The sequence below is a fragment of the Desulfovibrio sp. SGI.133 genome, from assembly GCF_050313955.1.
In the GTDB taxonomy this organism is placed as follows: Bacteria; Desulfobacterota; Desulfovibrionia; order Desulfovibrionales; family Desulfovibrionaceae; genus Desulfovibrio.
Genome location: NZ_JBNPMK010000007.1, coordinates 1 through 113,389, shown reverse-complemented (window position 1 = coordinate 113,389; position 113,389 = coordinate 1). Strand labels below are relative to the sequence as shown.

The window sequence follows — 113,389 nt, the reverse complement described above, 5'->3', positions numbered from 1 at the left end:
GCACGCAGAGCACGATGCCCAGCAGGAAAAGCAGGTTGATGGAGCCGTCGAGGCCCAGCTTTTCTTCCACCTTGTTGGGATCATGCGGGGGCTGGGGACGACCTTCACGGCCGTACAGGACGGTATCAAGCACGAAGTAGATGCCCAGCAGGGCCAGAGACATGAAGCAGGTCTTCACGAACAGGTTGGTGGTGGTCCAGAAGAAGCTCACGCCCTTCAGGTAGCCCAGGAACAGCGGCGGGTCGCCCAGGGGAGTCAGGGAGCCGCCGATGTTGGCCACCAGGAAGATGAAGAAGACCACGGAATGCACACGGTACTTGCGGTGGGCATTGGCGCGCAGCAGGGGGCGGATCAGCAGCATGGCGGCACCGGTGGTGCCCATCCAGCTGGCCAGGATGGTGCCCACGGCCAGGATGCCGGTGTTGACCACGGGGGTGCCCACCAGCGAGCCCTTCAGGCGCACGCCGCCGGCCACGGTGAACAGGGCGAACAGCAGCACGATGAAGGGGATGTACTCCAGCAGGATGGCATGGAGGAATTCATAGAAGGCCACGTTGAAGCCGTAGACCATCAGACAGGGAATCAGGAAGGCAAGGCCCCAGAAGACGGAGATCTTGCCGAAGTGATGATGCCAGATATGCGGCAGGGCCAGCGGCATGATGGCGATGGACAGCAGCATGCATACGAAAGGAATGACCCAGACCGCGGACAGTTCCGCACCGGGGATGCTCGGATGCCCTTCGGAGGCCATGGCCAGCACGGGAAGCGCCAGCACGGTCAGCAGGGCAAGAGGCAGGGACCAGCGTTTCAACATGGGATTCTCCTCAAGTCAGTATAAAATATCACAAAAGAAAACATTGTGATACATTATGAAAACTTCTCAATCTTACGCCATTTCCACGTTTTTTGCAATGAAAATGCGCCCTCTTGGCGCAGGATGCACATTTCACAAAATCTGCGTTACCTGACGGGGTCCGGGCCGTCCCCGGGCAAGGCCGCGGCCGGGCCGCTGTCGCTGCCGTAAAGGCTGCGGTATTCGTGCTGGAAGATGCACATGCGCGTGGCGTCGTGGTAAGCGCCGTTGGCGAAGAACTCGTGGATGAGCACGCCCTCGGCCTGGAAGCCCAGCTTGGAATAGACGTGGATGGCGCGCACGTTCTCGTTGTCCACCACGAGGTAGAGCTTGTAGAGGTTGAGCGCGTCAAAGGCGTAGGCCATGGCCAGCTTGGCCGCCGCCGTGGCAAAACCGTGGTTCTGCCAGGCCGGGTCGATGATGATCTGGAACTCGGCCCGGCGGTGGATGTAGTCGATCTCCACCAGCTCCACCAGGCCCACATTCTGGCCCTGATGGTCCACGATGAAGCGGCGCTCGCTCTGGTCATGGATGTGCTTGTTGTACAGGTCCTGCAATTCCACGAAGGCCTCGTAGGGCTCTTCGAACCAGTAGCGCATGACATTGGCGTTGTTGTCCAGGCCGTGCACGAACTTGAGGTCTTCCCGTTCCAGCGGCCGGATGCGAATGGCGGCCGATGCTTCCCTGCCAGTTTCCATGCTGAGACTCCCTGCCGCGTGCCGCAAGGCCAAGGCTTGCGGGAACGGCGTTTTTCTGCCAGATTTCCGGCGAATTCCACCAACAACGAGGATGCTATGCCCAAGGACCCCACTCCCCGGCGCAAGGCGCGTCTGGGCTCGGTGCTTGCCCACCGTCAGCCCGACCTGACCCTTGTGCTTGCCAATATCCATGACCCGCACAATGTCTCGGCCATTTACCGTTCCTGTGACGCCTTCGGCGTGGACAAGGTGCACCTGTACTATACCGATACGCCCTTCCCCGTGCTGGGCCGCAAGACCTCGGCCTCGGCCCGCAAATGGGTGGAGAGCGTGCGCCACCGCGACCGTCAGGAGCTGGAGACCAGCCTGCGTGCCCAGAACATGCAGATCCTGGCCACCACCTTCACGCCCACGGCCAAGCCGCTGCGCACCTGGGACTTCACCCGTCCCACGGCCATCATCATGGGCAACGAACACAGCGGCGTCAACGAGGAACTCATCAGCATGGCCGACGGTGAGCTCTACATCCCCATGTACGGCATGATCCAGAGCTTCAACGTCTCGGTGGCCTCGGCCATCATCCTGTCCGAAGCCTGCCGCCAGCGCGAGGCCGCCGGCTTTTACGACAGCCCCCGCCTGGAGCCCGACGAGCTGGAACGCCGCCTGGCCCTGTGGCTGGAAAAATAGACTGTCCCGCAAGATGCGAAAAGGGGGCGCCCTGCCGGGTGCCCCCTTCGTCCATCATTCGATATCCAGCCCGTCGGCGGGCTCGCCGCTGCCCTCCGCATGCGGCCTGACCACCTTCTGGAAACGGTGCCCGTCCCAGCGGTAGCCGATCTCGTTGGCCAGCGGCAGGTAGAGCATGCCGGTCTTGTTCCAGAACACCGGGTGCGCGCGCAGGCCCCCCATGCCCAGGCAGATGAGCACCGAGGGGTTCACATCGTCGGGCACGGGCTGGCCCTTGGCGAAAAATTCCTGGATGTCCGGTTCCTGCGGCACGTCCACGGGAACCGTGCGTCCCGAGGCATCCACACGCCACAGCTCCACCGTGCACAGCTCGGTGCCCAGCGTGCCGATGGCCGCCACGGCCGAACCGTCGTCAGCGTCCCGGAACAGACGCAGGGCCACGCCGCTGTCGCGGAAGGGCAGCGCCCGGAACACGATCACGTCCCGGCTCTCGCCGGCCAGTTCCCAGAACTCGCTCTGACCCTCTTCCAGCAGCTGCTGTTTGTCCTCGTCTTCAAGGCCTTCGGCCGTATTTTCAAAAATGCTCGTGGGCAGGGCGCCGAACGCCTCGCGGGCGGTGAGCGCGCTCTCCTGCGCCAGGCCCGCGGACGGGACCAGCAGCATGAGCATCAACAGACAGAAAAAAACACGCATAACTCCCCCTTGCCGCGACACTGTCCCGGCTCGTCAAAAATTTTATACGGCCTTCCCCGTCCTTTGTCCATCGCTCCGGGCCCTTTTTCCCGGTGCTTATCAGGAATCCCTCTTGCCAAACAACGTCGCCACGCTTACATAACAGCCCATGAACAATCCCTGCATCCATATCGAAAAAGCCCGGCAGCACAACCTCAAGGACATCAGCCTGGACATCCCCCGCGACGAGCTGGTGGTGGTCTGCGGGCCCTCCGGTTCCGGCAAGTCCACCCTGGCCTTCGATATCGTCTATGCCGAGGGCCAGCGCCGCTATGTGGAATCCCTTTCGGCCTATGCCCGGCAGTTCCTGCCCCAGATGGACAAGCCGGACGTGGAGAAGATCGAGGGCCTTTCCCCGGCCATCTCGCTGGAACAGCAGAGCACCTCGCGCAATCCCCGCTCCACCGTGGGCACGGTGACGGAGATCCACGACTTTTTGCGCGTCTTCTTCGCCCGTCTGGGCCGCATGTACTGCCCCTCCTGCGGCCGCCCCATCGAGGCCCGCTCCGCCGACGAGATCATCACCGACATCATGGCCCTGCCCCAGGGCAGCAAGTTCATGGTCATGGCGCCGCTGGTGGAGCTGCAAAAGGGCACCCATCAGGACAAGTTCAAGAAGCTGCGCGCCGAAGGCTTCGCCCGCGTACGCGTGGACGGCGAATTCCACACGCTGGACGACGTGCCCGCCCTGGACAAGAACAAGAAGCACAGCATCGACCTGGTGGTGGACCGCCTGGTCAACAAGGACGGCATCCGCGGCCGCCTGGCCGACTCCGTGGAGCTGGCCCTGCGCTACGGCGAAGGCCGCCTGACCGTGCACCTGCCCGACAGGCCCGAAGGCGAACGGGACATCATCCATTCCACCACCTCGGTCTGTCCGCACTGCCATATCTCCCTGCCCGCACCCAGCCCGCAGCTCTTTTCCTTCAACAGCCCGCAGGGGGCCTGCCCCCGCTGCGTGGGCCTGGGCACCGTGGACTATTTCGAGCCCCGCCTCATCGCGCCCAACCGGGGCCTTTCCCTCAATACCGGGGCCCTGCTGCCCTGGGCCGAGAGCAAGCATTTCCAGCGTTACGAACCCGCCCTGCGCGCCCTGGGCGAGCGCCACGGCTTCACGCTCTCCACGCCGCTGGAGGACTTTTCCGACGCGGCCCTGGCCTGCCTGTTCTACGGCGAGGACGACAAGGGCCGCCCCGCCGCGCACAGCAGCGGCCTGCGCCGCAACTGGATGGGCGGCAACGTGGCCATGGATGCCACGGGCGACTACCAGAGCGAACTTTTTGCCGGACGCGCCGCCGAGGTGAAGGTCAGCGAGGAGCGCTGGCCCGGCGTCATCCCGCTGCTGGAAAAAGGCATGCAGTACGGCGAGGCCTGGCGCGAGATCCTGGCCCGCTTCCGCCAGTCCACGGACTGCCCGGACTGCCACGGCGCCCGTCTCAAGCCCGAGGCCCTGGCCGTGCGCGTGGACGACCTGAATATCGCCCAGTTCTGTTCCCTTTCCGTGGAACGGGCCCTGCAATGGCTGGAAGGACGGCACTTCGACGGCCGCCACGCCTTGGTGGCCGAGCCCCTGCTCAAGGAGCTGACCCACCGCCTTTCCTTCATGCGCAACGTGGGCCTGGAATATCTTTCCCTGGGCCGGGCCATGGCCACCCTTTCCGGCGGCGAGGCCCAGCGCATCCGTCTGGCCTCCCAGCTGGGCTCCGGCCTGGTGGGCGTGACTTATGTGCTGGACGAGCCTTCCATCGGCCTGCACCCGCGTGACAACGAACGCCTGCTGGGCACCCTGCGTTCCCTGCAGCAGCGCGGCAATACCGTGCTGGTGGTGGAGCACGACGAGGCCACCATCTGCGCGGCCGATACGGTGATCGAGCTGGGGCCCGGTTCCGGCTCCCAGGGCGGCGAGATCATGTTCCAGGGCAGCGTGCCCCAACTGCTGCGCGCCGATACCCTCACGGCCCGCTATCTGCGCGGTGACGCCAGCATCAGCCTGCCCGACGAGCGGCGCGAGCCCCAGGGCTGGCTGACCCTGCACAACGTGACCACCAACAACCTGCGCGGCATCGACTGCCGCTTCCCGCTGGGCGTGCTGACCTGTGTCACGGGCGTGTCCGGTTCGGGCAAAAGCTCGCTGGTGGTGGACACGCTGTACAAGCATCTGGCCATCAGCCTGGGCCAGCGCGTGGACCAGCCCGGTACCATCGCCGGTCTGAGCTACAGCGAGGGGGCCCGCCCCATCGAGCGCATCGTGGCCATCGACCAGACGCCCATCGGCCGCACGCCGCGTTCCAACCCGGCCACCTACACCAAGGTCTTCGACGAGATCCGCAACATCTTCGCCATGACCCCCGACGCCCGCAAGCGCGGCTACAAGCCCGGACGCTTCAGCTTCAACGTGCGCGGCGGCCGCTGCGAGGCCTGCGGCGGCGACGGCCAGATCCGGGTGGAGATGCATTTCTTGCCCGACGTCTACGTGACCTGCGATGTCTGCAAGGGCCGCCGCTACAACCACGAGACCCTGGACGTGCGCTACAAGGGCCTGAACATCGCGGAAGTGCTGGATCTGCCCGTACAGCAGGCCCGCGCCTTCTTCGAGAACTATCCCGTGCTGGAACGTCGTCTGGCCGTGCTGGAGGAAGTGGGCCTGGAATACCTGCGCCTCGGCCAGCCCGCCACCACCCTTTCCGGCGGCGAAGCCCAGCGCATCAAGATCTCGCGCGAGCTGGGCAAGCGATCCCTGCCGGGCACGCTCTACATCCTGGACGAGCCCACCACCGGCCTGCACATGCACGAGGTAGGCAAGCTCATCAAGGTGCTGCACGCTCTGGTGGACAAGGGCGCCAGCGTAGTGGTCATCGAGCACAACACGGACATGATCCTGGCCGCTGACCATGTGCTGGATATGGGCCCCGGCGGTGGCGAGAACGGCGGGCTCGTGGTCTCGCAGGGCACGCCTGAGGCCATCGTGGCCGACCCCAATTCCGTGACAGGCCGTTTCCTGATGCAGGAACGCCGCGACCGTCTCAAGCGGCGCGGTTAGACGACTCCCGTTGATGTCGAAGGCTGCCCCCGGCGGGCAGCCTTTTTCATTTTTCTGTCCTTCCACTGCTGCGGGCCCCAGATGGGCCCGTACGCGAAAAAAAAGGACGCATAAAAGTCCTTCAAGGGGATTTTCCTCTTTTATGGCTTTGCAAAAGATACGTGCGATCCCCTTTTGCCTCACCTGCGATTTTTTTTAGAATGCCCTCCCTGTTTCTCTCGTCATTCTATCAGTCAATAAATATCAAAAATCAACAGTATTGCTTTTCAAAACATCTGCCGGCCTTTTTCCCCTTCCTCCCGCAGCTCCCTGCCCCGCTTCCGTCACCGCCCGTCCATAGGCAGCGCCTTTTTCCTGTGCTATACCGGATGTGTTCCCGTTCCGGGATCAATCCCAGTGTCTCCAGGAGGCACCATGTCCGCGCTCCCCTTCCTCCACAGCCGTCATTTTTCTCCCCGGCTCTCCCTGGCCTGCCTTGTGTTCCTGCTCCTGCTGCCCGCCTGCCCGGCACCGGGTTCCGACCTCGACGGGACAGCCCATAACCACCACGCCCAGATCAGGACGGGCGATTCCTACAGCAATGTCTACGGCGTCATGTCGTATGGCGACAGTGCCCGGGCCCGCTACGGCACGGTCGTCAGTGACGGCGGCCAGGCCGTACAGACCTTCGGCGGCTGGTGCTACGGCGGCGTCGCCGACACCGCCTACAACAGCATCGTCGTCAATGGCGGCCGCATCAGTGACAATGCCTACGGCGGATCTGCCCTTGCTACCCTGTTCGCCCGCAGCAACAGCAATACGGTCGTCCAGACTGGTGGCACTGTTTCCCACATCGTGGGCGGCAACGCCGACAGCGGCCGGGACAAGGCCCTGGCCGACAGCAATCTTGTCATCATCAAGGGGGGCACGACCGGTACCGTGGTCGGCGGCCACGCATCAGGCCTGCTTGACGGCTCGTCCCGGTACAACCTGGTCAGCATCTCCGGCGGTTCCGTCACCAGTATCGCCGGCGGCAGTGCCACGGCGACCACCGGAATAGCCGATGCCAGTTTCAACGCTGTCCTTGTCAGCGGCGGCAGCATCAGGGACCACATCATCGGCGGTATCGTCCATACCAGCAGCTCCGGACAGGGCTATACCGCGCACTATAATGCCATCACCCTCACAGGCGGCAGCATCGGGGGCGATGTCTACGGTAGTGCTCTGACGGACCCGCGGGGGACGACCTACACTCCCCTGCCTGCTGCCGGCAGCGGCAACAGCCTTAATCTGCTGGGCTGGCAGGGCACGCTCCACCGGGTGGCCGCCTTCCAGTACCTCAACCTCGCCCTGCCCAACGGCATGCGCTCCGGGGACACCCTGCTGACGCTGGGCAGCGGACAGACAGCGGGCGACCTGCAAGGTGGTACGGTAAGCGTTCTGGGCGCTCTGGGAGGCCAGGGCATGCGCATCGGTGACCGGTACACGCTGGTGCACGGCACAGGGACCGGCGACCTGGCCCTGCGTGACGGCGGTACCGTCCATGATGCCCCCAAGGGCTTCGCCCTGCTCTTCGATGGCAGCATGCAGCGCAACGGTGACAGCATCGACCTGACCATCACCGGCCTGCGGGCCAACCCGCAAATAAAGGCCTTCAACCAGTACCGGGTGGCCCAGATGGCGGCCCTCGATCGGGGGGCGCGCCTGGTGGAAGGCACGGCCCTGGAGCAGGCCCGCAAGGCGGCTGATGGGCAGGATGCCTGGATGCCCTTCGCCGCCATCCACGGCGGTACGGAACGCTACGGCAACGATGGCTGGGCGGACGGCACCGGTCTGGAACTGGCTGCCGGTTTGGCCCGGAGCTTCACGGGTGAGGCGGGAGACCTGCTGCTGGGCGCGTTCTTCGAATACGGCCAGGCCAGCATCGGTACCCGCGAGGATTTTTCCGTAGGCGATGTTTACGGCACCGGCAGTGCCCGCTACGCGGGCGGCGGCCTGGTGGCCCGCTTCGACCTGACGTCCGGTCTTTTGTCCGGCCTGTACGCGCAGGCCGGTCTGCGGCTGGGGCAGATCAATGGCGACTGGCAGAGCCAGGACATCGCCAGCGTGCTCCAGCAGACGGCCGACTTCGATACGTCCACGGCCTACTACGGCCTGTTCGCCGGCCTCGGCTACCAATGGCAGGCCACGGAACGCCTGCGTCTGGACAGCCGGGCCAGCTTTTTCTGGAACCACCAGGACGGGCAGGATATCAGCATCATGGGCGAGGAGTTCCGCTTTGATCCCATGGATTCCTGCCTGCTCCGCGTGGGCACCCGCCTGAGCTATGAAGTCTTCCAGGGCTTCAGCCCCTACGCTGGCGTGGCCTGGGAACATGAGTTCGACGGCACGGCCCGCACGGAGCTGAACAATCACGGCGTGGATGCGCCCTCGGTCTCCATGCGCGGCGACAGCGCCGTGTTCATGGCTGGTCTGCAGTGGGATCCCGGCAACAGTTCATTGCATGTGGATCTGGGCCTCGAAGGTTCCGCCGGCATCCGGCAGAGCATCGGCGGCCAGGCCCGCCTGGTCTGGGAATTCTGATGGCAGGATCATCGTCTGCGCCCTCCCGCGGGCACGGATAACAAAGAGGCCGGATGTGCAACACATCCGGCCTCTTGCATATCATCATCTTTTCTGCCGCCAATGGACCTCCGGCGGCAGATCCCGCATCAGGCATTACCGCCTGCCCAGTGGGAAAACATTTCCGCTGGAGAGCTCTTCAGTCGCAGGTTTCTGCTGATGCAGGGCTCCCGGTCTGATCCCGCGCGCCCCTGAAAACTCATCCGCGGACGTGGCGGCGCAGCACCTCGTCCACCAAATCTTGTTCGAGATTGCCGAACGGACGCAGCGGCGCGGGCTCTCCCCCACCCGCCTCCTGCAGACAGCGGCCGTACCAGACGATGTCGTGCCAGCGGCCCTGCTTCCAGCCTGAGGCCGGGAAATGCCCCAACAGGGAAAAGCCCGTTGCCCTGTGCAGGGCTTCGCTGGCCTCGTTGGGCACGGCGATGCAGCCATAGGCGTTGACCACGCCCTGCAGGCGCAACAGTTCCAGCAGGGCCCCGTACAGGGCGCGCCCCACGCCGTGTCCACGGGCGGAACCCAGCACATAGACGGAACACTCCACGTTCCAGCCGTAGGCCGCCCGCTCCATGTGCCGGTGGGCATAGGCATAGCCCAGTACCCGCCCCGGCGCCCGGCAGACCAGCCAGGGATATTCCGGCAATACATGATGCAGGCGCGCGCCGAACTCCGCAGCCGTGGGGACCTCGTATTCGAAGGTGATGGCCGTGTCCCGCACATAGGGCGCATAGATGGCCAGCATGGGGAAGACGTCGCTGTCCCCGGCCACCTGCAGGCAAATATCCATAGGGCTCCTCCTGTCCGCGGTCCTGCATCCCTGTGATGGCCGGGATGCAAGATGGCCTGGATCTCCTCCGGTGCCATCCACACTGCGGAACGGCGGCACCATAGCGGCAGCTTTTGCCAAATTCAAGCCGCCTCTTGCCACCCGGCCCCCGCTGCGCTAAGTAAACTCAACTTTTATTCATAAGCGATTGAGGAGATTATGGCACGTTTTACCGGTTTTGATGAAGTGTACAGCGCCCTGTATGTGGACTTTGACAACATTTACACCCGTTTTCTTGAAGCAGATCCCGAAGCGGCCCGAGCCTTTGGCATGGCTCCCTACCGTTGGGTGCGCTGGATCGAGAACCACGCCCTGCGCATCCTCTACGGTGACGGCGTGCGCCGCCGCATCCTGAAGCGCATGTGTTACCTCAACCCCCAGCGCTATCAGGAATTCCGTTACCATTTCATCCGCAGCGCCTTCCAGGTGGTGGACTGTCCGCCCCTGACCACCCGCGGCAAGACCAGCACGGACATCCATTTGGTCATGGACTGCATGGATGACCTTTCCCATCCCACCCATTTCGACGAATTCATCATCCTGTCCGGCGACGCGGACTTCACCCCCCTGCTCATCCGTCTGCAGGAACACGCCCGCCGCACCCTGATTCTCTCCGTGGGCTATTCCTCGCCCGCCTACACGGCGGCGGCCTCCTGGCGCATCCGCGAGGACTGGTTCCTGCAGCAGGCCCTCAAGGACGAACGCCCCGAAGATGATGCGGATGCCGCGTCCGGCAATGCTTCCCTGCCCCAGGCCCGTCCCCTGCGCGATACCCTTTCGCGCATGGCCCCCGGCGCCAGTGACGAAGACGACGAGGACGACGGCCCCGCCCCCGGCAACAGCTGGTAAGGCAGTTGACGGCGCTGGCCCTCCCGCATAAGACAAGATATGGTTGGCTGTCCCGGCATGCGTGTGTCACATGCCGGGACCTATCCCATCAATCTTCCGGAGGCAGCGATATGATCCGTAAACTGACCCTTGCCCTGTGCTTCCTTGTTCTCATGTCCTCGGCCGTGGCCGCCAAGACCCTGGTGGTGGCCGGACACTGCGGCTACCCGCCCATGGAATACCTGAACGACAAGAAAGTCCCCATCGGTTATTCCATTGATTACATTAAGGAAGTTGCCAAACGCGCCGGCTTTGACATGAAATTCCGTGACGTGGCCTGGGACGGCATCTTTGCCGGTCTGGCCTCGGGCAACTACGACATCCTGGCCTCCTCCACCACCATCACCCCCGAACGCCAGAAGACCTTCGACTTCTCCGACCCGTATTACGGCGTCGTGCAGGCCGTGGTCATGGCCAAGGGCAAGAAGATCGACAGCCTGGCCGGCCTCAAGGGCCTGACCGTGGGCAGCCAGATCGGCATCACCGGCGTGTTCGTGCTGCAAAAGGCCAACGTGGGCGCCAAGATCAAGGAATACGACGACATCGGCCTGGCCTTCGAAGACCTGGCCGCCGGCCGCATCGACGCCGTCATCGCTGACGACCCCGTCGCCAAGTTCTACGCCAACAAGCGTGAAGACTTCGCCGGCAAGTTCTCCGTGGCTTACCTGCACAAGGATCCCGAATACTTCGGCTTCTGCGTGCGCAAGGGCGAGACCGACCTCGTGAAGCGCATCAACAAGGCCATCGCCGCCATGAAGGCCGACGGCACCGAAGACAAGCTGAAGATCAAGTGGATGGGCTCTGCCGACTAGTCCGGCCCTCCCCGGCCGGCAGTACCGGTCACCATTATATGACATCTCGGAAGGGCCTGCGGGCCCTTCCTGCGTTTCCGGCCCTGTGCGGCGCCGGAAAATCCCGGAAAACCTATTGACGCTCGGGGCCCGCGCGACTAATAAGACCCAATCCTGGCCGGGCCCGGCACGGATGCCCGGTCCGGTCCAGGCCTTTTTTCCCATTTTTCGGAGGCAGCATTATGTTCCGCAAACTCACTCTTACCCTGTGCGCACTCGTCCTGATGTGCACTCCCGTGGCCGCCAAGACCCTCGTGGTCGCCGGCAACTGTGCCTTCCCGCCCATGGAATTCCTGACGGACAAGAAAGTCCCCACCGGCTATTCCATCGACTACATCCATGAGATCGCCAAACGCGCGAATCTGAAGATCACCTTCCGCGACGTGGCGTGGGACGGCATCTTCGCCGGTCTGGCCGCCGGTAACTACGACATCCTGGCTTCCTCCACCACCATCACCCCCGAGCGCCAGCAGGCCTTCGACTTCACCATCCCCTACTATGGCGCCGTGCAGGCCGTGGTCATGCCCAAGGGCAAGAAGATCAACAGCCTGGCCGACCTCAAGGGCCTGACCGTGGGCAGCCAGATCGGCATCACCGGCGTGTTCGTGCTGCGCAAGGCCGACGTGGGCGCCAAGATCAAGGAATACGACGACATCGGTCTGGCCTTCGAAGACCTGGCCGCCGGCCGTACCGACGCCGTCATCTGTGACGACCCCGTCGCCAAGTACTATGCCAACAAGCGCGCCGACTTCGCCGGCAAGTTCAACGTTGCCTACCTGCACAAGGATCCCGAATATTACGGCTTCTGCCTGCGCAAGGGCGATACCGAGCTGCTGGAACGCCTCAACAAGGCCATCGCCAGCATGCAGGCCGACGGCACCGAAGCCAAGCTGAAGATCAAGTGGATGGGCGCTGCCGACTAGCCCGGACACTCCGGCCGGACGTCCCGGCCATCCTTCTGTCATCATAGGGAAGGGCCCACGGGCCCTTCCCTTATTTTTTGCCCCGGCACAGGCGGCCGGGCCCCGCAGGCAGGAAAACTGCCGCTCCGGCGTCCGCCGGGTATTGACGACAGGGGCCTGCGCGGCTAATAAAACGCAGTTTGGCCGGTTTTGGCATGCGGGCGCGAGCCTCAGGCCAGACATCTTCATCAACCTTTGGAGGCAGCATTATGTTCCGCAAACTCACGCTCACCCTGTGTGCCCTCATGATGATGTGCACGTCCGTGGCCGCCGAGACCCTGGTGGTCGCCACCAACTGCACCTATCCGCCCATGGAATTCCTGAACGACAAAAAGGTGCCCAACGGCTATTCCATCGCCTACGCCACGGAAGTGCTCAAGCGTGCCGGTTATGAGATGGAACTGCGCGACGTGGCCTGGGACGGCATCTTCGCCGGTCTGGCCGCCGGCAACTATGACCTGCTGGCCGCTTCCACCACCATCACTCCCGAACGCCAGAAGGCCTTCGACTTCACCGAACCTTACTACGGTGTGGTGCAGGCCGTGGTCATGCCCAAGGGCAAGAAGATCAACAGCCTGGCCGACCTCAAGGGCCTGACCGTGGGCAGCCAGATCGGCATCACCGGCGTGCTCGTGCTGCAGGAAGCCAACGTGGGCGCCAAGATCCGCGAATACGACGACATCGGTCTGGCCTTCGAAGACCTGGCCGCCGGTCGTGTGGACGCCGTCATCTGTGACGACCCCGTCGCCAAGTACTACGCCAACAAGCGTACCGATTTCGCCGGCAAGTTCGGCATCGCCTACCAGCACAACAATCCCGAATACTTCGGCTTCTGCGTGCGCAAGGGCCGCACCGAGATGCTGAACCGCCTCAACAAGGCCATTGCCGAGATCAAGGCTGACGGCACCGAAAACAAGCTGAAGGTCGAGTGGATGGGCACTGCCGACTAGGGCAGCCGCCGCGACCGGCACCGCCGGTCCCCATTTTGTGACAACTGTTCGGAAGGGCCTCCGGGCCCTTCCGGCGTTCCCGCATACAAGGGGCAACCTGTACAATGAAAGACGAAGGGCAAAGCAAAGGCAACATCATCATGGTGACGGACGGCCCGTCCATCCCGAACCCTCGCGAATGGCGGCTCATCAACGCATGGTCCATCGCCCTGTGTGGTGCCATCATCACCCTGGTGCTGCTCTGCACCACCGGGCCGCAGGTCTACCGTGATGCCATCATCTTCCTGCCTGACGGCCTGCTGCTCACCTTCAAGGTGACGGCCTACTCCATCTGCGGCGCCGTGCCTCTGGGCCTGCTGACCGGCCTGGGGCGCATCTCGCGCAACCGCTTTTTCAACCTGCTGGCCTCCACCTATGTGGAAGTCATCCGCGGCATCCCCCTGCTGGTGCAGATCTTCTACATCTACTTCGCCATCTCCATGCTGGTGAAGATGGAAGGCGTGACCTCCGCCGTCATCGCCCTGAGCTTCTGCTACGGCGCCTACATGGGCGAAGTGTTCCGCGCGGGCATCCTGGCCATTCCCCACGGGCAGACCGAAGCGGCCCGCTCCCTGGGCTTCAACCGTGTGCAGACCATGTTCTATGTGGTCCTGCCCCAGGCCTGGCGCACCATCATCCCGCCCGTCGGCAACGAATGCATCGCCATGCTCAAGGATACGGCCCTGGTCTCCGTCATCGGCATGCCCGACCTGATGCAGCGCGCCCGCAGTTTTGCCTCCAAGAGCTACTGCTATTTCGAGTCCTACACCGTGGTCGCCCTGGTGTACCTCATCATCACCCTCATCCTCTCCAAGATCGTCAGCATCATCGAAGCGAGGCTCAATCACTATGACAGAAAAAAATAGCACCGAGCCCATCATCAGCATCCGCCACGTCTGGAAGTACTTCGGACAGCTCCCGGCCCTGCAGGATGTGAGCCTCGATATCGCTCCCGGCGAGCGCGTGGTCATCATCGGGCCTTCCGGTTCCGGCAAGTCCACCCTGCTGCGCTCCATCAACCGTCTTGAAGAGATCGACGGCGGCAGCATCATCGTCAACGGGCAGGACATCAACGACAAGGCCAACAACATCAACGAGATGCGCCGCAACCTCGGCATGGTCTTCCAGCAGTTCAACCTCTTCCCGCACAAGACGGTGCTGCAGAACCTGACCCTGGCTCCGCGCAAGCTGTTGAACATCCCCAAGACCGAAGCCGAGACCATGGCCCTGAAGCTGCTCAAGAAAGTGGGCATCAGCGACAAGGCCAACGTCTACCCCGCCATGCTCTCCGGCGGCCAGCAGCAGCGCGTCGCCATCGCCCGCGCTCTGGCCATGCAGCCGGACATCATGCTCTTTGACGAGCCCACCTCCGCTCTTGACCCCGAAATGGTGGGCGAAGTGCTGGACGTTATGGTGAGCCTGGCTGAAGAAGGCATGACCATGATCTGCGTGACCCACGAAATGGGCTTTGCCCGTACCGTGGCCGACCGCCTGATCTTCATGGACCACGGCCAGATCCTGGAAATGGGCAAGCCCGATACCCTGTTCAACTCGCCGCGCCATCCGCGCCTGCGCCAGTTCCTGACGCAGATCCTGTAAGCCGTTTCCCGGCCCAAGGTTTTCCGCAGCCCGTCAGCTTTTCTGGCGGGCTGTTTTCGCATCTTCCCTCCGGCCCGGCCGGACGCCAAGGAGACTTTTTGATGACACAACTGGCCGTTGCCGTCAGCGGCGGCGTGGACAGCCTCTGCGCCCTCCTGCGCCTGCGCGAACAGGGACACGACGTTCTGGCCCTGCACGGGCTCTTCCTGCCCGATGCCGCCTCCTCGGGCGTGCACCCGGCCCCTGATGGCCCCCGCCTGCTTACGGCAGAAGAGGCCCTGGCCACGCCCCTGCCCCCTGCCAGCCGTCAGGCGGTGGCAGGCCTGCAAACAGCCTGCGGACAGCTGGGCATCCCCCTGCATGTGGCCGACATGCGCGCGGTCTTCGACAGGGAGGTCGTCACGCCCTTCGTGCGGGCCTATGCCCGGGGCCGGACGCCCAATCCCTGTGCGCTCTGCAACCGGGGCATCAAGTTCGGGGCCCTGCTGGACGCCGCCCTGAGCCTGGGCGCGGACCGCATCGCCACCGGCCATTACGCCCGCCTGCTGGACGGCCCTGCCGGGCCCATGCTGGCCGCGGCGGACGACCTGGCCAAGGACCAGAGCTACTTCCTTTCCCTCGTGCCGCTGGAGCGCCTGCGCCGGGCCGTGTTTCCCCTTGCCCGGCAGGACAAGGCCGCCAGCATCGCCCAGGTGAAGGACGCGGGGCTGGCAGTGCCCGTACCGCAGGAAAGCCAGGAGATATGCTTCATCCCCGCCGGAGAGGACGCCTACCGGGCCTTCCTGGAACGGCGCTGGCAGGCGGAAGGTCTGTCCCTGCCCGGCAGCGGTCCCGTCCTGCTGGAAGAGGCCGGCAGCGACGGCCGCCCCATGCTGCGCCCGCTGGCCCGGCATGAAGGCCTGTGGCGCTATACCGAAGGCCAGCGCCGGGGCCTGGGCATCGCCCACAGCGAGCCCCTCTACGTGCTGCGCAAACAGGAAGAGGACAATACCCTCGTGGTGGGCGGCAGAGCCCGTCTGGGCATGCACGGCTGCCTCACCGGCCCCGCCAACCTGCTCTGCCCGCCCGAACAGTGGCCGGACACCTTGCTGGCTCGCCTGCGCCATCGCCAGCGGCCCACCCCCGCCCGGGTGGAGATCACGGACGACGGCCTGCGCATCACGCTGGCGGAACCGCAATTCCCCAGCGCCCCCGGGCAGGTGGCCGCCATTTACGACGAACAGGGCCGCGTGCTGGCCGGTGCGCTGGTGCAGGAACTGTTTTAGTCCGGATGACCGGGAGGATGGCAGACTGCCTGTTCCGTCTTGAAGCGCCCCGCTCCGGCAACAGACCATAAAAAACGTCCCTGTGGCAGCACAGGGACGTTTTCCATTTTCAAGGCAGGAAAAATCAGCGCAGCACAAGGCCGGGATCAGCCGGGCAGCGCATGCCTTCCAACAGGGGCACGGCCGGGGGCAGCTCGCCCAGCACGCTGACCAGGATGAAACGCCCGTTGGACTGCGCCAGAAAACAGACGCCATCCTGACCGTCTTTCTTGATAGGAAAGCTGTACTGCCCCTCCCGCTCCACAGGATCGGCCGTGGCTCCGGTCACGGAGGCCAGCTCCGCCGCGATCTGGGCGGGGGCAAGGCCCGCATCGGCGGCCACCATCACAGCGATGGCCGTCCGGCGGTCTTCCTGCTGGAGCAGCAAGGTGGACGTCGCCCCGGCCGTGTTTTCCTCCACGACGCTCCAGCCCTCAGGCAGAGGGAAAAAGACACCGGCCACTTCCTTTTCCGCGGCCAGCGCAGGAACGGCCAGCAACAGGATCAGCAGGCCTGTCAGCAGTATTTTTTGCATCTTCGTCTCCTCGATGATGATGGAAAAGCCTTGCAGGCAGCCACAGGGCTCCGGCATAGCTCACAACGTCTTGTCCGGGGCACGGCCTTTTGTGAGCGACAGGCCGCCGTCCCAAGTCAGGGCGTGGACGATCGCTGTCTCGTCGTCTTCCTTAGGCCTGTCCCTGCGGGCGGCCGCGCCGCAGCCGCCGCCAGACTGGTTCCAGTATGCCGGGTGCCAGCCTGTAGCTCAAGGGCAGGAAGATCACGGCAAAGGCCAGACCGCTGGCAGCACAGGCCAAACAGGCATGGGCCACGGCGGGCAAGGCCAGCGTCCCGGAGGCTTGCAGGCTGTCCAGCCCGTACTGGACCGCCCAGGAGGCCGCCCCGGCAGGCAGGGAACACAACAGGGCCCTGCCGGACAGGGAAAGCAGGCCCGCGAAGGCGCCCGTGCCCTGCCGTCGTGCCCAGATGGCCACCAGCCAGAGCACATAGGCGCTGACGCTCACCGCCGAGGTCAGAGCGATGGCCCACGCGCCCAGAGGCACGGCCCACCAGTAATAGACCGGCAATGCCAGCAAGGTCATGACCGTGCCCGTGGTGGCCGGGGTCAGGGTATCGCCGTCGGCATAGAAGGCGCGCACCAGCACCATGTACAGAATCCACAGCGGCGTGGCGGCCAGCATGATCTGCAACAGGGGCGTGCTGGCCACGGTCTCGGCCAGACCGAAGCGGCCGCCCTGGAAGATGACGCCCATGATGGGCTGGGCGGCTACGCCCATCCAGAGGGCGCAGGGGATGATGAGGCCCACGCTGGCCCGCAGGGCCGCGCTCAGGGTCTGGTCGAAGCGTTCTTTCTCGCCATTGGTCAGCAGGGAGACCAGGAAGGGATAGGAAGCCACGGCGGCCGCCTGCCCCATGAGCCCCACCGGCACCTGCATGATGCGCCGGGCATAGTTGAGCAGGCTCACGGCGCCGTCGCCCACCAGCGAGCCGAATACGCGCATGAACTGCTCATCCAGAAAGATGACGGTCTGCCCCAGCATCAGGGGCAGGGCCATGATCAAAAAGCGCTTGAGCAGCGGATGCCGGAAGACCAGCGACAGGCGCAGCCCCCCGGCGGCGGCCACCCGGAAGGGCAGCAAAAAGGCCCCCAGACCGGCCCCCACGGTCACGCCCACGCAATAGCCCGTCATGCCGCCCAGTTCCCATTCGGCAGGCAGATCCATGCCCTGCGTCAGCCAGGGCAGCAGCAGGCCGCCCGCGATGATACAGCCGTTGTAGATCAGGGGCGCCAGCGCGGGCACGCGGAACTGCCGCCGCATGTAGAGCAGGGCCGTGACACAGGCCCCGCAGAGGAAGAAGACCTGCGCGGGCAGGATGATGCGCATGAAAAAGGCCAGCCGTGCCGTCTGGGCGGCATCGAAGCCCGGGGCCGTGATGCGGGCCAGCTCCTCGGCGCCCAGCATGCCCGCTCCCGTCACCAGCAGCGAGGCCACCACCATCCAGCAGAAGATGCAGGAGAAAAAGCGCCAGCCGTCGTCCTCGTCCTCCTGGAAGCGCCGGGACAGCAGGGGGATGATGGTGATGGCCATGATGCCCCCGGCCAGCAGATGGTTGATGATGTCCGGCACTACGAAAGCCGCGAAGTACATGTCCGCTTCACTGCCCGCGCCGAACTGCCAGGAGATGACCTTGTCACGCACCAGTCCCATGAGGCGGGACAGGATGGTGCTGGCGGCCAGGATCAGGGCCGCCGCGCCCATGCGCTGTTTTTGCGAGAAAAAGCTCATCCGCGCCTCCCCCGTCCTGCGGGACGGCGTGCCCCGCGCCCTCCATCACGGCGGGCCTGTCCTTTGCCGCGCACGGGACGCTGCCCGTCGCGGTCACGACCCCGGCGCTGATGCGGCAGTTTGGCATGACGGGCCGGAGCCTTGCCCGGCCGCCCCTGCCGTCCGCGCGACACACGTCCGCCGCGGCGGGCCGCCACGCCCAGCTCCGTGGGCAGCAGGCGGATCTCCAGACGGCCGCTGTGCACTTCGGCCAGCACCACCTCAAGGGACTGGCCCATGCTCCAGCACAGGCCCGAGCGCTGCCCCACCAGACACTGGCGGCGGGCATCGAAGTCGTACCAGTCGTCGCCCAGATCCTCCACGCGGATCATGCCCTCCACGGGCATCTCACTCAGTTCCACGAACAGGCCGAAATCGTTGACACCGGCCACCACGCCCCGGAAGCGCTCGCCCACGCGGCCCTCAAGGGCCATGCAGGCCAGACGCCGGGCCATCTCGCGCTCGCAGTCCAGGGCGTCCCGCTCGCGGCGGTTGAGCTGGTCGGCCACGCGCAGCAGCTTTTGCCCGGCAGGCAGGGCGCCGCTGTACAGGCCCAGGCTGGCCTTGAGCGCCCGGTGCACCAGCAGGTCGGCATAACGGCGGATGGGCGAGGTGAAGTGGCAGTACGCACGGGACGCCAGACCAAAGTGCCCTTCGTTCTCCGGCTGGTAGCGGGCCTGGGGCATGGCCCGCAGGCACAGACGTCCCACCAGGAACTCCCTGTCCGAGCCCTGCACGTCCCGCAGGATGCCCTGCAGTGCCGAGGCCGCGGGCTTCACGGGCACCAGTTCGGGGTCGATGGCTTCCAGGGAATCGAACAGGCTCTCCAGCCGCTCGGGATCGGGCTGGGGATGCACGCGGTAGAGGAAGGGCTCCTTCGGGGCCCCATCCAGACTGCCGTCGGCTTTCAGGCCGCCCAGATGGCGGGCCACGGCCTCGTTGGCCGCGATCATGAATTCCTCGATAAGGCGGTGGGCGTCGTGACGCACACGGCGGGACACGCGCAGCAGGCGGCCCTTGTCGTCAAAGCTGTATTCCGGTTCCGGCAGGTCGAAATCCAGGCTGCCCCGGCGCTGCCGGGCCTCGCGCAGGCAACGGTACAGTCCGAAAGCCGTCTCCAGCATGTCCAGCACTTCCTGCCCGCGCGGTCCGGCGGCCAGCGCGGCACGGGCCTGTTCGTCCCTGTCCAGCAGGCAGGCCTTGACCTGATCGTAGGTCAGGCGGGCCGCCGAACGCATGACCACCGCCGCGAAGCGCGGCCTGCCCGGCTGCCCGGTGGCGGAAAAGGGGATCTCGGCCAGCATGGCCAGCCGGTCTTCGTCAGGGCGCAGACTGCACAGGCCGTCGCACAGGGCGGGCGGCAGCATGGGCTCCACCGACGTGGGGAAATACCAGGAATTGCCGCGCGCCAGGGCTTCGGCATCCAGCGCCGAACGCGGGCGCACATAATGGCTCACGTCGGCGATGGCCACACGCAGGAGCCAGCCCCCGCCGGGACGGGCCTCCACCTGCACGGCATCGTCGAAGTCGCGGGCATCGGCGCCGTCGATGGTCACCAGCGGCAGGGCTCGCACGTCCTCGCGACCGGCCATGTCGGCATGCCGGGGCGCGGACGGCAGGGCGTCGGCCTCGGCCTGGACCCGGGGCGGAAACTCCCGCGGTACCTCGTGGTTAAGTTTGACCAGATCCTCCTGCACGGCGATGTCATCTTCCCGGCCCACGGCCTGCAGCAGACGGGCCTGCCAGAGGTCGGCAGCCAGGCGCTTTTCCGGCGCCACCAGCAGCAACGAACCGCCGGAGGGGCGCTCCATGTCCCCGGGCAGCTCCACGCTGACATCGAAGGGCATGCGGCTGTCCGCCGGACGGCACAGGGCGCGGCGTCCGGTCACATGGATCACGTGCACGGGCACCTCACGGCAGCCGCGTTCCAGTACTTCCACGATGCGGCCTTCCTGGCTCTTGCCGCGGGCGTGCGAACGCGGCGACAGGGCCACACGCACCATGTCCTGATGCCAGGCATCACCCGCCTGCAGGGGATGGATGAAGATGTCCGGGCCGGTCACCTGCCCGTTGTCGCCCAGGGGCGTCACGAAACCGCCCGCGCCGCTGCGCAGGGCCATATAGCGACCGCGCACCTGGCGCAGACCGTCGGCACGGGCCCAGAGCCCGCCCTGCAGGCGCACCAGCCGGCCTTCGTCAGCCAGGGCATAGAGCTGGTCTTCCAGTATCTTGCGGGCCGCACGCGGCAGGCCCGTGACCCGCAGCAGGGCATCCAGGCGCAGAGGACGGTTCTGTTCATGGAAGATCTCCAGCAACTCGGCGTCATCAAGACCGGCCGGAAGATCGAAGTAGTTGTTTTTCTTGCTCATAGATCCTTGTACGCCGCACAGGGCGACGATGTTTGCACAAAATGTCCGTCCGTCCTGCATACGGGCCCCGGGCCCGCTTGTCAAAGCCGACAGACGCAAGAGGGGCGGAAGGTCACCCTTCCGCCCCTCTGTCATATCATCGGAGTAGCCGCTCCACATGCGGCCATCCATCCTGCGCCCCTTCTGCTACTGCAGCTTTCCCGCCGATACAGGACGCGGGATCTTCCCTCTTTCCCCTCATATGCGGGCGGGGAAGGAGGGCGTGTAAAAGCCCTGCCCGCTAGTCGCGGTTGCCGCCGAACAGACGCAGCAGCATCAGGAACAGGTTGATGAAGTCCAGATACAGTTCCAGGGCGCCCAGCAGGGCACCGCGGCGCATGGCCGTGGCGTCGTCCACAGGCGCGTTCATTCCGAAGGCGCGCAGCTTCTGGGTGTCATAGGCGGTGAGGCCGGTGAAGATCAGCACGCCGATGCAGCTGATGACGAAGTCCATCATGCTGCTGGCCAGGAAGATGTTGACGATGGACGCGATGATGATGCCGAACAGGCCCATCATCAGGAAGTTGCCCATGCCGGTCAGGTCACGCTTGGTCACCGTGCCGTACACCGACATGGCCAGGAAGGTGCCCGTGGCCGTCAGGAAGGCATTGGCGATGGAACCGATGGGATAGACCACGAAGATGCTGGACAGGGTCAGGCCGGTCAGGGCCGAATAGGCGATGAACACCGCCGTAGCCGTGGTGGCCGACATTTTGTGGATGGCGGCGCCCAGGGCGATGACCATGCCGAACTGGGCCACGATGAGGGCGATCATGATCACCATATTGCCCAGGATAGCCATCTGCAAGTCGGGGCTGGACGCCACGGCAAAGGCCGTCACGGCCGTGATGGCCAGACCGGCGGTCATCCACATGTAGACCTGGCGCATATAGATGGAAACGGCGCTCACAGCGCTTTGCGCAATGGTACGAGCAGTCATATTTTTCCTCCGGGATTTGGCCGTGCGGCATGCACGGCCGTACTTTCATTCCTTGCTTAACATATAGGGATATGGCGCGCAAAAGCAAGTCCCGGCCGGGTCAGGCCGCCGGTCATGGTCCGGTGATCCCGGGAAGGAAGGCACGCTCCCCTTCGGGGTCGGCAAAAGCCGCCGGCGGGCAGGATGACGGCCGCGTCCCGTTCCTGCCGCACGAGCTCCGTCCAGGCCTGGCGTTTCCTGCCGCCCGGCCTTCTCCTATCGCAGAGGGGCTTCCCACCTGAAGCCTTTTCTGCCTGCGGCCTCCAGGCCTCCCCTTCCCTTGCCGCTCCCCCCGGCACATGCTACCGTGCGCCTGTGGCACCGGCATGGTGCCACAGATCATCAAGGAGAATCCTTCATGAAGAAATTCACTCTCTTCACCCGTCTGCTGCCCGTCCTGCTGCTGGCCTGCGCCCTGCTGGCCGCCCCTCAGGGCATCCGCGCCCAGGGCCCGGACCCCGTCGTCAAACTGGAGACCAGCATGGGCGACATCCTCGTGCGTCTGGATGCCCGCAAGGCTCCCATGACCACGGCCAACTTTCTGGAATACGTCAAGGCCGGCCAGTATGACGGCACCATCTTCCACCGCGTCATCAAGGACTTCATGATCCAGGGCGGCGGCATGACCGCCAGCCTGCGCGAAAAGACCACCCGCGCCCCCATCAAGAACGAAGCCGACAACGGCCTGCGCAACCGCAAGTACACCATCGCCATGGCCCGCACCTCCGACCCGCATTCGGCCACGGCCCAGTTCTTCATCAACGTCAAGGACAACAGCTTCCTCGACCACCGCAGCAAGGACCCGCAGGGCTGGGGCTACGCCGTGTTCGGTAAGGTCATCCGCGGCCAGGACGTGGTGGACCAAATCGCGGCCGTCAAGACCGGCAGCCGCGGCTACTACGAAGACGTGCCCATGCAGCCCGTCATCATCAAGCGCGCCACCATCGTGGAATAAAGAGAAGATGCGGGGGAGGGAAACCTTTTCGGTGAAAAGGTTCTCCCTCCCCCACACCCCCACCCTTCCAAAACCTTTTCTTTTGATCGGTATGGCAGGTCCCCGTCGCTGGCTGGCGGGCGGGGATATCGAAAAATAGGAGGTCCGCTATTCTTCCGGCCTACCTACCAGAGAACCTGACATGGCCATCGCACGAAAAAAGACGCCGAACGGCGTCTTTTTTCGTGCCTGATAAAGCGCGTTTGGGGGAGGATGGGGGCTTGGGGGAAGGAACCCCCTTTTCGCGCTAGTGAAAGAGGGTTCCTTCCCCCTGAAAAACTACTTCCAGCGCCTCAGCGCCGGGCCAGCAGCTTCAGGCGGCGCATGGTCAAATGGCAGATGGCCACGGCCAAGGCGTCCGTGGTGTCCAAGGCCCAGCCCTCGCCACGCACGTTGAGCAGGCGCCGCACCATGAAGGCCACCTGTTCCTTTTCCGCGCGACCGGTGCCCACCACGGATTTTTTGACCAGCGTGGGCTCGTAATCGCTCACCGGCACCCTGTGGGCGGCGCAGGCGGCCACGGCCACACCGCGGGCTTGGCCCAGCTTGAGGGCGCTGGCCGCGTTCTTGGCCGTGAAAACCTGTTCGATGGCGGCCTCCTGCGGCCGGTAACGACCCACCACGTCCGCCAGCTGCCGGTAGATGACAGCCAGCCGCTGGGAGAATTCCTTTTCGCCGCTGGAGGTGGTGCGGATGATACCGCAATCCACCAGACGCAGCACGCCGGACTGTTCCGCGATGATGCCCCAGCCCGTACGCTGGGAACCGGGGTCGACCCCCAGGACCACAAGAGGAGTGTCTGCCATAGATCACCACACAGAAAAAAAGCCCGGCACTCAGGGAATGCCGGGCAAAAAACGGACATCTGCCGCCCGGAGGGGCGGGAGCGTACCTGACTAGTCCATATCCATGTCTTCGGGGAAGTCGGCGTTGGCGTAGACGTTCTGCACGTCGTCGTTATCGTCCAGAGCTTCCATGAGACGGATGACCTTCTGGGCGGCTTCGGCGTCCACGGCCACCAGGTTCTGGGGCACCATGGCCAGTTCGGCGGACTGCATGGTCACACCGGCGGATTCCAGAGCGTCGCGCACGGCCGCAAAGTCGGCCATGGCGGTCTGGAGGGTCCAGACATCGTCATCGTCGATGACGTCATCGGCGCCGGCTTCCATGGCCACTTCCATCATCTGGTCTTCGGTGTAGGCGGCCTTGTCCACGGTGATGACGCCCTTGCGGTCGAACATCCAGCTCACGCTGCCGTCGGTGCCCAGGCTGCCGCCGTGCTTGGTGAACAGGTGACGCACTTCAGCCACGGTGCGGTTCTTGTTGTCGGTGGCCACTTCCACCATGATGGCGATACCGGCGGGACCGTAACCTTCGTAGAAGCATTCGGTCAGATCGCCGCCCGCATCTTCACCGGTACCCTTGCGGATGGCGGCTTCGATCTTGTCCTTGGGCAGGTTCACGGCCTTGGCAGCGGCAATGGCGGCACGCAGACGAGGGTTGCCCGCCGGATCGCCACCGTTCTTGGCAGCGATGATGATTTCCTTGGCGGCCTTGGTGAAAACCTTGCCGCGCTTGGCGTCCTGACGGCCCTTGCGGTGCTGGATATTGGCCCATTTGCTGTGCCCAGACATAAAACCTCCCAAAACTCGGAGAATGTAAAAGGTGAAAAAAGACAGACGGCCTTGCGGCGCGTCCGTTCCCTGCCCAGGATACCGGGACATCCCGGCGGCGGGAGCCTGCTTCCGGCCTCTCCGGGCGCGCACGCGGGTGCAGCGGCCCGGACAGCGGAGGATGGGACGCCCTTAAAGGACGCCGGGCTCCTGTCCGGTGTCGGCGGCTCCGTCCGTGCCCGCATCCTGTGCGGCAGGACGCGCCTCGGCCTTGAACCCCATGCCCACGAAGAAGGTCTCCTTGCTCTCGGCTCGGGAACTCTTGGGCTTGAAGGATTTGACGGCCTTGAAGGCGCGACGCATGGGCTGGAGCATCTCCTGGATGTCCGGCCCCATGAAAATCTTGACGATGAAGCTGCCGCCGGGCTTGAGATGCAGGCGCGCCACTTCCAGGGCCTCGCAGGCCAGCTCGAGCGAACGGGCCTGGTCCGTGAACTTGGTCCCGGTGGTACGGGGCGCCATATCGCTCATGACCACGTCGAACGGTCCCATCTCGCGCAGGCGGGCTTCAAAGGCATCGGAACGGTTGAACACGTCCTCCTGCATGAAGGTGACCTGCGGCGGAAAGGCGGTCTCCGTGGTCTGGATGTCGCAGCCCAGCACGAGCCCGCGCTGGCCCACCTTTTCGGCAGCACCCAGCGACCACGAGCCCGGAGCCGCGCCCAGATCCAGAACGCGCATCCCCTGGCGGAAGAGCTTGAACTTCGCGTCCAGTTCCTTGAGCTTGTACACGGAACGGGCCGGATAATTCTCGCGCTTGGCCTTGAGAAAATAATGATCTCGATATTCCTTCATAGTGACACCAGCGGGCTTCTATAGCGTTTTTTTTCGCGGTAGCCAAGCCCCCACAGGGGCGGCCCGGCCGATTTTTTTCAGGGGATAGCGTATATACTGGCTCTCACCGAGCGCACATATTAACACTACGGCCAGACAACGTATTTATTAAAAAGTAAAACATGCTGCTTTTCCTGGACTTTCTTTAACTATAGGGATAGATTATTTCTGCATAATTTAATTTTATTATTAATAATAGAATTAATGATATTATACAATCAATAAATATTCCATATAAATTTAAATATAAAATATATTTTCGATTGTAGTTTTTTTAAAAAAATATCTATAATATTTATTTTGTATAGCTAAAAACTGACAAGGAAATAAAAATGATTACAATATACAATAAATTAGCATCTAAATATAGCCAACTTGGCCTCATCGGATTTATCAAGGCAGTTTGTAAAGCGGTCAATGATGTTATCTATTATCAAATAGTATTCTGTAAAAATAAAGTGCTACGACATTTTATCAGCTTACCTCATATCAATGCAGATCTAGTTCTCAGTTTAGGTCCTGCATGTCGCCCTGCACATTACTTACGAGAGCTTGGGCTGCGAAAATTTTCTAGCCCTTTTGACTGGATGATGTGCTATGAGCTAAAAACAATTATAAATTTTTTTGAAAATGGATTTGATCTTTTTTTTAAAAATTGGGAAATAGAGTCTACAGAAAAAGGAAAATGCTGGCATGTACGTGATAAAAATACAGGCATGCTCTCAATACATCATTTTGATCGTGCATATTCTGTTGACTATACTTATCAAAATTTTATAGATAAAATGGAAAAAAGATTTAAAAATACAATACATCATATAGAAATATCAAGGATAATCTGTTTTGTAACAAATAGAGCATATGAAAAAGAAGCACTAAAAGATTTTCTTATTCATATGGAGAGAATCTTTCCTGGACATAAATTTATTAGTATCAATATTATCACAAGTAAAAATGAATATTTCGAAAAAATACAAATCAACAATAACCTAGAAATATATAATATATATTTTACTGACATTAACAAGGATGGCCCCAATAGCCGAGCTTCATGGTTGGGCAATGTTGAAAAATGGCATAAATACATCTCATGCATCAAGTTATCACCCCCCCAAAAGTAAAAAATATTTATAAATTTTTAATAGAAATCATTTCATGCATTTTACAAGTTTAAATAAATTAAGTTTAAAATATACACTAACTTTATAGATGATAGTTAGACATACAAACAAAAAATTTGCTCTATCCTCCAAGCTGCCCAGTCTGCCCTTCAAAAAAAAACTTGACCATGCCCTCCGAATGGCATACATACCTCGCTACGCCGCGTTGTGGCGTCCATGTGGGGAAGTAGCTCAGCTGGGAGAGCATCGCCTTCGCAAGGCGGGGGTCGGGAGTTCAAGTCTCCTCTTCTCCACCACAAGGAAAACCAGGGGTTACGGTGATGAGCTGCGACCCCTTTTTCTTTGCCCAGACATATGCTATCCAGTACAGAATACCGTCTAAAATAGTTCATAACCCATCCTGTCCGGCCAGATTTATCGCAAAGAATATTTTCCCCTCCAATAAGGAAGTATCATGGCAGATATTGTTTCCATCAGACACGAAGGCGAGCTATTGGCTCTCATCATTCCCGCTGATTACCGTGCTGATGGCATACAGTTCTTTACTCCTGGAACTTTTTCCCAGCAACTTGGCTACATGAACCATCCGCAGGGACACGAAATACTTCCCCATGATCATAATCCTGTTCCCCGTACAGTGGAGTGGACCCAAGAAGTCCTTTTTGTCCGGTCAGGAAAAGTACGCATGGATATCTATGCACCCGGTAGCCGGGCCTATCTTGAAAGCCGCATCCTCCGGCCGGGGGACGTGGTCCTGCTTGCCCACGGGGGGCACGGTTTTTCCATGCTCGAGCCATCGGAAATGATCGAAGTCAAACAGGGACCTTATGCCGGAGAGCAGGACAAGGAACGCTTCACTGCCATCCCTGCCGACCAGCTTCGCATCCAAGAATAATCTTCTCCTAATTTTTAACACGCACAGCAGTATGAAAAAAGCACTCATCACCGGCATCACTGGTCAGGACGGCGCCTATCTGGCGGAATTCCTTCTGAACAAGGGCTATGAAGTCCACGGCATCAAGCGCCGCTCTTCCCTGTTCAATACGGATCGTATCGACCACCTTTATCAGGGACCGCACCAGAAAGGCCGCAAGTTCGTACTGCACTATGGGGACCTTTCTGACGCCGGCAACCTGATCCGCATCATGCAGGAAGTGCAGCCGGACGAAGTCTACAACCTGGCAGCCCAGAGCCATGTGCAGGTCTCCTTCGAGTCTCCCGAGTACACCGCCAATGTGGATGCGCTGGGGACCCTGCGTCTTCTGGAAGCCATCCGCATGCTGGGTCTGGAAAAAAAGACCCGCTTCTATCAGGCCTCCACTTCGGAGCTGTTCGGCAAGGTGCAGGAAATCCCGCAGACGGAGAAGACCCCTTTCTATCCCCGTTCGCCCTATGCCTGCGCCAAGCTCTACTCCTACTGGATCACGGTCAATTACCGCGAAGCCTACGGCATGTATGCCTGCAACGGCATCCTCTTCAACCACGAATCCCCGGTACGCGGCGAGACCTTCGTGACCCGCAAGATCACGCGGGCTCTGGCGCGCATCCTGCTGGGGCTGTCCTCCTGCCTCTACCTGGGCAACATGAACGCCAAGCGTGACTGGGGCCATGCCCGTGACTACGTGGAGATGCAATGGCTCATGCTGCAGCAGGAACAGCCTGATGATTTCGTCATCGCCACGGGCCGACAGTTCTCGGTGCGGGATTTCGTCAATGCCGCAGCCGCTGAACTGGGCCTGAGCCTGGAGTGGAAGGGAGAAGGCGTGGATGAGACCGCTACCGTAAAGGCTATCGATGCGGACAAGGCCGCACAGGCAGCCCGGGGCAAGGCACTGACGATCCGTGTCAAAGAAGGGGACACCATCGTACGTGTGGATCCGCGCTATTTCCGTCCTACCGAAGTGGAGACCCTGCTGGGTGATCCGGCTAAGGCACAAGCCAGGCTGGGCTGGGCACCGCGTACCACCTTTGAAGAGATGGTGCAGGAAATGGCCCGGTACGATCTGGAGTTGGCCCTGCGTGATGCTGTGGTGGAGGACGCCGGTTTTACCAGCTTCAAGCACGAAGAATAGCAGGAAATCTCCTGCACTGCATCAGGGCGTCTTTCACCACCTATATGGCTGCCCTTTTGCCGTATCGAGGACATCATGTTGCAGAAAGACGGTAAATTTTTTGTAGCCGGGCACCGTGGTTTGGTAGGCAGCGCCATCTGTCGCGCTCTGCACCGTGCGGGGTATGAGAATCTGTGTGTTCGTAGCCATGCGGAACTTGATCTGACTGAGCAGCAGGCCGTACGCGACTTTTTTGCGGCCGAGAAGCCGGACTATGTCATCCTGGCTGCTGCCAAGGTAGGCGGCATCCACGCCAATGCCACCTATCCTGCCCAGTTCATCTATGAAAACCTCCAAATTCAGAACAACGTTATCCATAGTGCCTGGCAGAACGGCGTAAAAAAATTCCTCTTTTTGGGGTCGTCCTGTATCTATCCCAAGCTCTGCCCGCAGCCCATCAAAGAGGAGTACTTGCTCACCGGCGCCCTGGAACCCACCAATGACGCCTATGCCCTGGCCAAGATCTCGGGCATCAAGATGTGCCAAGCCTACCGCAAGCAATACGGCTTTGACGCCATCAGCGTCATGCCCACGAACCTTTATGGGACGGGAGACAACTATCACCCGGAAAATAGCCACGTGATCCCGGCCATGATCCGCCGCTTCCATGAGGCCAAGATACGGGGACTTTCCCAGGTGAACATCTGGGGAACAGGCACCCCCCTGCGGGAATTCCTGCACGCGGACGACATGGCCGATGCCTGTGTCTTCCTTCTGGAAAACTATTCTGATTTTGAACATGTGAACGTGGGCAGCCAGCAGGAGATGACCATCATGGACATCGCCCGCCTGGTGGCACGTGTGGTAGGCTATGAAGGCCAGATCCTCACCGATCCTTCCAAACCGGACGGCACACCGCGCAAGCTCATGGATTCCGGCCGCCTGTTCGCCATGGGCTGGCGCCCGCGTGTCAGCCTGGAAGACGGGCTGAGGGCGGCGTATGCGGATTTTTTAACATCTGTTGCGGAATAAATCATGTCGCAAGAACTTACCATTGAAGCCGGACACGCTGAACGCCAGTACTGGAAAGATCTTTGGCGATACCGTGAGCTGTTTCTCATCCTGACCTGGAGAGATGTGGCCGTACAATACAAACAGACCGTCGTCGGCATTCTTTGGGCTGTTCTCCGCCCATTGCTGACCATGGCGGCATTTACCATTGTGTTCAGCAAAATCGCCAAACTGCCAGCCGAAGGTGGAGCCCCTTATGCGCTGATGGTTTTTGCTGCCATGCTGCCCTGGCAACTCTTTGCCACCTCACTGGCGGCGACAGCCAACAGTCTTGTGGCAAACAGCAATCTTGTTTCCAAGGTCTACTTTCCGCGTGTCATCGTCCCGACGGCGACACTGGGTGTTGCCATCGTTGATTTTGCCATCTCCTTTATCCTCCTCTGTGGCATGATGTGCTGGTATCAGTATCTGCCGCCTATCCAGGTACTGATGGTACTTCCCCTGACGCTACTGGCCGGCCTGGTGGCCTTGGGGCCTGATCTTATCCTCTGCGCTCTCAACGTGACCTACCGGGATTTCCGCATCATTGTCCCCTTTATTACACAGTTTGGTCTGTATATTTCACCAGTCGGTTTTTCCTCCAGTATCGTCCCGGAAAAATGGCATCTGCTTTATGAGTGCAATCCTATGGTCGGCGTCATAGACGGCTTCCGCTGGGCTATCTTGGGAACCACAGATTTCCCCGGAAGAGCGTTGCTTATCAGTACTGTCTGTGCCCTTGCCTTCCTGCTGTTAGGGATCAAAATTTTTCGTCGTACAGAGCGCACATTTGCTGACGTCATCTAGGTAGATACTTATGAAACCCATCATCTCTGTCGAAGGCCTGGGGAAAAAATACACTATCCGCCATGAAGGCCAAGGTCGATACCGTGCGCTGCGCGAGGAGATATTCAAGCTGCCCCAGCGCCTCTTCCAGCGTAAGCATCAGGACAAGGAAGAATTCTGGGCTCTCAAGGATGTCAGCTTCGACATCATGCCGGGGGATAGAGTCGGCATTATCGGCCGCAACGGTGCTGGCAAATCTACGTTGCTTAAGCTCCTTTCCCGCATCACCGAGCCCAGCACCGGCAAGATTACTTTGCGCGGACGTGTGGCCAGCCTGCTGGAAGTAGGCACGGGCTTCCATCCCGAGCTGACCGGCCGCGAGAACATCTTTCTCAACGGCGCCATCCTCGGCATGAGCCGGGCGGAAATCCGCCGCAAGTTCGATGAGATCGTGGACTTCGCCGGCGTGGAAAAATTCCTGGACACGCCGGTCAAGCGCTACTCCTCGGGCATGTACGTCCGCCTGGCCTTTGCCGTGGCCGCGCATCTGGAGCCGGAGATCCTCATCGTTGACGAGGTGCTGGCCGTGGGCGATGTGGAATTCCAGAAAAAATGTCTTGGCAAGATGGAACAGGTCGGCAAGGACGGCCGCACGGTGCTCTTTGTCAGCCATAATATGGAATCCATCTCCCTGCTGTGCACCAGGGGGATCCTTCTTGCAAACGGCCAGGTGCGGCATGACGGCGATATACAGTCGACGCTTGCGGCCTACCGGGAAGACATCCTGCATGCGTCCCACGAGCTCGATCATCTGCTCCATGTGGGCAATGGCGACTTTTGCCTGACAAATATTGAGATCTTTGGCATGAAGGACGATATTATCCGGCCTGTGGAGACCGGCCAGGATATGCACTTGCGGCTCGTCTATCGCCCCGGCAAGATGGGGAGCGACAAGGAGTTCGGCAAGATGACGCTGGAGGTCCGCATTTCGGACATGCTGAGCCGGTCGGTCATCTGGGTCAGTACGGCGGCCTTTCCCGAAAAGAATACCGGGCGGCAAACGCGCTTCACCTTCCCCAAACTCCCTCTGATCCCCGGCGATTACTTGTTGAACGTCTGCGCGCGTCGCAACTCCGAGATCGTGGACTGGATCCGTGAGTATTCCTTCACTGTCCATCCGGGTACATATTACGGCACCGGTTTCATCCCTTCCGCCCAGCAATCTTCGGTTTGCCATGACTTTTCGTTTGAGTGCGAGGACAACGTATGCTGAAAAAATTTTTGCGGCGCTGCCACAATGCCGTCAGCAGAGACACTGCCCAGCAGACGCTGGCTGCCCGCTTTTCTCTTTTCCTGTCGCCGCTGCTGCAGAACTGGGCCTATATCCCCTTCACCAACTGGGCGCCCGGCCCTGAGTTCCTCTGCCACATCGCCAATGAGATATGCATCAGGCAGCGCCGGACCATCGTGGAATTCGGCTCCGGCGTCAGCACCATCCTCATGGCCCGGCTGGCAAAGATAAATGCCCTTGACGTGCAGATCTATTCCATCGACCAGAATCAGGACTGGCAGGATCGGGTCGCCGCCATCTGCGCCGCGGACAAGACGCTCGGGCCTGTCCACTTCCTGTGCCGCCCCGCCCGCCTGGAAGACGGAAAGCATGACGACGCTCCGGTCGATATGGTCATCGTGGACGGCAAGGCGGAGGCGACAGCCGAAAGTCGCGCGACGGCGCTGGATTTTGTCGCCCCCCATCTGGGGCCTTCTTTCGCCATCTTTCTGCACGATACCGACAGGGCCGCGGAACAAGCCATCTTTGACGGCTGGAAGAAAAAGATCGCCTGCACGCACATCATCACGGCGGATCGCTATGCCGTCCTCCTGAATGATGCGGCCATGTTCGACACCACCCCCCAGAACCTTTGCTGAGGAAACCATGCCGGCGCCTATCGCTGTCTTTGCCTTTAACCGGGCCGATAATCTTGCACGGACCCTGCAGGCGCTCGCTGAAAACGAGCTGGCGGACCAATCCTCCCTCACCATCTTTTGCGACGGACCGCGCACCGAAGAGGAACGCCAAAAAACGGACGCCGTCAGGCGCATCGCCCGTGCGGCCAGCGGTTTTGCTGAGGTGACCGTCATCGAGCGTGAAGAGAACCGGGGACTCAAGAAAAGTCTCATCGCCGGCATATCCGCCATCCTTGAAGCACATGACAGGATCATCGTCGTGGAAGATGACATCCTCACTTCCCCGTATTTCCTGAAATACATGAACGATGCCCTTGACTGTTACGCCGATGTCCCGAACGTCGGCTCGGTGAGCGGCTATTGCGTCAAGCACCGCTGCCCCGCCCCGCCAGAGACCTTTTTTCTCCGCGGGGGCGAATGCTGGGGCTGGGCCACCTGGAGGGATCGCTGGCGGCTCTACAGCCCTGACGGCGCGGCCCTGCTGCGCGAACTGCGCCGCAGGAAGATGACCCGCGCCTTCGATTTCGACGGCTGCTGCCCCTCGACGAAGATTCTTGAGGACGCCGTTGCCGGCAGGGTCGATTCATGGTTTATGATGTGGACGGCCACCCTTTTCCTGCGCGGGCTGTACACGCTGTATCCGTCCCGCTCGCTTGTCCTGAATATCGGTTTTGCCAGCGGCACCCATTCGCACAACGCGACGCACACGCAACAGGAGCTCGCTGCCGCGCCGGTGACGGTCCGTCCCCAGCCCGTCGCGGAGGATGGCGCCATGCTGCGTGAGGTGAAGCGGTGGTACAGGCAGAACATGAAGGAGACGTTGACGCGGAAAATGCGGATCCTCCTCAAGGAGACCCTCGCTTCCCTCAGACGCGGAGGAATTCTGGCAACGCTGCACAAGATATCGCGCTATGTCGCAAGGCATATCAAAAAATAGGAGACCCGCCATGACGCGCTTCCTCCCCGTCTGCGAGCCCATGCTCGCCGGTAATGAGTTGAAATATATTACCGATGCCGTCTGTACCGGCTGGATTTCCTCCGCCGGGAGCTATGTCACAGCATTTGAAAAAGCCTTTGCTGAATACTGTGGCCTCAAGCATGGCATTGCCGTCTGTAACGGTACTGTAGCTCTGCACTTAGCTTTACGCGCCCTTGGAGTGCGACCGGGCGATGAAGTCATCATTCCGGACTTCACCATGATAGCCTCGGCGCTGGCGGTCTGTTATTGCGGTGCGAAGCCCGTCTTCGTGGATGCTGATGCTACCACATGGAATATGAACGTCTCGGCCGTGGAACAGAAGATCACTTCTGCCACAAAAGGGATCATGGCCGTTCATATTTTTGGAAATCCCTGTGACATGACCGCATTGCAGCGGATCGCCGACCGACATGGCCTCTGGCTGATGGAAGATGCCGCGGAAGCGCATGGAGCCATCTATCATGGAAAAAAAGCCGGAGCGCTATCGCGTATCGCGGCATTCAGCTTCTTCGCCAACAAGAACATCACTACGGGCGAAGGCGGCATGGTCGTTACCGACGATGACGAGCTGGCTGCCGCCTGTCGCTATTTCAAAAACATGTGCTTCCCCCTGGACGCCCCCCGCACCTATCTGCATGCGGATATCGGCTATAACTACCGCATGAGCAACCTTCATGCCGCCATCGGTCTGGCCCAGACCGAAAAGGCCGATGACTATAAGGCACTACGGCAGGCACACGGCAGCCAGTATCGGGAACGCCTGTGTACTATCCCCGGTGTGCTACTCCAGGAGGACACAGCCGGCAGCGAAAGTGTCAACTGGATGAACGGGCTGGTCATCACGCCGGACTACGGACATTCGCGGGACGAGCTCATCGCCCATCTGCGAGACCACGGTATTGACACCCGACTTTTCTTCAACGGGATGCACCGTCAGCCGGCGCTGAAGGAATTCGGCTGCGATTGCGGCGGGGACTATCCCGTTTCCGACTGGCTGGCGGACAACGGCTTCTATCTGCCCAGCGGGAGCAACCTGCGGGCAGCGGATATCGACCGGGTCTGCGACGTCATCGCCGCCTTTGCCCGCTAAAGGAGGCCTTATGACTATTTTTGGCGATTATGCGCGCTATTACGATGTGCTTTATCAGGACAAGGACTACGCGGGCGAAGCGGATTTCGTCCTTTCCTGTCTGGTGCGCCGGCAGGGGGAGCCCCGCACGCTGCTTGATCTGGGCTGCGGCACGGGGCGTCATGGGCTGGAGATGGCCCGCCGGGGCGTCAGCGTCACCGGCGTGGACATGTCCGCCACCATGCTGGAAATGGGCCGTCAGGCGCTGGCCGCCGCGCCGGATCTGCCGCCCGGCGTGACGCCGCCCCGCCTGCTGGAAGGCGATGCGCGGACCGTTCGGCTCGATGCGCGGTTTGACGCCGTGACCAGTCTGTTCCATGTGATGAGTTACCAGAATACGGAAGAAGACGCCCTTGCCGTGCTGGAGACCGCCCGTTGCCATCTGAAGCCGGGCGGCTGCTTTTTCTTTGATTTCTGGTACGGGCCGGGCGTGTTGACCGATCCGCCGACGGAGCGTGACCGCATCATGGAAGATGCGCGGACGCTCGTCCGACGGCATGCCCGCCCCGTACATCGCATCAGCGACGATGTCGTGGATGTCCATTACGACATCCGGCTGACGGACAAGGCCACGGGCCGTGAGTCGTCCTTGCGCGAAGTACATGCCATGCGCTACTGGTTTTTGCCGGAATTGCACTATCTGGCGAGGCAGGCAGGCTTTTCGCATGCGGCGGAAGGCGCGTGGCTGGACCATGACATGCTCTCCGGCATGCCATGGAATGCCTGGATGCTGTTGGAATTATAACAATACGATTTATTATGCGTATAGCGATTATCCATTATCACTGGTTTCTGCAAATACATGGGAAGCAAATCATAAATGCTCTTGCAAAAAAGGGTATACATATCGATGCATACTTTATTGATATGATCGACATGTACGAAACTCTTGAATTTCATAAAAATGTAACAGTTTATAAAAGAAAAATAGATTCTGCTTCCTTGCGGATTCTGTCAACATTTTTCCATCGCATCTATCGCAGGCTACCTTTTTCCAGAAAAATTATCAGCTTTTTTTTTGATATGATTTTACTAGCTAGAACAAAATTCCTTCATCCCGTCAATAAGTATGATTTGTGTATCGGTATTGATAGTGGTGGAGGACTGATTGCGCAAAAATTTTCTCAAGAATCAGGCTGCCCGTACATCTATTATTCACTAGAAATTTCTGATCAAGAAGATTTTAGTTATGAGTTGTTACTTGGCGCGATTTCAAAAAAATCTTTAATGAGCATGGAACATGCATCTGCTGTTTTGATACAGGATAGAAGCAGAGCTGACTTTTTATCACAGAAAGTTCAAGTTAAAAAATATATATTCTTGCCTGTTTCTGTAGAAAAGAATAATGCCAGAGGGGAAAAAGCTGGGAAAATATGCTTGGCTTTCGGAAATAATCATTTTTTTAAAGAGGAGGATATCGTTGAACTCTCCCGGAAAACTCCCCAAAATTGGAAGATCCTTTTCCATAATACGAATTTATCACGCGAAAAAAAGATCATAGAAAAATATCATATCGATAATATCATCATTTCCGAGGGTTTTCTTCCCCAAAATGAGATTGAGGATTTGATAGCATCGTCTTCTGTCGGATTAGCGTTTTATGGAAATTGGAGCGAAAATGAAAAAAGGATAATTTTTTCATCTGAGAAAGTCGCTCGCTACTTATCACATGGCATACCGATAATCACCAATACGCTTGGGAATGCCAATACTCTTTTCGGCGAAATACCCTGTGGAATTGCTATCGAAGCTATCTCGCATATAGGCAGCGCACTGCAGGAAATAGAAAAAAAGTACGATCAGTTTTCTGCCAATGCTTTTCTTGCCTTTGAGCGATACTATAATTTTGATACAAATTTCCAAAAAATTTATCCAGAACTTCTGAGTATCAGTCATACAGCCATGCAAAAACGCAACTAGCTTCATCTTCTCTATCTCTTCCAGCATGGCGGCAGACCGCGCCACCTGCGCAACGTATCGAGGAGCGTTGCGCCCCTGTCGGGGCCCAGCAGGCGAAAGGCGCTGCTCACCAGACCGGCCTTGCACAGCATCCTGGCCCGGCGCGGCGTCCAGACGCCGGAAAAATGCCGCGCGGCGACACGGGCATTCTCCCAGGCGGCGGCAAACTGGTTCTCGGGGCGGGAGGATATTCCCCCTTCCAGCATGACGCACACTTCGAACGGCAAGGCCATGGCTCGGCTGTCCTGCCATGTGCGGCAGAGAAAATCGTAATCCGCGCTTATCCTGAGGCGTGTATCAAACGGATGCGCCGCCGCCACTTCCCTGCGGATGACGATCCCCGGAAAGGCCGCGGGAGGTTCATATGCCAGGCGGGCCTTTCCGCCATGCAGCACAGGCGTGGACTGAAAGCGGCAACGCCCCCTCGCGTCCAGCATGCGTACGCTTCCGGCGGCAAAGCAGATGCCGGCGGCGGCCTGCCGCAGCAGCGCCGCTGTTTTGCCCAGAACGTCCGCGTCCGAGAGACGGTCGTCGCTGCCCAGGAAGAGCAGCCACTGACCGCGCGCCCGGGCCACGGCCCTGTTCCAGGCGTCATAGATGCCGCTATCCCGTTCGGAGAGCAATTCGATGGCGGGGATGCCCGACGCCCGCTCAAGAAGCGCCAGCGTGCCGTCGCTCGAGCGGGCATCCTGCACCACGAGCTCAAAATCCCGGCAGTGCTGTTCCGACAGGCTGGCGAGCAGGACGGGGAGCGTTTCGGCGGCATTGCATGTTGCCGTTATGATGGAAAAAAAGGGGGCTGTTGCCGTCATGCTTCCTCCTGCGGCTACCGTGCCCTTTCCGCACGCAGCCGCCCCCACAGGCGGAGCAGCTCGGACGGAGAGGTCAGGATCGTACGGAGCGTGATGCCGCATCCCCAGAGCAGCACGCGAAAAAAATCCCACGGATTGCGGGCAAGCACCCGGCCGGCGGCATGGCGATGTCCATGCAGCTGGCGGTACAGCTCCCGCATGGAAGCTGGCGACGACAGCCGCCAGCGCATCACGGCCCAGAGATCGGGCCGCGCCGCGCGCTCATGGGCCCGCAGGAAATCAGGGTCGTCCTCCCAGTGGCGGGCGACGAGGATCCGGCTGTGCAGTCGCGACAGCGCCCGCGCTTCCGCGGAGATGGAATGTTGCACGCTGTTCAGGCGTATACGGATGCGCGTCAGGGGGCTGTCCACCCGCGCGACCGGTCCGTATTGCGCCAGGCGTGCCCACATGTCCCAGTCTTCGCCGAATTTTTCCCTTTCGGCAAAGAGTCCGGCCCGCAGCAGCAGGTCCCGCCTGGTCAGCACGGCAGAGGCGGAACCCACGACGGGGTACAGGCCCAGTCGTATGTTGTCGAATGTCGGCGGGACATCCTCATTTCCCGTATGGAGCGGGACATTGACAGGATGGCCCTGTTCATCGACGGCTTCGGCAAGCGTGTGTGAAAAGGAAAATCCGCCCTGCTCCATGACGGCGAGCTGACGCGCGATCTTGTCCGGCTCCCAGAAGTCGTCCGCATCAAGAAAGGCCACAAGGGGCGAGCTGGCGGCAAGGATCCCTCTGTTGCGGGCGGCGCTTGCGCCTTGGTTGGGGCCGTTCAGCAGCAAAATCCGCTTGTCTTTTGCCGCCATTGCGGCTACTTTTTGTGGTCCGGCATCCGTGGAGCCATCATTGACGATGATTATCGATTTGACGGGAGCTGTCTGTTCCTGGACGGAGCGTATAGCCTGCTCGATAAATTCGGCGCAATTATACAGCGGGATAACCACATCGACATCTGCCACGATACACCCCTGTCTTTTCAGCATCATGCTCTCTCTAATCGCTCCCGTATGCAATGTCAATCGCATACCCTGGCGCCCCCCTGGCCCCATCAGAAGAAAGGCCGTGTCGGCAGGCGTGACAGAGACAGCTTCCGGCGCACTGCCGCGCGGGCTGAGGCCGTATGGCTGGCGGCATTCGATGGAGCGCAGCCCGGCGGCCTGACGCACGCCCTCCCCTGCCGGCATATCCTTTCCATTGCGGATCGCCGGGAGCAGCGTCTCCGCACCGTCCCATCTCCGGCGATCAGGCGTCGCCATTGCCGGGCAATGGCGACATCATGCGGGCATATTCAAGGGCGTTTTCTGGCTCAGGAAACAGGGAAGATACCCGTTCCCACAACGCTGTAGCGGATAGACCATCGCCATGTCTCTCATATCGATCATCATCCCCGCCTACAATGCGGAAAGGTTCCTGCAGGAGACCTGCCGATCCCTTCTTGCCCAGACTTGTCCCCACTGGGAAGCCCTTATCATCGATGACGGCTCTCAGGACGCGACCGCGGATGTGGCGCAGGCATTCTGTGCCCAGGATGGCCGCTTCCATCTCATCTCACAAGCCAACGCGGGCGTCTCCGCTGCGCGCAATGCCGGAATCGACGCGGCTCACGGCGATTTCATCGCCTTTCTGGATGCCGACGACATTTGGGAAACCAGCGCCGTGGCGCAATTTTTGGACGTGTTTACATCCTGCCCCGAGGTGGATATCGTCTGGAGTGATGCCATTCGCTTTGACAGCGTCACCGGAAAGACAAGGCCCGTCATCTGGAAAAACTACCTGGCCACAGGGGATCCCTGGCTGGATATGCTGATACATCATTACATACCGATCTCCGGCGTCTGCTGCCGGGCCTCCCTTCTGACGCCCGACATGCGCTGGCGGACAGACATCACGCATGGCGAGGACAGAGACTTTTTGCTGCGCATCTTGCGTAACCATACCGCGCGGAAGCTTGCGATGCCGATCCTGCACAGCCGCGAACATGCCGCATCGGCCAGCCATAACGCACAGGCCGCCCTGCGGGGGGAACAGGCCGTCATGCGGGAACACCTTGCGGATGTGGGCATCCCCCGCCGCATACGCCGCAGGGCATGGTCAGCACTGGCTTTTCGCTGCGCCGTCATTTCGGCATTCGTCGCGCACGATCCCCTGGCCGCCATGCGGTGGTATGTACTTGCCATCCTCCGCGATCCGCTCAATATCAACAATTACCTGCTCCCGTTGCGGAAAGCGTTCCTCTCACTGACTCATCGTCAACGCGAGCAAAACAGTTCCATATGATGAAGATCCCGCGCTGTCTCTTTGCTACCCAGCATGCCGCATGGCCCTTTTTCCGGCAGACTGAAGACGGTCACGGGCATATGTCAGCCTGCGCGTTTACCCTCGATCCCGGTGAGGAGACGGACTGGCTGGCCGTTTTCGATGAACCGCCCGCCGGTTTGCTGACGCGCGTTCCCAGGGACCGGCGCGTCGTCTTCATCACTGAGCCTCCAGAAGTGAAGGTCTACTCCCCTTTCTACCTGCGGCAGTTTGGGACGATCATCAGTCCCTATCCCATCCGCGGCGGGCATGCCTCCCGCCTTTTGCTGGAGAATCCCTGCCTCAACTGGCATTATGGCGTTGATGGTTCCTCGGCGGAGAAGACATCCAGGATCAGGACGCTGCAAGATCTTCGCGAGATGCCTGTACCGCGCAAAACGAAGCTGCTTTCCGTCATCTGCTCAACCAAGACGTTCACCGAAGCGCAAAGAAAGCGCATTGCCTTCGTGGAGAAGCTGAAGGCTCGCTTTGGCTCGCAGATCGACATTTTCGGCCGGGGGAGACGTCCTATCGCGGATAAGGCGGAAGCCATAGATGCTTACCGGTATCATCTTGTCCTTGAAAATAACTACATGGATAATTTCTGGACGGAAAAGCTCTCCGATGCCTGGCTTGGCTATGCCTTTCCCGTGTATCTCGGCGCTCCCAACGCTCCCCGGCATTTCCCCCAGGGAGGCATGCTGGCGTTGCGTCCTGACGATGATGCCGGCAATCTCGATGTTATCGAACGGCTGATCGCGGAGGACCCCTGGGAATCTCGTCTGCCTGTCCTGCGGCAATGCAGGGATATGGTCCTTTCTGACAACAATCTCTTTGTCAGGCTCGATAAACTGATGCGGTGCGGCAGCGAAACAGTCCGCCATTGCCCGCCATTGCCAAAGCCGCAAAAAATACATGGCACGGGGCGTCTATGTACAGCCCTCCTGCGCCGGGCCGTACGCTACGGCTTGTATACCCCCTTTGCCAGTTAGCGTCATGGCCGATACTCCTCGCCTTGCCCTTTGCGTCGCCACCGTCGGCCGCATCACGGAACTGGACAGGCTGCTGACCTCGCTTGAGCGGCAGACCCACGCCGGTTTCCACATCTATCTGGCAGACCAGAACGCGCCCGGCGTGCTGGACAGCATGCTGGCACGCCATGCCTCCCTGCCGCTGACACGTATCCTGCTGCCGTCACGCGGCGTATCGGCGGCGCGGAACCATCTGCTCCCCCTGGTCGCGGATGAGGAGATCCTGGTTTTTCCCGATGACGACTGCTGGTATGCGCCGGACACGCTGGAACAGGTCGTGGCTGCCTTCCGTCGCCATCCTGAGGCCGGCGCCGTGCTGGGCTTCTGGACGTCCTCTCCTCAGGCAGCGCCGCCGAGCAATGTCGAGCGACAGCTCTCCGCCGCCGCCCTGTTTTCGCAAGGCGGGACCTGCGTGCAGTTTTATCGTGCCCAAGTCGTCAAAGGCCTTCGCTTTGATTCCAGACTTGGGCCGGGTACAGGCTTGCCCTATGGGTGCGGCGAGGATACGGACTATCTGCTGGAGGCCCACAAATGCGCGCCGGTCTGGCGCTGCCCTTCCATCCGCGTCTTCCATCCCTCGCCGGATACGCATGTGCCGTCTGATGCCAAGATCGCCAGCTACGCGGCCAGCCGCATGTATCTGCTCAAGAAACATGCCTTCCCGCTCTGGTTCCGCTGTGCCAATGTACTCTATCCCTTGTGCATGCTGCCAATGGATGCATTGCGCAAAGGTCGCAAGGCCGCACGGTATCGCTGGCGCATGTTCGTGGAGCGGCTTCGCCATTTTTCATCATGACATGAAGGAAAAGCCACCCGGTAACGGGTGGCTTTTCCACACTGCTGCCGCAACACGCTGAAGCATACATAAAAAACTCGCCTCCCCCACTCTCCCAGCCCTTCTCTCCTCTGCATTTTCCCGCCGCCGTCACCGTTTTGTAACAAAACCTGCCTACACAGAATATGCCTCATTCTCAGACTATTCCGCAGGAGACGGGACGTGGAAAGCATCTTTCTACTCATACTGGTATTTCTGGCCATCCTGGCCGCAGTGGACCTTTTCGTGGGCGTCAGCAATGACGCCGTCAACTTCCTCAACTCGGCCATAGGCTCGCGCATCGCCAGCTTCAAGGTCATCATGGTGGTGGCCAGCATCGGTGTGCTGCTGGGCTCCACCTTTTCCAGCGGCATGATGGAGATCGCCCGCAGCGGGGTCTTCAATCCCGAAATGTTCACCTTCAACGAGATCATCATCATTTTCTTCGCCGTAATGATCACCGACGTCCTGCTGCTGGACGCCTTCAACTCCATGGGCCTGCCCACCTCCACCACCGTGTCCATCGTCTTCGAGCTGCTGGGCGGTGCCGTGGCCGCGGCCCTCATCAAGATCTCCACCTCGGACATCCTGCTCTCCCAGCTGGGGGACTTCATCAACAGCCAGAAGGCCCTGGCCATCGTGTCCGGCATCCTCATCTCCGTGGTGGTGGCCTTTGTGGCCGGCGTGGTGGTGCAGTACATCACCCGCCTGATCTTCACCTTCCACTATGAGCGCATGTACCGCCGCATCGGCGGCATCTTCGGCGGCCTGTCCCTGACGGCCATCTTCTACTTCCTGATCATGAAGGGCGCCAAGGGCGCGTCCTTCATGAAGCCGGAATACCTGGCCTGGATCAATGCCCACACCCTGCCCATCCTGCTGGTGCTGTTCACGGGCCTGAGCGTGGTGCTGCACCTGCTCATGGTGCGCCGCGGCGTCAACATCTTCAAGATCGTCATCCTGGCCGGCACCTTTGCCCTGGCCTTCGCCTTTGCCGGCAACGACCTGGTCAACTTCGTGGGCGTGCCCCTGGCCGCCTGGGAAAGCTGGCAGCAGTTCACCGCCAGCGGCATGGCCGCCGACGCCTTCACCATGGAAGGCCTGCGCAAGGCCGTGCAGACGCCCACCTTCTACCTGCTGCTCTCCGGCCTGATCATGGTGCTGACCCTGTGGTTCTCCAAAAAGGCCCACCGTGTGGTGCAGACCTCCATCAACCTGAGCAGCAGCACCCGCGGCGATCAGGAACAGTTCGGCTCCTCCCTGCCCGGCCGCCTCATCGTGCGCGCGGGCCTGAGCGCCAACAAGACCCTGCACCAGATCCTGCCCAATTCGCTCTTCACCGCCCTTGAGAGCCGCATGCAGCCCGTGGAACAGGTCAAGGGCGCGCCCGTGCTGCCCTTCGACCAGGTGCGTGCCGCCATCAATCTGGTGGTCTCCAGCATCCTCATCGCCTCGGCCACGTCCCTCAAGCTGCCCCTGTCCACCACCTATGTGACCTTCATGGTGGCCATGGGCTCCTCCTTCGCCGACGGCGCCTGGAACCGTGAGAGCGCCGTCTACCGCATCTCCGGCGTGCTGGCCGTCATCAGCGGCTGGTTCCTGACCGCCATGTGCGCCTTCAGCGCCTGTGCCCTGGTCACCTGGGCCCTGTTCGAGGGCGGTAGCGTGGTGGCCGTCATCTTCATGCTGGTGGCCGTGGTCAGCCTGGTGCGCTCCAACTTCTTCGGCAAAAAGAAGGAAGAGAGCAGCTTCGACATCGTGGCCGACAACACCGACAAGGACAGCATCCGTGCCAATATCGGCGCTTCGGTGGACGAAAGCATCGATACCGCCGTACGCCTGATGCGCGAAGGCCTCACCGCCTTCCAGGCCGAGGACGAGAAGGTCCTGAACCGCTGCAAGAACGAAGCCGTGAACCTTTTCGAAGACATCTCGCGCTCCCGCGGTTCCTACTACCGCATGGCCCTGCGCGGCGGTGGCGACGATCTGGACAACGAAGCGCGGCACATCTACTACCGCATCTTCAACGGCATGAAGGAACTGAGCCATGAGCTGCGCTCGGTGCTGGGCATGTCCGCCAACCACATCGCCAACCGCCACCGCCCCTACAGCGGCGCGCTGGGCGACAATCTGGACAAGATGCTGGGCATCCTGGAAGACGCCGCCCGCCACTTCCGGGCCTATGCCGCGGGCGAAGGCTCCCGCGCCGAGCTCTCGGCCTATGCCGACCACTGCTCTTCCCGCATCAGCAAGATCCAGATCGAACTTTTGCAGCGCATCGATACCGAAGGCCTGTCCATGCGCAGCAGTGACCTGTATCTGAACTACCTGCAGTTCGCCCGCGCCTTCATCAACCGTTTCACCATCGTGGCTCTGCTGGAACGCGACCTCAACGACGCCTGCCGCCGCAACGCCGCCCGCAAGGAAGAAGAAACGGCTGCCGCTTCGGCCCAGGCCTAAGACCGGCCACAAACGAAACGAGCATCGACGGAAGGGGCCTCTCCCGCATGAGAACGAGAGGTCCCTTCCTCCCGATCCTCGCTCCCATCAGTCCCTCTTCAGACAGTACGGCATGCATGCCCGGTTGCAGACATGACCGTGCGCCCTCCCGCGGACAGTCCCGGAAGCCTGTCCGCCATCGGGAATAACGAAGCCCTCCGCATGGAGGGCTTTTTTGCCTTCTGCGGCCTACCAGGACATTCTGGAACGCTCCCCGCGTGAAGAAAGGCCGCACGGCTCCGAAACATCGCCCCTGCCTGATGGAGGACCGGTGTAAGCCTTGCTGAAAGTCCGGCACGGCATCCGCCTTCCCTACCGAAGCATCCCCAAGCCGGAGCATCACAGACAGCTTGTCAGACAAGACGGCCTCCCCCCCGCCGGCCAGCAATCGCCACGAAACGGGCAGGCTGCCGGGCAGCTCCCGTGTTTCCTCCCGGCGTCGTCCGCGTCCCGGCACCTCCAACATCCCATTCACTTCCCGCCAGCCCTAAAAGACCGTCATCTGCATGGATAGCGTCCCGCCCTGCGGCGTGCCATGCCTCCAGCCTTATCAAAGCGAATGCCCGACGGATCCGCCTCTTCATCGCAGAAAGGCCCATTCCTATACATTCCAGAGGTATTCCAGCGGCCCGGAAGCAAACGAGAGAAAGAAAAGCTCCGCCCCTCTCCACTCCCCAGCATCCCCCCTTCCTCCTCTCCGGCCGTATGGCATGCCTTATTTCAAACAGCCGCCAGACAACGACGGGGACTTTCGCCCCGACCTGAAGAAAAGTTTTTTCAGGGATGGGGAGAGCACGAGAGGGGAAGGGGCAGTTTTTACAAAAAACGCCCCTTCCCCTCTCGTCATCCCCCTGCTCCACAGCCCAACAAAAAAGCGGGGCAGTCGCCTGCACCCGCTTTTACCGGAAAAACAAAAGAACGATGATGTACTACTTCTTGTCGCCGCTGTGCTTGAGGCTCTGGCCGTGCTGCATGAAGTAGACCTGTTCGGCCAGATTGACGGAACGCCGCCAGATGCGGGTCAGAGCACGTACCACCAGCAAAGTATGCATGACCAGCTGGGGATCGGGGCGCTTGCCTTCCTCCTGGCGCAGCAGCTCCAGCAGGCGCTGCACGATGCGCATCTCGTTCTGCAGGGCCTCGTCCTCGCAGTTGCGCAGGGCCAGGGCCTCCTGCCCGTTGCCTTCGCGGAAGCAGTCCATGGCGCGCATGAAGGCCTCGCGGGCACGCTGCATCATGCCGCTGACCTCGTCCGCCAGGATGCGGCGCCCGGGCACGTCTTCCATGAGCACGGTCTGCTCGGCCACGGTCACGGCCTCGTCACCGATGCGCTCCAGATCCACCACCATGCGCAGGGCGGCCACCACAAAGCGCAGATCACCGGCTACGGGCTTGATGCGGGCCATGAGGCGCAGGCACAGCTCGTCGATCTCGTTTTCCAGGGCGTCGATGGCCGTATCACCGTCACAGACGGCGATGGCGCGCACGGCCTCGCCTTTTTCATAGGAGCGCGCAGCCTCTTCCAAAGCGATGTCCACTTGCGCATACATGACCAGCAGGCGCGTGCGCAGCGTGGCCAGCATGTGCTGGGGCGTGTAATCCTGAAGAACCATTAACCGAACCTGCCTGTGATGTAATCTTCCGTCTCTTTCTGGGACGGACGGGTGAAGATGACGTCCGTGCTGTCGCTTTCCACCAGACGGCCCATGTAGAAGAAGGCCGTCCGGTCGGAGATGCGAGCCGCCTGCTGCATGCTGTGGGTCACGATGATGATGGTCAGCCCTTCCTTGAGCTCCACGATGCTCTCTTCCACCTTGCGGGTGGCGATGGGGTCCAGGGCGCTGGCGGGCTCGTCCATGAGCAGCACCTGCGGTTCCACGGCCAGGGCACGGGCGATGCACAGGCGCTGCTGCTGGCCGCCGGAAAGGCCCAGGGCCGAGGAGGAAAGGCGATCCTCCACTTCGTTCCAGAGGGCGGCGCGGCGCAGGGCCAGCTCCACCTTCTCGGTGATGAGGTTCTCGTCCTTGACGCCGTTGACGCGCAGGCCGTAGGCCACGTTCTCGAAGATGCTCTTGGGGAAGGGGTTGGGCTTCTGGAAGACCATGCCCACCTTCTGCCGCAGACGCACCACGTTGGTGCGGGGCTGGTTGACGTCCTCGCCGTCCAGCATGATGCGGCCTTCCACCCGGCAGCCGGGGATCAGGTCGTTCATGCGGTTGAGACAACGCAGGAAGGTGGACTTGCCGCAGCCGGAAGGCCCGATGAGGGCCGTGACGCCGCCGGCCTCGAAATCCAGGCTGACATCCTGCAGGGCGTGGGAAGCGCCGTAATAGACGTTGATCTTCTGCGCCGAAAGTGCTGTTGCCATAACTACTCCTGCACGGGCGTCCGGGGGGCGTCCGCGCGCCTCAAGGTAAAGATGATGGCCGTGCTGCCGTCTTCCGCCGGGCTTTCCGCCCAGATGCGGCCGCCGTGCCGTTCGATCACATGTTTGCAAATGGCCAGGCCCAGGCCCGTGGAATTCTGCCCGCGATGGCGCTCCACCTGATAGAAGCGCTCGAAAATGCGCGGCAAATCGTCCGCCGGGATGAGCACGCCGTCGTCCACTACGCGGATGACCACGTCGTCGCCTTCCACCCGGCCCGTGACGCGGATGGCCGTCTCTTCTTCGGCATAGCGGCAGGCGTTCTCCAGCAGGTTGCGGAACACCAGCGTCAGCAGGCGATCGTCGGCCAGCACGGGGGGCAGTTTTTCCAGATGGCCTTCCAGACGCAGCTTGCGTTCCTGCAGGCGGGTCTGGCACAGGCTGCCCGCCTCATCGAGGGTGGCGGCGCATTCCGTGGGGCAGAGCTCCAGGGCGCCTCCCTGCCCTTCCAGACGGGCCAGCACCAGCAGATCCTCCAGCATGCGGGCCAGAGAACAGCTGTGACGGTAGATGATGGCCGCAAAGTGCTGCGCCTGTTCCGAGGAATCCATGCTGAGCAGGGTCTCGGCATAGCCCTGGATGGCGGTCAGCGGCGTGCGCAGCTCATGGGAGACATTGGCCACGAAATCGCTGCGGATGCGCTCCAGCTGCATCAGGTCACTGATGTCGCGGAAGACCAGCACCGCGCCCAGACGGGCATCGGCCAGTACGGGCAGGGAGATGAGCACCGAGAAGACCCGGCCGCCCAGATGCAGCTGCACCTGGCGCAGGGAACGGGGCACATCCAGATCCTCGTCCCCGTTGCCGGAGGACGAGCGGGCCACCTGGGCGGAGCGCAGCATGGCATCCACGGCATCCTGCAGTTCGGGCGAGGGGATCACCTCGATGACCGGGCTGCCCGCCATGTCGGTCACCTGGGGGAAGAGGCGGGCAAAGGCGCCGTTGCAGCGGCGGATGCGGCCCTGCGGCCCCAGCACCAGCACGCCGTCGCTCATGGTGTTGAGCACGCTCTCCAGCTGGGCGGTCTTGTCCGAGGCGATGCGCACCTGCTCGCCGATGCTGTCGGCCATGCGGTTCACGGCCTCGGCCAGGGGGGCGAACTCCGTACCCGGCAGACGGCGCAGGCGGCGTTGCAGGCGGCCGCGGGAAATGGCCGAGACAACGTCCACCATCTGGCCCAGGGACCGCCGCATGGCGCCGGAGATGAAGGCGGCCAGCACCACGGCCAGCACCACGGCCAACAGGATCATGGGCGCGAAGACATACAGACGCTTCTGGATGAGCAGGTTCACGCTGTCCAGCGGCAGGGCCAGACGCAGGATGCGCCCGTCAGGCAGGTTGCGGGCCGCGTAGGCAAAATTCTTGTGCAGGGTGCCGCTGGCGCGCAGGGAGTAGCCCTGCCCTTCGCTGCGGGCCTGCACCACTTCGGGCCGGTCGCCGTGGTTGTCCATACCTTCGGGCGAAACGCCGCCGGTCTCCGCCAGCACGTTGCCGTCGGCATCCAACAGCGAAAGCCGCAGGTCGGGCAGGTCGAGCACCCGGGCCAGGACCTCCAGATCGTTTTCGCCGCGCAGCAGCAGTTCGCCCGCCACGCGCGCCTCGCGCAGCAGACCGGTACGAGCTTCATCGAGCTGGCGCTCTTCCAGCCATTCGCGTGTCAGCCACAGGGAAAGCCCCGCGGCCACCGCGGCCACCAGCAGGATGGCCCAGAAGATCCGGGCCCTAAAAGAACGGAACATCCCCGTCATCTCAGCCTCTCAAACGGTAACCGACGCCGCGCACGGTCTCGAGCGCAGCGGCTTCTTCACCCAGTTTGGCCCGCAGACGCCGGACATGCGTGTCCACCGTACGGGCATAGCCTTCGAACGAATATCCCCAGACCGCGTTGAGCAGCTGTTCGCGGGTGCGCACGGCGCCCGCATGCCGCATGAGGTCTTCCAGCAGACGGAACTCCGTGGCCGTCAGGGCCACTTCCTGCCCGTCCAGGGTCACGCGGTGGGCCTCCACATCCAGCAGCAGGGCCCCGCGGCACAGGGCCGTGCCCATGCCGGGGCGGTTGCCGCGGCGCAGGATGGCCCGGATGCGCAGCACCAGTTCCCGGACGCTGAAGGGTTTGACCACATAATCATCGGCCCCCAGGGTCAGGCCCACGATACGGTCCACTTCCTCGCCGCGGGCCGTGAGCATGAGCACGGGGATGGCCGCCGTGACCGGCTGGGCCTTGAGCCTGCGGCAGACATCGCAGCCGTCCATGCCGGGCAGCATGAGGTCCAGCACCACCAGGTCGGGCAGCTCGGAGGTCGCCATGTGCAGCCCCCCCAGCCCGTCGGCCGCTTCCAGTACCGCAAAGCCTTCGCGCTCAAGGTTGAAGCGCAGCAACTGGCGGATATCGTTTTCGTCTTCAATAACAAGTATGCGTTGCATGGAGTCTTCCTTTGCCTTGGAGAAGTAGTGCCTTTCCCATGCGCCAGCAATGCGCCTGAAAGGTTACAATTGTGTGACAGGCCCGTAAAAACCACGGTTTTCAAAGTGTCTCCGCATCTTCGCCGAGGCGTCACATTTCTGTAACAAAGCCTGAGGAAAAGGGAGGTGCTTCGGGATCGAGCCGAAGCAAAGACTTTTTTCCTTTTGAAGGAGCACTATCATGAATTTCGCCAAAACTCTGGTCCTTACCTGTGCCGCCCTGGGTCTGAGCGTGGCCGCCCACGCCCAGGATATCGTCGTCAACGGCTCCACCACCGTGCTGCCCGTCATGCAGAAGGCCGCCGAATCCTTCATGGCCGCCAACCCCGACATCAAGCTGGTGATCTCCGGCGGCGGTTCCGGCAACGGCATCAAGGCCCTGGGCGAAAAGCAGTGCGACGTGGCCATGAGCTCCCGCGACATCAAGGACAAGGAACGCGCCGCCGCTGAAAAGAAGGGCGTGAAGCCCGTGCGCATCGCCGTGGCCGTGGACGCCATCGTGCCCGTGGTCAACCCCGAGAACCCCGTGAAGGACCTGACCCTGGAACAGCTGTCCTCCATCTACGCCGGCAAGGTGCGCAACTGGAAGGAACTGGGCGGCCAGGATGCCCCCATCGTGGTCATCTCCCGCGATACCTCTTCCGGTACCTTTGAATCCTGGCAGGAACTGGTCATGAAGAAGGAACGCGTCACCCCCGCCGCCCTGATGCAGGCCTCCAACGGCACCGTGGTGCAGGCCGTGGCCAAGAACAAGAACGCCATCGGCTACATCGGCCTGGGCTATCTTGACAAGAGCGTCAAGGGCCTGACCGTGAGCAAGGTGGCCGCCAGCGCCAAGACCGCTCTGGACGGCGAATGGCCCATCGCCCGCGAACTTTACATCTTCACCAACGGCGATCCCAAGGGCGGCGTGAAGAAGCTGGTGGACTACCTGCTGGCCGCCGACAAGGGCCAGAAGGACGTCCTGGCCGTGGGTTACGTTCCTCTGCAGCATTAAGCCCGCAGCACCGGGCAGACGCTCCCCCTCTCCTTCCGGGGGCCTCTGCCCGGTCCCCCGCAAGGGGAAAGGGCCCGTGCCGGTCTGAGGGATCATACCGGCGTACGTCCCCCTTTCCCCCGTTTTTCCGCTTTTTTCCCGCTTCCTCCAGCGGGCGCGTCCCGCAAGGAAACCTTCGGAGAAAACCATGTTCAGCTCTTCCCACGAGCGGGCCATCCGCATCTGCCTCACCGCCATCGCGGCCTCGTCCCTGCTGGCGCTGGCAGGTATCGTCATCTTCCTGTTCACCGAAGGCCTGCCCCTGTTCCGGCATGTGAGCCCGCTGGACTTTTTGCTGGGCGACCTCTGGTACCCCACGGAAGATCCCGGCCTGTTCGGCATCTTCCCGTTGCTGGTGGGTTCCGTGGCCGTCACCGTGCTTTCCTCGCTGCTGGCCGTGCCTCTGGGCGTCATGACGGCCGTGTACCTGGCCGAGATCGCGCCGCCCTTCGCCCGCCGCGTCATCAAGCCCTTCGTGGAACTGCTGGCGGCCCTGCCTTCGGTGGTGCTGGGCTTCCTGGGCATGGTGGTGCTGGCGCCCATCCTCCAGGACGTGCTGGGCGCCGCCACGGGCCTCAACCTGCTCAATGCCTCGCTGGTGCTGGCCATCATGAGCCTGCCCACCATCTGCTCCGTCTCCGAGGACGCCCTGCGCGCCGTGCCCCGCTCCCTGCGTGAGGCCTCCCTGGCGCTGGGCGCCACCCGCTGGGAGACCATCGTGCGCGTGGTGGTGCCCGCGGCCCTGTCCGGCATCGGCACGGCCATCATGCTGGGCATGTCCCGCGCCATGGGCGAGACCATGGTGGTGCTCATGGCGGCCGGCGGCGCGGCCATGCTGCCCCAGTCCCTGCTGGACCCCGTGCGTCCCATGCCCGCCTCCATCGCCGCCGAAATGGCTGAAGCCCCCTTCCGCAGCGACCATTACTACGCCCTGTTCGCCACAGGTATCGTCCTGTTCCTGATGACGCTGGCATTCAACATGATCGCTTCCCGCATTGCCGAAAAACACCGCCAGGTGGGCTCGGCCAGCCTTTAAGGAGCCCTTCCATGCCTCTTGCGACACCCGATCCGCGCCGCCGTCTTTTCGTCCAGGGCGCCATGCTCGGCACCCTGCGGCTGGTGGCCGCCTTCAACGTCATCCTGCTGGTGGCCATCTGCCTTTTCCTGCTGGTGCAGGGCCTGCCCGCCCTCAGCTGGGAATTCCTCTCCACGCCGCCCCGCGAGATGATGACCACCGGCGGCATCCTGCCCTGCATCGTGGGCACGGCCATCCTGGCCCTGGGCTCCCTGCTGCTGGCCTTCCCCCTGGGGGTGGCCACGGCCGTCTACCTGCATGAATACGCGGGCAACACTCCCTTCGCCCGCATGGTGCGCCTGGGGGTCAACAACCTGGCCGGGGTGCCTTCCGTGGTCTTCGGCCTGTTCGGGCTTTCGTTCTTCGTGACCTTCTGCGGCATGGGCGTCAGCATCCTGTCCGGCATCCTGACCCTGGCCGTGCTGACCCTGCCCGTGATCATCAGCACCGCCGAGGAGAGCCTGCGCTCCGTGCCCGACACCTACCGCCAGGCCTCCCTGGCCCTGGGTGCCGGCAAGGCCCAGACCATCACCCGCGTGGTCCTGCCCTGCGCCATGCCGGGCATGCTCACCGGTGCCATCCTGGGCGTGGCCCGCGCCGCCGGTGAAACGGCCGCCATCATGTTCACCGCCGCCGTCTTCTATACGCCCAAGAACCCGGACTCCATCTTCAGCTCGGTCATGGCCCTGCCCTATCACATGTATGTGCTGGCCACCGCCGGTACGGACATCGAGAAGACCCGTCCGCTCCAGTACGGCACGGGCCTGGTCCTCATCCTGCTGGTGCTGGGCATGAATCTGCTGGCCATCATCCTGCGCGACCACCTGCAGCGCCGCCACCACGCCTAGACGGCATCCGCCCACAGGCTGATTTTTTTGGGGGACTTCCTGCTCCGGCAGAGAGGTCCCTTTTTTGTCGCCCGCCTTCCCACAGCGCGCATTTTCCGCAGGCCGCGAAGCCGCGCGGGAGGCCTTTCCCGGTATCCCGCCTCACCAGATGCTCCAACGGCGGTGAGAAAAACCGGAGTCTGCCCAACCTTCCTCGGAGCCCCTGCCGTGCGGCCCCCTCTTGCGCCCGGGCCAGAGCGGCTCCCATCCGGGAAGATGTCCGGTTCCGTCTCCCGCATTCTCCCGGTCGCCAAAAATGCAAACAGGCCGGAAGGGAGATCCCTTCCGGCCCGTCATCTTGCCATATGATGTTTGCCGTCCCCGACTACGGCAGCAGGGTCACGCTGCCTTCATGCACGCTGATGCGATGCACCAACACGCCCAGCACTCCGGCGATGTCCAGTTCCGAGGTATCCACGATGACGGCATCGGCAGCGGGGCGCAGGGGCGCCACGGCCCGGTTGCGGTCCAGGGAATCACGCTGGCGGATCTGCTCGGTCAGCGTGACCAGATCGGCTTCCACCCCACGGGCGGCCAGATCACGCAGACGGCGCAGGGCGCGTACTTCGGGCGATGCATCCAGGAAGAATTTGAAACGGGCGTCAGGGAAGACCACCGTGCCCATGTCACGGCCTTCCACCACCAGCGGCGTGGCTTCGCCCATGGCCCGCTGGGCCTCGCGCAGCACCTCGCGCACCACGGGCACCGTGGCGATGCGGGCGGCCAGCATGCCCACCTGCTCGGTGCGCACTTCGCCACGGATGGGCACGCCGTTGCAGCACACCGTGGAGGCCCGCCCCTTGCCGGACAGGCTGAAGGTCCACTGGCGGCACTTCTCGCGCAATTCCTCTTCGGGCAGGGTCTCCGCACCGGGCCCCAGCTTGAGGGCCAGGCAACGGAACATGGCCCCGGTATCCAGATAAGCCACATGCAGGCTTTCGGCCAGCTGCTGGGCCAGCGTGGTCTTGCCCACTCCGGCGGGGCCGTCCAGGGTCACCACAGGCAGGGTCGTCTTCATCCCCGCACCTCCTGCATCCACTGTTTCATGGCCTCAAGGAAGGCCGTGTTCTCTTCGTCGCTGCCCACGCTCACGCGCAGGTGATCGGGCAGGCTGTAGCTCTTGAGCGGCCGAATGATGATGCCGCGCCGCAGCAGGGCCTCGAAGCAGGCCGCCGCCGTACCGCAGCCTTCGGGCAGCTGCATCATGATGAAGTTGGCGGCGCTGGGCCATACCGTGCAGCCCAGGGCGCGCAGGCCTTCGGTCAGGCGACGGCGACCGGCGCGAACGCATTCCAGCGTGGCGGCCCGGAAGGTGCTGTCCTGCAGCACGGCGATACCGGCTTCTTCGGCCAGGATGTTGACCGAGAACGGCAGGCGGGCCCGCCAGTAATACTGGGCCAGCTCGGCCGGCAGGATGCCGTAGCCCAGGCGCAGCCCGGCCAGACCGTAGCTTTTGGAGAAGGTGCGCATGATGGCTACGTTGTCCGGGATGTCACCGGAGGCCAGCAGAGAGAAGCGAGCCTCGTCCTCGGGGCTGTCGCCCGCAAAGTCCATATAGGCCTCGTCCACCACCAGCAGGCAGTGGGGGAAGCGCTCGCCAAGGCGCTGCGCCAGGCGGCGCACGTCGGCCAGCGGCGGGCAGTAGCCGGAGGGATTGTCCGGCGTGGTCACGAAGACCAGACGGGTGTCATCGTCCACCAGGGCGAAGAGCGCGTCGAGATCGAAGCTGAAATCCGGGTTGAGGGGGTGGCGGCGCACTTCCACGCCGCAGACCTGCGCCTGGATGGGATAGATGCTGAAGCAGGGCTCGAAGCAGACCACGGAATGCTTGCCCGGCACCAGGAGCATGCGGATCAGCATGTCGATGATCTCGTCCGAGCCGTTGCCCACCACCACCTGATCGGGGCTGACGCCGTGCGTGCGGGCCAGGGCCGCCACCAGGCGGGGGTTGCCGCCCTGGGGATAGCGGAAGGCTGTCCCGGCGTGCAGGCCCAGGGCCTCCTTCACCAGGGGCGAGACGCCCAGGGGGTTCTCGTTGCTGGCCATTTTGACGACCTTGGACAGGCCGTATTTTTCCTGAATTTCAGCGATGGACATGCCGGGAACATAGGCGCTCAGGGCGGCTATTTCCGGGCGCACGGCGCAGGTGTACATACAGACTCCAGATGCAAAGAAAAAAGGGCCGCCGCAAGTGCGGCGGCCCGAGAAACCGTTGTCAGTTCCCGGTCCGGCCGGGACTTACCTGTTGGGGCGAACGGTCAGCACAGGCATGGACGCGTTCTTGACGACCTTTTCAGCCACGGAGCCGAAGAGGATGCGGTCGATGCCCTTGCGGCCGTGGGTACCCATGACGATGAGGTCGGCGCCTTCGTCATTGGCACGGGTCAGGATCTCTTCAGCGGCGTAGCCGATGAGCACCTGGCCCTTGGCTTCCACGCCGGGGAAGTTTTCGGCCACGAAAGCGTCCATGGACTTTTCAGCGCCGGAGACGATCTCGCCCACGAAGTTTTCGATGGTGTTGGGCGGCACATGGAAGCCCACATACTGGCTCAGCGAGGGAGCCGTGTAGACAACGATGATGCTGGCCCCCAGGCCCTTGGCCAGCATGGTGGCGTACTCTGCCACGGCCGCGCTGTGTTCGGAAAGGTCAACCGCGCAAAGAATCTTCTTGATTTCCTTCATGGTACGCTCCATTACCGCCCAAACGGACAGAAGTAAAATGTTGAAAATCCAGTTCCATCAGGAAAGGGGGGATGGCCCTTTCCTCGTCGGCTCCAGAGCCGGCGCAGCCTTTTTTTCCCTTACAACTTCAATGTAAGGACTTTCCCCGCACAAGACAAGGCCTTTTCTCCAATTTGTGCCAAAAAGCACAAACTTTTTTCCCTATTCCTTGTCCTTGCGGCGCGGCCCGTTCTTGTGGCGACAGGTCAGGCTCTCCACATCAATGCGCAGGATGTTCACGCGAGCCAGGGCGGCATCGGGCGTGGGGCGCGGGCAGCGCGCGTCAAAGCGCAGGCTGATGGCGTCCAGGGCCCGGCGCTTCTCTTCCGTATCGGTCACTTCGCTCACCCGGCCGGTACCGCAAAGGCTGCGGAAGTGGGTGGTGGATTTTTCGCGGATGATGCACACGTCCACCGCCGTGGAAAAGCCCACCCGGCCATCCCGGCGCAGCACGTCGATCTTGCGCCCTTCCAGGGCGCAATGGATGTAGATGCGCCCGTCCAGCCAGACATGGTTGAAGGGCAGCACATAGGGGAAATCCCCGGTCTGAAAGGCCACGTACAGCGATTCCGCCTTGTTGAGGATCTCGCCGGGCAGGGCCGGATCATCGCTCAGTTCCACGCGGCTCACGATCTTTTCCATGATATTCTCTCCTCCCCTTGCAGGATAACGGGCCCGCGGGCTCAGGACAAGCATCCCGCACCGGCGGACCAGGCAAAAAAGTGGCCGCCGTCCAGTTCTCCGGCGGCATCGGCCCCGGGCAGGGGCAGGCCCTGACGGCAACGGTCCCAGCAGCGCACCAGCGCCTGCCTGTCCGCCCCGTCGGGATGGCGGGCGGCCTCGGCCAGACGGGCCGCACGGGCGGGCGTCATGGGATGGTGCCCCGGTTTGCCCGCCAGCGCCACCAGACGCGGATTGACCCGCCCCTGGCATAAAAAACCGCCCAGCACCTCGTTGCCGTTGTCCTGCAACAGGCGGCGGGCCGCCGCGAGACACTGGCGGGAATGCTCCGAACCGGGGCGCGTGCCGTGGGTACCGAAAAAAAAGACGCGCTTGCCGCATATGCCCTGCCACAGGCGCAGGCTGCGGCTGTCGGGCAGGCCACGGCGCACCCAGAAGCCCAGGAGCAGCGTCCCGGCATGATCGAGCAACGGCGGATGCCCTGCGGGGAACACGGGAGCCCCGGTGGCTCCGGCCAGGGCATCGGCCAAAGAACGGGTATTGCCGGTGATGCTGGAACACAGGATGCCCAGCGGCAAGGAAAGCTGAGGGATGATGTCTGTCATGGCTGTCATGATAGTGTGGGCTGCCGCCCCCTGTCAGATCTGCATCACGGCGTCAACGAAGCGCGGCGCACAGTGGCGGGAACGTCCTTCAAAAAGTCACGGCCGAAGCCGGACCTGCCTGCGGCCCTCATCTATGCCGCATAGCGACAGGCCCGTAAAGGCCGGAGCGAAAAACACAATCGGAAGCCCGTTAGTCCTGGGCCCGGCGCTCCAGGGCCGCCATGTCCAGCAGCTCCACCCGCCGCCGCTCCAGACGGATGGCGCCTTCCCGGGCCAGCTTGTTGAGTTCCCGGCTCAGGCTCTCGCGACTCAGGCCCAGCAGGCGGGCCATGAGCTCCCGGGTACCGGGCAGTTCCAGCTGACGGCGCCCTTCCTCCATGCGGGAGCGGTGCAGCAGCCATCCGGCCACCCGCCGGGAAACCGAGATCACTCCCTGCGAGCCGGCCACCTTGTTGACGAACAAACGCTGCCGCGCCGCCAGCACCTGCAAAAGCCAGCGGGCCAGCCGGGGATTCTCGTCCAGCAGCCTGTCCATGGTGGCCCGCTCCAGCCAGAGCAGGCGGCCCGGCCCCAGGGCCACGGCCGTGGCAGGCAGAGGGGCCTCGTAGAACAGGGCCCCCGGATCGGGGAAGGCCCCGCCGCGGGTCAGGTGCAGGACATATTCCCTGCCCTGCGGGCCCATCTTGACCAGTTTCACCTCGCCGGACAAGACGAAGGGCACATGACGTATCTCATCCCCTTCACGGAACAGGACATCGCCCGCCCGCATCTCGGCCAGACGGCCCGTGTCCAGCACAAGGCCGGTCTGCCTTTCGTCCAGCCAGCGGCCCAGCGGACTGTGGCGCAGGGCATCCCGCAGGCTCTGGGGATCGGGGGGGCGGTTCCCTTTTTTCTGGTCCATGCGCGACCTCCATGAAAGCTTCGCCCCTGCGAAACAGGGGCAGGAAAAAGCCGGACGGGAAAGCGGCCCCGCCGGGCCCAAAAACACAGGGGAAGACCGCGGTCACGGCCTTCCCCTGCAAAAGAGTCTTAGCCCAGGATCGCCTTGAGGTCTTCGTCAGGCGTGGTCACGGGCATGATGTTCCACTGTTCCACCAGCACCTTGAGGATGTTGGGGGACACGAAGGCAGGCAGCGTGGGCCCGAGGCGGATGTTCTTCACGCCCAGGGCCAGCAGGGTCAGCAGGATGCTCACGGCCTTCTGTTCGTACCACGAAAGCACCAGCGACAGCGGCAGGTCATTGACGCCGCACTTCAGGGCATCGGCCAGGGCCAGGGCCACACGCACGGCGGCGTAGGCGTCGTTGCACTGGCCCACGTCCAGCAGACGCGGGATGTCGCCCAGGCTGCCCAGCTCCTTGTCGAAGAAGCGGAACTTGCCGCAGGCCAGAGTCAGGATCAGGCAGTCGGCCGGGATCTTCTCCACCAGCTCGGTATAGTAGTTGCGGCCGGGACGGGCACCGTCGCAACCGCCCACCAAAAAGATGTGGCGCAGCTTGCCCTGGGCCACGGCATCCAACACGGCGGGCGCGGCACCCAGCAGGGTCTCGCGGCCAAAGCCGGTCAGCACTTCCTTGCCGGGCACGTCTTCCTCAAAGCCGGGCAGCTCCAGAGCCTTCCGGATGACGGCCGAGAAGTCGCGCCCCTTGCAATGGACCAGACCGGGCCAGGACACGTTGCCGGAGGTGAAGACCTTGTCGGCATAGTCCTTGGGGTCCTGGATGCAGTTGGTGGTGAAGAGCACCGCGCCGGGGAAGGCGGGCAGCTCCTTCTGCTGGTTCTGCCAGGCCGTGCCGTAATGCCCGGCCAGATGCGGAAAGGCATGCAGCAGCGGATAGGCATGGGCGGGCAGCATCTCGCCGTGGGTGTAGACGTTGATGCCCGTGTCGCGGGTCTGCTCCAGCAGGGCCAGCAGGTCGGGCAGGTCGTGCCCGGAAATGAGGATGGCCTTGCCCTTGCGCCGGCCCAGGGAGACGGGCGTGGGCACGGGCGTGCCGAAGGTGCCGGTATTGCCCGCTTCCAGCAGCTCCATGGCGCGCAGGTTGGCCTTGCCGCATTCCAGTACCAGACCCAGCCAGCCGTTGAGGTCGTGGCTCTCGGGATCCAGTTCGGTACCGGCACGCAGGCCGCGATACAGGAAGGCGGCCACGTCGGGATCACGCTGTCCCAGCTCGGCGGCATGGTCGGCATAGGCGGCCACGCCCTTGAGGCCGTAGAGCAGGATCTGCATGGCGGAGCGCACGTCCTCGTCGTCGGACAGGCGGTCGATGGCGGTTTCCCGCAGATCCAGGGCGGCCAGAGGCGTGGGGGCCGGGGCACCGGGCACACGGGCGGCCAGGGCCGTGGTGCGCTCCAGGCATTCTTCCTGCACGGCGCGCAGGGAGACGGGATCGAAATTCACATTGGTCAGGGTGGAGAACAGGGCCTTGAAAGCGAAGTCGTCGGTGGCGGTGTCCACGATGCCGGCGTCACGGGCCATCAGGGCCACGGCCGCCAGTTCGCGCAGCTGCCAGACCAGCTTGTCCTGCTGGATGGCCACGGCTTCGTTCTTGCCGCAGATGCCAAGGCGGGTACAGGCCTTGCCCTTGGAGGTCTGTTCACACTGGTTGCAAAACATGGGGGGCTCCTTGTGCTGAGGGGGATGGGTGTCTGTCCACGACACTAGAGCACATCTCCCCGGCCACAACTGTGACCATCGTCACAAAACAGGGAATCTTTTCACAGATCCGCCGGACTACCGGACGATACCGGAGATCCCGCCCCGTGCGCTCACTTCCAGAAGCGTTTCCAGCCGGAGGCGGGCGCCTCATGGCCGCCCTGCAAACCGCCCTCCAGCCCCAGCCGGTGATCCAGGTCCGCCAGCCACGCCGCGGCCGCCGCACCGTGTTCCAGCTCCAGGGAGCGGCTGCAGGACAGCACATCCTCCACTCTGCCCCGCCAGAACGACAGCTGCGGCTCCAGCAGGTCGAGATCGGGATGCCTGTCCACCAGCGTACGCAGCCCGGCGCTCACACCTTCCGCATCGCACAGACGGGCCAGCTGGCGACGGCGCTTCCAGCCCGGACGCCCCTGCGACCATACCAGGGCCAGATGCAGGACGAAACGCTCGTCCGCCGTAGCCTCCCGCCGCCGGTTTCCGGGCAGTATGCCCCGCACGGCACCCAGGACGGCAGTAGTGCCGCTGCCCAGAGCATCCGCCACGGCCACGGCGCCGCTGCTGACGGCTCCGGCCACGGCCTGTCCCGCACCGATGACGGCACCGGCACCGGAACTCACGGCCCCCACGACGGCCGTACCGCCGCGTGCCACCGCCTGACCGGCAGAAGCGGCCCCGTCGCTCACCGCCCCGATGACCGCGTTGGTGCCGCTGCTCACCATGTCCGCCACGGCCCCTGCCCCGCTGCCGACGCTCCCCATGACGGCACTACCACCGCGCAGCACGGCTTTTTCCGCACTGGCGGCACAGTCGCCCACAGCATGGATGACGGCACTCGTGCCGCTGCCCAGGGCATCCGCCATGGCCCCGGCCCCATTACTGACCGCTCCGGCCACGGCCTGTCCCGCACCGATGACGGCACCGGCACCGGTGCTCACAGCCTCGGCCACGGCCGTGCCGCCGCGCGCCACGCTCTGGGCGGCGCCCCGGGTCTTTTCCAAGGCGCTGTCGGCCACGGTGCCCACGGTCTCCGAGATCTTCTGCCCCATGGAGGCAGGCAAGTTCACCAGCTGCTTGCGGAAGGCCTCCACGATGGCCCCCACGGTCTCCCGGGAGATCTCCGCCAGCATGGTGCCCGCCTCCCGGACGCAGGCCTGCTGCCGGGCCTCTTCCCTGCCCAGGGCGGCGAAACGGAAGGCACTGCGCGTCACCACACCGGCCCGGATGGCCAGCAGGCAGTTGGCCGCCCCGTCGATGACGGCGGACGTGCACTGCTGCATCATGGGCCCCATGAGCGGCACGCTGGAGGCCGCCATGACGGGCGTGACCGCGGGCAGCAGCTCGTTCATGCTCTCGGTGATGGTCCGGGGGATGTCCAGAGCCTCGATGGAAAAGGAAATGAACGTGGCCGAGGAGACCGTGCTGTAGACGCTCCACAGCTCCGCCGGGGTGGGACGCTGGTTGTAGATGCCGGAGACCCGCCAGACCATGCGCGCCAGCGAAACGAACACGATAAGTGCATCCAGACGGCCGTTCTGGGACAGGGCCGTGCCCAGGAACACCCGCTTGGCGTTGCTGCGGATCTCTTCCCCGGCACGGGCGTCCAGCACGTCGAGGGCCTTTTCCAGAAAATTTTCGTCCGTGGTGCTGATGCCCGCGGCACGAACGTGGGGATTTTTCTTCAGGCGGCGTTCCAGTTCACGGGCAAAAGCCTGACGCTCCGCCTCCGTGGGATCGTCACGCAAGACCAAACGGGGCGCCCGGGAAAACCAGGCCAGCCCCAGCCAGAGCACGGCGCCTGTCTCCAGGGCCAGCAAGGACACGAAGGCCAGCCAGCCCCAGCCGGGAGCCAGCACTTCCACGGTCTGGAAGGCCGTCAGGTCCAGCTGGACCAGCAACATCAGGATAACGAGCATGAAAAGGGCCGCAGCCGTTTTCAACAAAGTCGAGATAAACGTCATGTCAGCTCCCTGCACGAAGGAAGGATGGAAGGCCACGCCCGCGAAGAACAGTCACACGAGCAGGCACGGGCCTGTCGGAGCGGCTCTGCCGCGCGACGGAACCGTTCACAGCTCAACACGGGGCGCGTCAGCAGGATGTCAGGAACAGGAGATAGGGATCTGCGGAGCGCCGAAGGCCCCGGGAAAGGAGGAAGGAAGGCGCAGGCGCGTGCACTCCCCGGCCGGGGCCGCCGGAACGATCCGTGACCAGGGGCGCGACCTGTCAAAAAAAGGACGGCAGGCGGACCTGCCGTCCCCAGACTTACTTCAGAGCGGCGACACGGTCAGCCAAGGCCATGATGGTGTTGGCGTAGACCGTGGAGTGGTTGTAACGCATCAGCAGGGCATGCTGGCGTTCGCGGGAAAGCCCGGCCTTCCAGCCGTGCCGGGCAAGATAGTTGGAAAGGCTGGCCACGGCATCGGGCACGGTGAACAGGTCCACACGGCCGTCGCCGTCACCGTCCGCACCGTAGGTGGCGATATTGGACGGCATGAACTGGCACAGGCCCACGGCGCCGTAGATGGAACCGGGCAGATGTTCCGGCGGCACGCGGTCGCGCAGCATGTGCTCCACCAGGGCCTTGGTCTCCTTGTAGGCCCAGTCCGCACGCTTGGGCATGGTCTCGGCGATCCAGTCCATGTGCTGCTCATGATCGCGCAGCTGCGGCAGCCAGTCGCTGATGCTTTCCGGCGTCCGGCTCACGGCCATGCTGGCCAGGGTGTAGAAAGCATTCTCCGAGGTATCGCCCAGCACCTTGCCGAGGCGGGTCTCCACAAACAGCAGGGCCGCCGCGATGGACGAAGGCACGCCGTAGCGCTGTTCCGCCTGCCGGAAGGCCTTGCTGTTGGCCGTGATGAACTGGCGGCACAGACGCGCGTTGGCGTCCGTGACCACGCCCTTGTAATACTGCGCCTGCGGCTTGTCCGAAGGCGGCGCGGGAAAGAACTTGCGATTGTACAGAGCCTTGATCTTGCGGCCCATGGGCGACTGGGTGGGCGTGGCGGGCAGGCCCGCCAGCAAGGCGTCCACCTTGGGCCCGGAGATGCCGTCGGCAGCCAGACGGCGCGACAGATCCTTCCAGGCAGAGGCCACGACCGGAGTAGACGGGCGTGCGCTCCTGGGCGCGGGGGACGCCACGGGCGTCACCACAGCCGAAGCCGCGGGAGAAGGCCCGAGGGAGCGTTCCTTGATGCCGTCATCGCTGCCGCCCGACGTGGACGGCGGCTCCAGGATCACGGTGCCGCTGGCCACCACGTCATCCACGGGTTCCTTGCTGCCGCAGGCAGCCAACAGCAGACAACACAGGGCACACAGGACAAGATGCAAAGCCCTGCGCCCATCCCTGGTGGAGATGCTCATGCTATACCTCCTGGAAAGTCCAGACCACACGCCCCAGCATGCGGCGCTGCAACAGGGCGGCATCCAGGGACGTTTCGGGATAGTCCGGGGACTGGGCCCTCAGGACGTAGCCCTGCTGCGGGCCGTCCAGAAACACCTGGCGGACCACCACGCCTTCCAGCGGGGCGAACAGGGCATAGGTCCTGCCGGAGACAGGAGCCAGATCCTCGACATCCACCCCGATGTAGGCACCTTCGCGCAGCAAGGGCTCCATGGCCTGCCCTCGCAGACGCAGCACCTGCAGCGAGGGCCGTAAGAAGGCCTGCGGCAGGGGGACCCTTCCGGAAACGGACAGGGCGGGCCTGGGGGCTTCGTCCGTATAGACACAAGCCATGTCGTAGACGTCCACCACAGTGGAGCGGGTGAAGTCGTCCCCGTAGCAGGCCACGGTCTCGGCCAGGGCCTGGGGGGCCTCCTGGGGGCAATAGCCTTTTTCCGTACGCAGATAGAGGGGCCCCACCCCGTACTTGAGCCAGTCGGGATTGAGGCCGAAACGCTCGAAGAGCTTCATGTACCAGTCACCCGGCACAGAATCGCGGCGCTTGGCATCCGAAATGCTGGACTGGCGGATATTCAGCAGCTCCGCCAGCTCCACCTGGGTACGACAATTGGCAGCCAGCTTGATGCGTTCGTAGATTTCCGTAAAGCCCATGGTCCACCTACTTCTGCAGATCCAGCAAGGGCATCTGGCTGCCCAGCACCATCTTGCTGTTCTCCTTGAAGGACTTGCGCAGGGCGTCGAGCCAGCGCTGATAGGAATAGAACTCCGGCGACTTGCCGTAGGCCGCGGCGTAGACGGCGGCCGCCTGGGCATCGCCCTGACCGTAGAGCACCTGGGCCTCGCGGTTGGCCTCGGCAAGGATGAGGGCCTTCTGGCGGTCGGCATCGGAGCGGATGCGCGTGGCCTGTTCCTGACCTTCGGAACGGTACTGCTTGGCCTGGCGTTCACGCTCGGCCCGCATACGGTCGAAGATGGAGCGCTGGTTTTCCGTGGGCAGGTCGGTACGCTTGATGCGCACATCCAGCACCTCCACCCCGTAAGGCTTCATGAGGTCGGAGACCTTTTCCGTCACGCGGGTCATGATGGTGGCGCGTTCCTTGGAGACCACCTCGGTCAGGGTATAGGCGCCCACCAGGGCCCGCAACTGCGAATAGACCACGTCGTCCAGGCGGGCCTGCGCACCGGGGATAGTACGCATGGTGCGGTAGAACTGCAGAGGATCACTGATGCGCCAGCGGGCGTAGTTGTCCAGCACGATGGTCTTCTTGTCCACGGTGAAGGCCTCGCGCGAGCTGGCGGCGTAATCGAGCACGCGGGCGTCAAAATAGACGACCTTCTGGATGAAGGGCAGCTTGAAGTGCAGGCCGGGCCGGTAGATCTCGGGCAGGGGGTCACCCAGCTGGAGCACCAGGGCCTGCTGGGTCTGGTGCACGGTGAAGCAGCACTGGGTCACAAAAACGGCCAGCACCAGCAGCAACACACCGTAAAGAAGAGGATTCTTGGTCATTATTTCTTCTCCGAGGGCAGGACGCCGAAAGCGGGCGTACCCGGAAGAGGCATATGCGGCAGCACCTTGCCGGAGACCCCGCTGTCCAGCAGGGTCTTGTCCTTGGAAGCGGCCAGGATCTCTTCCATGGTTTCGTAATACAGGCGCTGACGGGTCACGTCGGGAGCCTTTTCATATTCCTGGCGCAGCGCGTCGAAACGGCGGGACTCACCTTCGGCCTGCTGCAGACGCGCCACCCGGTAGGCTTCGGCCTTGTTGAGGATGGCCGCGGCCTCACCACGGGCCTGCGGCAGCAGGGCGTTGCGGTAGGCTTCCGCCTCGTTGATGATGCGGCTCTTGTCTTCGCGGGCGCTGGCCACGTCCTTGAAGGCATCGCTCACTTCCTGCGGCGGATGCACGTCCTGCATCTGCACGGCCAGTACCTGGATACCGGCTTCGTAACGGTCCAGGACCTGCTGGAGCAGCACGGTGGCGTCGCTCTGGATCTTCAGCTTGCCGTCGGTGATGGCCGAGTCGATGAGGCTGTTGCCGATGACTTCGCGCATGGCGGCCTCGGCGGCATTACGCACCAGGTTGGTGGGGTCGCTGATATTGAACAGGTACTTGACCGCGTCGCTGATCTTGTACTGCACGCTGAACTGGACGTTGACGATGTTCTCGTCACCGGTGAGCATGGAGGCTTCCTTGGGCACGCTGCGCAGCTCGCCCTGCCGGAAGGTGGTGGCCTGCCCGGTGGAACGGAAGCCCACCTCGCAGCGCAGCACCTGGGTCACCTGAGGCTTGTAGACGCTTTCGATGGGAGCGGGCAGCGCGTAATGGGGGCCGGGGCCTTCGGTTCGGTCATACTTGCCGAAGCGCAGCACCACGCCTTCTTCGTCAGGGTTGACGATGTAGATGCCCGACAAAAGCCACAGGCCCACCAGGCCCAGCACCAGCCAGATCACCATGCCGCCGGGCATCTTCATGCCGGAAAGCTTTTTCAGGGCATTCCTACCGTCAAAGCCGTTGTCGCCGCCCCCGTTGCCGGAAGGCGAACGCCGGGCACGCCGGGGCTGTTCGTCCTGCATGTCGTCGTCATCATCACCGAAGAGCGGCCGGGAGGGGCGCTGCCCCTGTTGCCGTTGCCGTTTTTCCTGCAATTTATCCCAATCCCAAGTCATGTGGAGGACATCCCTTTTTCTGAATGGGGTTAAAGAACGCCTTAGGACCGGCGATCACAGCCGGAGTGCCCGGCCTGTACGCCGTTGCCCGCAGCAGGGACCATCCTGCCGGAAGTCCGCTCATCCTGCGGGCATGTCCGACGGGCAAGGTAAAGGCTACAAATATTATGTTGATACGTCACCAGTGTCAAGGCGACCTTGCCATTCCTGACGACCGGGCAAAAAACAAGCATTATAGTAAGAAATGCCTGTCTCCTGTCAATGTGCCCTGCCCTTCCCGCATCATGCCAAAAAGCAAAACAGGGCCGCGGCAACACCACGACCCTGTCCATTCCTGTAAAGATACAAATGAGTTACACCTCACTGACGATGGGCACCACCACAGGATCACGTTCCAGGACCCGGCGGAAAAAGCGCCGCAGCGAAGCGCGGATGCCTTCCTGCAGACGGGTGAGCTGACCGGGGCGGACGGATTCGATCTCGTCCAGCACCAGGCATTTGGCATCCTCCAGCACGTGGCTGTAGTGCTGCTCGAACACGAAGCCTTTGGAGAACATCTCCGGCCCGTGCAGCACGCTGCCGGTCTCGGCATCCAGCACCAGCACCACGATGACCATGCCCTCGTCGCCAAGGATGCGACGCTCGCGCAGCACGGCCGAGCCCACGTCGCCCACGCCCTTGCCGTCCACCAGGGTGCATTCCACCGGCACGGGCGGCTCCAGACGGATGCCGTCCGGCAGCAGGGTCAGGGGACAGCCGTCCTCCAGCAGGACCACATTGTCGGGCTTGACGCCGCACTCGCGCGCCAGCTGCCCGTGCTTGAACAGATGGCGGTACTCCCCGTGCACGGGCACGAAATATTCCGGCCGCACCGCGCCCAGCAGTTCGCGCAACTCGTCACGGTGGGCGTGGCCCGAGGCATGGATGGCCCGCACGCTCTCGTACAGGACCGTGGCCCCCAGCCGGTACATCTCGTTGATGAGGCGCGACACGGCCTTGACGTTGCCGGGGATCATGCGCGAGCTCATGACCACGGTGTCGCCCTTACGGATGCTGAGCTGACGGTGGCCGCCCAGCACCATGCGCGACAGCGCGGACAACGGCTCGCCCTGGGCGCCGGTCACCACCAGCACCAGCTGTTCGTCGGGCAGGTCGGGCACGCCGTTGTGGGCATTGAAGAAGCTGGGCGGCAGTTTGGCAATCCCCAGATCGCGGGCCATCTCGATATTGTTGGCCAGGGACTTGCCGCTGATGACCACGGTGCGCCCGCGTTCGCGCGCCAGGTCGAAGACTTCCTGGATGCGCTGGATGTGGCTGGAGAACAGCGTCACCACGATACGGCCCGGGGCCTCGTCAAAGACCTTGCCCAGGGACTCCATGACGGCCCGCTCAGTGAGGGAACGGCCGTCGCGCTCCACATTGGTGGAATCGGAGAACAGCAGGCGCGCGCCCTCCGGCCCGGCGAAGTCGCGAAAGGTCGCCAGATCCGTGCCGCTTCCGGCCAGAGGCTGGGGATCGATCTTGAAGTCCCCGCTGTGGACGATGCGGCCCACGGGCGTTTCCACGCCCAGGCCGAAACCTTCGGGGATGGAGTGACATACGGGGAAGAAATGGAAGGTCATGTCGCCCAGGGTCACCTGGTCGCCGGGCTCCACCGGGCACAGCTCCACCCAGTCCAGCAGCTCGTGCTCCCTGAGCTTGTGCTCCACCAGGGCCAGGGTGAAATAGGAGCCGTAGATGCGCGTGCCGCGCAGCTGAGGCACCAGCCACGGCAGGGCGCCGATGTGGTCTTCATGGCCGTGGGTCAGGACGATGCCCAGCAATTTGTCGCGTACGGCGCTTACCGCGCCGAAATGCGGGATGACCACGTCCACGCCCAAATGGAAATCATCCGGGAACATCAGGCCGCAGTCCACCATGACCACGCCCGCGGAAGTCTCCCACAGCTGGCAGTTGAGACCGATCTCCCCCAGACCACCCAGGGGGGTCACTGTCAAAAATTGTTCAGAATCACTCATACGGGACCGTTTATTTTCTTCTGGCGGGGCCACCTTCCCGCAGCAGGTCGGGATGATATTCGCCCATGGCTACATAGATCTGGGAAAGGGCCGTCAGGTAGTCGGCCTTGGCACCGGTCAGGGAGGACTGGGCCGAGGTAAGGTTGGCCGAAGCGTCCAGAACGTCGAAGTTGGTGCCCACATGTTCGTGGTAACGGGCCAGGGCCACGTTATAGGCCTCCGTGGCCTGCGCCACGCTGTTCTGGGCCACGGCGATGCGCTTGCGGGCCTCCTGCACGGCCAGATACTTGGACTTGATGTCGTAGCCCACTTCCAGCTTGAGGTTCTCCTGCTCGTAGCGCATCTTGGTCACCTGCCAGCCGGCCTGCTTGTCGGCATAGTAGGTGGTGCCCCATTCGAACACGTTCCAGGTGGCCTGCGCCCCCACTTCCCAGTTGGTGACGTGCGAGCCGTTCTCGCCGGAACGCTGCATGCCGGGCGTATTACCGCTCTGCGTCATGCTGTAATAGCCCTCGATCTGGGGATAGTAGTCGCTCTGCACTTCCTTCTGGCTCTTGCGGGCGATCTCCACGGCCTTCTGGGCCACATACAGGTCGGGGCGCTGGCGGTAGGCCAGTTCCAGACACTGCTCCAGCGTATAGCGAAAGCCCACTTCCTTGAGCGTACCGGTATAGGTATTGACGGCTGTGGCGTCAAAGCCCAGCAGGGTATTGAGCTTGGCCAGAGTGGTGGCCTGGGTATTCTCGGCCTCGATGAGCAGGCTCTCGGCCTCGCTCACGTCCACCTCGGCCTGGAGCACGTCCAGACGGGGGCTCAGGCCCACTTCGAAATAGGCCTGGGCGATGCGCAGCTGTTCGCGCAGGCGGGTCAGGCTGTCGCGCATGCTGCGGGTGTTCTCACCGGCTTTCAGGTATTCCAGGAACGCCGTCTGCACCTGCTCGGTCATGTCCAGCTCGGCCTTGCGCAGCGAGGCCTTGTCGCTGTCGGCCTGCAGGGCGGCCTTCTGATAGGTGGAGAGCAGGCGGAAGCCCTGGAAGATGGGCTGGGTCACTTCGACGCCCCAGCTGTAGACGCCCATCTTGGGGTTCTTGGTGCCCATGGTGGCGGAAGGATCGCGCTTGCTCTCGGTCTTGGTGGCGGAATAGCTCACCCCAAGACGCGGGCCAAAGGCGCCGCGCGCGGATTTTCGCCCTTCTTCGGAGGAACGGCTCTCGGCTTCCTGCGCCCCCAGGCCGGGGTTGAAGCGCAGGGCATGTTCCACGGCATCGGACATGCCGATACGCTGACCAGCCACGGGCCTGTCCGCCGTCTCGACCGAACGCTGGCCGGTGTAGACAGGCTGCCGGGCAACGGCATCCTGCCGGCCGGCGGACGCGGCAAAAGAAGGCTGGGCAAATCCCAGCAGGACCACGCACAAGACCGCCGTGCCCAAATGCCGGACACAGCGTCCCCGGAAGGAAGAAAGGCTTTTCATCAACATAGGTCGCAGCATACACCCACACCGGCGGGCTTGCAATGCGCTTGTCAGCGGCCTGCGCGCATCCCGCGGCATCGGCCGCAAAAAAGGCTTGAAAAAAGACGGCGAACGTTGCATTCTCCGGGCGGTTCAACGCCGCGCACAGCCGTTGCCTTCCGGGCCCCCGGATGGCAGGGGCTCTTTGGCGTTTTTCTTTTTTCCGCTGCATACGTGCCGTGTCCGGCAGGGCACAGGATCCAACCAGGCACACCATTTTCCATCTCCAGGAGTGATACATGGAGTTCAGTTTCTTTTCGATGATCAGCCAGGCCAGTCTCGTGGCCAAGATCGTGCTGTGCATCCTGGTGCTCATGTCCGTGGGCAGCTGGGGCATGATGATCCAGAAAACCCTGGCCCTCAATGCCGCCTACCGCAAAGCCCTGCAGGGCACCGACCTGTTCGAGAAGGCCCCCAGCCTGCGTGAGGCCGTGCTCTCCCTGGGTTCCGACCGTGCGTCCCCGCTCTACTTCGTGGCCCATCAGGGCGTGATGGAGTTCAACCGCTCCAAGGAAGCCGGCAACAGCAGCGAGATCGTGGTGGACAACGTGCGCCGCTCCCTGCGCCAGGGCGTGGCCAGCGAGATGGCCCGTCTGGAGCGCTCCCTCTCCCTGCTGGCCACCACCGCCAACACGGCCCCCTTTATCGGTCTGTTCGGTACGGTGTGGGGCATCATGCACTCCTTCCACTCCATCGGCATGCTCAAGTCCGCCTCCCTGGCCACGGTGGCCCCCGGCATCTCCGAAGCCCTGGTGGCCACGGCCATCGGTCTGGGCGTGGCCGTGCCCGCCACCATCGGTTTCAACATCTTCATGGGCAAGCTCTCGCAGGTGGACACCCTGCTGGTGAACTTTGCCGGCGTGTTCCTCAACCGCGTGCAGCGCGAACTCAATGCCCACCGCCCCGTGCAGCGCACGGGCGCCACGGAGATGTAAGATGGGCGCCAGCGTGGGCGGCAACAACCGCTTTGTCTCCGAGATCAACGTGACGCCCTTCGTGGACGTCATGCTGGTGCTGCTGATCATCTTCATGGTGGCCACTCCCATGATGAGCCAGGGGCTGGAAGTGGACCTGCCCCAGACCAAACAGGTGGAAGTGCTGCCGACCGAAAACGACAACATGATGCTGACCGTCCGCCACGACGGCAAGATCTTCCTGGACGAATATGAGGTCCAGACCATGGACGATCTGGAAGGTTACCTCCAGACCCTGGTCAAGGAAAAGAACAAGACCCTTTTCCTGCGTGCCGATAAGGAAGTCCCCTACGGCGTGGTGGTGGATGTCATGGGCCGCATCAAGGCCGTGGGCATCGAAAAGCTCGGCGTGGTGGCCGATTCCTCCGAGAGCCTGTCGCCCGCTGCCGCCGCGGCAGCCGCCAAAGGCGGGAAGTAGTCAGCGATGAACTGGGCCTCGTATCTTCTTTCCCTCTGCCTGCATCTGGCGGTCTTCCTGCTGATCATGTTCTGGCCCAGCTCGCCTCCGGTGAACCTGGAGACGCCGCCGGTGATGATCAGCCTGGTGGACGGCGCTCCGGGCGGCAACCGCACGCCCTCGAGCATCCTGGGCAAGATGGGCAAGCCCACGGACGGCCCCAAGGACGTCTCGCCCCCGGCCAAAAAGGCCGACGCGGCCGCGCCCGAACGGCCGGAGGTCAAGGCCGACCCCACGGCGGACAAAGCCCGTCCGGTGGAGGCCAAGCCCGAACCCAAGGTCGAGCGCAAGCCTGAGCCCAAGCATGAGGTCAAGCCCAAGCCCGAACCCAAGGACGCCACTCCGGTGGCCGACAAAAAAGACAAGAAAAAGAAAGAGGACAAGAAAAAGGACGACGACAAAAAGCCCGAAAAGCCCAAGAAGGACGACAAGAAGAAGGACGATAAAAAGTCCACGCCCAAGGACGACAAGAAGACCGACAAAAAGGCCGACAAGCCGTCCAAGGGTGACCCCGTGGCCGCAGCCATGAACCAGGCCCGCCGCGAAGCCACGTCCCGCGTCGAATCCGGGGACAAGGGCAGCAGCGTGGAACAGGCCCTGGCCCAGGCCCGCCGCAATGCCGGCGGCGATGGCGGCGGCGGTGGCGGCGAAGGCGACGGCCCCGGCGGCGGTGGCCTCAACGACGTCTACATGGGCCAGGTCATGCTTGCCGTGCGTCCCAACTGGAGCTTCACGTCCGCTACGCGCCTGAACCTGGTCTGTGTGGTCCGGGTCAAGGTCAACCTGCAGGGCGAAGTGGAAAAAGTCGACGTGACGCAAAGCTCCGGCAACGCGCAGTACGACTCCTCGGCGGCCAACGCCATCTGGCGCACCAGCCGGGCGGGGGCGTTCCCGCCGCCGCCGTCGGAACAGTACACCGAGCTGGACCTTGTCTTCACCCTCAATGAACTCATGGGCCGCTAGCCGGTCCGTCAAGGCGGTCGTGCCCGGTGGTGCGGCCGCCTTGCTGTCTTGGAATCCCGCATTCTGGGAAAGCCCCTCTTTTTCCCAAAAAGATGCGTCATTCTGGAACGGCATTGCTGCATAAGAGCCGCATCATCATGCACATATGCCTTTGTGGAGGTCACATGAAACGAATCCTTTCCCGCCCGACGGCCCTCCTGGGCCTGCTGCCGGTCCTCATGCTGTGCCTGGCGCCCCTGCACGCACGGGCCGCAGGCGCCGCTGCGGCGGACGTGGCCAACGGCTACGCCGGTGAGGCCATGGAAAAGATCCTGGCCAACTGGGCCGCCCCGGCCGACCGCGGCAAGGTGCGCATCGTGGTGCGCGTGGACGCGGAAGGCAAGGTGGAGCGCTGCGGCTATCTGGAAAAGTCCGCCAGCCAAACCCTCAATGATTCCGTGTGCAGCGCGGTCATGAAGACCGCCGACCTGGGCAAGCCGCCCTACGGCATGAGCCAGGACGTCTACCTGACCTTCTGGCAGGGCAACATGGCCGACCTTTCCGGCATCAGCCGCCGCCAGGCCGCCGCAAAGCCTGCCGCGAGCACGGCCGCACCTGCCGCCGCTGCCCCCGCGCCGGAGGCCAAAAGCGAGCCCGTCACGCTGGATACCAAGCCCGCCACCCTGACCACGCCGCTGAAGGCCCAGGACGCTTACGGCCCCAAGCACGCGGCCTATTTCCGCAAGCTGGTCATGGAGCTGCGCAACGCCACCTTCATCCCCGCGGAACTGGCCAAGGGCACCTATTATGCCACGGTGCGCCTGGAGATGGACGCCTCGGGAAAGATCCTCAATTACAGCATCCTGCAAAGCAGCGGCAGCGAGCTGCTTGACAGATACGTCCGGCAGGGCATACGCCGGGCAGGAAAGGTCAGCCCCCCGCCCGCGGCTGTGGGCAGATTTGTGAACGTCACCCTAACTCTGGTGCGCTAGACACCACCACAAGGACCATTACGCCATGAAACGTCTTGCCATCCTTTTGGCCCTGGCCGTCACGCTGTCCCTGGGCAGCGCCGCCCAGGCCGCCATGCGTGTCGATATCTACGGCCCCGGCCAGAATATCGTGAACCTTGCCCTGGCAGCCCCCCTCACCGGCCCCCAGAAGCAGGCCAACGGCATGGGCGCCAAACTGCAGAAGCTGGTGGAAGAGAACCTCAGCTTCCTGCCCTTCATGCGCCTGACGCCCGCCGCCTCCGTGCTGGGCGGTACCCTGCTGCCCGGCTACGAGCCCCCGAACCTGGATTTCAAGCGCTTCCAGCTGGCCGGTTCGGACATCGTGGTCACCACCTACTGGCCCAACGGTGACAGCGGCACCAGCTCCGTGCAGATCCGCGCCTTTGAGACCAACACCGGCGGCCGCCTGTTCGGCAAGGAATATCCCCAGGTGCGCGCCAGCGACCTGCCCGAAGTGGCCGACCGCTTCTGCGCCGACCTGCTCGAAGTGCTGACCGGCAGCGGTGCCTTCTTCCGCTCCACCCTGGCCTTCGTCAAAAAGTCCGGCCGCCTGTCCGCCAACGTGTGGCTGGTCAAGCCCACGGGCCGCGACCTGCGCCAGATCACCAACATCAAGGGCGAAGCCATGTCCCCGGCCTGGTCCCCGGACGGCCGCTTCATCGTCTTCACCCATATCGACGAAAAGTCCCACTCCCTGGGCGTGTGGGACCGCAAGAAGGGCAGCGTGCAGCGCGTGCGCTTCCCCGGCAACGTGGTCATCGGGCCTTCGTTCACGCCTGACAACAAGGTGGCCGTGGCCCTTTCCAACGGCCGCTACCCCGTCATCTTCCTGCTGAACCACGGCTTCCAGAAGGAACGCATCCTCGAAGGCGGCAACTCCATCAACGTGTCGCCCACCTTCGACAGGACCGGCACCAAGATGGTCTTCACCTCCTCGCGCCTGGGCGGCCCCCAGATCTTCATGAAGGACCTGAGCTCCGGCAGCATCACCCGCGTCAGCAAGAACGGCGGCTACAACACCGAAGCCAACCTCTCGCCCGACGGCACCCTGGTGACCTACAGCCGCATGACCGAATACGGCCACCGCATCTTCGTGCAGGACATGGTCACCGGCCTGGAACGCCAGATCACCTTCGGCCCCGGCAGCGACGAACAGCCCTCCTTCTGCGGCGACAGCTACTTCATCGCCTTCGCCTCCAGCCGCGGCGGCTCTCGCGGCATCTACCTGACCACCCGTCATGGCGGCGATGCCAAGAAGGTGCCCACCGGCGGCGGTGCGGCTTCCTTCCCCCGCTGGGGCATGCCTGACGGCAAGTAGTTTTTGGCAGATTTTGTAAAATCCGGAGGTCCTGCCCGGCTTTTCTGGAAAAACCGGGCAGATTTCTGGAAAAAATAGGGGAATCCCCCCTATCCTGACTTGACAAAACTTGGTTCACATATACCATCCGTTCTGCGGATGGGATACCACCATCCGCTGTGTACAGAAAGGAAAGGTACCTTTTTGGAGTTAGAGCTGTTCAGGAGGACACACAATGAAACGCTACGCTCTTATCCTTGCTCTGGTTATGGCCCTCGCCGCCGGTTTCGGCTGCGCCAAGAAGACCCAGGACGCCACCGGCGATGTCGATGACATGAGCCCCGAAATGCGTGCTGCCATCCAGCAGATCACTGACGGTCGCGTGCTGTTTGCTTTCGACAAGTTCGACATTCAGCCCCAGTACAAAGACATGCTGACCGCCAAGGCTGAACTGATGAAGAAGTACCCCAGCATCCGCGTGCGCATCGAAGGTAACTGCGACGAACGCGGTACCCAGGAATACAACCTGGCCCTGGGCGAACGCCGCGCCCGCGCCGCTTATGACTACATGGTTCGCCTGGGCGTGAACCCCGGCCAGCTGGAAATGATCAGCTACGGCAAGGAAAAGCCCGTGGTGCAGGGTTCCGGCGAAAGCGTGTGGGCCCAGAACCGCCGCGACGACTTCTGCGTGATCGCTCACTAGTCGTTAGCCATCCGGCTTTTAAGGGTCGCCCCTTGCGGGGCGACCCTTTTTTTTCGCCCCCGGCCCAAGGGCCGCCCCTTGCGGGGCCGTACGCCTAAGGCTACACTGCACCCGAAAAAGCGGCGACAGCCCTTTTTTCTTCCCCTGCCTGTCCGGGCAACAGGCCATGCAGACACTGCCTGCCCGTTTTGCAGTGCGCGCAGCAAGGATCAAAATGAAGATAGTTGTGCTTGACGGCGACGTCATCAACCCCGGCGACATCAGCTGGGCGCCCCTGGAAAAACTGGGCGAGGTGGTCATCTACGGCGATACGCCCGAAGATTTGATCGTGGAACGGGCCGCCGGCGCGGAAGTGCTGGTCACCAACAAAGTTCCCCTGCGGGCGGACACGCTGTCTCGTCTGCCCGACCTGCGCATGGTGGCCGTCCTGGCCACAGGTTACGACATCATCGATACTGCCGACGCCGCCGCACACGGCATCCCTGTCTGCAACGTGGTGGCCTACGGCGTGGACGACGTGGCCCAGCACGCCTGGGCCCTTCTGCTGGAGCTGTGCCGCCGTACCAGTGAGCATACGGCCAGCGTCTGCTCCGGAGAATGGAAAGACACCTGGTGCTACTGGAAGACCACGCCCGTCTGCCTGCGCGGACGGACGCTGGGCGTCATCGGTTTCGGCTCCATCGGCCGCCGTGTGGGCGAGCTGGGGCACGCCTTCGGCATGTCCGTCCTGGCCAACTGCCGTACCCCCCGCAACCCTCCGTCCTACAGCCCGTTCGCCTTCGCCTCCACGGACCAGATCTTCCAGCAGGCCGACGTCATCTCCCTGCACTGCCCGCTGACCGATGCCACCAGGGCCATCATCAACGCCAAAGCCCTGGCCCGCATGAAACCCGGTGCCATCCTCATCAACACGGCCCGCGGCCCCCTGCTGGATGAAGCCGCCGTGGCCGAGGCCCTGCACAGCGGCAAGCTGGGCGGCCTGGGCGTGGATGTGCTGGCCAAGGAGCCCCCGGCGGCGGACAATCCCCTGCTGCACACGCCCAACACCCTCATCACGCCCCATATGGCCTGGGCCACGGCCCGTTCGCGGCAGAACATCATCAACCTCACGGCCGAGAACATCCTCCGCTGGCAGCAGGGCACCCCTGTCAACGTGGTCAACGGCGTGAAGGACTAAGTAGATCCCGGACGAACCCGGAGGCGCGGCACGGCCAGTGTTGCGCCTCCGGTCACGGAACGGCAAAAGCACCAGCCTCCCTGTCTTCCCCCACCGGCATTTTCCCCGAAAGGAAACGGCAAGAGCTCAGGGACGCATCTTCCACAAGACATTCGAGCCCATCATGTTTTTCGACATCCACACCCACGCCTTCCATCCCAAGATCGCCCACAAGGCCGTGGATCACCTCAACACGGTCTATCACCTGGACTGCCGTGGTGACGGCACCATCGAGCACCTTCTGGAGCGTGAAAAGGCCGCCGGCATCGACAAATGCATCGTCCTCTGTGCGGCCACGGCCCCCGCGCAGGTCATCCCGGCCAACAACTACGCCATGAAGCTGCAGCGGGAACATGAGGAAGTCATCGGCTTCGGCACCCTGCACCCGGCCTATGTGGACTGGGAAGACGAACTGGAACGCATGAAGGCGGGCGGCCTGCGCGGCATCAAGCTCCATCCCGATTTCCAGGGCTTCGCGCTCAACGACCGCCGCCTGCTGCCCATCTTCGAGAGCGCCCAGGACGACTTCATCTTCGAGATCCACATCGGCAGCGACGATCCCCTGGAAAAGGCCCCTTCCAGCCCCTTCATGCTGGCGGACCTCATGCGCTCCTTCCCGCGCCTGCGGGTCATCGGTGCCCATTTCGGCGGCTATCAGATGTGGGATTACAGTCTGGAGGCCCTGGGCGACTTTGAGAACCTCTGGATAGATACCTCCAGCACCACGCCCTATGTGACGCCCTCGCTCCTGCAGCGACTGCTGGCGCGTCATTCCCCGGACAGACTGCTGTTCGGCACGGACTGGCCGCTTTATGATCCTGCCCACGAGCTGGAGCGCCTGCGTACCATGAGTGGCCTGAACGAAGACGCCATAGAGCGCATCCTCAGCAATGCGGGCCGCCTGCTGGGGATCGGGGCTTGACAGCAGCCCCCTTTTACGGCTAGCTTGCCTTCAAGCCGGACGGCGGCAGCACTGCCAACCCCGTCAGGTTCGAAAGAAAGCAGCGGTAACAGCCGCTGCCGGGTGTCCGGCCCACAAAAGCCGCGAGCGTGAAAACGTTCGCGGCTTTTTGCGTTTGCAGCACATGGCTGGGGGAAGGTACTTTTTGGAGATAAGGCCCCCTCATCTCTGCTGCCGATGCCCGTAACGCTCCTTCGTCGTTAACGGGCACGGCCCTTCTGGCCGCCATTCGGTCACTGCTCGCGCGAGCGGGGTCCCTCTTCCCCCAAGCCCCCATACCCTCCCCAGCGCGCTTTATAGAACGCCGGCGCCGGTACGTCACGAGATACGGCTTGATGGTCCTCTACCGAGCGGCATCAGGCCGAAGCGCCACGTCAGGCTCCCCGCCCTCTCCCGCCCCGGCTCTCTGCCCGGGCACACGCCTTCACGCCGCACGCCAAGTCACGGGAACAGCCTCCCAAGAGCCAGCACGAAGGGAAACAGCCTGTCCTGCAAGAAAAACATCCCGCATCCTCACGAAATACTCTCCCCGAACGACCTTCCCCAAAAACAAAAAGGCCCTGCCGGAGGACCGGCAAGGCCAACAAGATCTTCATGTCACGACAGCCGTCAGGGACCGAAATAAAAGGTTTTGGAAAGGTGGGGGGATCGGGGGGAGGGAGAACCTTTTCCCCGAAAAGGTTTCCCTCCCCCCGCAAACATCCTTCCCCACCCTAATGCCCGGTGATGGCGTATTTCTTGAGCTTGTACTGCAAAAGGCTCTTGGAGATGCCCAGCAGCTCGGCGGCCTTGACCTGCACCAGATCGGCGCGTACCAGCGCACGGCGGATGAGGGCGGCCTCGATCTTCTCCAGGGTATCGGCCAGATCCAGCTGCACGGGCAGCAGGTCCACGGCGCTCTTGAACTGCGAATCCTCGTCCCGGATCTCGGCGGGCAGGTTGTCCACGTCGATGACCGTACCAGGCACCAGCACCATGCAGGACTCCACCACGTTCTCCAGCTGGCGGATATTGCCGGGCCACTCGTAGCCGCTCAGATAGTTGAGGGCCTCGGTGGTGAACTTTTTGGCCGGCATGTCGTTCTCGCGCGCCACCTTGTCCATGAAGTGGGCCACCAGCAGCGGGATGTCCTCCCGGCGCTCGCGCAGGGCCGGCAGAGGGATCTGCACCACGTTCAGGCGGTAGTAGAGGTCATCGCGGAAGGTGCCCTTCTCCACCATGGCGGCCAGATCCTTGTTGGTGGCGGCCACCACGCGGATGTCCACCTCGATCTCCTCACCGCCGCCCACGCGCTCGAAACGGCGCTCCTGCAGCACACGCAGCAGCTTGACCTGCAGATCGGGCGTCAGCTCGGCGATCTCGTCCAAAAAGAGCGTACCGCCGTCGGCCTGCTCGAAACGGCCACGTCGCATGGCCACGGCACCGGTGAAGGAGCCTTTTTCATGGCCGAAGAGCTCGCTTTCCAGCACGCCGGGGTTGAGGGCCATGCAGTTGACCGAGACGAAGGGCTTTTCCTTGCGCGGACTGGCGTAATGAATGGCGCGGGCCACCAGTTCCTTGCCCGTGCCCGACTCGCCGGTGATGAGCACCGTGGAGCGGCTGGGCGCGGCACGGTCCACCATGACCAGCACATCGCGGATGGCGCGGCTGCGGCCCACGATCTGGTGCACGCTGTAGCGCTCTTCCATGGCTTCCTGCAACAGACGGTACTGACGATGGGCGCGGGCCAACTCCGTGGCATTGTGGATGGAGAGCAGCAGCTCGTCGTTGGAGAACGGCTTGGTGATGTAGTCGAAGGCCCCGTATTTCATGGCCTCCACGGCACTTTCGATGGAGCCGAAGGCCGTCATGATGAGCACCGGGATGTAGGGCCAGCTCTTCTTCACGTGCTGGAGCACCTCGCGCCCGGAGACCTTGGGCATCTTCATGTCCGTCACCACCACGTCCACTTCGCTCTCGGCCAGGAAAGCCAAGGCCGTCTCGGGGTCGCTGATGGCGGTGACGGTGTAGCCCTCATCCTCCAGCAGGGTCTGCAACACCAGCAGATAGTTTTTTTCGTCGTCGATGACCAGAATATGCGATTTATCACTCATGGTGTTTCTCCCGGTACAGGCGTGAGGCGGCTCCGATCAGACCCAGGACCGTATTGCCCGCAAAAAACTGCTTCTCTGCCCAGCATCCCGCCAACGGGAAGCGCTGTATGGCCAGCCTGCGACATCATTCCTGCCCAGGCTGCCCGCAGGCGGGAGGCGGCCTGGCGTGCGGGCCCGTCTAGCTCTCTTTGCCGGGCTCCGGCGTCCCGTTTTCCCTGTCAGCGGGCTGGGCGGCAGCCTCCCCGCTTTCCACGGCGGACTTGGCCTCCGCGACGGCAGCGGGCGCTTCAGGTTCCTCGGGCTGCTCAGGCTCAGCCGCAGGCAGCAGGATACGCACCAGGGCCCCGCCTTCGGGACCGTTGGCCAGCCGGATCTCGCCGCCGTGGCTGTTGATGATGGAACTGACGATGGGCAGGCCCAGGCCCGTACCGCCGTCCTTGGTGGTGAAGAAAGGATCCAGCACGCTGTCCAGCAGGGCCGGATCGAAACCCGGTCCCGAGTCCAGGGCCTCCAACACCACACGCCCGTCGTCGCTCAGACGGCTGCTGATGCGGATGATGCCCGGCCCGTCCATGGCCTGCTGGCCGTTGACCAGGATGTTGTAGATGGCCCGGTAGAGCAGATCCTTGTCACCGCGCACCCACAACCCCGGCGACGTGGCTCGCTCGATGGCCACGCCCACACGGCCCAGCTCCCCTTCCAGGAAGGCCAGCACCTGGCTCAGCACAAGATCCAGATCCACCAGATCCTGACGCGGCTGGCGGGGACGGGCATAATCCAGAAAATCGTTGACCGTCTGCGACAGGCGGACGGACTCGTCATAGATGGCCTGCAGGATGCGCGAGGTCCCGGCATCGGCCTTGCCCATACGGCGTTGCAGCAGCTCCGCACTGGAGCGGATGATGCCCAGCGGATTGCGTATCTCGTGGGCGATGCTGGCAATGACGCGGCCCATGCTGACCAGCTTCTCGTTGCTGTGCAGCTCGTTCTCCAGCTGGCGATTCTTGGCCATACGGTCGGCCAGGACGCGTTCCGCCCTCTGGATGAGCATCAGGAGCAAGGCGAACATGATGACCGACGACAGCAGGCAGGTCACCACCACCACGCCCTGGAAAAGCAAAATCTGCTCGTAATCACTGGTGATGTCCTGCGTCAGCTCCAGCGCCCCCATGATGGGCGGCTCCGCCCCCGGCTGGAGGGGCTCCCCGCGCAGGGGATAGAGGGTCTGCAAGACGAAGGTCCCCGACGGCAGGGGCAGGTGGAAGATGGCTCGCCAGTCCGGGATATTGGAGATCAGCTCCGGCTTGGGCACGCCGCCGCGCAGAGTGTTGTCCAGACTTTCCGGGCCCACGCCCATACGGCCCAGCTCTTCCTTGCTGGTGGAATAAGCCACCACGCGCGTGAAGTCATAGATGCGCAGGCGTTCCATGGGCAGCCCGTGGACCACGGACTGCACCACCTGATCAAGCCTGTCATACTGGCTGGGCTGGCGCAGGGCGATGCGGCCGTGGGCCAGCAGCGTGGGCAGGGCGAAACGCCGGTAGATCTGGTGGTTGAGGTTCTCGGCCAGCAGGCGGGAGAAGTTCTCCTGCCGTGTCAGCAGAGCCTCGCGCGCCGAATTGGCGATGAAAAACGACAGCACCAGACTGGTGGCCATGATGACCAGCAGCGAGAGCCAGGACAGCGTGCGGGCATAGCTCAGCGGCAGATCCTGATCTGCCGTCGCTCCCGTTGCGGCCGTACCACCTTTGAACATGCGATGCTCCAGTCTGCCGCCCACGGTCCGCAACAGGACAGGCCAAAGGTGCGGCAGGGAAAAACGGGGTCCCTAAAAGCTCTCGGGCTCCTGCGCCACAGCCAGGAATTCGGCCAGGTCGGCAGCCTCCCGGGGATAACCGGACGCCCCCAGACGGGTATTGGCCAGCCGCTTGCCCAGCTCCACAGCGGGCTGGTCCAGCGGATTGATGCCCATGAGCCAGCCGGTGAAGACCGTGGCCGCTTCCAGCAGCAGCATCATGCTGCCTGCGGCGCGGGGCGTACACTCGCCCATCTCCATGTGCAGCAAGGGCACGCCGCTCTTGCACAAGGCCATGCGCGTGCCCAGACCTTCGGCTTCCAGCAGGGCCCCGAAGGGCTTGCCGCGCAGCCAGCTCCAGTGGTCAGGCAGATCCTGGCCGAAATGCCGTCCCTGTTCCAGCCCCTTGGCGGTCACGAAGATGCAGCCCTTGTCACGCTGTCCGTCCAGGAACATCTGGTTGACGGAGTGCTGGTCCGTGACCCCGGTGGCGGGCACAGGCATGATGCCTTTGCCGTCCTTGCCCAGGCTCTCGGCCCAGAGCTGGGCGAACCAGGGGCCATAGGTGGCCCATTGCGGTACATAGCAAAAAAAGACCAGCTGGCTGTAGCCGTGGCTTTCCAGCGCATTGGCCCAGCAGGCCAGATGGAAGGCAGGATGCCCGGCAAGGCAGGACGGATCCTGGGCCAGCGGACGGGCCACAGCGGCCGCCCCGTCCAGCAGGGCCTGCCAGTCGATGCCCAAAAAGGCGGCGGGCAGCAGGCCCACGGCCGACAGGGCCGAATAGCGGCCGCCCAGATTGTCCGGCACTTCCAGCGAAGCAAGACCGTAGCGGGAGGCCTCCTCACGCAGAAAACCCTTGTGCAGGTCCGTGACCACGATCATGTGCTCATGCCAGCGCTCGCCCAAGGCCTTGCGCAGCCAGTCCCGGCAAAGGAAATACTGGGCAAGGGTCTCGATGGTGCCGCCGGACTTGCTGATGCAGACCACCGTAGTCTCCCTGGGCGGCAGCTTGGCCAGCCAGCTTTCGAAGGTGGCGGCGCAAACATTGTCCGCGATCCAGAGACAGGGGCCGTCATGGCAGGGGCCATCCTGCCCAGGCGCAAAGGCGCGCTGCAGGGCGCGGGCCCCCAGTGCGGAACCGCCGATGCCCAGCACCAGCATGTGGCGCCGCGCACGGACCCGGGGCAGCAGGGGCGGCAGTTCCCGCTCCAGACGCTCCCGGTACGGCATGGTCAGGAAAGGCAGCAAGCCTTGCGCGCATTCCGTCTCCAGACGGCGCGACAGCTCCGGCGCACGCGCGGCAAAGGCGGCGGCAGCGTCCCGCTGCAGGCGACCGGTATAGGCGCTGGACCATTCAAGCGTATGCATCATGGTGTCCTCCCCGTAGATGGGGCGTCTTCCTTAAGGGAAGCCAAAAGGACCGGCAGGGCCGGAAAGAGGCCCGGAGCGGCACCACGGTGGTGCCGCTCCGTGAGATCAAAACAGTTTCAGGGGTTTGGGGGCAAAAAAGCGCCGCCGCACCTCTTTGTAGGTCTGCGGTCGCACGCCGAAACGGTAGCGCCACAGCACGCAGTCCTCACGGGCGGCACACTGGCGCACGTCGGCACGGCTGCCGGCGCACATCATGCACTGCCCGCGGATGACGCGCAGGGCACGGCGCGGCGCATCCGGGCCATGCCATTCCGGGCGGCTGTCCGCCTCGATGGCGGCCATGCGCCAGCCCCACAGGGGACAGTCCTCATCCGCGCACTGACGCACGGAACGGGAGGAGTTGCCCTGACATTCAAGACAAAATTGCCGGATGGCGGCAACAGGGCCAGGATTGGCCATGGATCCCCCCGCCTAGGCCGATTCGCGGCCGCAGCACTTCTTGTACTTTTTGCCGCTGCCGCAAGGACAGGGATCGTTACGGCCCACCTTGGGCTCGGGGCGACGGTAAGCCTTGGGGCGACGGGCCACGCCGTCCACATAGTACAGCTTGCCGTCCTTGCGCTGGAAAAAGCTGCGTTCGCCGATCTGGCGCACGGAACCTTCCAGTTCGTAGTAGGCATAAAATTCGGCCGTATCGAAGAGCTCGCCGTTCTCGCCTTCGGGCTGGTCCTTTTCACAGGGGCCCATGTCCAGACGCAGCCAGTGGACGTCACGGGTCTGCTCTTCCAGCATCTGGGCGGTCAGGTCTTCGCGATAGGCGGGATGGGTGGTCTCCACCAGATAATCGAATTTGCCGAGGCAATAGGCGCTGAAGCGCGAGCGCACCATGGTGTCGGCATCGTCGGGCCAGGCCTTGCCTTCCAGGTAGGGACCACAACATTCGTCCAGAGGGCGGCCACTGCCGCAGGGACACAGTTCAGACATCTTGCAGTTACATCCTTGTTATGACAGCTGCCATGACAGGAGCCACGGCGCTTTGCAAGTGTAGCCCATGGCCGCCCCGGCGGCAAGCAGGACAGGCGGGGGACAGTGGAACGGGGCGCGTTACGGGGCATGGCGGTGTTCCCGCCCCGGCGGTCCCACTTCCAGAGACAGACGGACACCGGACATGCCCCTTCCCTTCCGAGGTGGGACATGCCGAAAAGTCCGGCGGCCGCATATTGCCGGCACGCGGCCGGAGCCTTCACAGGCGATGAAAAAGGGCCTCCCTGCCGGGAAGCCCTCCTTGCGATCTTTTGGAAAAAGAACTCAGTTGCGCGGTGCGGACAGACGCACGTAGCAGCTTTCCGGGACTTCGCCGTCGGGCAGTTCTTCGGCAGCCATCCGCAATTCCATGCAGGTAGCGGCCTTTTTCTCCAGCCTGGCCCGGCCCAGCAGTTGCCCACCGGCATCCACCACCTCGCACAGGGCCCCTTCGGCGGGGCCTTCCTTCTTGGAGCCCGAGCACCAGAGCATCAGGCTGCCGTCCTTCCGGGCCTCCGTGCGGAAAACTTCGCTGAACCCGGCGTACCAGAGCAACCTGACGATGCGCCGCCCGGACAAGAAGGAGAGCAGGCCCGGCACAATGCCGATACAGGCCAGGATGCCGGACAGCCAGAAGGGATTGAAACCCAGCAGGGCCACTGTCAGGGAGAGCGCTCCCTGACGCAGGCTGGCGGCGTCGCTCCAGACAGTGATCTCGTAGCGCTGTGTGGCGCTGGCCGGTGTGCCGCGCACCCGCACGCTCAGGGCGTAGGTACCGGGAGTGGCCCCCTGCTCCGCCACGATCTCGCCGCGCCACATGCCGTTACCGAACCAGTAGCTGGCAAAAAAGCCGTCCAGACGGAAGCTCAGCGGCGCGCCTTCCGGGGTCACGGAGACCAGCAGGTCGCTGTCGCGCGGCTTGTCGATGCCGATGGGGCCGGAAAGCATGGTCCCCTGCCCGGCAACGATATCCAGATGGTTGGATCCGGTACGCATGAGGGCCTGCAGACCGTCCACAAGAACGAGGACAGCCAGCCCCAGCACAAGAGCGGCCAGCAGACCTGTGCGGCGCTGGCGTTCTTTGAGGGCTGGCAGTGCCTGCCAGAAAGTATTGGAGGAAGCGTTCATAGGGGCAGTCTAGAGGAAGAGCGGCCTTCCGGCAAGCCCGCCGCCTCCGCTTCGGGCCCCGGCCCAAAGCGGCGGGGACGGAGGGCAGCGGGCTTTTCCGGAGGCGAATGTCAGCGAACGATCCCCAGGTGGTGCTGGGGCTGTTCCAGGACCCGCCAGTAGACCAGACTGGCGCCCTGCCGGGGCAGTTCGATGTAGGTGGCGCCTTCATCGGCGTAGACCTGGCGGATCTTGCGGATCAGGGCGAACGCCCCCATCCAGACAGGAATGGAGATGCCAAAGAACCAGAGGCAGAACGTGCTCATGGAGGACATGGGCGAACGGGAGGCCATGTACATGCCCAGGAAGACAGCGCCTATCATCACCACATTGGCAACAATGCGGACGATGCTGGAATACAGGGAACGCTTGTAGCTGCTGGTCATGACGGGCTCCTTGGCGGGAAGAAGGTCTGTTATCAAAAGACTGCCGGGAAAGGCTTTTCACGGCAGTCTCGTCTAGCAGGAGGGGTGGGGGGCGGAGGGCCGCCCCCCTGGTTGTGGATGCTGCTGTTGTTTACTTCTTGAAGATGTTGGTGCGGGTGATGTTCATGAACCGCAGGGCCTGATGCTTGGCATTTTCCTTGTAGTACATGCGGACTTCGTCACCGGCTTCCCAGGTGGCCGGGGGCAGGTCGATCTTGTCAGCGGGGATGGTGAAGGTCACCAGGGCCTGCAGGCGGGCCGAGTATTCGGTCACAGACATCTTGTCCTTGTCGATGATGGGGAAGGTCTTGCCCTGCACCTTGGGATGGGTGCGCTTGATGCCCTTCTCAACATCGGTGAACTGCACGTTCAGGACTTCCAGAGCCTTGGTCTCGGGGTTGTAGATGGTGACAGTGGACTTATCCAGGTCGAACATCACGCGGCCGCCGGGAACGGGCAGGGGGCCGATTTCAGCCGGATCGGCAGGCAGGGTATACTCATGGATGCCGCCGGAGTAGTGGGGATTCAGCTGGTCATGATTGACGTCCAGCACCACCAGCAGGGTTTTGGTTTCCGGATTGAAGGCCACGCAGCGGCCCTGTTCCACCTGGCCAAATTCGCACGCGGTCAGACCGAGGCTGAGAGCCAGTACCAGAGTCAGAATTACGTTACGCATTCTCATGTGCTGCCTCCTTACGCCTGGCGCTTCTTGGCGGCCAGTTCAGCCTTGGCGCCCTGAACCATACGGACGGTGATGTAGAGGGAGATGGCGCTCACGAAGCCCAGAACCACCACGGTAGCCACGCCGTTGATGAAGCCGGCATAGGCGGGGAAGTAGGGCTGGATGAGCTTCAGGACCACGGAAGCGAGGCAGCCGATGACGGCGCAGCCGAAGGCGATACGGATGCCGTAACCCTTGATGTACTTGGTGGCGACAGCACCGATCTGGGCACCGATGGCGGCACCGACCAGCATGATGAGGGCGGCCACGAGTTCAGTACGCCCCTTGAAGGTGAAGGAAGCGGCGCCGTACAGGCCGGAGATGGCCACTTCGAAGAGGTCCGTACCCACGGCCACGTGGGTGGGGCAACCGACCAGGTACACCAGGGCGGGCATGCGGATCAGACCGCCGCCGATGCCGAGGATACCGGCCAGCCAGCCAGTGAACAGGGAGACCGCGATGGGCAGCCAGGCGGAGCAGTAGATACCGGCGCCGTGGAAGTGCACCATGGGGGGAATGCGGATGGCGTGCAGCTTGGAGGCCCAGTCGATACCGGTGGCGGTAGCGGAGAGCTCTTCACCGCGGGCGGCGGCTTCGCGTTCCTTCTTCTTGCGCAGGGCCACGTCATGGAAGACCATCCAGGCCATGCAGATCAGCAGCACGACGTACAGCCAGCGCACGACCTTGTCGACGGAACCCAGGCGTTCCAGCCACATCAGCATCTGGGCGCCCAGTTCCACGCCCACGATGGTACCGACCAGCATGGTCAGGCCGAGCTTGTAGTCAACGTTGCCGAACTTGCCGTGCCGCAGGGTCGAGATCAGGGATTTGCCGGCCATGTGGGCAACGTCCGTGCCCACGGCGAAGGCCATGGGGAAGCCGAGGATGTTCAGACCGGGGGTAACCATCCAGGCACCGCCCATACCAAAGAAACCACCGATGATGCCGACGCCGAGACCCAGAATGATCAGACCGGGCCAGAAAATCGTCACGCCGGAGATGGGCATCAAAACATACAACCAATCCATGTTTTCCTCCCTTCCGGCCTAGTGTTCAGCCAGCTCGCGGTGCTTGAGGTCGATACCGATGTGCGACATCACAACGTCGGCCAGGAAGCCGAAGATGCAGCCGACCGTCGGGATGATGATGATGGTCAGGATGGTGAAGTACAGATGACTGTCATTGTACATCTGCGCCCACCACAGCATGATACCGTCCAGGCGGCGGGTATCGGCCACGATGACCACGTTTGCCGCCGCCTTCTTGGCTGCCAGGGCCAGGGAAGGCATCATGACCAGCAGCATGACGAAGCTGCCCGCAATAGCTGTCCAGAGCTTGCGCATCATTTTCATGTTCTCCTCCGGGTCTTGGGGTTGTTACATCCAGATCCTGCGTCCCACGGCAGGACCATTCGTCCCAAACTTCACATGCTCGTTTTAAGCAACACCCGTGCCAATTTCGCTAAAAAACCCGAAAATCCTTGATTACCAACACTGCCAAGCGTTTTTCCTCTTGCGCAAACTGCGCATTGCGGATAGATTTTCAGGAAAGTTGCACGTTTTTTGCGTTATCGGGAGGACGTATGCGCATCTGGACCAGACCCGTCCTGGGAAATTCGCTGGAAACCACCCGGTTCTTCGTCAACCGCAGCATGACAAGCCGGGTGCTTTTGCTCGGTTTACCGCTTTTGACGCTGGTTTTATTACTTGTTTTCCTCGCAACGGGACGCAGTATCGAAGCCATGGTCAATCGCGCAATAGCCCGCAATGCCCAGTTGCATGCCCAGGCCATGAGCCTTTCGCTTGAGCAAATTCTCACAGAGACCCGAAACCAGCTCCTCATCCTGGCCGCGGGTTCCATGGAGCCCAAGGACATGGTACGGCGTCTCCAGTTCCGCGTGCGTGCCGAGGGCCTGCGCTATCGCGAGGTGGCCTTCATGGGCACGGATCCCTCCCAGCGCTATCTGCTGCTCAGCTACGGGGGCGAGATCATCTCCATCCCTCCCGATATCGCCTCCGCCACCGTGGGCAACCCCTTCACCAGCCTGAGCGCGGCCCAGCGGCCCGGCCATGTGCAGGTCAGCCAGCCCCTGGAAGTGGTCTATTCCATGGTCCCGCTCAACGATTCCGTGCAAAGCATCCCCCTTTACGTCATCCGCTTCTCCACGCCCATCTACGACAGCCAGGGCGTCTTTCAGGGCATGCTCATCCTTTCTCTGGACCTGACCGTCCTGCGCGACGCCATCAGCATGTTCTCGTCGTCGTCCGCTCCCCTGCGCACCGCCGACGACGAGACCCGCATCCGCAGCATCTTTTTCGACAACCAGGGCTGGATGCTCTTCCAGTCCGAGAATCTGGAGGCGGACGATGCCAGCGGCCGCCTCAACAGCGACTCGCTGCGCGCCGGCTTCCAGGGCGAGTTCGGCCGCGCCGGCTTCAGCACCGCCTTCCGGCCAGGCTCCAACCACGTCAATTACTGGTCCATGGTCTCCAACGTCCAGAGCGGGCATTCCGGCCAGATCTTCCTGGACAACGGCGATGCCTGGGGCCATGGGGACAACGCCGTGGAAGGCGTCAGCTTCGCGCCCGTCACCTTTACCGCCAACCCGGACAGCCCGCACACCATCGTAGGCGGCCTGGCCGTGCTGGACACCAGCTTCACCGCCACCCGCACCGGCATCCAGATCATCGGCATCTACGGCATCTGCCTGCTGGCCGGCATCTGCCTGCTGGGCCTGGGCCTGGCCTGGCTGGCACGCGGCACCACCAAGCGCCTGCGCCGCCTGTCCAATGAAGTGAACATGCGCATCGACAGCCACAGCTCCAACCCGCTGGTGCTGCCCCCCATGCCCCGCGAGCTCGAACAGCTCAAGGATGCCATCAACGCGTTGCTCCACCGCCTGCGCCGCAGCGAGGAGGAACAGCTCAACCAGCAGCTCATGCAGGATGCCCGCTGGGCCCGCGAACCGGCCGAGAACATGCCGGAGCTGGACGACATCCCCGAAAACGGCCTTGTGGGCACCTCTGCCGCCATGCAGGACCTGCGCGCCAACATCCTCAAGGCCGCGCCCACCATGGCCGACGTCCTCGTCATCGGCGAGACGGGCACCGGCAAGGAGCTGGTCTCGGCGGCCATCCACCAGGCCAGCCCCCGGGCCAACGGCCCCTTCATCACCATCAACTGCGGTGCCCTGGACGAGAACCTGCTCATGGATACCCTGTTCGGCCACGTCAAGGGCGCCTTTACCGAGGCGCGCCAGCCCCGCAAGGGCGCCTTCCTCACGGCCGAGGGCGGCACCCTGATGCTGGACGAGATCGGCAACGCGGCCCCCAAGGTCCAGCAGGCCCTGCTGCGGGCGCTCTCCACCCGCATGATCCGTCCGCTGGGCAGCGACGAGGATGTGCCCTTCGATACCCGCATCATCGCCGCCACCAACGCGGAGCTGTTGCAGGACGCCCAGGAAGGCTCCTTCCGCGAGGACCTCTATTACCGCCTGGCCGTCATCACCATCCGCACGCCTCCCTTGCGCCGCCGCAAATCCGACCTGCCCCTGCTGGCCGTCTTCTTCCTGACCCGGGCCGCGGAATCCCAGGGCCTGCCCACACCGCGCCTCAGCCGCGGCGCCCTGCGCAAGCTCCAGGAATACCACTGGCCGGGCAACGTGCGCGAGCTGCAGAACTGCCTGACCCGGGCCCTCGCTTTTTGCGAAAATGGCCTCATTTTTGCAGAAAACATCCAGTTGGGACCGGATACCCTTCCCGGAGACATTGCGCGACCGGAACGCGGCAAGCTTTCCTGCCCGCCCGCGCGGGCCGACAGCAGGCAGTCCCACAGCGAGGCTACGGAAAAGACAGAAAATCCTGTTGCCCAGCCCGTTCCGGCCGAAAGCGAGAATCAGGGCGTGATGCCCGTTGCAGAAGATGCCCCGCCGCGCCTCAATGCCCGCCTTGCCCGGCTGCTGCCCCAGATCGTGGAGCTCGGCAGCATCAGCCGGCAGGAATATCAGGACATGGCAGGCAAGGACATCTCCATGCGTACCGCCCAGTATGACTTGCAGATCCTGGTCCGCCTGGGCCTTGTCCGCAAGGAAGGACGCGGCCCGGCCCAACGCTATATAGTGTTGCCGGCAGCACGCGGGTTCCGCGCCTGAGGCAGCCCTTCCGTGACATGACGGCAAGACGGTATGACCGCCTGCCGGATACCGGACGGTCTGCCCCGGGCGGCCACGGCCTCCAGGAACAGGCCGTACGTACCTGCGCCGTCTGCCTTCCAGCCCTGCCGGGGGAAGCAAAAGGAAGTTCCATGATCACGACCATCAAGATCCTCAAACGCATGTTTGGCCTGGAGCCGCGCATCAGCCGCGAGCAGGCCATGGCCGCTTTCGGCCGCCGCTACGCCTCCTTCAACGAGCTGCTCCAGTCCAATGCGGACCTGGCCGCCATCCTGGCCAAACTGGACGCGGCCCAGCGGGGCGACAAACATCTGGAGACCCATCAGGTCCGGCGCATCGCCCGCAAGGCGGTCTTCCACTGCGAACGCATGACGGCCTGCCTCAACGACATGTCGCGCAACCGCTACAAGGATCTGGAAAAAAGCGTGGCTGCCATCGGGCAGCACATTGAGAACGAGCTGGAAAAGCATACCCGCGGCGACGTCAACGCGCTCATCCTGCCCCTGACGGAAGTGGACGCCAGCATGGGCTACAGCGTGGGCGGCAAAAACGCCAACCTGGGCGAACTGAGCAACATGCTGGACATGCCCGTGCCCCCCGGCTTCGCGGTCACCATCCAGGCCAGCAGCCTGGCTCTGTTGCGCCCCAGCGGCCTGTTCAAAAAGATCCACAGCACCTTGTGCAAGGTGGACGCCGACGTGCCCCACAGCCTGCAGGACGCGGCCCGCACCGTGCAGAACCTGATTCTGGAGGCCCCCCTGCCCGAAGAAGTGGAAAAAGCCCTGTTCGACGGCTGGGACGAAGCTTTCGGCAAGGACAGCCAGGTACAGGCCGCCCTGCGCTCCAGTGCCGTGGACGAGGACGGGGTGCAGTCCTTTGCCGGCCAGTACCTGAGCATCCTCGGCGTCACGCGCGAGAGCCTGCCCATGGCCTTCAAGCGCGTGCTGGCCAGTCTGTTTTCGCCCCGTGCCCTGGCCTACCGCGCCCGCAACGGCTACCCGCTGGACGCCACCAGCATGGGTATGTGCTGTCTTAAGATGGTGCAGGCCAAGGCGGCCGGCGTGGCGTTTTCCCGGCATCCCGTGGACCTGCGCTCCAACTGCGTCATGATCCAGGGCACCTGGGGCCTGGGCGAGATGGTGGTGGACGGCACGGCCACCCCGGACAACTGGCTGGTCTCGCGCGCCAACCTGCGCATCCAGCAGGAGACCATCGCCCACAAGGAGGTCCGCCTCGTGCTGGCTCCCGGACGCCACGGCGTGGAGAGCAAGGAAGAGGATGTGCCCGAAAGCCTGCGCAACGTGCCCAGCCTGTCGCATGAACAGGCGCAGCAGCTGGCCTCCATGGCGCTGGAACTGGAACGCCATTACCAGTATCCGCAGGACGTGGAATGGGCCGTGGACGAAGATGACCAGATCATCCTGCTCCAGACCCGGCCCATGGGTCTGGACGCCTCGGTCAGCGAAGTGACGGCCCCGGCGCTCTCACACTTGCGCCCCCTGCTCAGCGGCGGCGAAGTGGCGGCCAAGGGCGTGGGCTGCGGCCCCGTCATCCATGTGCAGCCCTCGCAGGACCTTACCCACTTCCCCGAAGGCGCGGTCATGCTCCTGCAGCACACCTCGCCCGATGCCATGGTGGCCATGCAGCGTGCCTCGGCCATCATCGCCGAGACAGGCAGCCTTACCGGTCACATGGCGTCCGTCTGCCGTGAATTCGGCATGCCCACGGTCATCAACCTGCCCGGTGCCACCAGTTTGCTGGAAGAAGGCGAGGTCGTCACCGTGGACGCCATCGGCGGACGCGTGTTCAAGGGCGAGATCCCCGAGCTGCTGGCCCTGCGCCTGCAACCCCGCCGTCCCGCCGCGGACACCCCGGCCCTGATCCTGCTGCGCCGCATCGCCAGCTACATCATGCCCCTGCATCTGGTGGACCCGCACTCCGAGCTCTTCAGCCCGGCCAACTGCACCTCGCTGCACGACGTCATGCGTTATGCCCATGAAAAAAGCTACAGCGAGATGTTCCTCATCTCCGACAGCGTCACCGAGGGCAGCATGGGCGCGGCCAGCCAGCTGGTCTGCCCGGTACCGCTGGACCTGTACGTCATCGACCTCGGCGGCGGCCTCAAGAATCCCGAATCCCGCCGCGTCACGCCCGAGGACGTCATCAGCGAGCCCTTCGCCGAAGTGCTGTCCGGCATGCTCAATCCTGCCGTCCAGGCCCGTGGCCCCCGCCCCATCAACATGCGCGGCTTCCTGTCGGTCATGAGCCAGAACATGAGCGGCGGCAACCAGCAGGGCGGCCAGCGTTTCGGCGACCGCAGCTACGCCATCGTCTCGGACCGTTACGTGAACTTCTCCTCGCGCGTGGGCTACCACTACGCCATCCTGGACAGCTGGTGCGGCGAGACCCTGAGCAAGAACTACATCCGCTTCGAATTCGCCGGTGGTGCGGCCGGCAGCGTGCAGCGCGAACGGCGCGTGCGCTGCATCGGGGTCATCCTGACGGAACTGGGCTTTACTGTAGAAATCGTAGGCGACCGTATCCGCGCCCGCTACCAGAAGTACCCCCGGCTGGACGTTCTCTCGCGCCTGGACCAGCTGGGCCGCCTGCTCATCATGACCCGCCAGATGGACATGCTCATGACCTCCGATGCGGCCGTACACGGCTATGCCATGAAATTCCTCAACGGCGAATATCATTGATCCCCGGCAGAGGATCGTATCCTGTCATGGAAGCCCCTCCCCCGCGGAGGGGCTTTCCTGTTTCTCTCTCTTTCGGCGGAGTAGCCACTTTTTTGCGCGGATCGGGTTGCGGACGCAACCAAATAGCCTTAGATTGTCTCGTCTCCCTCTTCCTTTTCAGCAAGGCGGTCTCCCATGCTCCCTACGCTGCCCGAAAACGAAAAAAAACAGACGCTCTTCAGCCGCGACTTCATCCTGCTTTTCTGCATGGCCATGTGCAACAACAGCTATATGGCCGTCTTCTACTGCTTCGAACAATGGCTGGAAGGCTTGCAGGTCAGCCCCAACTGGCGCGGCATCCTGCTCTCGGCCCTGTTCGCCATGGTCTTGCTCTGGCGGCCCCTGGCCAGCATCGTGCTGCTCTCGCGCAGCAAGCTGCCTGCCCTGCTGGTCACCATCTGCCTTTCCAGCTGCATCATGCTGGCCTATCCTTTCATCCACGGGCCCGACAGCATCTGGTTGATCCTGGGCCTGCGCATCGCCCAGGGCATCTCGCTGGCGGTCTACTCCAGCTGTGTGGTGGCCGTGCTTGTCAGCTGCATCCCCAAGGGCCAGAGCGCCCGGGGCTTCGCCATCTTTTCCCTGACCACCCTGCTGCCCTATTCCATCATCCCGGCCGTGGGCGAGCAGATCCTGCCCCTGCTGGGCGGTGAGCCCCGCCTGTTCGCCCTCATGGCCGTGCTGGCCATCCCGGCCCTGTGCATGCTCGTGCCCCTGGCCCCCAAGCTGCGCAAGCCCGAGATCTCCGCCGATACGGCCAAGAACCAGATGACGCCGCGCGCCATCCTCTATTCCATGACCCATTCCGGTCTGGGCTGCATCTATCTGGCCTGTCTTTCCTTCAGCATCATGACGGCCCTGGCCATCTACTTCATGAAGGGCCTGTGCGTGACCACCGGCGCCACCCCGGCCATGTTCTTCATGGGCTACACCACCACCATCATTCTGGTGCGTCTGTTCGGCGGCCATGTGCTGGATACCCTGCCCCGCTACCGTATCGTGCCCCTGTGCGCCGTGGCCCTGGCCATCAGCATGACCGGCCTGGCCTGGGGTCCCCTCTGGGCCTTCCTGCCCCTGACCATCCTGTACGGTATCGGCCTGGGCCTGCTCTATCCCCTGCTGGCGGCCACCATCTACGACCGCTCCACGGACGCCACGCGTTCCATCAACTCCAACGTGATGATGCTCACCTTCGATGCCAGCGGCATGCTGGGCCCCCTGCTGGGCGGTGCCGTGATCCATGCCGGTTTCGGCTACCGGGGCGTCTTCATGGCGGCGGCCTTCATGGTGCTGTGCAGCGGCGGCTTCATGGTCCTCGACCGCCTGCGTCTGGCCCTCTGGGACCGCAGGGAACAGCGGAAGCACTGATCCCCTGCTGCCCCGCCTGCCTGCCGGAAAGGAGGCGCGCCAGTACGTTTTCCCGCCAAAACACAGAAAACCACCCGGTAGAACGGGTGGTTTTCTCTTTTGTCTTTAAAAAAGGAAGGGAGTTCGGCCCTTACGGGCCTTCCGGGAGGAGGAACGAACTTGCCCGCGCCGCAGCAGGACGGGGTCTGTTCCTCTGCCGTCTCGTGGACGCTGATGGATTCCAGACCGGGACCGCACGCGGCTCAGGCCGCCTAGCTCTCCAACGCCTGGGCTTCCTTGCCCAGGATGACGAACAGCTGGCGCAGGTTCTCCACAGCCACCACACGCGGGCTGCCCCCGGCATCGCTCACCCGCGCACGCACGGCATAGCTGTTGCCGTTGCCATGGTCACGCAGCACGAAGGGCACGATCCAGTCCTTGCCCTGACGCACGGGCGTGCCCACATTGCGGATCTCCTTGCGGCCCATGGACACGGATTCGAACAGGGGCGCCACCCAGCCTTCCGTCCGGTAGCCCTGCACGCTCTTGCCGGCAAAAGCCCCGGAAGCGATGCCATTGTGCACGAAGGCCCGGGCTTCGGAGACCAGCAGCTTGCGCACGCCCAGGCCGTTGTCCTCGGCCATGGCGGCCCCGGAGAACATCAGGGCCAGCATGGGCGGCAGCAGGGAAGAATTCTCCGGCTTGGCGGCCTCCTTCATAAACAGATCCACGGCCTCATTGAGGATGGCATCCATATCCACGAGCTGCTCGAAGCAGGCCGCATCCGCATTGTCCACGGCCCCGCCCGCCTCCACCACGCAGGCCCGGGCCGCATCGGACGAAAGGGCGCGGGCTCCGGCAGGCCAGAGGCACAGGCAGCACAAAAGCAGCGCACAGCACAGGATACTGCCGCGGCAAAACATGTCTTTGATGACTACAGCGCGCATGGCACGCCTCCTTGCGGGCACGGGCCCGCCGTTAGAACCGGGACATCCCGGCAGACCGGGAGAAGGAGCTGTCATGGCTCCCTTGCCCGGCGTGTGAAAAAGGGGAGTCGCCCGAAGGCACTCCCCCTCTTTGCCTTGAAATGTGAAAATCGTGAAACTGACGGAACTCCGGCCGGATCCGGCCTGCCTCGAAAGGCCATCCTTCCCGCATGGCCGTATGACCGGGCGCGGTTGCCATACCGCCCTGCCTCCGCCCTTCCCGTTCCTGCTTGCGGGAACGGGCCGGACGTCGTCTCTCTAACGGGACGGGGCCGGTGCGGGCAGCACGGGACCGCCGACCGAAGCGCCCCCCGTTGCCGGGGGCTGGGCCGCGGGCACGGGCACGGTCGCGGGCGCCGCAGGTGTTTGCGGGGCCGCGAGGGCCGGAGGCGTGACCGTCCCGCCGACGGCAGGCCCCTGCGCGGGCAGGGCCGCCGGAGCAGTCCCTTGCGAAGCTGCCGCCGGTGCCGCCACCGGAGCGGTCGGGGCAACAGGCGCGCTCCCGCCGGCCGCAGCCGGAAGTGCCGGAGCTGTCGCCGGACGGGGCCGGGCCTGCTTGGGACCGGGCCGCAGGGGCACATCATTGATAACAGGGGCCGCAGGCTGTTCCGCAGCCGCCTTACCGCTGGCTATCCGGGTACAACGGCCCGCCATGTCACGCAACGCGGCGGAACCGGCGTGGACGGTGGCCAGGGCCTTGCTGTCCTGCTGCAGGCGGCGGCCCACCCACTGGGCCACGAACAGCAGGCTGTCGTCATCCAGGGCGGCACCGGCATGACGGCGGATGTCGCCCACCAAAGCATGCTGGGCCGCCGTGCGGGCATCCATGGCCTGACGGTAACGGCCCGTGATGTCGTCCACCCGCAGCTGGGCCGTGGCGATGGCGGCGGCATCGTTGCGCTGCCGGGCCTCATCCAGCTCGAATACCGTACTGGCCATGCGGCTGTAGATGTCCAGCGATTCCTGCAATAAGCGCTCGCTCTCGGCCAGCCGCGCACCCAGATCCGGGACGGCGGCCACGCCATCCAGGGCAGCGGCCCAGGCGTTCAAACGCCCGGCAAGGGCCATGTGCAGCTGGCGCTTTTGCAGGTCGCTCCAGTTGCGTTCCGTGCACTGGCGGTCAAGGCTGTCCAGGAAGCGGTCGGCATAGATGGTGTACAGGCTGCGCAGCATGTCGGGATGGAAGGCATAGCGCAGCACTGCGGCGCGGCTGCCGCCGGCCAGGCCCGTCAGCTTGACGCCGTAGCGCTGGTTGAGGGACGGCAGGCTCAGATCGAGACCGCTGCCCTGGAAACGTTCCAGCACATGTCCGGCAAGGTCATCCACGAAAGCGGGCTGCACACGGCTGTCCGCAGGGTACTGGCGCTTTTGCGCCTCCTGCCCTGCGGGGACGGGCGCGACGGCCCCGGGCGACACGAAGTCCGTCCGGACCAGGGCACTGACCGTCCCCTGTACCGTGGGACCGGCCAGCGTGCCCGGCTCCGTGGCGGGCGTGGCCACCGACGGCGGGGGCGGGGGAGGCGTCTCGCGCAGCAGGTTCATAAGGGGCGCCAGGGCCGTGCCTTCCAGCTTCGCATCCAGCCAGGTCACGGCGTCCTTGCGCCAGGCATCGCGGGTGGCATCGTCACGGGTCAACCACACGGCGGCTCCGGCCACCAGCAAAAGGGCCAGCAGGGCCAGACAGCCCAGCTTGTGTCCGCCGCGTGACGTCCTGGGGGCGGGCAGATCATCCAGCCGTCCGCCGGACGGGGACGCGGAGGCGGGGGTAGCGAACCGGTTTTGCGCCGGTGCTTTGGTTTCCAGTTTCATGCAGGACCTCCGGGCGGCGGGAAGGCACGCCCATAAAAACTCGCTGCCGACGGTACGGCAGGCTGTGGGCATGCTAGCATCCCGGCACACGGCTGTGAAGGCATTTTGCGCTGCCCTCCCCGCCGCTTCCCGGCGGGCCCGATGCGCGTTGGGCCCCTGCATGGCCCGAAGTTTTTGTTCCTGGAGAATGCGCTCAGGCCGTCCCGGGGGACAGGCTGAAACAAGAATCGTGCCAACTACCTGTTTTTCCGAAAAAACACTTCCTTCCCCGGCAGGCATGGACGCCCCGGCAGCCGCACCGGCAGCGGAAAAAAAGCATTTCCCTCTGTTGACGCCCCCCTTTCGCCATGCTAATCACGAACCCCTACTAACAATGGGCAGCCGGACGCCAAAGGCACGGCTGCCGCTTTCACCTTTTAACCGGAATAGCCGCAGAGGGAGCGGATACTATGCCGAATTACGTTTACTTTCTTCTTGCCGTAGCCGGCCTCATCGTGGGCTACATCATCTACGGTTCCATCGTCGCCAAAATCTTCGGTGCGGACGAAAACCGCCCCACCCCCGCCAAGACCATGGCCGACGGCGTTGACTACGTCGAAATGCCCATGTGGAAGGTCTGGCTCATCCAGCTGCTGAACATCGCCGGTGTGGGCCCCGTCTTCGGCCCCATCCTGGGCGCCCTGTACGGTCCCAGCGCCCTGCTGTGGATCGTCATCGGCACCATCTTTGCCGGTGCCGTGCATGACTACTTCTCCGGCATGCTCTCCGTGCGTTACAAGGGCGCCAACGTGCCCACCATCGTGGGTTACAACCTGGGCAACGTGGCCAAGCAGGTGATGCGCGTGTTCGCCGTCATCCTCCTGCTGCTCGTGGGCGTGGTCTTCGTGGCCGCTCCTGCCGGCCTGCTGGCCAAGCTGACCCCCGACTACATGGACCAGATGTTCTGGGTCGCCGTCATCTTCGCCTACTACTTCCTGGCCACCATCCTGCCCATCGACAAGATCATCGGCCGCCTCTACCCCCTGTTCGGCGCCGTGCTGATCATCATGGCCGTGGGCATGACCGTGACCATGTTCACTAACGGTTGCGAGTTCTACAACTGGGCCTCCTTCCCCAATAACCATCCCCAGCAGCTGCCCATCTTCCCGCTGGTGTTCATCACCATCGCCTGCGGCGCCCTGTCCGGCTTCCACGCCACCCAGTCGCCCCTGATGTCCCGCTGCCTGTCCAATGAAAAGCAGGGCAAGGCCGTGTTCTACGGCGGCATGGTGGCTGAAGGCTTCATCGGCCTCGTGTGGGCCACCGTGGGCATGACCTTCTACACCAGCCCCGAAGCCCTGGCCGCTGCCGGCGGTCCCGCCAACGTGGTCAACGAGACCGCCCGCGCCCTCATGGGCCCCGTCGGCGGCGTGCTGGCCATCCTGGGCGTGGTGGCCCTGCCCGTCACCTCCGGTGACACGGCCTTCCGTGCCGCCCGTCTGACCATCGCCGAAATGTTCAACTTCAAACAGTCCGCCATCCCGGCCCGTCTGGCCATCGCCATCCCGATCTTCGCCATCGGCGTGGTGCTGAACTTCGTGGACTTCAACGTGATCTGGCGTTACTTCGGCTTCGCCAACCAGGCTCTGGCCGCCATCATGCTCTGGGCCGCCGGCGCCTACCTGTACCGCAAGCATCGCCTGCACTGGATCTGCACCGTGCCCGCCACCTTCATGACGGCCGTGTGCATCTCCTACATCTGCTATGAGCCCAAGATGGGCTTTGGCATGGGCATCCAGATCGCCGACATCATCGGCGTGATCGTGGCCGCCGTCTGCCTGGTGGCCTTCCTGGCCATGGGCCGCAAGCCCATCGCCGGTGCTCCCAGCATCGACGAAGTGTAGCGCTCAAGCTCCACAGCCACGCACAAGGGCAGGGGTCTTCCCTGCCCTTTTTTTGCGCCGCCGGTATGGAGCGTTCCGGCCTGACCACCCGGCATTGCGCCGTGCCCGGAGGCAGCGTATAACCCTGCTGTCCGGCCGCTTGTGTCCCTCGGCCGTCAGACCGCGATCACAGAACAGGAGATATCCATGCGTACCCCCAACATCCTGACCATTGCCGGTTCCGATTCCGGCGGCGGTGCCGGCATCCAGGCCGACCTCAAGACCATCATGGCCCTGGACGGCTACGGCATGAGCGTCATCACGGCCCTGACCGCCCAGAACGGTCTGGGCGTCACCGGCATCCACGCGCCCGAACCCGAATTCGTCGTGCTGCAGCTGCGCGCCGTGCTGGACGGCTTTCCCGTGCATGCCGCCAAGACCGGCATGCTGTTCTCGGCCGGCATCATCAACGCCCTGGCCGATGCCCTGCGCGACCGCAGCTTCCCGCTGGTGGTGGACCCTGTTTCCGTGAGCCAGAGCGGCAGCCGCCTGCTGCGTGAAGATGCCGTGGAGGCCCTCAAGGAACGCATGCTCCCCGGCTGCGACCTGCTGACCCCCAACCGCCCCGAAGCCGAGATGCTCACCGGCATGACCATCAGCTGCGCCGATGACGCCGCTGCCGCCGGTGAGGCGCTCATCAAGATGGGCGCCAAGGCCGTGCTCATCAAGGGCGGGCATATGGAAAGCTCCATCGTGGTCACGGACTGCCTCTGCCAGGCCGGACAGGCGCCCAAGTTCCTTCCCCAGCCCAAGGTGGAGACCAACAACAACCACGGCACCGGCTGCACCCTGTCGGCCGCCATCGCTACCGGCCTTGGCCACGGCCTGCCCCTGCAGGTGGCCGTGACCCGCGCCCAGGAATTCCTTAACCTTGCTCTGCGCAAAAGCTACGCGCCCGGCAAGGGCTGCGGGCCCGTCAACCACGCCGCCCGCCGCTAGGCATCATTGCAAGACTGATCGGGGGAAAAGGCTGCGGGAAAGGGAGCTCTTGTCTATGCCACAAGAAGGGCCCTCTCCCCGGCCTCTGTCCCTCTCCGGATGCGTCCTGCCCCTCAAAACGCGCCCGGTGAGAGCCCGGCAGGCAATGGCCTTCCACCACGGCAGGGCATGGAAAAACGCCCTTTCCCGGCATCAAGGCCAAGAGTTGCGGATGCCGGTCCCTTCCCTGCGGGGAAAGGCTTCCGGACAGGCACCTGACCGTCACCAAGCCGGACTGTGGCCCCGTACCTCTCTTTCCTTCCACATCAACCCCAGAGCCTCCATGCCGGACATTTCTTCCACCATGCGTCTCAGGCTGTTGCTGGCCTATGACGGCAGCCGTTACTGCGGCTGGCAGATCCAGGACATCCCCACCCCGCCGCCCACCGTGCAGGCCGCAGTGGAAGCCGCCGTGGGCCGCATCGCCGGGCGGCCCGTGCGCGTGTTCGGCTCCGGTCGCACCGATGCGGGCGTCCATGCCCACGGTCAGGTGGCCCATTGCGATGTGCCCCGCCGCCCCGGCCTGGACTGGCGCCACGCCCTCAATGCCCTGCTGCCTGCGGACGTGCGCGTCCTGCACTGGCAGGAGGCCGCTCCCGACTTCCATGCCCGCATCAGCGCCCTGCGCAAGACCTATGTGTATGATTTCTGGCAGGAGAAAGGCTTCGTCCCGCCCCGGCTGGCGCCCTTCGTCTGGCGCAGCGGCCCCCTGGACGCCGGGGCCATGCGCGCGGCCCTGCCCTTTTTGCTGGGCAGACATGACTTCGCCAGCCTCCAGAACGCCGGTACCGAGATGGAAAGCACGGTGCGCGAGCTCCAGGCCGCCACACTGACGGAATTGCCGCCCGTGGAATTCATGCCGCCCTACCTGCCCTGCCTGCGCCTGACCGTCACGGCCAACGGTTTTTTGAAGCAGATGGTCCGCAACATGGCCGGGTTGTTGGCCGCCTGCGGCCGTCACAAGCTGCGCCCCGACCAGATCCCCGCCATCCTCGAGGCCGCCGACCGCCGCGCCCTGCCCAGCCCCACGGCTCCGCCGCAGGGCCTGGCCCTGGCCCATGTGGACTACCCGGACTAAGGCCTGCCTACATCCCCGAAAATAGAAAGACCACCCGCCGGCGGGTGGTCTTTTGCTTTGCCCTGCCGATCCCGGCAGGCTGGCAGACAAACGCTCTGCCTTTTTCCTTTCCGGGAAAGAGCCTCCTTATTTTCCACTATCTGGAATGAAATGCTGATATCATAAAACGGCATTATGCCGTTTTTTCATGTCCGGTGGAGCATGACACCGGGCAACGGCCGTTCTCCAAGAACTCTCCGCCAACGTGCTCCTTTACCTGCCGCATTTCCCCAACCTCCCCCCGCGCATCCCCGCATCCCGCGCTTCGGAAGAGGGAATCCCCTCACCAATAAAGAAGGACGCCCCGCAATCAGCAGGGCGTCCTTCTTCTGTATCCATCCTCCCGGCAGGGGAGGGCCTTGAAGCGTCGTCAGCATCTACCGGGATGCGGCATCCCGCCTGTTATGGGCTTCTACGAACGCATTGTAGGCTTCCTGGGCCTCCTGCAACACCAGATTGAGCTGGCGGCGCGTCGTATTGCTGAACGCATCCTCCTGCCCCTGGGCCACAGTGCGGGGGAAGAGATCGGCCTTGTCCAAAAACGCCTGCCAGAGGCGCCGCTCTTCTTCCGTCATGCCCCGGGTCCGGCCACGGGCCACGGTCAGGGCCTCTTCCATCTCCTTGCGCCAGCCCGCCACGGCTACGGTGTCGGGATTGCCCTCGCGCAGCAGGATGCCGCCCAGCAGGAAGCGGCTGAACAGGAAGCGGGCCGAGCTGATGGCGTCTTTCAGCGGATCGCCCTGGAGCAGCACGTCCTCGGCCTGACGGCTACGGTCACGCACCAGCACCAGCAGGGCATCACGGGCCTTGGAGAACTCGGCATGTGCGTCTTGCAGACGGCGCAGCAGCTTCTTACCCTGCGCGCCGTCGTCCACGATGCTGTCGTCCAGGGCATACTTGCGGAAAGACGTGACCAGTTTTTCCATGCTGCTCAGCGTCCGCCGCATGGTCGCCACCAGATCCCGCAAACGGGCGGCATCGGCCTCGCCCCACACGGCCTTTTCCACAGCGGGCCTGTCGTCCAGTTCCGCAGGGCGCTGGGGTTCCTTGCCCAGCAGCCAGGTGCGCATGTAGTCCTCGGCCTGCCGCAGCAGATGACCGGCGTGGATACCCGCCACATCGGCCCAGCGCCAGAAGGCATTGCCCGCATCCAGCACCTTGGCGGCCGCGGCCGCTTCCTCTGCCGGGGCCGGAGCCTCCGGCGCCTGCAGACCGGCGGCGGCCTTCGCTACCACGGCGGAAGCGGTCTCTTTGTCCAGAGAGGCTTTGGGAGAGCTCTCCTCCTGGCAGGCACACAAGCCGAAAGCCAGCGCCATGAGACACACCAACCACAGAAAACGAACAGGACGCCGCATCATTCCACATGCTCCGCGATCCAGGCATCGAGCCCGGTCAGATCAGGCCCCCAGGGGAAATCCCCGCCCCTGAGCTCCGGCCCGGTGCCGTAGAACAGGGTGCCCACCTCTTCGGCGGCATTGCGGTCCGTAGAGGCATCGCCCACCATGAGCACCTCCTCAGGCAGGACACAGGCCTTGTCCACGATCATGGCCAGCAGTTTGGCCTTGGACGGCGGCGAGCCGTAGATGCCCGTAAAGCAGCTGTCCAGGCCTCGTTCCTTGAGGATGAAGTTCAGTTCTTCGTGCGGTGCGCCGGAGCAGACATAAAGCGGCAGTTTTCCCTGCCAGTGTTCCAGCACCCGGGCGATGCCGGGGATGAGCTCGCAGCGGCGCACTTCGTCCAGAGCATATTCGGCAAAGCGCCTGCCCCACTCCTCGGACTCGGCGGGCGTGATCTCCTTATCCAGGATCTCGCGGAAGAACCATTCGAATTTTTTGTAACGGCTCACGCCGCCGTGCACGGTATGGTACATGACGAAGCGGTCGCGGGCCTCCTCGCCATAGGGCTCGGCCAGACGGGCAAAGGCGCGCGTCTTGACGGGCACACTGTCGAGGATCACGCCGTCACAGTCGAAAACAAGACATTTCAGGGCCATGCAGACTCCTTGTTCGCGTCGTCAAAGACGACGCCGTACAGGAAGGATTCAAAGACAGACCCGCTCCCTCCCCCCAGAAGGACGGGGGCGTGCGGGTCGGAGCCGGAAGACGGAAGAGGCCGCCTGCCGGTCAGGAAAAATACCGGGGATGCGGGGACGCCAGGCCCTCTGCCCCGGGGCTACCGGCGTTCCGGGCATTCGCTGCGGTCGCGGTGGCCGATGGGACGTGCCGGGACACCGCCCACGATGGTGAAGGGAGCCACATCACGGGTGACCACGGCGCCCGCGCCCACCACGGCGCCCCGGCCGATATGCACGTCGGGCGTGATGACGCAGTTGGCCCCGATCCAGACATCGTCCCCGATGACGATCTCGCCCGGATGGTGCCCCTGCTGCAGGATGGGCACATCATGCCGGGAAAAACAGTGGTTGGCGGCCCGCAGCACCGTGCCGGGGCCCACGGCCACATGCCTGCCCATGACGATGCGCCCGCCGTCGGCCGCCACATGGGCATAGGGCGAGATGGACACGCGGTCGCCCAGGACCAGTTCGCCGTCCCCGGCCGTGATGATGCAGCCCCGCCCCAGCCGGACGGCATCGCCCAGCCGCATATGACGGCAGCCCACGAAGCTCAGACTCGTGCCGAAGCGTACCGAACCGCAGCCGGCAAAGAGCCAGCGCCAGGCCAGCCAGCGCAGGGCCAGGCCCAGCGGTGTGGGTATCCAGGCGAAGCAGGCTATCCAGAGTTCTTCCCAGGCAGCCCGGAGGCGGGACAACAGACCCATCTACTTCGCGTACTCCCGCATGAGGGCATCCCCCTCCATGAGCCGCGTCACACGGGCCAGGTCTTCCGGAGTATCCACGCTCCAGGTGCGGGCATCGGTGGGCACCATGCGGACTTTTTCCCCATGTTCGAGGATGCGCATCATGTCCACGGACTCGCAGATCTCCAGCGGGCTTTCCTCCATTTCATTGAAGCGGATCAAGTAGTCACGGCGGAAGGGGATGATGCAGACCTGTTTGCGCATGGGCACCTTGTCGGCCCCTTTCTTGCGGGAGGGGATAGGCTCGCGCGAGAAGTAGAGGGCATCGTTGTTGCGGTCCACCACGACCTTCACTTCGTTGGGGTCCTCGAACTCTTCCAGGGTGTCCATGTCGGCCATGAGGTTGACCACATTGATGGAAGGGTCCTTGAGCATGGGCTCCACAGCGGCGTCGATCATGCCGGGCAGCACCATGGGCTCGTCCCCCTGCACCATGACCACGATATCGGCCTTCCGGCCCGTGGCCGCCTCGATCTTGAGCAGGGCCTCGGCCGTACGGGTGGAGCAGCGCACATGATGGTCGCCGGTCATGACGCACGCAAGCCCCGCCTCCTTGCAGTAGTCCTCGATGACCGTGTCGCAGGTGGCCACATAGGTGGCGGAAAGGCAGCGGCTCATGGCCGTGCGGAAGGCCACATGGCCCACCATGGGCACACCGTGGATCAGGGCCAGAGGTTTGCCGGGAAAGCGGCTGGAGCCCATGCGGGCGGGGATGATGGCGATGATGTTCATAACTTCTCCCTGGGCAGGGATTGCCCGGAAAAGGGATGACGGGAAGACGGGCACGGCGGACGCTCCGCAGTCGGGGCAGCCCTTGCGCCGCATGAGAAAAGCCCGGAACCGGGCACACGCCGGTGGCACCGGCAGGCAGGCCGCCGGAAAACGTACGGCCTCAGTCGTCGGTGGATACCAGATAGCCGCCCTGGCTCTGCAATTCCGGATGGATCTGGCGGTGTTCCTCTTCCATGACGCGCAAGATGCCCTGCCCCAGGTCAACGGTCAGCGGCGGCACCAGCTTGCGCCCCATCCGGGGCATGAAGGCATAGGGCGTCACCTGATAATGACCGCTGTTGGGGTCGTTCTGGTATTTGATCTCCAGCTCCTTGCCCAGCATCTCGCCGATCATCCTGAACAGATCGGCCACGCGCATGGGCTGGTTGCCGGAGATGATGATGTTCTGGTTGGCGAACTCCGGCCCCAGGACATGCAGGGTGGCGGAGGAGGCATCGTCCACGTGCACGTATTCGCGCAGGGCCGTGGGCGTCCCGTAATAGGTGATGCTGCCCGTGGTCAGGGCCTCGTGCACGAAGCGGTGGATGGCATTGCGCATGTCGGCACGGGGGCCGTACAGGGAACCGTAGCGCAGGATGGTATACGGCAGGCCGTACATGGCCTGGTAATTCTCGATGTAGATCTCGCAGGCCTGCTTGCTGCACCGGTAGAAGCCGCCGGACTTGCCGTAGACATAGAGCGAGCTGGCAAAGATGTAGCGTCCGGTACCGGCCCGGCGGCAGGCCTCCAGGACCATGACGTTGCCCACCACGTTGAGGCGGGCCGTATCCACGGGGCGCTCGTTGGCTTCGCCGATGTCCGCGATGCCCGCGTAGTTGAAGACCACCTCGGCCCCTTCCACCGCGGCCTGCACGCAGTCCTCGTCCAGGATGCTGCCCACCACCATCTTCTGGTCGTCACGCAGCCAGGGAGAAGGACGCACGTCCACGATGGTCACGTCGTGTCCGGCATCGGAGAGCTTGTCACAGATATGCGATCCCAAAAAACCGGAACCGCCGAAAACAGTCACCTTCACGGCCTTCCTCCCGATGCCCTGCCTACACTCCGGCGGGCCGTGCGGCCGCCTGCCAGAGGAAGACCGAGTCGATGCCGTAGGCGATGAAGCGGCTGCCCGCCGCCACCTGACGGCGCAATTCCTCGGGGTCGGGCTGCACCACATGCAGGCCCATGCGGGCATGATGGCGCCTGCACGCCTCATGGATGCGGGCCATGACGGCCTTGAAATCAGGATGGTCGAACTGCCCCGTCAGGCCCATGGAACCGGAAAGGTCATAAGGCCCCACCATGATGGCGTCCAGACGCGGCTGGGAAAGGATGGCGTCCAGCTCCTCCACGGCACGGATGTGTTCGATCTGGGCCACCAGGAAGATCCGGGGCGCCGTGTCCCGCATGTAGGCATCGAAATCCTTGCCGAAGGCATTGGCCCGGCAAAAGCCCACGCCGCGGTTCTCGCGCAGGGGCTCTCCGTCCCGGCGGCCGTCGTCGTGGCCGGGATACGTGGCCCAGCTGATGGCCTGGTCCAGCTGTTCCCGACTCTCGATCATGGGAAAGATCAGGCCCTGCGCGCCAGCCTCCAGCGCGGCCTTGATGGCGGTTTTGGACGCGATGGGCAAACGGGCAAAGGGCGCGGCCCCGCCGCACTGGATGGCACGGAAGATGTCGGGCAGGCCGGTACGACCGAAGGAACCGTGCTCCATGTCCACCGCCACCCAGTCATAGCCGGCACGGGCCATCAGCTCCGCCACATCGGAGGAAGGCAGTTGCAGCCAGGTGCCGATGGTGGGTTCATCCTTTGCCAGTTTGGCGCGAATATCATGAATATCCATAGGAAACGGCTTGCCGCCGCCGGGCTTGGGTTATGCCGAAAGGCCCGGTCAGCATAGCGCGAGGCAGCACAGGGCGCAAGCAGACCCCGAAGAAGGGAACGGCAGACGGATGGCATAAAAAAACCCGCCCGGAACCGGGCGGGGGAGCGCCGGGCCATGAGGAGGAAGGGCCACGGCTGCGTGGTGCGCTCTAGAAGTATGCGTCGCCAGTGATGAAAAATGCGGCACGGAGTCTGGCGGGCCGTGCCGCACTGGAGAAAATACTGTTTGACCAAACAAACAGCCACGCACGAAACGAGATTACGCAGAGCCTGCTCTGCCGTCAAGTGTTTGCTCCAAAATTCACGAAGATTTTTCTCCATGGATCTTGGAATGGGGCCATCCGTTGGGCTGGCTATTTTTTATGAAATTTTTTATGAAAAATCCATCTTTTTTTTTGAAGAAAAAACAAATTCAAAAATGGCAAGACAATACGCTGGATTTACATGTTTTTTTGCCAAAATTCCCCGAATTTCCGGCAGGGGAACCGAATTTATTTTTTCTCCAAACTTTTGTTGCTGTCGCAACTAGCACGGAAAATGGCCGCTGTACAGGAAAATATGGCAAGCCCAGTTATTATGTTATTTTTTTCACAATATATGTCGTCTTCCAGCGGATGACAAGTCCCCTGCCCTGACCTATACTGCCCATGCTGCGCCCCGTATCCGGGAGCGCCTGCCTTGAACACAATCATGCCTGTCATAAAGGAGTCATCCCATGAAAGAGATCAGAGCTGCCGCGCGCGAGCGCATGAAGGGTCACTGCCGCGTCTGCCCCGTTTGCGATGGCAAGGCCTGCTCCGGTGAAGTGCCCGGTATGGGCGGCCTGGGCACCGGTGCCAGCTTCCGCAACAACCGCGAAGCCCTCAATGCCTGCAAACTCAACATGACGGCCCTGCACGACGCCCGCGAGCCCCGCACCAACTGCACCATCCTGGGCATCGACCTGAGCTTCCCCGTCATGGCGGCCCCCATCGGCGGCGTCTCTTTCAACATGAGCGATGCCATGAGCGAAGACGACTACATCTTCGCCATCCTGGAAGGCAGCCGCGCCGCCGGTGTCATCGGCTGTACCGGTGACGGCGTGCCGCCCTTCATCATCGACGCCGCCGTCAAGGCCCTGAAGGCCTGCAACGGCCACGGCATCCCCTTCATCAAGCCCTGGGAAGGCAAGGAACTGTTCGAAAAGATCGACCGCGTGCTGGCCGACGGCAGCCCCATCCTGGGCGTGGACGTGGACGCCGCCGGTCTCATCACCCTGCGCAAGATGGGCCGCCCGGTCATGCCCATGTCCGTGACGGAACTGGAGACCGTGGTGCGCTATGTGCATGACATGGGCCGCAAGTTCATCGTCAAGGGCATCATGACCCCCGACGACGCCCATCGCGCCATCGACGCCGGCTGCGACGCCATCGTGGTCTCCAACCACGGCGGCCGCGTGCTGGACCACTGCCCCGGCACCGCCACCGTGCTGCCCGCCATCGCCGATGCCGTGCGCGGCAAGATCACCATCCTGGCCGACGGCGCCGTGCGTGACGGCGTGGACGTGCTCAAGATGCTGGCCCTGGGCGCCGACGCCGTGCTGGTGGGCCGCCCGCTCTGCATCGCGGCCATCGGCGGCGGTGTGGAAGGCGTGACCAAGTACTGGCAGCAGATGCAGGGCCAGCTGGTGCAGGCCATGCTGCTCACCGGCTGCGCTTCCCTGGCCGACGTGCGTGAGCACATCATCTATCGCGGCTAGTTTTTCTGGCGAACCTGAGGGGAGGGGCGGCAGCCCCTCCCTTCTTTCTTTTGCCCCGGCGGGCCCCGGCACCGGCGGCCTCCCCTGCCTGCCCCTGCGGCAGGTTCTTTTTTTCAAAGGACATCATCATGCAGTTTTCCGTGGATACCGACCGCTGTGTCTCCTGCGGCCTGTGCCTTTCCGACTGTCTGCCCCGCGCGCTGGGCATGGACGAGGAAGGCCACCCCTACATCAAGGACGAACGCCTGTGCATGCACTGCCACCACTGCCTGGCCCTCTGCCCCACGGGCGCCATCAGCGTGGACGGACACAGCCCTGACGCCTCCCGTCGCATCCTCAATGCCTGGCCCCAGCCCGAACAGCTGGAGAACCTCATCAAGGGCCGCCGCTCCGTGCGCCAGTACCGGCCGGAAAACGTGGACCCGGCCCTGCTGCAGCAGGTGCTGGACGTGAGCGCCCACGCCCCCACCGGCGTCAATGCCCGCAAGCTCTGGGTGGGCGTCATGGACGACATGGACCGCATGCAGGCCTTCCGTGAGGACGTCTATGCCCGTCTGGCGGACAAGGCCCTCCACAATGCCCTGCCCCAGTGCCGCCGCACGGCCTTCTTCGCCGCGGCACCGCGCCTGTGGAAGGAACAGGGCATCGACGGCATCTTCCGCGGCGCGCCCCACTTCGTGCTGGTGGGCAATGCCAAGGACGCTCCCTGCCAGGAGCAGGATCCCCTCATCTACCTTTCGTACATGGAGCTCTACGCCCAGAGCCTGGGGCTGGGCACCACCTGGTGCGGCCTGCTCTACTGGTGTCTGCAGCTCATGCTGCCCGAACTCCTGCCCGAACTGGGCCTGCCCGAGACCCACAGCTTCCAGTATGCCATGCTGCTGGGCGAGCCTGCCATCCGCTACGCGCGTACGGTGGAATACGGCCCGGCCACGGTGCACCGCATCCAGTGGAAGTAACGCTTTTTTCATCCCGCCGGGGCGGAGGGGGATGCCTCTCCGCCCGGTGATGACGGACGGCGGCATGCGGGGCTTCCCGCATGGCCGCCTTTTTTTACGCCTTGCCGCCGCTCTGTTGTCGCCGGACCCTCCGGCGGCGTTGACCTGGGCACGGCTTTCCTGCACCATCTTGACAGGAAGGCCTTTTAGGAATATTTTGCCAAATGACCAAATAAAGGGACGACATGCAGCACAACAAGGAATTCATCGAGGCACAGGCCCGGATCTTCAAAGCCCTGGGCCATCCCAGCCGTCTGCTGATGGTCGATGCCCTGCGCGACGGTGAAAAATGCGTCTGTGACCTGCAGGCTCTGGTGGGGGACGACATGTCCACCATCTCCAAACATCTGGCTGTCCTGCGTGACGCCGGTGTGGTCACCCGGCGCAAACAGGGTGTGAACATCTATTACAGCCTTGCCCTCTGCTGCCTGGACCAGTTCCTGGCCTGTACCGGTCAGCTGCTGGAAAAGCGCATCCTGAGCCAGATGGACATGCTGCGGAACAAATAGGCAGGCCCGCTGCGGCGGGATTTTTTACACTCAAATTTGGCAATTTTGCCAATAAGGAATATTTATGGCCGACACTCCTTCCTCGCCGCGCCCCTTCTCCGCCATGCGCTACGCCCTGACCTTGCTGGTCGTACTGCTGGCCTGGACGGGCCTGTACGTATCCATCCAGCCGCTGGCCACCTGGCTGACCTTCGACCTGCTCTCCCTGACGCCCGGCGGTGCTCCGGGCCTGGCCCTGGAATTCTTTATCTATGACAGCGCAAAGATCCTGCTCCTGCTGGTGCTGATGGTCTATTGCATCGGCTGGCTGCGGGCCGGGCTGCATGTGGAGCGGGTACGCGACTATCTTTCCGGCAAGGGGCGGGGCATCGGCTATCTGCTGGGGGCCACGTTCGGCGCCATCACGCCCTTCTGTTCCTGCTCCAGCATCCCGCTCTTCCTGGGCTTCACCATGGCCCGCATCCCGCTGGGCATCACCATGGCCTTCCTCATCACCTCGCCGCTCATCAACGAGATCGCCGTGGTCCTGCTCTGGGGCCTGCTGGGCTGGAAGTTCACCGTGGTCTATGTGGTCGTCGGCATGGCGGCCGGTATGCTGGGCGGCTGGCTGCTGGATCTGCTCCGCGCCGAACGCTGGTTGCAGCCCTTCCTGCGCGGCATGCTGGGGGTCTCCGGCCAGGCGGCGCGGGATGAACGCAGCACCCGCCTGGGGCTGGAAGAACGGCACCGTTTCGCCTGGGACGAGATGACCGGCATCTTCCGCCGCGTCTGGCGCTGGGTCATCATCGGCGTGGGGCTGGGGGCGCTCCTGCACGGCTTCGTGCCGCAGGACTGGTTCGCCGCCCATCTGGGCCAGGGGCAGTGGTGGTCCGTCCCGGTGGCCGTGCTGGTAGGCATCCCCCTGTACAGCAACGTCACGGGCGTGGTGCCCATTATGGAGAGCCTGCTGCTCAAGGGCCTGCCCGTGGGCACCACCCTGGCCTTCTGCATGAGCACGGTGGCCGCCAGCCTGCCCGAGATGCTTATGCTCAAGCAGGTCATGCGCTGGCAGCTGCTGGCCCTTTTCCTGGGCCTGTTGCTGGTCATCTTCACCCTGGTGGGCTGGCTGTTCAACAGCCTGCAGCTCACGCTGTTCTAGCGTAAAGCGGGCCCGTGCCTCATGCCGCACGGGCCTTTGCTCCGGCATCACAACGATCACGGCAGGGGCAAAGCAGGGGGCGTACGCGTCCTCCCCGCATCGTAGCGGAGGGCAGCCCCACGCATCCCGCTCTGCCGCTTCCCCTCAATATCCTGCCAAAGGAGGCAGCATCATGATCATCAAAGTCCTTGGTCCCGGTTGCTCCAAATGTGTCGAAGCGTACGAGATCGTCAGCAAGGCGGTGGCCGCTTCCGGCAGTGACGCCACGGTGGAAAAAATCACCGACCTGCGGGAGATCATGGCCCTGGGCGTGCTGGCCACCCCTGCGGTGGTCATCGACGGCGGCATCATGTGCACGGGGCGCGTTCCCAGTGCGGAAGAAGTCCGGGGCTGGCTCGGCGCCTAGCCTTTGGGCGGTCACGCCATACCACGAAAAATGAGGGTCGCGCAGTACCGGCAATGTCTGGTCTGCGCGACCCGTGGTACAGACGTGCCAAGATACGGGGCCGGGTGGCGGACGCCCTCCCTGCCTTCTGCCTGATCCCATGCCCGGCCCATCTTTTTCTCCGTCCCATCCGGACAGGTCCCCGTCCTCACGCCTGGGGCCGGTAATTACAAAAAAGAGGACATTCTTTCCCGCTCCCCGGCCTTGTGGAGCGCGGTACGTCCCATGTCCCGCACGGCATACCTCCCCTCCGCGACCATAGCCTCCCTCACTTCCTGACATCCCCAACAGGCCCAGCCAATGCCGCAGGCCCATTGCCCCGGCCGCTAAAGCCGTTTATGCTGACGGCAAACATCACGGGAGGTCATCCATGTCGAAACTGCGTCTCCTGCTTTGCTGTCTGGCCCTGCTCTTTCTGACGGCTCCGGCCATGGCCGAAGAAGATGAGCTGGCCCCGGGCTTCGATCGCTGCATGGAACAGAGCGGCGGCGTCACCACAGAGATGCTGGGGTGTCTGCAACAGGCCTACGAATACTGGGACGTCCGGCTCAATGCCAATTACAAAAAGGCCCGACAGGCCTGCAAAAACTCCAGTGATCCCAAAGGCTGCTCGGACAAGCTGCTCAAAGGCCAGCGGGCCTGGGTCCAGTACAAGGAAGTTTTCACCGATCTGGTGCAGCTGCCCAACGAAGGCGGCAGCATGGCCCGTCTGAATTCCATGAGCTTTTTGACCGGAGAAACCCGCAAACAAGCTCTGCTGCTGGAACAGATTGCCGGAGAATAGGCAACTTCCGGGCCGTGAGACCTGAAGAAATGCGCGTCTGATCTGCCCCAAACCGGCACTGCCTGCGTCACAACCCTGCCCGAGGTCCGCGCCCTGCCCGATCCGGGCTGCCGGCGAACCTCTTGCGGGATGCGACCCGCTTCCATCCCCGGCGGGCTCCTTCCGCAACCATACCGTCCACTCTTGAGTCTTTCCTCAGGGCCTCTGCCTGTGCGGAGGCCTTTTTCATGTCTCCAGCATGGGAACTTTTTCTTACCGGCCTGCTGTTCCCCTGTCCTGCTTTCTTCCCCCCCGCACAGGGGCGTCGGCAATCCCAAGAGCCTCCGGCGCCATGCGGCATCCGCCTTGCCTGAAACAAAAAATCCCCTGCCGCTCAAGAGCGACAGGGGACAAAGAGTCGAACCGCGTATGGCCCGTTAGACCATGCGGGAGATGATGTCCATGCGTTCACCGCGCAGCATGGCGATGGGCGGCACTTCGATGAGCGTATGGCAGCCGGCCTGCAGGCGGGTCGTGGCGCGAGCGCAGGAGACCAGCACCTGAGCGGTCAGGGCCGGGTTGTTGATGCGCATGTCGAACTTGAGGATCTGGTTGTCGGTCATGCCGGAGGCACCGGTGCGCTCCATGAGCACGCCGTGGGACTGGTCGGCCACGAAGGCCAGTTCTTCGCGGTCACGGCACTGGCGCACGTCCAGCGGATCGTGGGCGAAGTAATCGTCGGCCTTGATGCGGGCCGTCACGTCAGCCAGGTTTTCACCTTCTTCCAGCACCACATAGACCAGGCGCGAATGGCGACCTCCACCCACGGGGATGGTGATGGACACGGCATCGGCCACGCCCTTGATGGCGCGGGCAGCCACGGAATGGCCCATGGAACGGCCACGGCCGAAGTTGGTGAAGGTGGTGCCGCGGGGCACCATGGCTTCGAACAGGGCGCGCAGCACGGAGTCCGTGCCGGGGTCCCAGCCGGCGGCCGTGATGCTGACGCTGTTACCGGCCTTGGCGGCGGCATCCAGACGGGCCACGGTGGCGGGGATCTCGGTGTGGATGTCGAAGCTGTCCACACAATTGTAACCCTGCTTCAGAAAAGCTTCCGCCGTTTCCGGGATGCTGCGCGAAGGCCCGCACAGGGCGATGACGTCGGGGCGGCCCTGGGCAGCTTCCAGGCTGGCCAGATCGGCAAATTCGGGCAGGCCACGCAGGGCATGGCTCTGCGTGCCCAGGGATTCGGCACGGCGGATCACGCCGAGGCACTGGCAATCAGGGGCGGCAAGGGCCGCTTCCACCACACGGGTACCGATATTGCCGAGACTGTGGACGGCGAGAGTAAACTTTTTCATATGCATTCCTTTGGCAAAAAAACGGGAGCGGCCTCCTGGCCACTCGCAAGACATTCCTGACTTGGTCAGTAGGCCATTTTTTTAGATGTAAGTGCCGCCCGTCGTCAAGGGCATGCTGCCTCCCGCCCGGCGCTTTCCCCAAAGGAAAAGGCGCCTGGCGAGCCTTTCATATCTGGCAGGGCCTGTTCAGGGGACAGGCTGAAATAGCCCGTACAGCCTCCCTCCTGGTCGGTAAGGGGCAGCAAGGGATCTCATATCTCCGCATAACTGTTTGTTTTTTCCAAAAGGTAGCCAATGGTTGCCCTATTGCAACCATTGGTTGGTGGCCTGCAACCAATGTTACCAGCTATAACGAAAGTCCCATATGGGGATAACCGACAGCCAGTCTGTCCAACGTATCGAGGTGCCTATGAAAAAGCTCTCCCTGTTGCTGGCCTGCGCCCTGCTCTGCGGCACGGCCACTCTCGCGGCCGCTGCCTGCTCCCCTGAAGAAGCCCAGAAGAAGGCCAATGAATTTGCTACGGCCATCCAGAAAAAGGCTCAGGCCGATCCCAAGGGCTACGCCGAGATCATGCAGGAACTGCAGCCCCAGCTGACGGAACTGCAACAGAAACAGGATCTGGAACGGCTCTGCCAGTTCTATGATGCCGCCCTGGAAAAACTGAATTAGCCGCATACTACAAGGGGCGGGAAATCCCGCCCCTTGTACTCCCTCTGGAAATTCCCTAGCCTCCATCCATGACAGAGAAGATGACAGAAGGAAGGATCCGACTTGGGCAGGAGATCCTGCGCCGACGCAAAGCCATGGGCATGACGCAGGAAGAACTGGCCTCCCGCATGGGTGTTTCGCGCCAGTCCGTTGCCAAATGGGAAACAGGCCAGTCATCCCCGGACATCGACCGGCTTGCCCTGCTGCGGGACGTGCTGCAGACGAGTCTTGATGAGCTCATCGTTCCCGCAGGCCGGGAGCTCATTCCCGCACCTGTCCCTCCTGTGGAAGAGAGCACACCCCCGGCACCGGTCGGGCCTGTGCGCCATGTCCGGTTCCTCCCCCTGATCCTGGGTACGTTGCTGTTCTGCTGCGGCCTGGGCGGGCTGACGGCCCTGTGGGTACTCTCCCGCTTGTATCCTGTCCGTCTCGTGGACTGGGATGGCTCCTTGCATACAGGCCTGGAAGGCTACCTGATGGCGACCGGCCTCTGGCCTGTCCTGCTGCTGGCCTGCATCCTGCTTGGCTGCGGCAGCCTTACGCTGCTTTATCTGTGGGGCACGCGCAGAAAAAACAGCTGACCCCGGCAGCGCTATGCCAGAAGGGCTGGGCCTGTCCGTCGTCCTGCGCGGCGATGACAACACACAGCTGCATGTCCAAGACCGCCAGCCTCATGCGCTCTCTGGTAGCGCCTTAAAGAAGGCTCTGCGAAACGCATGCCCTGCATTCCCCCATGAGCAGAGCCACCTGCCCAGATGACGATACGTCGATCTGCCAACTGTACTCCTCAAAGTGCACGGCAAATCTGTGAGGCGTGCAGCCTGTAAAAAAGGGACAGGAAATCTCACACAGGCACCCAGCGCTCACGGCTCACATAGCGGAAAGTCAGCACCAGCACCTTGGCGCCGCCCCGCCATAGCCTCTGCCACACCCCAGCTGCTTTTTTCCGCTCCTTTCCGCCAATGCTTTCTGCCTTCAAAAGGCACTGATTTCCATGCTGCCCGGGTACGGACTTTCGGACCGGGAAACCACTCCGGTCTTAGGTAGATTCTCCCATCCTCGCACAGAGTCATCG

At 63.2% G+C, this 113,389-nt stretch carries 102 protein-coding genes, 1 tRNA gene and 1 other RNA gene (1 of these 104 cut by a window edge); 54 read left to right on the top strand and 50 right to left on the bottom strand.

What is annotated here, in order from left to right:
- Positions 1–814 carry the 5' portion of a sodium:proton antiporter gene (locus ACQRBR_RS09665; RefSeq protein ID WP_303880896.1) on the bottom strand. Its footprint begins 614 nt before the window's first position, so the window shows 814 of its 1,428 coding nt (coding positions 1–814); its start codon is at positions 812–814; its stop codon lies off the left edge, out of view.
- Between the two features lie 146 nt (positions 815–960).
- A complete protein-coding gene (gene speG, locus ACQRBR_RS09660) occupies positions 961–1,551 on the bottom strand; it encodes a spermidine N1-acetyltransferase (RefSeq protein WP_168935371.1) in 591 nt (196 codons plus the stop codon).
- A 96-nt stretch (positions 1,552–1,647) separates the two neighbouring features.
- Here speG and ACQRBR_RS09655 point away from each other — a divergent pair, with 96 nt between their 5' ends.
- On the top strand, positions 1,648–2,238 hold the full coding sequence (locus tag ACQRBR_RS09655) for a TrmH family RNA methyltransferase (protein ID WP_006009249.1): 591 nt from the start codon (positions 1,648–1,650) through the stop codon (positions 2,236–2,238).
- 54 nt (positions 2,239–2,292) lie between these two features.
- Here the strand turns inward: ACQRBR_RS09655 and ACQRBR_RS09650 are convergent, their stop codons facing one another.
- On the bottom strand, positions 2,293–2,931 hold the full coding sequence (locus ACQRBR_RS09650; RefSeq protein ID WP_303880893.1) for a hypothetical protein: 639 nt from the start codon (positions 2,929–2,931) through the stop codon (positions 2,293–2,295).
- 148 nt (positions 2,932–3,079) lie between these two features.
- Between ACQRBR_RS09650 and uvrA the strand changes: the two genes are divergently transcribed.
- Together uvrA and ACQRBR_RS09640 are read left to right on the top strand one after the other, a co-directional pair.
- Positions 3,080–6,010 (top strand): excinuclease ABC subunit UvrA, encoded by a 2,931-nt coding sequence (uvrA, locus tag ACQRBR_RS09645; RefSeq protein WP_427812869.1) that lies wholly within the window; start codon positions 3,080–3,082, stop codon positions 6,008–6,010.
- Positions 6,011–6,424: 414 nt separating this feature from the next.
- Positions 6,425–8,572, top strand: a complete 2,148-nt coding sequence (locus ACQRBR_RS09640; RefSeq protein ID WP_427812868.1) for an autotransporter outer membrane beta-barrel domain-containing protein — start codon at positions 6,425–6,427, stop codon at positions 8,570–8,572.
- A gap of 238 nt (positions 8,573–8,810) precedes the next feature.
- On the opposite strand, the gene ACQRBR_RS09635 is transcribed toward ACQRBR_RS09640, so the two are convergent.
- The gene (locus ACQRBR_RS09635; RefSeq protein ID WP_303880887.1) at positions 8,811–9,398 is read right to left on the bottom strand and encodes a GNAT family N-acetyltransferase; all 588 of its coding nucleotides are present in this window, start codon (positions 9,396–9,398) and stop codon (positions 8,811–8,813) included.
- A gap of 198 nt (positions 9,399–9,596) precedes the next feature.
- On the opposite strand from ACQRBR_RS09635, the gene ACQRBR_RS09630 reads away from it, so the two are divergent.
- The 7 genes from ACQRBR_RS09630 (at position 9,597) to ACQRBR_RS09600 (ending at position 15,991) form a co-directional block, all read left to right on the top strand.
- On the top strand, positions 9,597–10,286 hold the full coding sequence (locus ACQRBR_RS09630) for an NYN domain-containing protein (RefSeq protein ID WP_427812867.1): 690 nt from the start codon (positions 9,597–9,599) through the stop codon (positions 10,284–10,286).
- Between the two features lie 110 nt (positions 10,287–10,396).
- On the top strand, positions 10,397–11,137 hold the full coding sequence (locus ACQRBR_RS09625) for a basic amino acid ABC transporter substrate-binding protein (protein ID WP_427812866.1): 741 nt from the start codon (positions 10,397–10,399) through the stop codon (positions 11,135–11,137).
- Between the two features lie 221 nt (positions 11,138–11,358).
- Positions 11,359–12,099, top strand: coding sequence for a basic amino acid ABC transporter substrate-binding protein (locus tag ACQRBR_RS09620; RefSeq protein ID WP_204674720.1), 741 nt, complete (start codon positions 11,359–11,361; stop codon positions 12,097–12,099).
- Positions 12,100–12,347: 248 nt separating this feature from the next.
- Positions 12,348–13,088: a basic amino acid ABC transporter substrate-binding protein gene (locus ACQRBR_RS09615; RefSeq protein WP_168935363.1), complete on the top strand. Its 741-nt coding sequence runs from the start codon at positions 12,348–12,350 to the stop codon at positions 13,086–13,088.
- A 104-nt stretch (positions 13,089–13,192) separates the two neighbouring features.
- Positions 13,193–13,993, top strand: coding sequence for an amino acid ABC transporter permease (locus ACQRBR_RS09610; protein ID WP_006009216.1), 801 nt, complete (start codon positions 13,193–13,195; stop codon positions 13,991–13,993).
- Positions 13,977–14,726, top strand: coding sequence for an amino acid ABC transporter ATP-binding protein (locus ACQRBR_RS09605; RefSeq protein ID WP_303880877.1), 750 nt, complete (start codon positions 13,977–13,979; stop codon positions 14,724–14,726). Before ACQRBR_RS09610 ends, ACQRBR_RS09605 begins: the two co-directional genes overlap by 17 nt.
- 101 nt (positions 14,727–14,827) lie before the next feature.
- The gene (locus tag ACQRBR_RS09600) at positions 14,828–15,991 is read left to right on the top strand and encodes a tRNA-specific 2-thiouridylase (protein WP_427812865.1); all 1,164 of its coding nucleotides are present in this window, start codon (positions 14,828–14,830) and stop codon (positions 15,989–15,991) included.
- A 124-nt stretch (positions 15,992–16,115) separates the two neighbouring features.
- Here ACQRBR_RS09600 and ACQRBR_RS09595 read toward each other — a convergent pair whose 3' ends face one another.
- The 4 genes from ACQRBR_RS09595 to ACQRBR_RS09580 all read right to left on the bottom strand — a co-directional run bounded on the left by ACQRBR_RS09595 (position 16,116) and on the right by ACQRBR_RS09580 (position 21,723).
- Positions 16,116–16,565 carry a hypothetical protein gene (locus ACQRBR_RS09595; protein WP_303880871.1) on the bottom strand — a complete coding sequence of 150 codons (450 nt, stop codon included), beginning with the start codon at positions 16,563–16,565 and terminating at the stop codon, positions 16,116–16,118.
- A 151-nt stretch (positions 16,566–16,716) separates the two neighbouring features.
- The gene (murJ, locus tag ACQRBR_RS09590; RefSeq protein WP_427812864.1) at positions 16,717–18,336 is read right to left on the bottom strand and encodes a murein biosynthesis integral membrane protein MurJ; all 1,620 of its coding nucleotides are present in this window, start codon (positions 18,334–18,336) and stop codon (positions 16,717–16,719) included.
- Positions 18,333–20,744, bottom strand: a complete 2,412-nt coding sequence (gene rnr / locus ACQRBR_RS09585; protein WP_427812863.1) for a ribonuclease R — start codon at positions 20,742–20,744, stop codon at positions 18,333–18,335. The genes murJ and rnr overlap by 4 nt, the downstream gene beginning before the upstream one ends.
- A 280-nt stretch (positions 20,745–21,024) precedes the next feature.
- Complete coding sequence (locus ACQRBR_RS09580) at positions 21,025–21,723, bottom strand: Bax inhibitor-1/YccA family protein (protein WP_204626197.1); 699 nt, start codon at positions 21,721–21,723, stop codon at positions 21,025–21,027.
- 397 nt (positions 21,724–22,120) lie between these two features.
- Here ACQRBR_RS09580 and ACQRBR_RS09575 point away from each other — a divergent pair, with 397 nt between their 5' ends.
- Positions 22,121–22,717, top strand: a complete 597-nt coding sequence (locus tag ACQRBR_RS09575) for a peptidylprolyl isomerase (protein ID WP_278337567.1) — start codon at positions 22,121–22,123, stop codon at positions 22,715–22,717.
- A 332-nt stretch (positions 22,718–23,049) separates the two neighbouring features.
- Here the strand turns inward: ACQRBR_RS09575 and ruvC are convergent, their stop codons facing one another.
- The 3 genes from ruvC to ACQRBR_RS09560 all read right to left on the bottom strand — a co-directional run bounded on the left by ruvC (position 23,050) and on the right by ACQRBR_RS09560 (position 25,224).
- A complete protein-coding gene (gene ruvC, locus ACQRBR_RS09570) occupies positions 23,050–23,562 on the bottom strand; it encodes a crossover junction endodeoxyribonuclease RuvC (protein WP_006009195.1) in 513 nt (170 codons plus the stop codon).
- A 90-nt stretch (positions 23,563–23,652) separates the two neighbouring features.
- The gene (locus ACQRBR_RS09565; RefSeq protein ID WP_303880669.1) at positions 23,653–24,390 is read right to left on the bottom strand and encodes a YebC/PmpR family DNA-binding transcriptional regulator; all 738 of its coding nucleotides are present in this window, start codon (positions 24,388–24,390) and stop codon (positions 23,653–23,655) included.
- Between the two features lie 171 nt (positions 24,391–24,561).
- Positions 24,562–25,224 (bottom strand): RlmE family RNA methyltransferase, encoded by a 663-nt coding sequence (locus tag ACQRBR_RS09560; RefSeq protein ID WP_289616411.1) that lies wholly within the window; start codon positions 25,222–25,224, stop codon positions 24,562–24,564.
- Positions 25,225–25,595: 371 nt separating this feature from the next.
- Here ACQRBR_RS09560 and ACQRBR_RS09555 point away from each other — a divergent pair, with 371 nt between their 5' ends.
- The 12 genes from ACQRBR_RS09555 to ACQRBR_RS09500 all read left to right on the top strand — a co-directional run bounded on the left by ACQRBR_RS09555 (position 25,596) and on the right by ACQRBR_RS09500 (position 36,267).
- A complete protein-coding gene (locus tag ACQRBR_RS09555; RefSeq protein WP_427812862.1) occupies positions 25,596–26,384 on the top strand; it encodes a DUF1796 family putative cysteine peptidase in 789 nt (262 codons plus the stop codon).
- 220 nt (positions 26,385–26,604) lie between these two features.
- Positions 26,605–26,680 (top strand) — tRNA-Ala (locus tag ACQRBR_RS09550).
- A gap of 158 nt (positions 26,681–26,838) precedes the next feature.
- Positions 26,839–27,279, top strand: a complete 441-nt coding sequence (locus tag ACQRBR_RS09545) for a hypothetical protein (protein WP_303899400.1) — start codon at positions 26,839–26,841, stop codon at positions 27,277–27,279.
- 31 nt (positions 27,280–27,310) lie between these two features.
- Positions 27,311–28,456 (top strand): GDP-mannose 4,6-dehydratase, encoded by a 1,146-nt coding sequence (gene gmd, locus ACQRBR_RS09540; RefSeq protein WP_303880671.1) that lies wholly within the window; start codon positions 27,311–27,313, stop codon positions 28,454–28,456.
- Between the two features lie 75 nt (positions 28,457–28,531).
- Positions 28,532–29,467 (top strand): GDP-L-fucose synthase, encoded by a 936-nt coding sequence (fcl, locus tag ACQRBR_RS09535; RefSeq protein WP_427812861.1) that lies wholly within the window; start codon positions 28,532–28,534, stop codon positions 29,465–29,467.
- A gap of 3 nt (positions 29,468–29,470) precedes the next feature.
- The gene (locus tag ACQRBR_RS09530) at positions 29,471–30,292 is read left to right on the top strand and encodes an ABC transporter permease (RefSeq protein ID WP_427812860.1); all 822 of its coding nucleotides are present in this window, start codon (positions 29,471–29,473) and stop codon (positions 30,290–30,292) included.
- A 10-nt stretch (positions 30,293–30,302) separates the two neighbouring features.
- A complete protein-coding gene (locus ACQRBR_RS09525; protein ID WP_427812859.1) occupies positions 30,303–31,544 on the top strand; it encodes an ABC transporter ATP-binding protein in 1,242 nt (413 codons plus the stop codon).
- Complete coding sequence (locus tag ACQRBR_RS09520; RefSeq protein ID WP_289616417.1) at positions 31,538–32,200, top strand: class I SAM-dependent methyltransferase; 663 nt, start codon at positions 31,538–31,540, stop codon at positions 32,198–32,200. Before ACQRBR_RS09525 ends, ACQRBR_RS09520 begins: the two co-directional genes overlap by 7 nt.
- 7 nt (positions 32,201–32,207) lie before the next feature.
- Complete coding sequence (locus tag ACQRBR_RS09515; protein ID WP_289616418.1) at positions 32,208–33,176, top strand: glycosyltransferase; 969 nt, start codon at positions 32,208–32,210, stop codon at positions 33,174–33,176.
- Positions 33,177–33,186: 10 nt separating this feature from the next.
- Positions 33,187–34,308 (top strand): DegT/DnrJ/EryC1/StrS family aminotransferase, encoded by a 1,122-nt coding sequence (locus ACQRBR_RS09510; protein ID WP_427812858.1) that lies wholly within the window; start codon positions 33,187–33,189, stop codon positions 34,306–34,308.
- Positions 34,309–34,318: 10 nt separating this feature from the next.
- Positions 34,319–35,092: a class I SAM-dependent DNA methyltransferase gene (locus ACQRBR_RS09505; RefSeq protein ID WP_289616420.1), complete on the top strand. Its 774-nt coding sequence runs from the start codon at positions 34,319–34,321 to the stop codon at positions 35,090–35,092.
- Between the two features lie 14 nt (positions 35,093–35,106).
- Positions 35,107–36,267, top strand: coding sequence for a hypothetical protein (locus ACQRBR_RS09500; RefSeq protein WP_289616421.1), 1,161 nt, complete (start codon positions 35,107–35,109; stop codon positions 36,265–36,267).
- Positions 36,268–36,278: 11 nt separating this feature from the next.
- Here ACQRBR_RS09500 and ACQRBR_RS09495 read toward each other — a convergent pair whose 3' ends face one another.
- Entirely contained in the window at positions 36,279–37,118 is an 840-nt protein-coding gene (locus ACQRBR_RS09495; protein ID WP_427812857.1) for a glycosyltransferase, read from the bottom strand.
- Between the two features lie 14 nt (positions 37,119–37,132).
- A complete protein-coding gene (locus ACQRBR_RS09490) occupies positions 37,133–38,146 on the bottom strand; it encodes a glycosyltransferase family 2 protein (RefSeq protein WP_427812856.1) in 1,014 nt (337 codons plus the stop codon).
- Positions 38,147–38,522: 376 nt separating this feature from the next.
- Here ACQRBR_RS09490 and ACQRBR_RS09485 point away from each other — a divergent pair, with 376 nt between their 5' ends.
- The 4 genes from ACQRBR_RS09485 to ACQRBR_RS09470 all read left to right on the top strand — a co-directional run bounded on the left by ACQRBR_RS09485 (position 38,523) and on the right by ACQRBR_RS09470 (position 43,760).
- Positions 38,523–39,437 carry a glycosyltransferase family 2 protein gene (locus tag ACQRBR_RS09485; RefSeq protein ID WP_427812855.1) on the top strand — a complete coding sequence of 305 codons (915 nt, stop codon included), beginning with the start codon at positions 38,523–38,525 and terminating at the stop codon, positions 39,435–39,437.
- Positions 39,434–40,447, top strand: a complete 1,014-nt coding sequence (locus ACQRBR_RS09480; RefSeq protein ID WP_427812854.1) for a glycosyltransferase family 10 domain-containing protein — start codon at positions 39,434–39,436, stop codon at positions 40,445–40,447. The genes ACQRBR_RS09485 and ACQRBR_RS09480 overlap by 4 nt, the downstream gene beginning before the upstream one ends.
- Positions 40,448–40,451: 4 nt before the next feature.
- Positions 40,452–41,282: a glycosyltransferase family 2 protein gene (locus ACQRBR_RS09475; RefSeq protein ID WP_427812853.1), complete on the top strand. Its 831-nt coding sequence runs from the start codon at positions 40,452–40,454 to the stop codon at positions 41,280–41,282.
- 201 nt (positions 41,283–41,483) lie between these two features.
- Positions 41,484–43,760, top strand: coding sequence for an inorganic phosphate transporter (locus ACQRBR_RS09470; protein WP_427812852.1), 2,277 nt, complete (start codon positions 41,484–41,486; stop codon positions 43,758–43,760).
- A 968-nt stretch (positions 43,761–44,728) separates the two neighbouring features.
- Here the strand turns inward: ACQRBR_RS09470 and ACQRBR_RS09465 are convergent.
- The 4 genes from ACQRBR_RS09465 to ACQRBR_RS09450 are packed head-to-tail and all read right to left on the bottom strand — an operon-like array spanning position 44,729 to position 48,648.
- Entirely contained in the window at positions 44,729–45,412 is a 684-nt protein-coding gene (locus tag ACQRBR_RS09465) for a phosphate signaling complex PhoU family protein (RefSeq protein WP_321127162.1), read from the bottom strand.
- Positions 45,412–46,167 carry a phosphate ABC transporter ATP-binding protein PstB gene (pstB, locus tag ACQRBR_RS09460; RefSeq protein ID WP_006009177.1) on the bottom strand — a complete coding sequence of 252 codons (756 nt, stop codon included), beginning with the start codon at positions 46,165–46,167 and terminating at the stop codon, positions 45,412–45,414. Before pstB ends, ACQRBR_RS09465 begins: the two co-directional genes overlap by 1 nt.
- Positions 46,168–46,169: 2 nt before the next feature.
- Entirely contained in the window at positions 46,170–47,963 is a 1,794-nt protein-coding gene (locus ACQRBR_RS09455; protein WP_427812851.1) for an ATP-binding protein, read from the bottom strand.
- Positions 47,964–47,973: 10 nt separating this feature from the next.
- Positions 47,974–48,648, bottom strand: a complete 675-nt coding sequence (locus ACQRBR_RS09450; RefSeq protein WP_168935098.1) for a response regulator — start codon at positions 48,646–48,648, stop codon at positions 47,974–47,976.
- Between the two features lie 220 nt (positions 48,649–48,868).
- On the opposite strand from ACQRBR_RS09450, the gene ACQRBR_RS09445 reads away from it, so the two are divergent.
- The 3 genes from ACQRBR_RS09445 to pstA all read left to right on the top strand — a co-directional run bounded on the left by ACQRBR_RS09445 (position 48,869) and on the right by pstA (position 51,646).
- Complete coding sequence (locus ACQRBR_RS09445) at positions 48,869–49,684, top strand: PstS family phosphate ABC transporter substrate-binding protein (protein ID WP_297137560.1); 816 nt, start codon at positions 48,869–48,871, stop codon at positions 49,682–49,684.
- 187 nt (positions 49,685–49,871) lie between these two features.
- Positions 49,872–50,759 carry a phosphate ABC transporter permease subunit PstC gene (gene pstC / locus ACQRBR_RS09440; RefSeq protein ID WP_168935103.1) on the top strand — a complete coding sequence of 296 codons (888 nt, stop codon included), beginning with the start codon at positions 49,872–49,874 and terminating at the stop codon, positions 50,757–50,759.
- Positions 50,760–50,770: 11 nt separating this feature from the next.
- On the top strand, positions 50,771–51,646 hold the full coding sequence (gene pstA, locus ACQRBR_RS09435) for a phosphate ABC transporter permease PstA (protein WP_427812850.1): 876 nt from the start codon (positions 50,771–50,773) through the stop codon (positions 51,644–51,646).
- 364 nt (positions 51,647–52,010) lie between these two features.
- Here the strand turns inward: pstA and cmk are convergent, their stop codons facing one another.
- The 14 genes from cmk to ACQRBR_RS09365 all read right to left on the bottom strand — a co-directional run bounded on the left by cmk (position 52,011) and on the right by ACQRBR_RS09365 (position 67,924).
- A complete protein-coding gene (gene cmk / locus ACQRBR_RS09430; protein WP_204625372.1) occupies positions 52,011–52,703 on the bottom strand; it encodes a (d)CMP kinase in 693 nt (230 codons plus the stop codon).
- Positions 52,700–53,839 carry a histidinol-phosphate transaminase gene (gene hisC, locus ACQRBR_RS09425; RefSeq protein ID WP_303880690.1) on the bottom strand — a complete coding sequence of 380 codons (1,140 nt, stop codon included), beginning with the start codon at positions 53,837–53,839 and terminating at the stop codon, positions 52,700–52,702. Before hisC ends, cmk begins: the two co-directional genes overlap by 4 nt.
- Before the next feature lie 84 nt (positions 53,840–53,923).
- The gene (locus ACQRBR_RS09420; protein WP_040370153.1) at positions 53,924–54,367 is read right to left on the bottom strand and encodes a universal stress protein; all 444 of its coding nucleotides are present in this window, start codon (positions 54,365–54,367) and stop codon (positions 53,924–53,926) included.
- Between the two features lie 201 nt (positions 54,368–54,568).
- Positions 54,569–55,048 carry a pyridoxamine 5'-phosphate oxidase family protein gene (locus ACQRBR_RS09415; protein ID WP_303880692.1) on the bottom strand — a complete coding sequence of 160 codons (480 nt, stop codon included), beginning with the start codon at positions 55,046–55,048 and terminating at the stop codon, positions 54,569–54,571.
- Positions 55,049–55,089: 41 nt separating this feature from the next.
- Positions 55,090–55,692, bottom strand: coding sequence for a flavodoxin family protein (locus ACQRBR_RS09410; RefSeq protein WP_427812849.1), 603 nt, complete (start codon positions 55,690–55,692; stop codon positions 55,090–55,092).
- A gap of 190 nt (positions 55,693–55,882) precedes the next feature.
- Entirely contained in the window at positions 55,883–56,593 is a 711-nt protein-coding gene (locus ACQRBR_RS09405) for a Crp/Fnr family transcriptional regulator (protein WP_303880695.1), read from the bottom strand.
- Between the two features lie 128 nt (positions 56,594–56,721).
- Entirely contained in the window at positions 56,722–58,308 is a 1,587-nt protein-coding gene (hcp, locus tag ACQRBR_RS09400) for a hydroxylamine reductase (RefSeq protein WP_304028564.1), read from the bottom strand.
- A gap of 152 nt (positions 58,309–58,460) precedes the next feature.
- The gene (locus tag ACQRBR_RS09395) at positions 58,461–60,308 is read right to left on the bottom strand and encodes a DUF697 domain-containing protein (protein ID WP_427812848.1); all 1,848 of its coding nucleotides are present in this window, start codon (positions 60,306–60,308) and stop codon (positions 58,461–58,463) included.
- A gap of 301 nt (positions 60,309–60,609) precedes the next feature.
- Positions 60,610–61,707 carry a lytic murein transglycosylase gene (locus ACQRBR_RS09390; protein ID WP_427812847.1) on the bottom strand — a complete coding sequence of 366 codons (1,098 nt, stop codon included), beginning with the start codon at positions 61,705–61,707 and terminating at the stop codon, positions 60,610–60,612.
- A 1-nt stretch (position 61,708) separates the two neighbouring features.
- Complete coding sequence (locus ACQRBR_RS09385) at positions 61,709–62,398, bottom strand: LexA family transcriptional regulator (RefSeq protein WP_303880701.1); 690 nt, start codon at positions 62,396–62,398, stop codon at positions 61,709–61,711.
- A gap of 7 nt (positions 62,399–62,405) precedes the next feature.
- Positions 62,406–63,254 (bottom strand): protease modulator HflC, encoded by an 849-nt coding sequence (gene hflC / locus ACQRBR_RS09380; RefSeq protein WP_303880703.1) that lies wholly within the window; start codon positions 63,252–63,254, stop codon positions 62,406–62,408.
- Positions 63,254–64,414, bottom strand: a complete 1,161-nt coding sequence (hflK, locus tag ACQRBR_RS09375) for an FtsH protease activity modulator HflK (protein WP_304028572.1) — start codon at positions 64,412–64,414, stop codon at positions 63,254–63,256. Before hflK ends, hflC begins: the two co-directional genes overlap by 1 nt.
- Before the next feature lie 353 nt (positions 64,415–64,767).
- Positions 64,768–66,432: a ribonuclease J gene (locus ACQRBR_RS09370; protein WP_304028574.1), complete on the bottom strand. Its 1,665-nt coding sequence runs from the start codon at positions 66,430–66,432 to the stop codon at positions 64,768–64,770.
- Positions 66,433–66,442: 10 nt separating this feature from the next.
- Positions 66,443–67,924 carry a TolC family protein gene (locus ACQRBR_RS09365; protein WP_427812846.1) on the bottom strand — a complete coding sequence of 494 codons (1,482 nt, stop codon included), beginning with the start codon at positions 67,922–67,924 and terminating at the stop codon, positions 66,443–66,445.
- A 260-nt stretch (positions 67,925–68,184) separates the two neighbouring features.
- Here ACQRBR_RS09365 and ACQRBR_RS09360 point away from each other — a divergent pair, with 260 nt between their 5' ends.
- The 9 genes from ACQRBR_RS09360 to ffs all read left to right on the top strand — a co-directional run bounded on the left by ACQRBR_RS09360 (position 68,185) and on the right by ffs (position 75,586).
- Positions 68,185–68,880: a MotA/TolQ/ExbB proton channel family protein gene (locus tag ACQRBR_RS09360; protein WP_006009122.1), complete on the top strand. Its 696-nt coding sequence runs from the start codon at positions 68,185–68,187 to the stop codon at positions 68,878–68,880.
- A 1-nt stretch (position 68,881) separates the two neighbouring features.
- On the top strand, positions 68,882–69,337 hold the full coding sequence (locus ACQRBR_RS09355; RefSeq protein WP_006009120.1) for an ExbD/TolR family protein: 456 nt from the start codon (positions 68,882–68,884) through the stop codon (positions 69,335–69,337).
- A gap of 6 nt (positions 69,338–69,343) precedes the next feature.
- Positions 69,344–70,339: a cell envelope integrity protein TolA gene (tolA, locus tag ACQRBR_RS09350; protein ID WP_204625361.1), complete on the top strand. Its 996-nt coding sequence runs from the start codon at positions 69,344–69,346 to the stop codon at positions 70,337–70,339.
- Positions 70,340–70,503: 164 nt separating this feature from the next.
- Positions 70,504–71,310 carry a TonB family protein gene (locus ACQRBR_RS09345; RefSeq protein ID WP_321031644.1) on the top strand — a complete coding sequence of 269 codons (807 nt, stop codon included), beginning with the start codon at positions 70,504–70,506 and terminating at the stop codon, positions 71,308–71,310.
- Positions 71,311–71,335: 25 nt separating this feature from the next.
- Complete coding sequence (locus ACQRBR_RS09340; protein WP_303880715.1) at positions 71,336–72,649, top strand: translocation protein TolB; 1,314 nt, start codon at positions 71,336–71,338, stop codon at positions 72,647–72,649.
- Between the two features lie 214 nt (positions 72,650–72,863).
- The gene (gene pal / locus ACQRBR_RS09335) at positions 72,864–73,331 is read left to right on the top strand and encodes a peptidoglycan-associated lipoprotein Pal (RefSeq protein WP_006009112.1); all 468 of its coding nucleotides are present in this window, start codon (positions 72,864–72,866) and stop codon (positions 73,329–73,331) included.
- A gap of 214 nt (positions 73,332–73,545) precedes the next feature.
- Positions 73,546–74,508, top strand: coding sequence for a D-2-hydroxyacid dehydrogenase (locus tag ACQRBR_RS09330; protein ID WP_427812845.1), 963 nt, complete (start codon positions 73,546–73,548; stop codon positions 74,506–74,508).
- A 163-nt stretch (positions 74,509–74,671) separates the two neighbouring features.
- Positions 74,672–75,469: an amidohydrolase family protein gene (locus tag ACQRBR_RS09325; protein WP_303880719.1), complete on the top strand. Its 798-nt coding sequence runs from the start codon at positions 74,672–74,674 to the stop codon at positions 75,467–75,469.
- A gap of 31 nt (positions 75,470–75,500) precedes the next feature.
- Positions 75,501–75,586, top strand: an RNA gene (gene ffs / locus ACQRBR_RS09320) — signal recognition particle sRNA small type.
- A gap of 635 nt (positions 75,587–76,221) precedes the next feature.
- Here the strand turns inward: ffs and ACQRBR_RS09315 are convergent.
- The 10 genes from ACQRBR_RS09315 to ACQRBR_RS09270 all read right to left on the bottom strand — a co-directional run bounded on the left by ACQRBR_RS09315 (position 76,222) and on the right by ACQRBR_RS09270 (position 85,458).
- Positions 76,222–77,601: a sigma-54-dependent transcriptional regulator gene (locus tag ACQRBR_RS09315; RefSeq protein WP_072334933.1), complete on the bottom strand. Its 1,380-nt coding sequence runs from the start codon at positions 77,599–77,601 to the stop codon at positions 76,222–76,224.
- A gap of 178 nt (positions 77,602–77,779) precedes the next feature.
- Positions 77,780–79,357, bottom strand: a complete 1,578-nt coding sequence (locus tag ACQRBR_RS09310; RefSeq protein ID WP_303880720.1) for a sensor histidine kinase — start codon at positions 79,355–79,357, stop codon at positions 77,780–77,782.
- Between the two features lie 72 nt (positions 79,358–79,429).
- Entirely contained in the window at positions 79,430–80,770 is a 1,341-nt protein-coding gene (locus ACQRBR_RS09305; protein ID WP_427812844.1) for a glucose-6-phosphate isomerase, read from the bottom strand.
- 105 nt (positions 80,771–80,875) lie between these two features.
- Entirely contained in the window at positions 80,876–81,229 is a 354-nt protein-coding gene (locus ACQRBR_RS09300; protein WP_168935149.1) for a hypothetical protein, read from the bottom strand.
- A 12-nt stretch (positions 81,230–81,241) separates the two neighbouring features.
- Entirely contained in the window at positions 81,242–81,754 is a 513-nt protein-coding gene (locus ACQRBR_RS09295) for a YchJ family protein (RefSeq protein ID WP_040370146.1), read from the bottom strand.
- Positions 81,755–82,078: 324 nt separating this feature from the next.
- The gene (locus tag ACQRBR_RS09290; RefSeq protein ID WP_427812843.1) at positions 82,079–82,921 is read right to left on the bottom strand and encodes a hypothetical protein; all 843 of its coding nucleotides are present in this window, start codon (positions 82,919–82,921) and stop codon (positions 82,079–82,081) included.
- A gap of 110 nt (positions 82,922–83,031) precedes the next feature.
- Positions 83,032–83,346, bottom strand: coding sequence for a hypothetical protein (locus ACQRBR_RS09285; RefSeq protein WP_278882004.1), 315 nt, complete (start codon positions 83,344–83,346; stop codon positions 83,032–83,034).
- A 130-nt stretch (positions 83,347–83,476) separates the two neighbouring features.
- Entirely contained in the window at positions 83,477–84,067 is a 591-nt protein-coding gene (locus tag ACQRBR_RS09280) for a DUF4881 domain-containing protein (RefSeq protein WP_427812842.1), read from the bottom strand.
- A gap of 11 nt (positions 84,068–84,078) precedes the next feature.
- Entirely contained in the window at positions 84,079–85,134 is a 1,056-nt protein-coding gene (locus ACQRBR_RS09275) for a sulfite exporter TauE/SafE family protein (protein WP_168935154.1), read from the bottom strand.
- Positions 85,135–85,152: 18 nt separating this feature from the next.
- Positions 85,153–85,458 carry a DVU0150 family protein gene (locus tag ACQRBR_RS09270; RefSeq protein ID WP_168935155.1) on the bottom strand — a complete coding sequence of 102 codons (306 nt, stop codon included), beginning with the start codon at positions 85,456–85,458 and terminating at the stop codon, positions 85,153–85,155.
- Between the two features lie 230 nt (positions 85,459–85,688).
- On the opposite strand from ACQRBR_RS09270, the gene ACQRBR_RS09265 reads away from it, so the two are divergent.
- The 3 genes from ACQRBR_RS09265 to ACQRBR_RS09255 all read left to right on the top strand — a co-directional run bounded on the left by ACQRBR_RS09265 (position 85,689) and on the right by ACQRBR_RS09255 (position 92,386).
- A complete protein-coding gene (locus tag ACQRBR_RS09265) occupies positions 85,689–88,256 on the top strand; it encodes a sigma 54-interacting transcriptional regulator (protein WP_427812841.1) in 2,568 nt (855 codons plus the stop codon).
- 152 nt (positions 88,257–88,408) lie between these two features.
- The gene (locus ACQRBR_RS09260; protein WP_427812840.1) at positions 88,409–90,979 is read left to right on the top strand and encodes a PEP/pyruvate-binding domain-containing protein; all 2,571 of its coding nucleotides are present in this window, start codon (positions 88,409–88,411) and stop codon (positions 90,977–90,979) included.
- Between the two features lie 174 nt (positions 90,980–91,153).
- Positions 91,154–92,386 carry an MFS transporter gene (locus tag ACQRBR_RS09255; RefSeq protein WP_204625349.1) on the top strand — a complete coding sequence of 411 codons (1,233 nt, stop codon included), beginning with the start codon at positions 91,154–91,156 and terminating at the stop codon, positions 92,384–92,386.
- Between the two features lie 251 nt (positions 92,387–92,637).
- On the opposite strand, the gene ACQRBR_RS09250 is transcribed toward ACQRBR_RS09255, so the two are convergent.
- Entirely contained in the window at positions 92,638–93,312 is a 675-nt protein-coding gene (locus ACQRBR_RS09250) for a hypothetical protein (RefSeq protein WP_427812839.1), read from the bottom strand.
- A 297-nt stretch (positions 93,313–93,609) separates the two neighbouring features.
- Positions 93,610–95,160, bottom strand: a complete 1,551-nt coding sequence (locus ACQRBR_RS09245) for a hypothetical protein (RefSeq protein ID WP_427812838.1) — start codon at positions 95,158–95,160, stop codon at positions 93,610–93,612.
- 449 nt (positions 95,161–95,609) lie between these two features.
- On the opposite strand from ACQRBR_RS09245, the gene ACQRBR_RS09240 reads away from it, so the two are divergent.
- The 3 genes from ACQRBR_RS09240 (at position 95,610) to truA (ending at position 99,138) form a co-directional block, all read left to right on the top strand.
- The gene (locus tag ACQRBR_RS09240; protein WP_427812837.1) at positions 95,610–97,043 is read left to right on the top strand and encodes a carbon starvation CstA family protein; all 1,434 of its coding nucleotides are present in this window, start codon (positions 95,610–95,612) and stop codon (positions 97,041–97,043) included.
- A 186-nt stretch (positions 97,044–97,229) separates the two neighbouring features.
- Positions 97,230–98,021, top strand: a complete 792-nt coding sequence (gene thiD, locus ACQRBR_RS09235; protein WP_427812836.1) for a bifunctional hydroxymethylpyrimidine kinase/phosphomethylpyrimidine kinase — start codon at positions 97,230–97,232, stop codon at positions 98,019–98,021.
- 322 nt (positions 98,022–98,343) lie between these two features.
- A complete protein-coding gene (gene truA / locus ACQRBR_RS09230; protein ID WP_427812835.1) occupies positions 98,344–99,138 on the top strand; it encodes a tRNA pseudouridine(38-40) synthase TruA in 795 nt (264 codons plus the stop codon).
- A gap of 416 nt (positions 99,139–99,554) precedes the next feature.
- On the opposite strand, the gene ACQRBR_RS09225 is transcribed toward truA, so the two are convergent.
- The 6 genes from ACQRBR_RS09225 to ACQRBR_RS09200 all read right to left on the bottom strand — a co-directional run bounded on the left by ACQRBR_RS09225 (position 99,555) and on the right by ACQRBR_RS09200 (position 104,612).
- On the bottom strand, positions 99,555–100,493 hold the full coding sequence (locus tag ACQRBR_RS09225) for a hypothetical protein (protein WP_427812834.1): 939 nt from the start codon (positions 100,491–100,493) through the stop codon (positions 99,555–99,557).
- Between the two features lie 38 nt (positions 100,494–100,531).
- Positions 100,532–101,170: an HAD family hydrolase gene (locus tag ACQRBR_RS09220; protein ID WP_427812833.1), complete on the bottom strand. Its 639-nt coding sequence runs from the start codon at positions 101,168–101,170 to the stop codon at positions 100,532–100,534.
- Between the two features lie 179 nt (positions 101,171–101,349).
- Positions 101,350–101,955, bottom strand: coding sequence for an acyltransferase (locus ACQRBR_RS09215; protein ID WP_303880746.1), 606 nt, complete (start codon positions 101,953–101,955; stop codon positions 101,350–101,352).
- On the bottom strand, positions 101,956–102,726 hold the full coding sequence (locus ACQRBR_RS09210; protein ID WP_417035248.1) for a 3-deoxy-manno-octulosonate cytidylyltransferase: 771 nt from the start codon (positions 102,724–102,726) through the stop codon (positions 101,956–101,958).
- A 160-nt stretch (positions 102,727–102,886) separates the two neighbouring features.
- Positions 102,887–103,801: an NAD-dependent epimerase/dehydratase family protein gene (locus ACQRBR_RS09205; RefSeq protein ID WP_412390228.1), complete on the bottom strand. Its 915-nt coding sequence runs from the start codon at positions 103,799–103,801 to the stop codon at positions 102,887–102,889.
- A 22-nt stretch (positions 103,802–103,823) separates the two neighbouring features.
- The gene (locus tag ACQRBR_RS09200; protein WP_412390227.1) at positions 103,824–104,612 is read right to left on the bottom strand and encodes an HpcH/HpaI aldolase family protein; all 789 of its coding nucleotides are present in this window, start codon (positions 104,610–104,612) and stop codon (positions 103,824–103,826) included.
- Between the two features lie 415 nt (positions 104,613–105,027).
- On the opposite strand from ACQRBR_RS09200, the gene ACQRBR_RS09195 reads away from it, so the two are divergent.
- From ACQRBR_RS09195 to ACQRBR_RS09165, 7 genes are all read left to right on the top strand, one after another.
- Positions 105,028–105,288, top strand: coding sequence for a hypothetical protein (locus ACQRBR_RS09195; protein WP_427812832.1), 261 nt, complete (start codon positions 105,028–105,030; stop codon positions 105,286–105,288).
- Positions 105,289–105,368: 80 nt separating this feature from the next.
- Positions 105,369–106,391, top strand: coding sequence for an alpha-hydroxy-acid oxidizing protein (locus tag ACQRBR_RS09190; RefSeq protein WP_006009040.1), 1,023 nt, complete (start codon positions 105,369–105,371; stop codon positions 106,389–106,391).
- A gap of 128 nt (positions 106,392–106,519) precedes the next feature.
- Complete coding sequence (locus tag ACQRBR_RS09185) at positions 106,520–107,350, top strand: nitroreductase family protein (protein WP_303880753.1); 831 nt, start codon at positions 106,520–106,522, stop codon at positions 107,348–107,350.
- A gap of 224 nt (positions 107,351–107,574) precedes the next feature.
- Positions 107,575–107,898 carry an ArsR/SmtB family transcription factor gene (locus ACQRBR_RS09180; RefSeq protein ID WP_168935170.1) on the top strand — a complete coding sequence of 108 codons (324 nt, stop codon included), beginning with the start codon at positions 107,575–107,577 and terminating at the stop codon, positions 107,896–107,898.
- Positions 107,899–107,962: 64 nt separating this feature from the next.
- Complete coding sequence (locus ACQRBR_RS09175; protein ID WP_427812831.1) at positions 107,963–109,036, top strand: permease; 1,074 nt, start codon at positions 107,963–107,965, stop codon at positions 109,034–109,036.
- Positions 109,037–109,208: 172 nt separating this feature from the next.
- Positions 109,209–109,442 (top strand): thioredoxin family protein, encoded by a 234-nt coding sequence (locus tag ACQRBR_RS09170; RefSeq protein WP_006009027.1) that lies wholly within the window; start codon positions 109,209–109,211, stop codon positions 109,440–109,442.
- Between the two features lie 409 nt (positions 109,443–109,851).
- A complete protein-coding gene (locus ACQRBR_RS09165) occupies positions 109,852–110,265 on the top strand; it encodes a lysozyme inhibitor LprI family protein (RefSeq protein WP_427812830.1) in 414 nt (137 codons plus the stop codon).
- 416 nt (positions 110,266–110,681) lie between these two features.
- On the opposite strand, the gene ACQRBR_RS09160 is transcribed toward ACQRBR_RS09165, so the two are convergent.
- Positions 110,682–111,605 (bottom strand): diaminopimelate dehydrogenase, encoded by a 924-nt coding sequence (locus ACQRBR_RS09160; protein ID WP_168935173.1) that lies wholly within the window; start codon positions 111,603–111,605, stop codon positions 110,682–110,684.
- 409 nt (positions 111,606–112,014) lie between these two features.
- Between ACQRBR_RS09160 and ACQRBR_RS09155 the strand changes: the two genes are divergently transcribed.
- Both ACQRBR_RS09155 and ACQRBR_RS09150 read left to right on the top strand, forming a co-directional pair.
- Positions 112,015–112,275 carry a BTB/POZ domain-containing protein KCTD2 gene (locus tag ACQRBR_RS09155; RefSeq protein ID WP_321127598.1) on the top strand — a complete coding sequence of 87 codons (261 nt, stop codon included), beginning with the start codon at positions 112,015–112,017 and terminating at the stop codon, positions 112,273–112,275.
- 80 nt (positions 112,276–112,355) lie between these two features.
- On the top strand, positions 112,356–112,895 hold the full coding sequence (locus ACQRBR_RS09150) for a helix-turn-helix domain-containing protein (RefSeq protein WP_427812829.1): 540 nt from the start codon (positions 112,356–112,358) through the stop codon (positions 112,893–112,895).
- The last annotated feature ends 494 nt before the right edge of the window (positions 112,896–113,389 follow it).

Excerpts from the sequence above, each read along its gene's own strand:
- speG (WP_168935371.1), bottom strand. The coding sequence starts at position 1,551 with ATGGAAACTGGCAGGGAAGCATCGGCCGCCATTCGCATCCGGCCGCTG.
- ACQRBR_RS09655 (WP_006009249.1), top strand. The coding sequence starts at position 1,648 with ATGCCCAAGGACCCCACTCCCCGGCGCAAGGCGCGTCTGGGCTCGGTG.
- ACQRBR_RS09650 (WP_303880893.1), bottom strand. The coding sequence starts at position 2,931 with ATGCGTGTTTTTTTCTGTCTGTTGATGCTCATGCTGCTGGTCCCGTCC.
- uvrA (WP_427812869.1), top strand. The coding sequence starts at position 3,080 with ATGAACAATCCCTGCATCCATATCGAAAAAGCCCGGCAGCACAACCTC.
- ACQRBR_RS09640 (WP_427812868.1), top strand. The coding sequence starts at position 6,425 with ATGTCCGCGCTCCCCTTCCTCCACAGCCGTCATTTTTCTCCCCGGCTC.
- ACQRBR_RS09635 (WP_303880887.1), bottom strand. The coding sequence starts at position 9,398 with ATGGATATTTGCCTGCAGGTGGCCGGGGACAGCGACGTCTTCCCCATG.
- ACQRBR_RS09630 (WP_427812867.1), top strand. The coding sequence starts at position 9,597 with ATGGCACGTTTTACCGGTTTTGATGAAGTGTACAGCGCCCTGTATGTG.
- ACQRBR_RS09625 (WP_427812866.1), top strand. The coding sequence starts at position 10,397 with ATGATCCGTAAACTGACCCTTGCCCTGTGCTTCCTTGTTCTCATGTCC.
- ACQRBR_RS09620 (WP_204674720.1), top strand. The coding sequence starts at position 11,359 with ATGTTCCGCAAACTCACTCTTACCCTGTGCGCACTCGTCCTGATGTGC.
- ACQRBR_RS09615 (WP_168935363.1), top strand. The coding sequence starts at position 12,348 with ATGTTCCGCAAACTCACGCTCACCCTGTGTGCCCTCATGATGATGTGC.
- ACQRBR_RS09610 (WP_006009216.1), top strand. The coding sequence starts at position 13,193 with ATGAAAGACGAAGGGCAAAGCAAAGGCAACATCATCATGGTGACGGAC.
- ACQRBR_RS09605 (WP_303880877.1), top strand. The coding sequence starts at position 13,977 with ATGACAGAAAAAAATAGCACCGAGCCCATCATCAGCATCCGCCACGTC.
- ACQRBR_RS09600 (WP_427812865.1), top strand. The coding sequence starts at position 14,828 with ATGACACAACTGGCCGTTGCCGTCAGCGGCGGCGTGGACAGCCTCTGC.
- ACQRBR_RS09595 (WP_303880871.1), bottom strand. The coding sequence starts at position 16,565 with ATGCAAAAAATACTGCTGACAGGCCTGCTGATCCTGTTGCTGGCCGTT.
- murJ (WP_427812864.1), bottom strand. The coding sequence starts at position 18,336 with ATGAGCTTTTTCTCGCAAAAACAGCGCATGGGCGCGGCGGCCCTGATC.
- rnr (WP_427812863.1), bottom strand. The coding sequence starts at position 20,744 with ATGAGCAAGAAAAACAACTACTTCGATCTTCCGGCCGGTCTTGATGAC.
- ACQRBR_RS09580 (WP_204626197.1), bottom strand. The coding sequence starts at position 21,723 with ATGACTGCTCGTACCATTGCGCAAAGCGCTGTGAGCGCCGTTTCCATC.
- ACQRBR_RS09575 (WP_278337567.1), top strand. The coding sequence starts at position 22,121 with ATGAAGAAATTCACTCTCTTCACCCGTCTGCTGCCCGTCCTGCTGCTG.
- ruvC (WP_006009195.1), bottom strand. The coding sequence starts at position 23,562 with ATGGCAGACACTCCTCTTGTGGTCCTGGGGGTCGACCCCGGTTCCCAG.
- ACQRBR_RS09565 (WP_303880669.1), bottom strand. The coding sequence starts at position 24,390 with ATGTCTGGGCACAGCAAATGGGCCAATATCCAGCACCGCAAGGGCCGT.
- ACQRBR_RS09560 (WP_289616411.1), bottom strand. The coding sequence starts at position 25,224 with ATGAAGGAATATCGAGATCATTATTTTCTCAAGGCCAAGCGCGAGAAT.
- ACQRBR_RS09555 (WP_427812862.1), top strand. The coding sequence starts at position 25,596 with ATGATTACAATATACAATAAATTAGCATCTAAATATAGCCAACTTGGC.
- ACQRBR_RS09545 (WP_303899400.1), top strand. The coding sequence starts at position 26,839 with ATGGCAGATATTGTTTCCATCAGACACGAAGGCGAGCTATTGGCTCTC.
- gmd (WP_303880671.1), top strand. The coding sequence starts at position 27,311 with ATGAAAAAAGCACTCATCACCGGCATCACTGGTCAGGACGGCGCCTAT.
- fcl (WP_427812861.1), top strand. The coding sequence starts at position 28,532 with ATGTTGCAGAAAGACGGTAAATTTTTTGTAGCCGGGCACCGTGGTTTG.
- ACQRBR_RS09530 (WP_427812860.1), top strand. The coding sequence starts at position 29,471 with ATGTCGCAAGAACTTACCATTGAAGCCGGACACGCTGAACGCCAGTAC.
- ACQRBR_RS09525 (WP_427812859.1), top strand. The coding sequence starts at position 30,303 with ATGAAACCCATCATCTCTGTCGAAGGCCTGGGGAAAAAATACACTATC.
- ACQRBR_RS09520 (WP_289616417.1), top strand. The coding sequence starts at position 31,538 with ATGCTGAAAAAATTTTTGCGGCGCTGCCACAATGCCGTCAGCAGAGAC.
- ACQRBR_RS09515 (WP_289616418.1), top strand. The coding sequence starts at position 32,208 with ATGCCGGCGCCTATCGCTGTCTTTGCCTTTAACCGGGCCGATAATCTT.
- ACQRBR_RS09510 (WP_427812858.1), top strand. The coding sequence starts at position 33,187 with ATGACGCGCTTCCTCCCCGTCTGCGAGCCCATGCTCGCCGGTAATGAG.
- ACQRBR_RS09505 (WP_289616420.1), top strand. The coding sequence starts at position 34,319 with ATGACTATTTTTGGCGATTATGCGCGCTATTACGATGTGCTTTATCAG.
- ACQRBR_RS09500 (WP_289616421.1), top strand. The coding sequence starts at position 35,107 with ATGCGTATAGCGATTATCCATTATCACTGGTTTCTGCAAATACATGGG.
- ACQRBR_RS09495 (WP_427812857.1), bottom strand. The coding sequence starts at position 37,118 with ATGACGGCAACAGCCCCCTTTTTTTCCATCATAACGGCAACATGCAAT.
- ACQRBR_RS09490 (WP_427812856.1), bottom strand. The coding sequence starts at position 38,146 with ATGATGCTGAAAAGACAGGGGTGTATCGTGGCAGATGTCGATGTGGTT.
- ACQRBR_RS09485 (WP_427812855.1), top strand. The coding sequence starts at position 38,523 with ATGTCTCTCATATCGATCATCATCCCCGCCTACAATGCGGAAAGGTTC.
- ACQRBR_RS09480 (WP_427812854.1), top strand. The coding sequence starts at position 39,434 with ATGATGAAGATCCCGCGCTGTCTCTTTGCTACCCAGCATGCCGCATGG.
- ACQRBR_RS09475 (WP_427812853.1), top strand. The coding sequence starts at position 40,452 with ATGGCCGATACTCCTCGCCTTGCCCTTTGCGTCGCCACCGTCGGCCGC.
- ACQRBR_RS09465 (WP_321127162.1), bottom strand. The coding sequence starts at position 45,412 with ATGGTTCTTCAGGATTACACGCCCCAGCACATGCTGGCCACGCTGCGC.
- pstB (WP_006009177.1), bottom strand. The coding sequence starts at position 46,167 with ATGGCAACAGCACTTTCGGCGCAGAAGATCAACGTCTATTACGGCGCT.
- ACQRBR_RS09455 (WP_427812851.1), bottom strand. The coding sequence starts at position 47,963 with ATGTTCCGTTCTTTTAGGGCCCGGATCTTCTGGGCCATCCTGCTGGTG.
- ACQRBR_RS09450 (WP_168935098.1), bottom strand. The coding sequence starts at position 48,648 with ATGCAACGCATACTTGTTATTGAAGACGAAAACGATATCCGCCAGTTG.
- ACQRBR_RS09445 (WP_297137560.1), top strand. The coding sequence starts at position 48,869 with ATGAATTTCGCCAAAACTCTGGTCCTTACCTGTGCCGCCCTGGGTCTG.
- pstC (WP_168935103.1), top strand. The coding sequence starts at position 49,872 with ATGTTCAGCTCTTCCCACGAGCGGGCCATCCGCATCTGCCTCACCGCC.
- pstA (WP_427812850.1), top strand. The coding sequence starts at position 50,771 with ATGCCTCTTGCGACACCCGATCCGCGCCGCCGTCTTTTCGTCCAGGGC.
- cmk (WP_204625372.1), bottom strand. The coding sequence starts at position 52,703 with ATGAAGACGACCCTGCCTGTGGTGACCCTGGACGGCCCCGCCGGAGTG.
- hisC (WP_303880690.1), bottom strand. The coding sequence starts at position 53,839 with ATGTACACCTGCGCCGTGCGCCCGGAAATAGCCGCCCTGAGCGCCTAT.
- ACQRBR_RS09420 (WP_040370153.1), bottom strand. The coding sequence starts at position 54,367 with ATGAAGGAAATCAAGAAGATTCTTTGCGCGGTTGACCTTTCCGAACAC.
- ACQRBR_RS09415 (WP_303880692.1), bottom strand. The coding sequence starts at position 55,048 with ATGGAAAAGATCGTGAGCCGCGTGGAACTGAGCGATGATCCGGCCCTG.
- ACQRBR_RS09410 (WP_427812849.1), bottom strand. The coding sequence starts at position 55,692 with ATGACAGACATCATCCCTCAGCTTTCCTTGCCGCTGGGCATCCTGTGT.
- ACQRBR_RS09405 (WP_303880695.1), bottom strand. The coding sequence starts at position 56,593 with ATGGACCAGAAAAAAGGGAACCGCCCCCCCGATCCCCAGAGCCTGCGG.
- hcp (WP_304028564.1), bottom strand. The coding sequence starts at position 58,308 with ATGTTTTGCAACCAGTGTGAACAGACCTCCAAGGGCAAGGCCTGTACC.
- ACQRBR_RS09395 (WP_427812848.1), bottom strand. The coding sequence starts at position 60,308 with ATGACGTTTATCTCGACTTTGTTGAAAACGGCTGCGGCCCTTTTCATG.
- ACQRBR_RS09390 (WP_427812847.1), bottom strand. The coding sequence starts at position 61,707 with ATGAGCATCTCCACCAGGGATGGGCGCAGGGCTTTGCATCTTGTCCTG.
- ACQRBR_RS09385 (WP_303880701.1), bottom strand. The coding sequence starts at position 62,398 with ATGGGCTTTACGGAAATCTACGAACGCATCAAGCTGGCTGCCAATTGT.
- hflC (WP_303880703.1), bottom strand. The coding sequence starts at position 63,254 with ATGACCAAGAATCCTCTTCTTTACGGTGTGTTGCTGCTGGTGCTGGCC.
- hflK (WP_304028572.1), bottom strand. The coding sequence starts at position 64,414 with ATGACTTGGGATTGGGATAAATTGCAGGAAAAACGGCAACGGCAACAG.
- ACQRBR_RS09370 (WP_304028574.1), bottom strand. The coding sequence starts at position 66,432 with ATGAGTGATTCTGAACAATTTTTGACAGTGACCCCCCTGGGTGGTCTG.
- ACQRBR_RS09365 (WP_427812846.1), bottom strand. The coding sequence starts at position 67,924 with ATGCTGCGACCTATGTTGATGAAAAGCCTTTCTTCCTTCCGGGGACGC.
- ACQRBR_RS09360 (WP_006009122.1), top strand. The coding sequence starts at position 68,185 with ATGGAGTTCAGTTTCTTTTCGATGATCAGCCAGGCCAGTCTCGTGGCC.
- ACQRBR_RS09355 (WP_006009120.1), top strand. The coding sequence starts at position 68,882 with ATGGGCGCCAGCGTGGGCGGCAACAACCGCTTTGTCTCCGAGATCAAC.
- tolA (WP_204625361.1), top strand. The coding sequence starts at position 69,344 with ATGAACTGGGCCTCGTATCTTCTTTCCCTCTGCCTGCATCTGGCGGTC.
- ACQRBR_RS09345 (WP_321031644.1), top strand. The coding sequence starts at position 70,504 with ATGAAACGAATCCTTTCCCGCCCGACGGCCCTCCTGGGCCTGCTGCCG.
- ACQRBR_RS09340 (WP_303880715.1), top strand. The coding sequence starts at position 71,336 with ATGAAACGTCTTGCCATCCTTTTGGCCCTGGCCGTCACGCTGTCCCTG.
- pal (WP_006009112.1), top strand. The coding sequence starts at position 72,864 with ATGAAACGCTACGCTCTTATCCTTGCTCTGGTTATGGCCCTCGCCGCC.
- ACQRBR_RS09330 (WP_427812845.1), top strand. The coding sequence starts at position 73,546 with ATGAAGATAGTTGTGCTTGACGGCGACGTCATCAACCCCGGCGACATC.
- ACQRBR_RS09325 (WP_303880719.1), top strand. The coding sequence starts at position 74,672 with ATGTTTTTCGACATCCACACCCACGCCTTCCATCCCAAGATCGCCCAC.
- ACQRBR_RS09315 (WP_072334933.1), bottom strand. The coding sequence starts at position 77,601 with ATGAGTGATAAATCGCATATTCTGGTCATCGACGACGAAAAAAACTAT.
- ACQRBR_RS09310 (WP_303880720.1), bottom strand. The coding sequence starts at position 79,357 with ATGTTCAAAGGTGGTACGGCCGCAACGGGAGCGACGGCAGATCAGGAT.
- ACQRBR_RS09305 (WP_427812844.1), bottom strand. The coding sequence starts at position 80,770 with ATGATGCATACGCTTGAATGGTCCAGCGCCTATACCGGTCGCCTGCAG.
- ACQRBR_RS09300 (WP_168935149.1), bottom strand. The coding sequence starts at position 81,229 with ATGGCCAATCCTGGCCCTGTTGCCGCCATCCGGCAATTTTGTCTTGAA.
- ACQRBR_RS09295 (WP_040370146.1), bottom strand. The coding sequence starts at position 81,754 with ATGTCTGAACTGTGTCCCTGCGGCAGTGGCCGCCCTCTGGACGAATGT.
- ACQRBR_RS09290 (WP_427812843.1), bottom strand. The coding sequence starts at position 82,921 with ATGAACGCTTCCTCCAATACTTTCTGGCAGGCACTGCCAGCCCTCAAA.
- ACQRBR_RS09285 (WP_278882004.1), bottom strand. The coding sequence starts at position 83,346 with ATGACCAGCAGCTACAAGCGTTCCCTGTATTCCAGCATCGTCCGCATT.
- ACQRBR_RS09280 (WP_427812842.1), bottom strand. The coding sequence starts at position 84,067 with ATGAGAATGCGTAACGTAATTCTGACTCTGGTACTGGCTCTCAGCCTC.
- ACQRBR_RS09275 (WP_168935154.1), bottom strand. The coding sequence starts at position 85,134 with ATGGATTGGTTGTATGTTTTGATGCCCATCTCCGGCGTGACGATTTTC.
- ACQRBR_RS09270 (WP_168935155.1), bottom strand. The coding sequence starts at position 85,458 with ATGAAAATGATGCGCAAGCTCTGGACAGCTATTGCGGGCAGCTTCGTC.
- ACQRBR_RS09265 (WP_427812841.1), top strand. The coding sequence starts at position 85,689 with ATGCGCATCTGGACCAGACCCGTCCTGGGAAATTCGCTGGAAACCACC.
- ACQRBR_RS09260 (WP_427812840.1), top strand. The coding sequence starts at position 88,409 with ATGATCACGACCATCAAGATCCTCAAACGCATGTTTGGCCTGGAGCCG.
- ACQRBR_RS09255 (WP_204625349.1), top strand. The coding sequence starts at position 91,154 with ATGCTCCCTACGCTGCCCGAAAACGAAAAAAAACAGACGCTCTTCAGC.
- ACQRBR_RS09250 (WP_427812839.1), bottom strand. The coding sequence starts at position 93,312 with ATGCGCGCTGTAGTCATCAAAGACATGTTTTGCCGCGGCAGTATCCTG.
- ACQRBR_RS09245 (WP_427812838.1), bottom strand. The coding sequence starts at position 95,160 with ATGAAACTGGAAACCAAAGCACCGGCGCAAAACCGGTTCGCTACCCCC.
- ACQRBR_RS09240 (WP_427812837.1), top strand. The coding sequence starts at position 95,610 with ATGCCGAATTACGTTTACTTTCTTCTTGCCGTAGCCGGCCTCATCGTG.
- thiD (WP_427812836.1), top strand. The coding sequence starts at position 97,230 with ATGCGTACCCCCAACATCCTGACCATTGCCGGTTCCGATTCCGGCGGC.
- truA (WP_427812835.1), top strand. The coding sequence starts at position 98,344 with ATGCCGGACATTTCTTCCACCATGCGTCTCAGGCTGTTGCTGGCCTAT.
- ACQRBR_RS09225 (WP_427812834.1), bottom strand. The coding sequence starts at position 100,493 with ATGGCGCTGGCTTTCGGCTTGTGTGCCTGCCAGGAGGAGAGCTCTCCC.
- ACQRBR_RS09220 (WP_427812833.1), bottom strand. The coding sequence starts at position 101,170 with ATGGCCCTGAAATGTCTTGTTTTCGACTGTGACGGCGTGATCCTCGAC.
- ACQRBR_RS09215 (WP_303880746.1), bottom strand. The coding sequence starts at position 101,955 with ATGGGTCTGTTGTCCCGCCTCCGGGCTGCCTGGGAAGAACTCTGGATA.
- ACQRBR_RS09210 (WP_417035248.1), bottom strand. The coding sequence starts at position 102,726 with ATGAACATCATCGCCATCATCCCCGCCCGCATGGGCTCCAGCCGCTTT.
- ACQRBR_RS09200 (WP_412390227.1), bottom strand. The coding sequence starts at position 104,612 with ATGGATATTCATGATATTCGCGCCAAACTGGCAAAGGATGAACCCACC.
- ACQRBR_RS09195 (WP_427812832.1), top strand. The coding sequence starts at position 105,028 with ATGAAAAATCCATCTTTTTTTTTGAAGAAAAAACAAATTCAAAAATGG.
- ACQRBR_RS09190 (WP_006009040.1), top strand. The coding sequence starts at position 105,369 with ATGAAAGAGATCAGAGCTGCCGCGCGCGAGCGCATGAAGGGTCACTGC.
- ACQRBR_RS09185 (WP_303880753.1), top strand. The coding sequence starts at position 106,520 with ATGCAGTTTTCCGTGGATACCGACCGCTGTGTCTCCTGCGGCCTGTGC.
- ACQRBR_RS09180 (WP_168935170.1), top strand. The coding sequence starts at position 107,575 with ATGCAGCACAACAAGGAATTCATCGAGGCACAGGCCCGGATCTTCAAA.
- ACQRBR_RS09175 (WP_427812831.1), top strand. The coding sequence starts at position 107,963 with ATGGCCGACACTCCTTCCTCGCCGCGCCCCTTCTCCGCCATGCGCTAC.
- ACQRBR_RS09170 (WP_006009027.1), top strand. The coding sequence starts at position 109,209 with ATGATCATCAAAGTCCTTGGTCCCGGTTGCTCCAAATGTGTCGAAGCG.
- ACQRBR_RS09165 (WP_427812830.1), top strand. The coding sequence starts at position 109,852 with ATGTCGAAACTGCGTCTCCTGCTTTGCTGTCTGGCCCTGCTCTTTCTG.
- ACQRBR_RS09160 (WP_168935173.1), bottom strand. The coding sequence starts at position 111,605 with ATGAAAAAGTTTACTCTCGCCGTCCACAGTCTCGGCAATATCGGTACC.
- ACQRBR_RS09155 (WP_321127598.1), top strand. The coding sequence starts at position 112,015 with ATGAAAAAGCTCTCCCTGTTGCTGGCCTGCGCCCTGCTCTGCGGCACG.
- ACQRBR_RS09150 (WP_427812829.1), top strand. The coding sequence starts at position 112,356 with ATGACAGAAGGAAGGATCCGACTTGGGCAGGAGATCCTGCGCCGACGC.